Annotated in this window: 113 protein-coding genes, 1 tRNA gene and 1 pseudogene (1 of these 115 only partly in view); 50 read left to right on the forward strand and 65 right to left on the reverse strand. The window is 69.5% G+C overall.

Translation table 11 applies throughout. The features are described 5' to 3' along the window. Together carA and VYJ16_RS13455 are read left to right on the forward strand one after the other, a co-directional pair. Nucleotides 1-423 carry the end of a glutamine-hydrolyzing carbamoyl-phosphate synthase small subunit gene (gene carA, locus VYJ16_RS13450; RefSeq protein ID WP_336350820.1) on the forward strand. 642 nt of this gene lie to the left of the window's left edge, so only the last 423 of its 1,065 coding nucleotides appear in the window; its start codon lies beyond the left edge, outside the window; the stop codon is at nt 421-423. A 176-nt stretch (nt 424-599) separates the two neighbouring features. After that, on the forward strand, nt 600-2,495 hold the full coding sequence (locus tag VYJ16_RS13455; protein ID WP_336350821.1) for an N-acetylmuramoyl-L-alanine amidase: 1,896 nt from the start codon (nt 600-602) through the stop codon (nt 2,493-2,495). A 39-nt stretch (nt 2,496-2,534) separates the two neighbouring features. Here the strand turns inward: VYJ16_RS13455 and VYJ16_RS13460 are convergent, their stop codons facing one another. The 8 genes from VYJ16_RS13460 to carB all read right to left on the reverse strand — a co-directional run bounded on the left by VYJ16_RS13460 (nt 2,535) and on the right by carB (nt 12,381). Then, the gene (locus VYJ16_RS13460; RefSeq protein WP_336350822.1) at nt 2,535-3,269 is read right to left on the reverse strand and encodes an SDR family oxidoreductase; all 735 of its coding nucleotides are present in this window, start codon (nt 3,267-3,269) and stop codon (nt 2,535-2,537) included. A gap of 73 nt (nt 3,270-3,342) precedes the next feature. Next, nucleotides 3,343-3,669, reverse strand: a complete 327-nt coding sequence (locus tag VYJ16_RS13465; RefSeq protein ID WP_336350823.1) for a DUF8015 family protein — start codon at nt 3,667-3,669, stop codon at nt 3,343-3,345. Nucleotides 3,670-3,907: 238 nt separating this feature from the next. Then, on the reverse strand, nt 3,908-4,900 hold the full coding sequence (locus VYJ16_RS13470; protein ID WP_336350824.1) for a PrsW family intramembrane metalloprotease: 993 nt from the start codon (nt 4,898-4,900) through the stop codon (nt 3,908-3,910). An 81-nt stretch (nt 4,901-4,981) separates the two neighbouring features. Then, nucleotides 4,982-5,641 (reverse strand): plastocyanin/azurin family copper-binding protein, encoded by a 660-nt coding sequence (locus tag VYJ16_RS13475; RefSeq protein WP_336350825.1) that lies wholly within the window; start codon nt 5,639-5,641, stop codon nt 4,982-4,984. Then, nucleotides 5,638-6,309, reverse strand: a complete 672-nt coding sequence (locus tag VYJ16_RS13480; RefSeq protein ID WP_336350826.1) for a hypothetical protein — start codon at nt 6,307-6,309, stop codon at nt 5,638-5,640. Before VYJ16_RS13480 ends, VYJ16_RS13475 begins: the two co-directional genes overlap by 4 nt. Continuing rightward, the gene (locus tag VYJ16_RS13485) at nt 6,306-7,385 is read right to left on the reverse strand and encodes a 2Fe-2S iron-sulfur cluster-binding protein (RefSeq protein WP_336350827.1); all 1,080 of its coding nucleotides are present in this window, start codon (nt 7,383-7,385) and stop codon (nt 6,306-6,308) included. The genes VYJ16_RS13480 and VYJ16_RS13485 overlap by 4 nt, the downstream gene beginning before the upstream one ends. After that, nucleotides 7,382-8,950: a methyl-accepting chemotaxis protein gene (locus tag VYJ16_RS13490; RefSeq protein ID WP_336350828.1), complete on the reverse strand. Its 1,569-nt coding sequence runs from the start codon at nt 8,948-8,950 to the stop codon at nt 7,382-7,384. The genes VYJ16_RS13485 and VYJ16_RS13490 overlap by 4 nt, the downstream gene beginning before the upstream one ends. Nucleotides 8,951-9,204: 254 nt before the next feature. Beyond that, nucleotides 9,205-12,381 carry a carbamoyl-phosphate synthase large subunit gene (gene carB, locus VYJ16_RS13495; protein ID WP_336350829.1) on the reverse strand — a complete coding sequence of 1,059 codons (3,177 nt, stop codon included), beginning with the start codon at nt 12,379-12,381 and terminating at the stop codon, nt 9,205-9,207. Nucleotides 12,382-12,552: 171 nt separating this feature from the next. Between carB and VYJ16_RS13500 the strand changes: the two genes are divergently transcribed. Next, nucleotides 12,553-13,599, forward strand: a complete 1,047-nt coding sequence (locus VYJ16_RS13500; RefSeq protein ID WP_336350830.1) for an LD-carboxypeptidase — start codon at nt 12,553-12,555, stop codon at nt 13,597-13,599. A 54-nt stretch (nt 13,600-13,653) separates the two neighbouring features. Here VYJ16_RS13500 and VYJ16_RS13505 read toward each other — a convergent pair whose 3' ends face one another. From VYJ16_RS13505 to VYJ16_RS13525, 5 genes are all read right to left on the reverse strand, one after another. Next, nucleotides 13,654-13,875 (reverse strand): hypothetical protein, encoded by a 222-nt coding sequence (locus tag VYJ16_RS13505; RefSeq protein ID WP_336351114.1) that lies wholly within the window; start codon nt 13,873-13,875, stop codon nt 13,654-13,656. Between the two features lie 167 nt (nt 13,876-14,042). Beyond that, entirely contained in the window at nt 14,043-14,582 is a 540-nt protein-coding gene (locus tag VYJ16_RS13510) for a DUF5815 family protein (protein WP_336350831.1), read from the reverse strand. Between the two features lie 96 nt (nt 14,583-14,678). Continuing rightward, on the reverse strand, nt 14,679-15,098 hold the full coding sequence (locus VYJ16_RS13515) for a DUF7124 domain-containing protein (protein ID WP_336350832.1): 420 nt from the start codon (nt 15,096-15,098) through the stop codon (nt 14,679-14,681). 134 nt (nt 15,099-15,232) lie between these two features. Then, complete coding sequence (locus VYJ16_RS13520; RefSeq protein ID WP_336350833.1) at nt 15,233-15,457, reverse strand: hypothetical protein; 225 nt, start codon at nt 15,455-15,457, stop codon at nt 15,233-15,235. A gap of 229 nt (nt 15,458-15,686) precedes the next feature. Next, the gene (locus VYJ16_RS13525) at nt 15,687-16,931 is read right to left on the reverse strand and encodes an NAD(P)/FAD-dependent oxidoreductase (RefSeq protein WP_336350834.1); all 1,245 of its coding nucleotides are present in this window, start codon (nt 16,929-16,931) and stop codon (nt 15,687-15,689) included. A 461-nt stretch (nt 16,932-17,392) separates the two neighbouring features. On the opposite strand from VYJ16_RS13525, the gene VYJ16_RS13530 reads away from it, so the two are divergent. The 4 genes from VYJ16_RS13530 (at nt 17,393) to VYJ16_RS13545 (ending at nt 20,598) form a co-directional block, all read left to right on the forward strand. Further along, nucleotides 17,393-18,724: a hypothetical protein gene (locus VYJ16_RS13530; protein ID WP_336350835.1), complete on the forward strand. Its 1,332-nt coding sequence runs from the start codon at nt 17,393-17,395 to the stop codon at nt 18,722-18,724. Continuing rightward, a complete protein-coding gene (locus VYJ16_RS13535) occupies nt 18,724-19,278 on the forward strand; it encodes an Hsp20/alpha crystallin family protein (RefSeq protein WP_336350836.1) in 555 nt (184 codons plus the stop codon). Before VYJ16_RS13530 ends, VYJ16_RS13535 begins: the two co-directional genes overlap by 1 nt. 346 nt (nt 19,279-19,624) lie before the next feature. After that, nucleotides 19,625-19,822: a hypothetical protein gene (locus VYJ16_RS13540; RefSeq protein WP_336350837.1), complete on the forward strand. Its 198-nt coding sequence runs from the start codon at nt 19,625-19,627 to the stop codon at nt 19,820-19,822. Nucleotides 19,823-20,025: 203 nt separating this feature from the next. Beyond that, on the forward strand, nt 20,026-20,598 hold the full coding sequence (locus VYJ16_RS13545) for a DUF6149 family protein (protein WP_336350838.1): 573 nt from the start codon (nt 20,026-20,028) through the stop codon (nt 20,596-20,598). 712 nt (nt 20,599-21,310) lie between these two features. Here VYJ16_RS13545 and VYJ16_RS13550 read toward each other — a convergent pair. Continuing rightward, a complete protein-coding gene (locus VYJ16_RS13550) occupies nt 21,311-22,714 on the reverse strand; it encodes an NAD(P)/FAD-dependent oxidoreductase (RefSeq protein ID WP_336350839.1) in 1,404 nt (467 codons plus the stop codon). Nucleotides 22,715-22,864: 150 nt separating this feature from the next. On the opposite strand from VYJ16_RS13550, the gene VYJ16_RS13555 reads away from it, so the two are divergent. The 3 genes from VYJ16_RS13555 to VYJ16_RS13565 all read left to right on the forward strand — a co-directional run bounded on the left by VYJ16_RS13555 (nt 22,865) and on the right by VYJ16_RS13565 (nt 24,499). Further along, nucleotides 22,865-23,746, forward strand: coding sequence for a homoserine kinase (locus tag VYJ16_RS13555; RefSeq protein ID WP_336350840.1), 882 nt, complete (start codon nt 22,865-22,867; stop codon nt 23,744-23,746). Nucleotides 23,747-23,831: 85 nt separating this feature from the next. Continuing rightward, a complete protein-coding gene (locus VYJ16_RS13560; RefSeq protein WP_336350841.1) occupies nt 23,832-24,137 on the forward strand; it encodes a hypothetical protein in 306 nt (101 codons plus the stop codon). Then, nucleotides 24,134-24,499 carry a hypothetical protein gene (locus VYJ16_RS13565; RefSeq protein ID WP_336350842.1) on the forward strand — a complete coding sequence of 122 codons (366 nt, stop codon included), beginning with the start codon at nt 24,134-24,136 and terminating at the stop codon, nt 24,497-24,499. Before VYJ16_RS13560 ends, VYJ16_RS13565 begins: the two co-directional genes overlap by 4 nt. Before the next feature lie 39 nt (nt 24,500-24,538). Here the strand turns inward: VYJ16_RS13565 and VYJ16_RS13570 are convergent, their stop codons facing one another. Then, nucleotides 24,539-24,760, reverse strand: a complete 222-nt coding sequence (locus tag VYJ16_RS13570) for a hypothetical protein (protein ID WP_336350843.1) — start codon at nt 24,758-24,760, stop codon at nt 24,539-24,541. A gap of 142 nt (nt 24,761-24,902) precedes the next feature. Here VYJ16_RS13570 and VYJ16_RS13575 point away from each other — a divergent pair, with 142 nt between their 5' ends. The 4 genes from VYJ16_RS13575 to VYJ16_RS13590 all read left to right on the forward strand — a co-directional run bounded on the left by VYJ16_RS13575 (nt 24,903) and on the right by VYJ16_RS13590 (nt 30,470). Further along, nucleotides 24,903-25,475 (forward strand): J domain-containing protein, encoded by a 573-nt coding sequence (locus VYJ16_RS13575; RefSeq protein ID WP_336350844.1) that lies wholly within the window; start codon nt 24,903-24,905, stop codon nt 25,473-25,475. A 212-nt stretch (nt 25,476-25,687) separates the two neighbouring features. Next, nucleotides 25,688-27,550 (forward strand): hybrid sensor histidine kinase/response regulator, encoded by a 1,863-nt coding sequence (locus VYJ16_RS13580; protein ID WP_336350845.1) that lies wholly within the window; start codon nt 25,688-25,690, stop codon nt 27,548-27,550. Nucleotides 27,551-27,699: 149 nt separating this feature from the next. Further along, a complete protein-coding gene (locus VYJ16_RS13585) occupies nt 27,700-29,340 on the forward strand; it encodes a GTPBP1 family GTP-binding protein (RefSeq protein WP_336350846.1) in 1,641 nt (546 codons plus the stop codon). Nucleotides 29,341-29,525: 185 nt separating this feature from the next. Beyond that, entirely contained in the window at nt 29,526-30,470 is a 945-nt protein-coding gene (locus VYJ16_RS13590; protein WP_336350847.1) for a M48 family metallopeptidase, read from the forward strand. Nucleotides 30,471-30,526: 56 nt separating this feature from the next. Here the strand turns inward: VYJ16_RS13590 and VYJ16_RS13595 are convergent, their stop codons facing one another. Beyond that, entirely contained in the window at nt 30,527-31,213 is a 687-nt protein-coding gene (locus tag VYJ16_RS13595) for an HAD family hydrolase (RefSeq protein ID WP_336350848.1), read from the reverse strand. A 97-nt stretch (nt 31,214-31,310) separates the two neighbouring features. Here VYJ16_RS13595 and VYJ16_RS13600 point away from each other — a divergent pair, with 97 nt between their 5' ends. Further along, the gene (locus VYJ16_RS13600) at nt 31,311-32,381 is read left to right on the forward strand and encodes an anthranilate phosphoribosyltransferase (protein WP_336350849.1); all 1,071 of its coding nucleotides are present in this window, start codon (nt 31,311-31,313) and stop codon (nt 32,379-32,381) included. A 139-nt stretch (nt 32,382-32,520) separates the two neighbouring features. Continuing rightward, nucleotides 32,521-32,910 (forward strand): hypothetical protein, encoded by a 390-nt coding sequence (locus VYJ16_RS13605; RefSeq protein WP_336350850.1) that lies wholly within the window; start codon nt 32,521-32,523, stop codon nt 32,908-32,910. Nucleotides 32,911-33,045: 135 nt separating this feature from the next. Here the strand turns inward: VYJ16_RS13605 and VYJ16_RS13610 are convergent, their stop codons facing one another. From VYJ16_RS13610 to VYJ16_RS13620, 3 genes are all read right to left on the reverse strand, one after another. Further along, on the reverse strand, nt 33,046-33,213 hold the full coding sequence (locus VYJ16_RS13610; RefSeq protein WP_336350851.1) for a hypothetical protein: 168 nt from the start codon (nt 33,211-33,213) through the stop codon (nt 33,046-33,048). Then, complete coding sequence (locus VYJ16_RS13615) at nt 33,210-33,917, reverse strand: class I SAM-dependent methyltransferase (RefSeq protein WP_336350852.1); 708 nt, start codon at nt 33,915-33,917, stop codon at nt 33,210-33,212. Before VYJ16_RS13615 ends, VYJ16_RS13610 begins: the two co-directional genes overlap by 4 nt. 155 nt (nt 33,918-34,072) lie before the next feature. After that, nucleotides 34,073-35,041, reverse strand: coding sequence for a succinylglutamate desuccinylase/aspartoacylase family protein (locus tag VYJ16_RS13620; protein WP_336350853.1), 969 nt, complete (start codon nt 35,039-35,041; stop codon nt 34,073-34,075). Nucleotides 35,042-35,187: 146 nt separating this feature from the next. On the opposite strand from VYJ16_RS13620, the gene VYJ16_RS13625 reads away from it, so the two are divergent. Then, nucleotides 35,188-35,766 carry a peptidylprolyl isomerase gene (locus VYJ16_RS13625; RefSeq protein ID WP_336350854.1) on the forward strand — a complete coding sequence of 193 codons (579 nt, stop codon included), beginning with the start codon at nt 35,188-35,190 and terminating at the stop codon, nt 35,764-35,766. Between the two features lie 48 nt (nt 35,767-35,814). Here the strand turns inward: VYJ16_RS13625 and VYJ16_RS13630 are convergent, their stop codons facing one another. Next, nucleotides 35,815-39,258 (reverse strand): thrombospondin type 3 repeat-containing protein, encoded by a 3,444-nt coding sequence (locus VYJ16_RS13630; RefSeq protein WP_336350855.1) that lies wholly within the window; start codon nt 39,256-39,258, stop codon nt 35,815-35,817. 60 nt (nt 39,259-39,318) lie between these two features. Between VYJ16_RS13630 and VYJ16_RS13635 the strand changes: the two genes are divergently transcribed. Together VYJ16_RS13635 and VYJ16_RS13640 are read left to right on the forward strand one after the other, a co-directional pair. Then, a complete protein-coding gene (locus tag VYJ16_RS13635; protein ID WP_336350856.1) occupies nt 39,319-39,792 on the forward strand; it encodes a carbohydrate-binding protein in 474 nt (157 codons plus the stop codon). 82 nt (nt 39,793-39,874) lie between these two features. Continuing rightward, nucleotides 39,875-40,216: a ferredoxin gene (locus VYJ16_RS13640; RefSeq protein ID WP_336350857.1), complete on the forward strand. Its 342-nt coding sequence runs from the start codon at nt 39,875-39,877 to the stop codon at nt 40,214-40,216. A 132-nt stretch (nt 40,217-40,348) separates the two neighbouring features. Here the strand turns inward: VYJ16_RS13640 and VYJ16_RS13645 are convergent, their stop codons facing one another. After that, entirely contained in the window at nt 40,349-40,795 is a 447-nt protein-coding gene (locus tag VYJ16_RS13645; protein ID WP_336350858.1) for an SRPBCC family protein, read from the reverse strand. Between the two features lie 230 nt (nt 40,796-41,025). Between VYJ16_RS13645 and VYJ16_RS13650 the strand changes: the two genes are divergently transcribed. Further along, nucleotides 41,026-41,110 (forward strand) — tRNA-Leu (locus tag VYJ16_RS13650). 354 nt (nt 41,111-41,464) lie between these two features. On the opposite strand, the gene VYJ16_RS13655 is transcribed toward VYJ16_RS13650, so the two are convergent. Continuing rightward, the gene (locus VYJ16_RS13655) at nt 41,465-43,309 is read right to left on the reverse strand and encodes a multicopper oxidase family protein (RefSeq protein ID WP_336350859.1); all 1,845 of its coding nucleotides are present in this window, start codon (nt 43,307-43,309) and stop codon (nt 41,465-41,467) included. Nucleotides 43,310-43,726: 417 nt separating this feature from the next. Continuing rightward, nucleotides 43,727-44,653 carry a DUF7351 domain-containing protein gene (locus VYJ16_RS13660; protein ID WP_336350860.1) on the reverse strand — a complete coding sequence of 309 codons (927 nt, stop codon included), beginning with the start codon at nt 44,651-44,653 and terminating at the stop codon, nt 43,727-43,729. A 108-nt stretch (nt 44,654-44,761) separates the two neighbouring features. Between VYJ16_RS13660 and VYJ16_RS13665 the strand changes: the two genes are divergently transcribed. Both VYJ16_RS13665 and VYJ16_RS13670 read left to right on the forward strand, forming a co-directional pair. After that, nucleotides 44,762-45,169 (forward strand): DUF5788 family protein, encoded by a 408-nt coding sequence (locus VYJ16_RS13665; protein ID WP_336350861.1) that lies wholly within the window; start codon nt 44,762-44,764, stop codon nt 45,167-45,169. A 126-nt stretch (nt 45,170-45,295) separates the two neighbouring features. Next, nucleotides 45,296-46,117 carry a DUF4097 family beta strand repeat-containing protein gene (locus VYJ16_RS13670; protein ID WP_336350862.1) on the forward strand — a complete coding sequence of 274 codons (822 nt, stop codon included), beginning with the start codon at nt 45,296-45,298 and terminating at the stop codon, nt 46,115-46,117. A gap of 159 nt (nt 46,118-46,276) precedes the next feature. Here VYJ16_RS13670 and VYJ16_RS13675 read toward each other — a convergent pair whose 3' ends face one another. The 4 genes from VYJ16_RS13675 to VYJ16_RS13690 form a co-directional block, all read right to left on the reverse strand. Beyond that, nucleotides 46,277-46,900 (reverse strand): sensor domain-containing protein, encoded by a 624-nt coding sequence (locus VYJ16_RS13675; RefSeq protein ID WP_336350863.1) that lies wholly within the window; start codon nt 46,898-46,900, stop codon nt 46,277-46,279. A 96-nt stretch (nt 46,901-46,996) separates the two neighbouring features. After that, the gene (locus tag VYJ16_RS13680) at nt 46,997-47,281 is read right to left on the reverse strand and encodes a DUF7521 family protein (RefSeq protein ID WP_336350864.1); all 285 of its coding nucleotides are present in this window, start codon (nt 47,279-47,281) and stop codon (nt 46,997-46,999) included. 242 nt (nt 47,282-47,523) lie between these two features. Then, nucleotides 47,524-47,862, reverse strand: a complete 339-nt coding sequence (locus VYJ16_RS13685) for a hypothetical protein (RefSeq protein WP_336350865.1) — start codon at nt 47,860-47,862, stop codon at nt 47,524-47,526. After that, entirely contained in the window at nt 47,859-48,203 is a 345-nt protein-coding gene (locus tag VYJ16_RS13690) for an ArsR family transcriptional regulator (protein WP_336350866.1), read from the reverse strand. Before VYJ16_RS13690 ends, VYJ16_RS13685 begins: the two co-directional genes overlap by 4 nt. A gap of 192 nt (nt 48,204-48,395) precedes the next feature. Here VYJ16_RS13690 and VYJ16_RS13695 point away from each other — a divergent pair, with 192 nt between their 5' ends. Beyond that, nucleotides 48,396-49,139, forward strand: coding sequence for a sensor domain-containing protein (locus VYJ16_RS13695; protein ID WP_336350867.1), 744 nt, complete (start codon nt 48,396-48,398; stop codon nt 49,137-49,139). 52 nt (nt 49,140-49,191) lie between these two features. Here the strand turns inward: VYJ16_RS13695 and VYJ16_RS13700 are convergent, their stop codons facing one another. From VYJ16_RS13700 to VYJ16_RS13710, 3 genes are all read right to left on the reverse strand, one after another. After that, complete coding sequence (locus VYJ16_RS13700) at nt 49,192-49,362, reverse strand: DUF1059 domain-containing protein (protein ID WP_336350868.1); 171 nt, start codon at nt 49,360-49,362, stop codon at nt 49,192-49,194. Between the two features lie 101 nt (nt 49,363-49,463). Continuing rightward, nucleotides 49,464-49,727, reverse strand: coding sequence for a hypothetical protein (locus VYJ16_RS13705; RefSeq protein WP_336350869.1), 264 nt, complete (start codon nt 49,725-49,727; stop codon nt 49,464-49,466). A 141-nt stretch (nt 49,728-49,868) separates the two neighbouring features. After that, entirely contained in the window at nt 49,869-50,792 is a 924-nt protein-coding gene (locus VYJ16_RS13710; protein WP_336350870.1) for a class II glutamine amidotransferase, read from the reverse strand. Nucleotides 50,793-51,233: 441 nt separating this feature from the next. Here VYJ16_RS13710 and VYJ16_RS13715 point away from each other — a divergent pair, with 441 nt between their 5' ends. Then, on the forward strand, nt 51,234-51,611 hold the full coding sequence (locus VYJ16_RS13715; RefSeq protein WP_336350871.1) for a DUF7522 family protein: 378 nt from the start codon (nt 51,234-51,236) through the stop codon (nt 51,609-51,611). Between the two features lie 89 nt (nt 51,612-51,700). Next, a complete protein-coding gene (locus tag VYJ16_RS13720; RefSeq protein ID WP_336350872.1) occupies nt 51,701-52,237 on the forward strand; it encodes a DUF5813 family protein in 537 nt (178 codons plus the stop codon). 23 nt (nt 52,238-52,260) lie between these two features. Here VYJ16_RS13720 and VYJ16_RS13725 read toward each other — a convergent pair whose 3' ends face one another. Both VYJ16_RS13725 and VYJ16_RS13730 read right to left on the reverse strand, forming a co-directional pair. Continuing rightward, the gene (locus tag VYJ16_RS13725) at nt 52,261-52,494 is read right to left on the reverse strand and encodes an Lrp/AsnC family transcriptional regulator (protein ID WP_336350873.1); all 234 of its coding nucleotides are present in this window, start codon (nt 52,492-52,494) and stop codon (nt 52,261-52,263) included. A 1-nt stretch (nt 52,495) separates the two neighbouring features. Beyond that, nucleotides 52,496-53,188, reverse strand: a complete 693-nt coding sequence (locus VYJ16_RS13730) for a potassium channel family protein (RefSeq protein ID WP_336350874.1) — start codon at nt 53,186-53,188, stop codon at nt 52,496-52,498. 97 nt (nt 53,189-53,285) lie between these two features. On the opposite strand from VYJ16_RS13730, the gene VYJ16_RS13735 reads away from it, so the two are divergent. After that, a complete protein-coding gene (locus VYJ16_RS13735) occupies nt 53,286-53,516 on the forward strand; it encodes an Lrp/AsnC family transcriptional regulator (RefSeq protein WP_336350875.1) in 231 nt (76 codons plus the stop codon). 109 nt (nt 53,517-53,625) lie between these two features. On the opposite strand, the gene VYJ16_RS13740 is transcribed toward VYJ16_RS13735, so the two are convergent. Next, a complete protein-coding gene (locus VYJ16_RS13740) occupies nt 53,626-54,675 on the reverse strand; it encodes a thiamine pyrophosphate-dependent dehydrogenase E1 component subunit alpha (RefSeq protein WP_336350876.1) in 1,050 nt (349 codons plus the stop codon). Nucleotides 54,676-54,896: 221 nt separating this feature from the next. On the opposite strand from VYJ16_RS13740, the gene VYJ16_RS13745 reads away from it, so the two are divergent. Next, the gene (locus VYJ16_RS13745) at nt 54,897-55,223 is read left to right on the forward strand and encodes a DUF7991 family protein (protein WP_227133426.1); all 327 of its coding nucleotides are present in this window, start codon (nt 54,897-54,899) and stop codon (nt 55,221-55,223) included. A gap of 154 nt (nt 55,224-55,377) precedes the next feature. Here the strand turns inward: VYJ16_RS13745 and tmk are convergent. Further along, nucleotides 55,378-55,953, reverse strand: a pseudogene (gene tmk / locus VYJ16_RS13750) (dTMP kinase); the annotation flags it as partial. A gap of 106 nt (nt 55,954-56,059) precedes the next feature. Here tmk and VYJ16_RS13755 point away from each other — a divergent pair. The 5 genes from VYJ16_RS13755 (at nt 56,060) to cofG (ending at nt 61,535) form a co-directional block, all read left to right on the forward strand. Next, nucleotides 56,060-56,995 carry a complex I NDUFA9 subunit family protein gene (locus VYJ16_RS13755; protein ID WP_336350877.1) on the forward strand — a complete coding sequence of 312 codons (936 nt, stop codon included), beginning with the start codon at nt 56,060-56,062 and terminating at the stop codon, nt 56,993-56,995. A 353-nt stretch (nt 56,996-57,348) separates the two neighbouring features. Then, nucleotides 57,349-58,518, forward strand: coding sequence for a tubulin/FtsZ family protein (locus VYJ16_RS13760; RefSeq protein WP_336350878.1), 1,170 nt, complete (start codon nt 57,349-57,351; stop codon nt 58,516-58,518). 25 nt (nt 58,519-58,543) lie between these two features. Beyond that, nucleotides 58,544-59,320, forward strand: a complete 777-nt coding sequence (locus VYJ16_RS13765) for a hypothetical protein (protein WP_336350879.1) — start codon at nt 58,544-58,546, stop codon at nt 59,318-59,320. Nucleotides 59,321-59,338: 18 nt separating this feature from the next. Further along, nucleotides 59,339-59,971: a 2-phospho-L-lactate guanylyltransferase gene (gene cofC, locus VYJ16_RS13770; RefSeq protein WP_336350880.1), complete on the forward strand. Its 633-nt coding sequence runs from the start codon at nt 59,339-59,341 to the stop codon at nt 59,969-59,971. A gap of 415 nt (nt 59,972-60,386) precedes the next feature. Next, nucleotides 60,387-61,535: a 7,8-didemethyl-8-hydroxy-5-deazariboflavin synthase subunit CofG gene (gene cofG / locus VYJ16_RS13775; RefSeq protein WP_336350881.1), complete on the forward strand. Its 1,149-nt coding sequence runs from the start codon at nt 60,387-60,389 to the stop codon at nt 61,533-61,535. A 3-nt stretch (nt 61,536-61,538) separates the two neighbouring features. Here cofG and VYJ16_RS13780 read toward each other — a convergent pair whose 3' ends face one another. The 3 genes from VYJ16_RS13780 to VYJ16_RS13790 form a co-directional block, all read right to left on the reverse strand. After that, nucleotides 61,539-62,024 (reverse strand): hypothetical protein, encoded by a 486-nt coding sequence (locus VYJ16_RS13780; protein ID WP_336350882.1) that lies wholly within the window; start codon nt 62,022-62,024, stop codon nt 61,539-61,541. A 113-nt stretch (nt 62,025-62,137) separates the two neighbouring features. Beyond that, nucleotides 62,138-62,806, reverse strand: coding sequence for a helix-turn-helix domain-containing protein (locus VYJ16_RS13785; RefSeq protein ID WP_336350883.1), 669 nt, complete (start codon nt 62,804-62,806; stop codon nt 62,138-62,140). A gap of 282 nt (nt 62,807-63,088) precedes the next feature. Continuing rightward, entirely contained in the window at nt 63,089-65,362 is a 2,274-nt protein-coding gene (locus VYJ16_RS13790; protein WP_336350884.1) for a hypothetical protein, read from the reverse strand. Nucleotides 65,363-65,562: 200 nt separating this feature from the next. Between VYJ16_RS13790 and VYJ16_RS13795 the strand changes: the two genes are divergently transcribed. Continuing rightward, complete coding sequence (locus VYJ16_RS13795; RefSeq protein ID WP_336350885.1) at nt 65,563-65,790, forward strand: hypothetical protein; 228 nt, start codon at nt 65,563-65,565, stop codon at nt 65,788-65,790. Here the strand turns inward: VYJ16_RS13795 and VYJ16_RS13800 are convergent. From VYJ16_RS13800 to VYJ16_RS13830, 7 genes are all read right to left on the reverse strand, one after another. Beyond that, complete coding sequence (locus VYJ16_RS13800; protein WP_336350886.1) at nt 65,774-66,670, reverse strand: hypothetical protein; 897 nt, start codon at nt 66,668-66,670, stop codon at nt 65,774-65,776. The two genes, VYJ16_RS13795 and VYJ16_RS13800, sit on opposite strands and share 17 nt — an antisense overlap. 128 nt (nt 66,671-66,798) lie before the next feature. Further along, nucleotides 66,799-67,176: a hypothetical protein gene (locus VYJ16_RS13805; RefSeq protein ID WP_336350887.1), complete on the reverse strand. Its 378-nt coding sequence runs from the start codon at nt 67,174-67,176 to the stop codon at nt 66,799-66,801. 79 nt (nt 67,177-67,255) lie between these two features. After that, nucleotides 67,256-67,456, reverse strand: coding sequence for a hypothetical protein (locus tag VYJ16_RS13810; RefSeq protein ID WP_336350888.1), 201 nt, complete (start codon nt 67,454-67,456; stop codon nt 67,256-67,258). 7 nt (nt 67,457-67,463) lie between these two features. Next, the gene (locus VYJ16_RS13815; RefSeq protein ID WP_336350889.1) at nt 67,464-68,393 is read right to left on the reverse strand and encodes an SPFH domain-containing protein; all 930 of its coding nucleotides are present in this window, start codon (nt 68,391-68,393) and stop codon (nt 67,464-67,466) included. 112 nt (nt 68,394-68,505) lie between these two features. After that, nucleotides 68,506-68,844: a hypothetical protein gene (locus VYJ16_RS13820; RefSeq protein ID WP_336350890.1), complete on the reverse strand. Its 339-nt coding sequence runs from the start codon at nt 68,842-68,844 to the stop codon at nt 68,506-68,508. A 73-nt stretch (nt 68,845-68,917) separates the two neighbouring features. After that, complete coding sequence (gene cofH / locus VYJ16_RS13825; protein WP_336350891.1) at nt 68,918-70,306, reverse strand: 7,8-didemethyl-8-hydroxy-5-deazariboflavin synthase subunit CofH; 1,389 nt, start codon at nt 70,304-70,306, stop codon at nt 68,918-68,920. 87 nt (nt 70,307-70,393) lie between these two features. After that, nucleotides 70,394-71,908: a TerB family tellurite resistance protein gene (locus VYJ16_RS13830; protein ID WP_336350892.1), complete on the reverse strand. Its 1,515-nt coding sequence runs from the start codon at nt 71,906-71,908 to the stop codon at nt 70,394-70,396. A 238-nt stretch (nt 71,909-72,146) separates the two neighbouring features. Between VYJ16_RS13830 and VYJ16_RS13835 the strand changes: the two genes are divergently transcribed. Further along, entirely contained in the window at nt 72,147-73,175 is a 1,029-nt protein-coding gene (locus VYJ16_RS13835) for a phosphoribosylaminoimidazolesuccinocarboxamide synthase (RefSeq protein WP_336350893.1), read from the forward strand. A gap of 136 nt (nt 73,176-73,311) precedes the next feature. Here VYJ16_RS13835 and VYJ16_RS13840 read toward each other — a convergent pair whose 3' ends face one another. After that, nucleotides 73,312-73,887 (reverse strand): DoxX family protein, encoded by a 576-nt coding sequence (locus VYJ16_RS13840; protein WP_336350894.1) that lies wholly within the window; start codon nt 73,885-73,887, stop codon nt 73,312-73,314. A 207-nt stretch (nt 73,888-74,094) separates the two neighbouring features. Here VYJ16_RS13840 and VYJ16_RS13845 point away from each other — a divergent pair, with 207 nt between their 5' ends. Both VYJ16_RS13845 and VYJ16_RS13850 read left to right on the forward strand, forming a co-directional pair. Next, nucleotides 74,095-76,011: a DEAD/DEAH box helicase family protein gene (locus tag VYJ16_RS13845; RefSeq protein ID WP_336350895.1), complete on the forward strand. Its 1,917-nt coding sequence runs from the start codon at nt 74,095-74,097 to the stop codon at nt 76,009-76,011. A 50-nt stretch (nt 76,012-76,061) separates the two neighbouring features. Continuing rightward, entirely contained in the window at nt 76,062-76,241 is a 180-nt protein-coding gene (locus tag VYJ16_RS13850; RefSeq protein ID WP_336350896.1) for a DUF7576 family protein, read from the forward strand. 30 nt (nt 76,242-76,271) lie between these two features. Here VYJ16_RS13850 and VYJ16_RS13855 read toward each other — a convergent pair whose 3' ends face one another. The 4 genes from VYJ16_RS13855 to VYJ16_RS13870 all read right to left on the reverse strand — a co-directional run bounded on the left by VYJ16_RS13855 (nt 76,272) and on the right by VYJ16_RS13870 (nt 78,778). Then, the gene (locus tag VYJ16_RS13855) at nt 76,272-77,225 is read right to left on the reverse strand and encodes a formyltetrahydrofolate deformylase (RefSeq protein WP_379762433.1); all 954 of its coding nucleotides are present in this window, start codon (nt 77,223-77,225) and stop codon (nt 76,272-76,274) included. Between the two features lie 185 nt (nt 77,226-77,410). Beyond that, a complete protein-coding gene (locus VYJ16_RS13860; protein WP_336350897.1) occupies nt 77,411-77,584 on the reverse strand; it encodes a hypothetical protein in 174 nt (57 codons plus the stop codon). Between the two features lie 142 nt (nt 77,585-77,726). After that, entirely contained in the window at nt 77,727-78,353 is a 627-nt protein-coding gene (locus VYJ16_RS13865; RefSeq protein WP_336350898.1) for an SOUL family heme-binding protein, read from the reverse strand. 119 nt (nt 78,354-78,472) lie between these two features. Then, entirely contained in the window at nt 78,473-78,778 is a 306-nt protein-coding gene (locus VYJ16_RS13870; protein ID WP_336350899.1) for a YgaP-like transmembrane domain, read from the reverse strand. A 337-nt stretch (nt 78,779-79,115) separates the two neighbouring features. On the opposite strand from VYJ16_RS13870, the gene purS reads away from it, so the two are divergent. The 3 genes from purS to VYJ16_RS13885 all read left to right on the forward strand — a co-directional run bounded on the left by purS (nt 79,116) and on the right by VYJ16_RS13885 (nt 83,334). After that, nucleotides 79,116-79,373 carry a phosphoribosylformylglycinamidine synthase subunit PurS gene (gene purS / locus VYJ16_RS13875; protein ID WP_336350900.1) on the forward strand — a complete coding sequence of 86 codons (258 nt, stop codon included), beginning with the start codon at nt 79,116-79,118 and terminating at the stop codon, nt 79,371-79,373. Then, a complete protein-coding gene (gene purQ, locus VYJ16_RS13880) occupies nt 79,370-80,062 on the forward strand; it encodes a phosphoribosylformylglycinamidine synthase I (protein ID WP_336350901.1) in 693 nt (230 codons plus the stop codon). The genes purS and purQ overlap by 4 nt, the downstream gene beginning before the upstream one ends. Nucleotides 80,063-80,148: 86 nt before the next feature. Then, a complete protein-coding gene (locus tag VYJ16_RS13885) occupies nt 80,149-83,334 on the forward strand; it encodes a PAS domain S-box protein (RefSeq protein WP_336350902.1) in 3,186 nt (1,061 codons plus the stop codon). Between the two features lie 21 nt (nt 83,335-83,355). Here the strand turns inward: VYJ16_RS13885 and VYJ16_RS13890 are convergent, their stop codons facing one another. Beyond that, on the reverse strand, nt 83,356-84,012 hold the full coding sequence (locus VYJ16_RS13890) for a lactate utilization protein (protein WP_336350903.1): 657 nt from the start codon (nt 84,010-84,012) through the stop codon (nt 83,356-83,358). A 703-nt stretch (nt 84,013-84,715) separates the two neighbouring features. Between VYJ16_RS13890 and VYJ16_RS13895 the strand changes: the two genes are divergently transcribed. After that, nucleotides 84,716-84,976 carry a HalOD1 output domain-containing protein gene (locus tag VYJ16_RS13895; RefSeq protein ID WP_336350904.1) on the forward strand — a complete coding sequence of 87 codons (261 nt, stop codon included), beginning with the start codon at nt 84,716-84,718 and terminating at the stop codon, nt 84,974-84,976. Between the two features lie 54 nt (nt 84,977-85,030). On the opposite strand, the gene VYJ16_RS13900 is transcribed toward VYJ16_RS13895, so the two are convergent. After that, the gene (locus tag VYJ16_RS13900; protein WP_336350905.1) at nt 85,031-86,125 is read right to left on the reverse strand and encodes an archaeosine biosynthesis radical SAM protein RaSEA; all 1,095 of its coding nucleotides are present in this window, start codon (nt 86,123-86,125) and stop codon (nt 85,031-85,033) included. A gap of 80 nt (nt 86,126-86,205) precedes the next feature. On the opposite strand from VYJ16_RS13900, the gene VYJ16_RS13905 reads away from it, so the two are divergent. The 3 genes from VYJ16_RS13905 to VYJ16_RS13915 all read left to right on the forward strand — a co-directional run bounded on the left by VYJ16_RS13905 (nt 86,206) and on the right by VYJ16_RS13915 (nt 90,582). After that, nucleotides 86,206-88,185, forward strand: a complete 1,980-nt coding sequence (locus tag VYJ16_RS13905; protein WP_336350906.1) for a hypothetical protein — start codon at nt 86,206-86,208, stop codon at nt 88,183-88,185. Between the two features lie 205 nt (nt 88,186-88,390). Further along, on the forward strand, nt 88,391-89,932 hold the full coding sequence (locus VYJ16_RS13910) for a sensor histidine kinase (RefSeq protein WP_336350907.1): 1,542 nt from the start codon (nt 88,391-88,393) through the stop codon (nt 89,930-89,932). 83 nt (nt 89,933-90,015) lie between these two features. Beyond that, the gene (locus tag VYJ16_RS13915) at nt 90,016-90,582 is read left to right on the forward strand and encodes a hypothetical protein (RefSeq protein WP_336350908.1); all 567 of its coding nucleotides are present in this window, start codon (nt 90,016-90,018) and stop codon (nt 90,580-90,582) included. On the opposite strand, the gene VYJ16_RS13920 is transcribed toward VYJ16_RS13915, so the two are convergent. The 11 genes from VYJ16_RS13920 to VYJ16_RS13970 all read right to left on the reverse strand — a co-directional run bounded on the left by VYJ16_RS13920 (nt 90,540) and on the right by VYJ16_RS13970 (nt 101,265). Beyond that, nucleotides 90,540-90,929 (reverse strand): VanZ family protein, encoded by a 390-nt coding sequence (locus VYJ16_RS13920; RefSeq protein ID WP_336350909.1) that lies wholly within the window; start codon nt 90,927-90,929, stop codon nt 90,540-90,542. The two genes, VYJ16_RS13915 and VYJ16_RS13920, sit on opposite strands and share 43 nt — an antisense overlap. A gap of 75 nt (nt 90,930-91,004) precedes the next feature. Continuing rightward, a complete protein-coding gene (locus VYJ16_RS13925; protein WP_336350910.1) occupies nt 91,005-91,370 on the reverse strand; it encodes a DUF8048 family protein in 366 nt (121 codons plus the stop codon). Between the two features lie 143 nt (nt 91,371-91,513). After that, nucleotides 91,514-93,295, reverse strand: coding sequence for an archaeosine synthase subunit alpha (gene arcS / locus VYJ16_RS13930; RefSeq protein WP_336350911.1), 1,782 nt, complete (start codon nt 93,293-93,295; stop codon nt 91,514-91,516). Nucleotides 93,296-93,794: 499 nt separating this feature from the next. Next, nucleotides 93,795-95,267 carry a tRNA guanosine(15) transglycosylase TgtA gene (gene tgtA, locus VYJ16_RS13935; protein WP_336350912.1) on the reverse strand — a complete coding sequence of 491 codons (1,473 nt, stop codon included), beginning with the start codon at nt 95,265-95,267 and terminating at the stop codon, nt 93,795-93,797. A 92-nt stretch (nt 95,268-95,359) separates the two neighbouring features. Then, nucleotides 95,360-95,524 carry a hypothetical protein gene (locus tag VYJ16_RS13940; protein ID WP_336350913.1) on the reverse strand — a complete coding sequence of 55 codons (165 nt, stop codon included), beginning with the start codon at nt 95,522-95,524 and terminating at the stop codon, nt 95,360-95,362. Nucleotides 95,525-95,608: 84 nt separating this feature from the next. Beyond that, nucleotides 95,609-96,628 carry a CPBP family intramembrane glutamic endopeptidase gene (locus VYJ16_RS13945; RefSeq protein ID WP_336350914.1) on the reverse strand — a complete coding sequence of 340 codons (1,020 nt, stop codon included), beginning with the start codon at nt 96,626-96,628 and terminating at the stop codon, nt 95,609-95,611. Then, nucleotides 96,625-97,341: an NUDIX hydrolase gene (locus VYJ16_RS13950; RefSeq protein WP_379762442.1), complete on the reverse strand. Its 717-nt coding sequence runs from the start codon at nt 97,339-97,341 to the stop codon at nt 96,625-96,627. The genes VYJ16_RS13945 and VYJ16_RS13950 overlap by 4 nt, the downstream gene beginning before the upstream one ends. Nucleotides 97,342-97,781: 440 nt before the next feature. Continuing rightward, nucleotides 97,782-98,693, reverse strand: a complete 912-nt coding sequence (locus tag VYJ16_RS13955) for an alpha/beta fold hydrolase (RefSeq protein WP_336350915.1) — start codon at nt 98,691-98,693, stop codon at nt 97,782-97,784. 35 nt (nt 98,694-98,728) lie between these two features. Then, the gene (locus VYJ16_RS13960; RefSeq protein ID WP_379762444.1) at nt 98,729-99,538 is read right to left on the reverse strand and encodes an ABC transporter permease; all 810 of its coding nucleotides are present in this window, start codon (nt 99,536-99,538) and stop codon (nt 98,729-98,731) included. Continuing rightward, nucleotides 99,535-100,560 carry an ABC transporter ATP-binding protein gene (locus VYJ16_RS13965; protein ID WP_336350916.1) on the reverse strand — a complete coding sequence of 342 codons (1,026 nt, stop codon included), beginning with the start codon at nt 100,558-100,560 and terminating at the stop codon, nt 99,535-99,537. The genes VYJ16_RS13960 and VYJ16_RS13965 overlap by 4 nt, the downstream gene beginning before the upstream one ends. An 84-nt stretch (nt 100,561-100,644) precedes the next feature. Then, entirely contained in the window at nt 100,645-101,265 is a 621-nt protein-coding gene (locus VYJ16_RS13970) for a LysE family translocator (RefSeq protein WP_336350917.1), read from the reverse strand. Between the two features lie 80 nt (nt 101,266-101,345). Here VYJ16_RS13970 and VYJ16_RS13975 point away from each other — a divergent pair, with 80 nt between their 5' ends. Both VYJ16_RS13975 and VYJ16_RS13980 read left to right on the forward strand, forming a co-directional pair. After that, nucleotides 101,346-101,609: a hypothetical protein gene (locus VYJ16_RS13975; protein WP_336350918.1), complete on the forward strand. Its 264-nt coding sequence runs from the start codon at nt 101,346-101,348 to the stop codon at nt 101,607-101,609. A gap of 80 nt (nt 101,610-101,689) precedes the next feature. Continuing rightward, entirely contained in the window at nt 101,690-102,454 is a 765-nt protein-coding gene (locus VYJ16_RS13980) for a class I SAM-dependent methyltransferase (RefSeq protein ID WP_336350919.1), read from the forward strand. A gap of 42 nt (nt 102,455-102,496) precedes the next feature. Here VYJ16_RS13980 and VYJ16_RS13985 read toward each other — a convergent pair whose 3' ends face one another. Beyond that, a complete protein-coding gene (locus tag VYJ16_RS13985) occupies nt 102,497-102,760 on the reverse strand; it encodes a hypothetical protein (RefSeq protein WP_336350920.1) in 264 nt (87 codons plus the stop codon). 144 nt (nt 102,761-102,904) lie between these two features. On the opposite strand from VYJ16_RS13985, the gene VYJ16_RS13990 reads away from it, so the two are divergent. Together VYJ16_RS13990 and ggt are read left to right on the forward strand one after the other, a co-directional pair. Then, on the forward strand, nt 102,905-103,936 hold the full coding sequence (locus tag VYJ16_RS13990) for a DUF7544 domain-containing protein (RefSeq protein WP_336350921.1): 1,032 nt from the start codon (nt 102,905-102,907) through the stop codon (nt 103,934-103,936). A 122-nt stretch (nt 103,937-104,058) separates the two neighbouring features. Further along, nucleotides 104,059-105,684, forward strand: a complete 1,626-nt coding sequence (gene ggt, locus VYJ16_RS13995) for a gamma-glutamyltransferase (protein WP_336350922.1) — start codon at nt 104,059-104,061, stop codon at nt 105,682-105,684. A gap of 48 nt (nt 105,685-105,732) precedes the next feature. Here ggt and VYJ16_RS14000 read toward each other — a convergent pair whose 3' ends face one another. After that, entirely contained in the window at nt 105,733-106,002 is a 270-nt protein-coding gene (locus VYJ16_RS14000) for a DUF7513 family protein (RefSeq protein ID WP_336350923.1), read from the reverse strand. Then, entirely contained in the window at nt 105,999-107,594 is a 1,596-nt protein-coding gene (locus VYJ16_RS14005; protein ID WP_336350924.1) for a Na+/H+ antiporter NhaC family protein, read from the reverse strand. The genes VYJ16_RS14000 and VYJ16_RS14005 overlap by 4 nt, the downstream gene beginning before the upstream one ends. A 172-nt stretch (nt 107,595-107,766) precedes the next feature. On the opposite strand from VYJ16_RS14005, the gene VYJ16_RS14010 reads away from it, so the two are divergent. Genes VYJ16_RS14010 through VYJ16_RS14020 form a run of 3 tightly spaced genes read left to right on the forward strand, consistent with a single transcriptional unit; the run spans nt 107,767 to nt 110,365 of the window. Beyond that, nucleotides 107,767-108,837, forward strand: a complete 1,071-nt coding sequence (locus VYJ16_RS14010) for a VOC family protein (protein ID WP_336350925.1) — start codon at nt 107,767-107,769, stop codon at nt 108,835-108,837. 2 nt (nt 108,838-108,839) lie between these two features. Next, complete coding sequence (locus VYJ16_RS14015) at nt 108,840-109,568, forward strand: alpha/beta hydrolase (protein WP_336350926.1); 729 nt, start codon at nt 108,840-108,842, stop codon at nt 109,566-109,568. A gap of 32 nt (nt 109,569-109,600) precedes the next feature. Next, on the forward strand, nt 109,601-110,365 hold the full coding sequence (locus VYJ16_RS14020) for an alpha/beta fold hydrolase (RefSeq protein ID WP_336350927.1): 765 nt from the start codon (nt 109,601-109,603) through the stop codon (nt 110,363-110,365). Nucleotides 110,366-110,384 lie beyond the last annotated feature (19 nt).

Genomic DNA, 110,384 nt, shown 5'->3' on the forward strand with positions numbered 1-110,384 from the left:
GGCCCCGGTGACCCCGCGAACTTCGACGCCGCGGTCGACGTCGTGGACGCGTTCGTCGGCGACGTCCCCGTCGCCGGCATCTGTCTCGGCCAGCAGATCGTCGCTCGCGCGCTCGGCGGCACCACGGAGAAGATGGCGTTCGGGCACCGCGGCGTCAACCAGCCCGTGCAGGACGTCGACTCCGGGAAGGTCGTCATGACCACGCAGAATCACGGGTACACGGTCGCGGACGCACCCGAGGCGCTCGAGGTCTCCCAGATCAACGTCAACGACGGGACCCCCGAGGGTCTCGACAGCGACGACCTCGACGTCATCACGCGCCAGTACCACCCCGAAGCCAACCCCGGCCCGAACGACTCCCTGAGCTTCTTCGACGACGTGCTCGGGATGGCCGAGGCGAAGCGAACGGTCCTCGCGGACTGAACCAGGACGTAGGCGTCCAGCTCCTTCGAGCACTCCGACCGCGAGCGGCCGCCACGCTCGCTCTCGGTGCGAACGGTGATGGCCGCGAAGTACGGCCGGTCAGAGCGCGGTCTCCAGTCGGCGAGTAAAATTCCACGCGGGTACTGTTTTACTTACCGAGATTCTCTCGTGGAACTATGCGTCGGCGAAGATTCCTGCAGACGAGTACCGGAGCCGTCGCGGCCGGCACGCTCCTCGGAGCAGCCGGAAGCGCCGCCGCGACCGACAAACCCGCGATGGAGTACGTGAGCGCGCACTACTCGAACTACACGAGCGCGAGTCGCGACGCGAGCGACCTGCGATGGATCGTCGTCCACACCATCGAGGGTTCCGCGAGTTCGGGCATCAACTGGTTCCAGAACCCCGACGCGAACGTCTCCAGTCACTTCGTCGTCGACGACGACGGCACCATCACGCAGATGGTCGACCTCGAGGACGTCGCGTGGACGCAGGGCAACGGCCCGTACAACGACACCGGCATCAGCATCGAGATGAGTGGGTACGCGAACTCGACGGACTTCACGGAGGCGAAGTACCAGGCCGTCGCGGACCTCTGCGCGTGGCTCTGCGACGCCTACGACATCCCGGTCCGGCATCCGGCGTTCGACATCGCGCCCTGTAGCGCGTACGACGGCGACGGCGGCCTCATCGGGCACGACCAGGTGCCGTCGCCGTACGACTGCTCGGCGGTCACCGGCGGGAAGGTCGACCCCGGGTCGACGTGGGACTGGGAGTACCTCCTCGCGAAGATGGACGGCGCCACGGGCGGCGGGTTCCCGGCCGGGGAGGTCGTGAAGACGACGAGTACCGTGAACGCTCGGTCCGCACCAGAGATAGCGGACAACGTCGTCCACACGAACCCCGAGGGCGTCCGCGGCGTCGTCAAGAACGGCCCCACGAAAGCGGCGGGCTACACGTGGTACGAGGTCGCCTACGAGAACGGCGTCGTCGGGTGGGCCGTCGCAAAGTACCACACCGACCAGGCTGGCGTGACGTTCCTCCACGACCAGCGCGTCGCGACGACCGCGGACCTCGTCGTTCACGACGACCACGCGCTCGACGCGCCCGACGTCTGGACCGCCCCCGAGGGGTCGGCGGGGTACGTGCGTGCCGGCCCGCAGACGGCGGACGGCTACACGTGGTGGCGGGTCGCGTTCAACTCCGGGCAGACCGGGTGGTGCGCGGGCGAGTACCTCGACGCAGCGCCCGTCGACGGGCACGGCGTCGGTCACGGCGACGACGGCGCCGACGGCGGCGATGGCGACGACGGCGCCGACGGCGGCGATGGCGACGACGGCGCCGACGGCGGCGAGGGCGACGACGGTGGTTCGGACCCGACGTTCGCCGAGGGCGACACGGTGCACGCGACGACGAGCCTGAACACGCGAAAGCAGCCCGGCACCGGCGAGGAGCTCGTCGAAACCGTCTCGAGCGGTGCGACCGCGGAGGTCGTGAACGGCCCGGTCGACGCGGACGGCTACACGTGGTGGGGACTGCACTGGCAGGCCGCGAACGTGTGGGGGTGGAGCGTCGAGCAGTACCTCGACGCCGGCGGTGGCGGCAACGAGCCGAGTACGGACTTCGACGTCGAGACGGACCTGACGGTGCCCGTCGACGTCACCGGCCAGGAGATAGACGACGCCATCGCCGCGGAACGCCCGGACAGCCCGCTCGTCGGGCTCGGCGACGCGTTCGTCGCGGCGCAGGAGGAGTACGGCGTGAACGCGGTGTATCAGGCCGCCCACGCCATCCACGAGTCAGCGTGGGGGACGAGCACGATAGCGCAGGACAAGCGGAACGTCTACGGGTGGGGTGCGGTCGACTCGTCGCCGTACGAGGGCGCGAAGCCCTTCGAATCGTTCGAGGCGTGCGTCGACTACGTGATGGGCGAGGTCGCGGACCGCTACCTCGAACCCGGGAACTGGCGGTACAACGGACCGACGCTCGACGGCATGAACGTCTACTACGCGACCGACGACCGGTGGGACGTCAAGATCGCCGGGCACTATCGGACGCTCGCCGAGAACATCTGAGCCGAGGAGAGCACGTCCGAGGGACGCTCTCCGACTGTCTCAAGAGGGAATGGAGTACCCGGAGCGGCGCGCGACGAGTCCCGTCTCGGGGCCGCTCCACGCGAAGTCGACGGCGTCGGTCGCGGTCGTCGCGTCGGTGCTCGCGACCTCGAACGTCCGATTCCGGGCTTCGGGCGTGGTGAGGGTGGCGGTCATCAGCCACGCGAGGTCCCCGCGGCCGATGCGGCCGGAGACGTCGTCGCCGCCTTCGCCCGTGACGACGTCGTGGCTGCGTGCGCCGTCGGTCGTCGCACCGGTTCTGAGTATCGTGTAGGGCACGCCGCGTTCGCGGAGGTGTCGTTCCGTCTCGTCGAGTTCGCGGAGGATGCGGTGGTTGTAGAGGCGGCGTGGGAGTACCATCCCCGAGGTGGAGTCGCCGACGCCGATGGTGGAGTGCAGGACGACGTACGGCCGGCTGTCCTCGTCGATGGCGTCGAGGAGGTTCCGGAGGCCGCGGCCGCCGTCGAGCGGGCCGACGACGCGCCCGAGGCCGCCGTCGGTGGTGGTACAGCAGAAGGCGTCGACGTCGGCGACGGCGTCCGCGAGCGCGTGGTGGTTCGCGAAGTCGGCGTGCACGACCTCGTCGGCGCCGGCGGTGCGCGCGCGACGTTCGGCGTCGGCGTCCGTGACGAGTGCGCGGAGGACGTACTCGGTCTCGCCGAGGTACGTCAGGAGGGCGATGCCGACCGGCGTTGCGGCGTCTGCAACCAGGACGCGATACGATTCGTGTGGCACGTTCACACACTACGTTCTGGGGGAGGTAAAACGTTCCGTGCGACCACTTCGGTGCCGGTTCCGAGCGACTTACTTACCCCGTCCGACGGCGGGAACGGGTCGCCTCATCGGGGCGACCGGTGGCGTCGTCGCGGCGACCGGTAGCGTCGTCGCGGCGACCGGCGACGCCGGTGCCGGCGGGCGGATGCAGGAAGCAGACGTCCGCGACGACGAGCGTGCACGCGACCGCGCCGACGCCGACGAGCGGTTCCAGCGGCACCCCCGAGACGACGGCGGCGAGCGCCGGTAGCGCGAGGAACACCGGGATAACGCCCAGCGCGACGTCGTATCGAGACACCGCCGCGGTCGTCAGTGTAGTCCACGATACCTTCGTTCGCTGGTCGGTATCCGTGCGTTCCATGGCTCTATCCGGTCACGACGTACGGACGATTCCGTACTAAGTATTTCGCCGGAAACCACGTGCGAACCGCCGAACAACCGCCAGCGAACCGCCATCGAACCCCCTCGAAAGCCACGTAGACTATTCGAGAATAATATCAGGACGTGACGGATCGCGGAGAGCAGGTTGCGGTTCACTCGCGCGTAGCGCGCGCGACGGCCGCGGCGACGCCCGCGGACCGACGAACCCGGTCGCCCCGTCAATCCGCGTTCGCCTGCGTGGCGCCCGCTCGATAGTACCGGTTGTACCTCGAGAGCTTCCGGTAGAGGACGTACCCGACGGCGCCCTCGAACGCGAACACGAACAGGACGAACCCGATGCCACCGTCGACGAGCGGGAACGCGCCGAAGTCGACGAGCGTCACGATCGAGTTGTACGTCGCGTGGATGGCCGCGGCGATGAGGAGGCCCTTGACGACGATGGGGCCCCAGTGGTCGTCGCTGAACTTCGCGAGCCCGAGGTAGTACCCCGCGATGGCGGAGTAGAGGACGTGCCCGGGGCCGACGAACGACCGCGAGGTCGCGACCTCGAACGCGCCCTGGAGGCTCTGGGCGGCCTGGAACCCGCCGGCGTCGATGACCGCGCGCGAGATGTAGAGGGCGTTCTCGATGGTCGCGAACCCGAGGCCGGCGACCGCGCCGTAGACCGCGCCGTCGATGACCGCGTCGAACGCCGAACTCCGGTACGCGTACAGGCGCACCGCGAGCCACTTCACGGTCTCCTCGACGGGGCCGACGACGAGGAAGAAGAAGACCACGAGCGCGAGGACGCTCGGGACGTACGCGGTGACGACGGACTTGAGCGCGGAGTTCGCGAGCGCCGCGAAGCTCGCGAGGAGAACGGAGAGCAGGAAGGTCGCAGCGAGCGGCCAGACGGGTTCGCGCATCGTCGGGTTCTGGTACCAGATGACGCCGACGATGACGAGCGCCGGGAGGATGGACGCAAGCGTGAGAACGCCCAGCGTCGGGCGGACGGTGATACCGACCACGACGAGGCCCAGCTGGGCGGTGAACGCGAGCACGGCGAGCGCGACGACCGCCCAGCGCGCGCTCGCGACGATACCCGAGTACACCGCGACCGACAGCCGGTCGAGCGCGGTGCGTGGTTCCCACGTCGATACCTCGTAGCCGCCGTCGGTGACGGGTTCGCCTGCCCCCTCCCCCGGGTCGTCGTCGCTATCGGGTGGCCCCATTGTGTACGAACGGTGAACACGGCGCGCTCGGAGTAGATGCGGCCAAAATACGTAGTTCGGTGTCGCCGGTCCCGGGCGCGCTCAGCGGACGGTGAACGAGCCCTCCAGGCCGAGGGTCTGGTGGGGGGCACAGAAGCACTCGTACTCGCCGGGCGCGTCGAACGTGTGCGCGTGCAGGTAGCCCTCGCCGTAGGTGTCCGACGCGTCGCCGGGGGTGCCCGTCCAGTCCGAGTCCTCGGGTTTCTCGCGGACGCGGACGTTGTGCCCGGAGTCCTTCCACTGCCAGTGGACGGTGTCGCCGGCGTCGATGGTGAACGTCTCCGGCGAGAACCGGAACCCGTCGGGCGCCACCTCGACTATCTGGTCCGGTTCCTTCTCCTCGGGCGGGACCTCGGTCGCGGTCGCCGTCGCGGTCTCGGTGTCCTCGGTCGTCGACTCGCCGGGCGCGGTGGTATCCTCGGCAGTCGTCTGGTCGTCGCGCGTCGTCGCGTCCGCGCGCGTCGCGTCCGCGTCGCCGTCGGCGGTCGACTCGCTGCCGCGCGTCGTCGCGGTCGCAGGCGCTGGATCGTCGTCAGCGGTCGTCGCTGCGCCAGCGCCCGGCCGAGAGGGCCCCCACGGGTTCGAGAGACAGCCCGCGGTCGCGAGCGCCGACAGGGACGCGCCGGCGGCGGCGAGCACGCGCCGGCGACCGCGGTCGCGGGCGTCGTCGCGACCGTCGGCGCGGGGTTCGGGGTCGGTCATGCGCCGCCCTCCTCGGCGTCGTCGCCGGCGCGCTCGCGGTCGAGTTCCCGGAACTCGTAGGTGCTCGCGGCGTCGTCGGCCGGGTCCGCGTCGCGGTCGCCGACGCGAGCGTCCACGAGCAGCGGGACGGCGTGGACGACGCCCGTCGCGGCGAACGCCCAGTCCGCGACCGTGGACGGGAACAGTATCGCGGCGAGGACGACGAGGCCGGCGGCGAGCGCGCCGACGAGGTACGCGCCCCGGGCGCGGTGGGCCGCGACGATACCGGTGAGCGCGAACCCGACGCCGATGACGATCGGCCACGGCGTCCACAGGAGCGTCCGGCCGAGCGACGGCCCGAACGCGCCGAGGACGACCGCGACGTCCACGAGGAGCGCGAGCGACACGAGGCCGCCCCACGCCCACAGCAGCGGGCTGTACCGGACGACGCGCTGGCCGGCGGCGAGCGCGAGCGCGACCATCCCGACGCTCGCGACGAGCCAGTACGCGACGACGACGACCGCCGCCTCGAACCCGAGGACCTCGAGTGCGAGCCCCGGCGAGGACGCCAGGAACTGCGTGCCGCCCCAGCCGACCGCGGCCAGGACCGCGCCGACGACGAGGAACGCGTCCAGCCCGAGGCCGTCGCGCATCGACTCGTCGGTCTGGCTCGCGGCGGTGTCCATCATCGCCCACCACCTCCGTTCGCCGCCGCCGTCCCCGGGCCGTCGGTGCCGTAGTCGTACTCGCCGGCGTACTCCGCGTCGGTCACCGCGACCACGGACGCCGGGTCGACGAGCGCGTCGGCATCGACGCCCGCGTCACCGCCGCCAGCGTCGCCGTCGACCGCGCCGTCACCGTCGCCATCGTCGGCACCCTCACCACCGACACCGACCTCCTCGACGTGCTGCCCCCAGTAGCCGCCGCCCTTCTCGACGACGACGTCGCCCTGGACGTGCGTCTGGCAGGAGAGTCGGAGCCCGCTCTCGGTCTCGTGGGGCGGGAGCGACAGCCGGCGCTGCTCGCGGTCGCCCATCTCGTCGACCTCGCCGTCGCAGGACACCGCGCACGTCCCGCAGAGGCCGTTCCCGCCGCAGTTCGCGACCTGCGTCACGTCGTTGTGCGGCGAGTGCCCGTCCGCGGCCAGCAGGACCGCGCGCAGCTGGTCGCCGACCTCGCACGTCACCGACCGGTCGCCGAACGTCACCGTCGGCGTCCGCCGGAACGACGGACTCTCGCCGTCGTAGGTCATGTCCACCGCCTCCGTCAGCCAGCAGCCGTCGTACTTCCCGCCCGCCTGCTCCGCGAGCACGAACTCGTAGGTGCGGTCGCCGTCGGGGTGGCGCGCCAGCACCGCCTGCACGTACCGGTCGCCGTCGCGCTCGCCCGGGCCGCGCTCGACCGTTCGCGCCCCCACGAGCCGGTCGTAGATCGCCCCGAGGAACGTCGCCGCGAACCCGTCCAGGTCGCCGTGGGCCTCGCGGAACCCGGGTGCCGCGAAGTCGAACAGCGTCCGCACGCAGCCCGGGACGTCGCCGGCCGCGCGCGCCGCCGCCGCGTCCACGTCGCTCGCCTCGATCGCGTCCAGTTGCACACGAAGCGCCTCGCCCGGGTCGAGCCCAGGGGACGGCCCGACCACACCAGGGCCGTCGGCAGCCGTCGCGGCCGACGCCTCCTCGGCGTCCGCGACGGCACCGAACACGAACTCGCCGTCGCCCCGTTCGTCGTCGCGCTCCGTCTCCGCGGACGCGTCCTCGTCCGTCATCGCGAGCCCTCCACTGCCGGCTCCGGGACCTCCGACGCCCGCACCGTGAACTGTTCGAGCGCGCGCTCGAGCTCGCTCGCGCCGTCCGCGAGCCAGTCCACGCGCTGCTCGATGCGCTCGATGACCGCCTGCTGTTCGCGCGCCGTCGCCGCCACGTCGCTGGCCTCCGTCGCCGTCTCCGCGCCGATCTCGCGGACCGACGCGACGTTCTCCCGGACCGCCGCCGCGCGCTCGGTCCCCGCGTCCGTCGCCTCGTCGATGCGGTTCGCGTCCTCGGCGGTCTCCACGACCACGCGCTCGACGTCCTCGAACGCCCCGAGCGCGTCCTCGATGGTGTCCGCGCCCCGGTCGAGCGCGTCCTGCGTGCGCTCTATCTCCGCGAGCGCCGCGTCCGTGTCAGCGGCGACGTCGCCGAGGCCGTCCTCGATGGCCGCCGCCGCGGCCTCCGTGTCGTTCGAGAGCTGCTGTATCTGCTCGCCGAGATGGGTCATGCTGCCGTCGTCGCTCGTCTTCTTCGCCTCCAGCGCGGTGTTCATCGCGAGGTGCTCGGTCTGGTTCGTCAGGTCCCGGACCTCGTCCGCGAGGTCCGCGACCGCCTCGACCGTCCCGGCGAGCGACTCGATCTCAGCGACCGACGCCGCCATCCGGTCCTCTATCTCGTCGAGTTCCGCGAGCGCGTCCGTCGCCGCGTCCGCGCCCTCGCCGGTCGTCGCCGCCGCGCGCTCGGACTGCTCCGCGACCGCACCCGCCGACCGCGCCACCGTCCGCACGCGCTCCAGGAGGTCCGCCATCGCGTCCGCCGTCTCCTCCAGCTCCGCGTGCTGGGCCTCCACGCCGTCGCTGATGGACGCCGTCGCTTCGGTCACGCGCCGCGTTCCCGCTTTCGCCGCGCCCGCGTTCTCGTCGGCCTCCCGCGCCGCGTCCGCGACCGACCGCGAGAACTCGCGGACCTCCGCAACCATCGTCTCCATCTGGTCCATCATCTCGTTGAACCCGATCGCGAGCGCGTCGAACTGCGGGACGCCCGTCTCCTCGTCCATCCGGCCCGTCAGGTCACCGCGTCGGACCGACGACAGCGTCCGCGTCTGCGCGGTCGCCGTCGTCGCCAGCTCGCGGTTCAACGACTCGACGGTCGCGACCTGCTCGCCGAGCTGGTCGCGTAACTCCGCGACGCTCCAGGCGAGCTGGCCGACCTCGTCGCGTCGCGTCGGCTCGAACGCCGCCTCGTACCGCCCGGTCTCCACGACCTTGCGCGTCTCCCGGTCGAGGTCGCGCAGCCCCGCGACGACGGAGCGCTCGACGAACGCGAACGCCACCACGATACCGACCGATAACGTCGCGAACGCGAGGATGCCGCCGCGGTAGATCGCCTGTGCTTGCGCGTAGTTCGCGTCGAGCGCGACCGTCGCCCGCCACACCGCCACCGTGACGACGACGAACGCCACCGCGATCGCGGCGACCGCCGCCGCGACGAACTTCCCCGTCACCGACGCCCGCGGGTCGACCCCCCTGCGAGCGCGTCGGACGAGCGCGCCTACCCCTGCTCGAAGGACCCCTCTAGCCATGGCCGTACCTGCGACCAGACCCTAAAGTGAATTTTCCCTAATCAGTCCCAAATTCGCACCAAAAACACGGCAAACGACGCTAATACGAGCTGCAAGCGGCTGCAAGAATCAGGAGGTGGCCGCCAGCAGCGCGTCACGCGCTCGCCCGCACACCCGAACGGAGCGCGAGACCGCGCCCGGCGTGGTCGTCGAAGCGTCGACGTCACGACGCCATCGAGGCGGTCGTGGACGCCAGCGGACGACGGTCTGCGTCCTCAGCCCCAGTTCTCGGTGCGGCGCGGCCGGTCGCCCACCGGGAGGACCTCGAGGTCGCCGTCGCACGCCGCGAGCCCGTCGAGGTACGCCTCGGCCGCTGCCTCGGTCGAGAGGTACGCGACGTCCTCCTCGACGGCGGTCTTCAGCGCCTCGGGGTCGTCGCTCACGAGGAAGTCGACCGCGCCGTCGATGATCGCCTGCGAGACGTCGTCGAACTCGACGACAGTGAAGTACTCACCGAAGCGCTCGGGGAGGTCACCGGTGTCGCCGTCGAGGCTCACGACGGCCTTCCCGCCCGTGTTCACGGCGTTCCCGGCGGCGTCCTGCGCCTTCCAGTACGCCATCCCGAACGAGCTCGCCGTCCCCATGACCTCGCCCGTGGACTTCATCTCCGGCCCCAGGCGCGGGTCCGAGTTCGGCAAGCGGTCGAACGGCAGCACGACCTCCTTGACCGAGAAGTGCTCGGGAACCTGCTCTTCGATACCGAGGTCCGCGAGCGTCTCCCCCGCCATGACCTTCGCCGCGACCTTCGCGATGGGGACGCCCGTCGCCTTCGACACGTACGGGACCGTCCGCGAGGAGCGCGGGTTCGCCTCCAGCACGTACACCTCGCCGTCTTTGACGGCGAGCTGGACGTTCATGAGGCCGACCGTGTCCAGCGCGCTCGCGATGTCCTCGACGACGCCGCGGACGCGCTGGGTGGTGTCGTCGTCGAGCGACCGCGGCGGGATGACGCAGGCCGAGTCACCGGAGTGCACGCCAGCGGTCTCGATGTGTTCCATGATACCGCCGATGAGGACGTCCTCGCCGTCGCTGACCGCGTCCACGTCCAGTTCGACCGCGCCCGCGAGGAACTCGTCGACGAGGATGGGCTTGTCCGGACTCACGCGGACCGCCTCCTCGACGTACTCCTTCAGTTCCTCGTCGTCGTGCACGACCTCCATCGCGCGCCCCCCGAGCACGTAGCTCGGGCGAACGAGCACCGGGTACCCGATGTCGTTCGCGAGCGCGAGCGCCTCGTCCTCGCTCGTCGCACTCCCGCCCTCGGGCTGGGCGATACCGAGCTCGTCCATCAGGACGTTGAAGCGGTCGCGGTCCTCCGCGAGGTCCATCGCCTCCACGCTCGTCCCCAGGACCTCCGCGTCCAGCCCGCGACGCGCGAGCTCGGCCTCGAGCGGCTCGCCGACGTTCACCGACGTCTGCCCGCCGAACTGCACCATCACGCCGTCCGCGTCCGTCGCCTCGACGACGTCCGCGATCTCCTCCGCGGTGATGGGCTCGAAGAACAACCCGTCGCTCGTGTCGTAGTCCGTCGACACCGTCTCCGGGTTGTTGTTCACGACGTGCGCGTCGATACCGAGTTCCTCCAGCGCCTGGACCGCGTGCACCGAACAGTAGTCGAACTCGACGCCCTGCCCGATGCGGATGGGGCCGCCGCCGACGACGACGACGCTCTCCATCTCCGGGTCGACCTGGAGCTCGTTCCGGTACCGGCTCTGGACGTGCGAGGGCTGGCGCGCCGAGTAGTAGTACGGCGTCGACGCCGCGAACTCGCCAGCGCACGTATCCACCTGCTTGAACGAGCGCTCGGGCGTCGCCGCCTCGACCTCCTCGACGGTCGCCGCCGTTCCACCGTCTCCGGTCGGAGCCTCCGCGACGCGGCCGCCGTCGCCCGCGAGCTCCGCGACCTCCGCGTTCGTGAACCCGATCTCGCCCGCGCGCTCGAAGTCGCCGTCCTGCGCGGCCTTCGCCGCGTGCGCGACGTTCGCGAACCGCTCCACGTACCACTCGTGGATGTCCGTCAGCTCGATGACCTCCTCGACGCTATACCCGCGGTCGAACGCCTCGAACATCGCGTACGGCCGGTCCGGACTCGGCCGCACCAGGAACTCGCGCTCCAGCTCCTCGTCCGCGAGGTCCGCCCAGTCGACGTCCGGGTCGTACTCCGACGAACGCAGGGCCTTCAGGAGGCTCTCCTCGAACGTCCGCCCGATCGCCATCGCCTCCCCCGTGGACTTCATCGCCGTCGACAGCTCGAAGTCCGTCTCCGGGAACTTGTCCTGGGGCCAGCGCGGGACCTTCGTCACGACGTAGTCGATCGCGGGCTCGAACGCCGCGGTCGTCTCGCCCGTGATCTCGTTCGTGATCTCGTGCAGGCGCTTCCCGAGCGCGACCTTCGCGGTGACGCGAGCGATCGGGTACCCGGTCGCCTTCGACGCGAGCGCCGACGAACGGGAGACGCGCGGGTTCACCTCGACGACGCGGTACTCGCCACCCGGGGTGCCGTCGTCGCGCCACGCGTGCTGGATGTTACACCCGCCCTCGATGCCGAGTTCGCGGATGACCTTCAACGCCGAGTCGCGCATCTGCTGGTGGCCCTCGTCCGGAATCACTTGCGAGGGCGTGACGACCGTACTCTCGCCCGTGTGGATGCCCATCGGGTCGATGTTCTCCATGTTACAGATGATGATACAGGAGTCGTCGCCGTCGCGCATCACCTCGTACTCGAGTTCGACCCAGCCGTCGATGCTCTCCGTGATCATCACCTCGTTGTTCCGCGACAGGCGCAGCCCCTTGCGGACGCGTTCCTTGAGTTCGTCCATCTCCTCGACGACGCCCGAACCGGCGCCGCCGAGCGTGTACGTCGTCCGCATGATGACGGGGAGCCCACCGACGGCGTCGACGGCGTCCTCGATCTCGTCGACGCTGTTGATGGTGACGGACTTCGGGACGGGCTCGCCGATGGACTCCATGCGTTCGCGGAAGAGGTCGCGGTCCTCGGTCGCGTAGATGGTGTCCAGCGGCGTGCCCATTATCTCGACGTCGTGCTCGTCGAGGACGCCCTCCTCGGCGAGTTCCGCGGTGACGTTCAGGCCGGTCTGGCCGCCGAGGCCGGCGATGACGCCGTCGGGCTTCTCCTGCGCGATGACCTCCGCGATGGCGTCGGTCGTGATGGGCTCGATGTAGACCTTGTCCGCCATCTCGGGGTCGGTCATGATGGTCGCGGGGTTCGAGTTCACGAGGACGACTCGCGCACCTTCCTCCTGGAGCGCGCGGCACGCCTGCGCGCCGGAGTAGTCGAACTCCGCGGCCTGCCCGATCTGGATGGGGCCGGAGCCGATGAGGAGGATTGTGCGTCCGTCCGCGCCGTCGTCCGCTGGTGTCCCGCCGGTCATGATTGCTTACCGGTGTCCAGTCCGTACATCGTAATAAGACCCACGATAGATTACGAGGGGCGAAACTCGGTTTCGAGATTCGAAATCTTGCCGGGGTTCAGGGCGGACTGGCACGGTAGAGAGACACACGCCCCCGGAAGAACTACCCGCTCGCCGGGACCACGCACGGACATGCCTCGTGCACGCGCCGAGCCACCCGCGACCCCACCCCCCGTCGACGACGACCAGGTCGTGCTCGTCCTCCCGACGTCCAGCCAGGTCCCCGGGTTCGTCGTCGACCGCGCCGCCGACCGGCTCCGCGACCGCTTCGGCGTCAGCGTCGACCGCTCCCCGCTCCTCGACGCCGACGGCGACCCCGCCCCCGCGGCCATCGCGGACGCGCTCGAGGCCGCGTTCCGCGACCCCGACGTCGGCGCCGTCGTCGCCGCGACCGGCGGCGACCGCCAGGTCCGCGTCCTTCCCCATCTCGACCGCGACGTCCTCGCCGCCAACCCGACGCGGTTCTTCGGCATCAGCGACAACACCAACCTCCACTGCGCGCTCGGCGCCGCGGGCGTCCAATCGTACTACGGCGGCCAATGCCTCCCCGGCCTCGCCCTCGACGCCTCGCTCTCCCCCTACACCGCGACGTACCTCGAACGCGCGCTGTTCGAGGACGCGCTCGGCGAGGTCGAACCCGCCGACAGCTACACCGACGACCGCTACGACTTCGCCACCGGGGACCCCCGCGAGTGGCTCGACGCCCCCGGCTGGACCTGGGATAGCTTCGACGCCCCAGTCGCGGGACGCCTCTGGGGCGGCTGCCTCGAGGTCCTCGAGTGGGTCGCCGCCGCCGACCCCGCGGGCGCGCTCGTCCCCGGCGCACCGCCCGCGCACGGCGACGGCCGCGTCCTCCTCGTCGAGACCAGCGAGGAACTCCCGTCACCGACCCACGTCCGACGCGTCCTCCAGAACCTCGGCGTCCGCGGCACCCTCGACGCCCTCGACGCCGTCGTCGTCGGCCGCCCGAAGACCCGACACCGCGACAGCCCACCCCACAGCGAACGCGACGCCTACCGCGACCGCCAGCGCGACGCCGTCCGCGAGACCGTCCGCGCGTTCGCGGACGTCCCCATCCTCTTCGACTTCGACGTCGGCCACACCGACCCGCACGTCCCCGTGCCACTCGGCGCGCGCGTCGAACTCGACCCCGAAAACGAGACCGTCACCTTCCACTGACCGCAACCGCGTCGCAATCGCGCCGCGACCGCACCGCGTCCGCGCCGCAGTCGGTCACTCGTCGACGAACCGATACCGGTACGGCGGGCTCTCGCCGACCACCTCGACCGCGCCCGACTCGGCGCGCCGCCCGAGCACCGTCGCGACGCGATGCGTGCTATCGACGTCGACGTCGTGCTCGTCGAGCACCGCGACGATCTCGCTCGCCGACAACGGCTCCTCGATACCTGCACTCGCCAGTACGTCACGGATCCGCTCGAACTCGCCGTGGTCCACGGGAGTCACAGGTTAACCTCACGCGCGCGAAGAGCATAAAACGACGCCCAGGGTGCGACAGAAACACACGCAAGCAACCAGCGGAACGACCCACCGTCGCCGCAGTCGCCGTCGCCGCCGACGCAGTCGCAGTCGCAGTCGCAGTCGCAGTCGCAGTCGCAGTCGACCTACAGCGCGGTGTCGTGCTCGTCCGCGAAGTCCCGCTGCGAGCGGTACGCGTCGACGAACTCGGCGACGTCGAACTCGAGCATCTGCCGTTCGAACTCCTGGACGGCGTTCTGGTCCTCGGCGTGGCTGACCGCGTGCTCCATGAGCTCGACGACGAGTTCGACGACGATCTCGTGGAGGCGCCGCGAGTCGAAGTCGGTCACCCACACCATCGAGTACCCGACGCTCCCGTCGTCGCTCACGTCCTTCACGGCGACGTCCTCGGGGAACTCCTCGAGGACGACGCCCATGAGGTGGATGGTGTCGAACTCGTCGAAGTCGTCCTCCGGCTCGATGGTCTCCTGGAGGACCGCGACGAGCGATTCGGGGAAGAACCGCGACGGCGGATGGACGTCCTGGACGACCGCGTGCGTCCCACCGCAGTCACACGAGATGTCGCGGACGCCCATGTCCAGGTCCTTCACGTCGACGCGCTCGCCACAGGACAGCTCCAGTGCGCTACTCGGCGCGTCGTCACCCGGAACCCGCGGCTCAGGCATACGAGCGCGTTCGGAACGAGCGCGTAAAAGGGCCGCGACTCCCGGTCGCCGCAGTCCCGCGACGACCGGTCGTGACGCCTCGATGCGGGATCCGAGTCAGGGCCAGTCGTCGCGAACCGGCTCCTCGTCGGCGGCGTCCTCGCTCGCGGTGTCGGTCGCGAGCGTCCAGTCGGCGGCGTCGGCCGCGTCCTCGACGGCGAGGTACTCCCAGTCGACGCGGTCCGCGAGGTCCGCGTCGCCCTCGTCGGTACCGACGAAGACGTGCCGGTCGGTGTCGAACTGCTCGTGGACGCTCTCCAGGCTCTCCTCGCGCCCACGCGGCCCGCTGAAGAAGTCCTGGCGGACGCGGTTCTTCCGCGTGAAGTTCGTGACGACGTACGTCGGTTCGTCGGAGACGACGCCGACGTACTTCGCCCAGCGTCGCGCGTCGTCGAAGACGGCCTCGGGGTCCGCGAGCGCCTGGAGCGCGGAGAGCTCGAACGCCAGCGTCATCGTGCCACTATCGGGCCCGTTCATGCACGAAGATGGCCGGTCGCGGCGAAAGAACGTGTCGGTCTGGGCCGACTGCGCGGTCACGCGAGAACGTCCAGGGCCGCCGGGCGGCGCTGTCGCTACGCGGTCGTGGTCGAGAGAACGCCCTCGCCCCCGGGTCAGGCGCGTTCGACGCGGAGGTAGTCGGTGAACACCACGACGTCTCCCGCGGAGAGCCGGGTCGACGCTGCGTCTATTTCGACGACCGAGCCGTCGGTCGCGCGTGCGATCTGGCGGTACGTTCGGTCTCGGAGCTGGTCGACGTGCTTGACCGTCGCGTCCACGGGGACGGATTCGGTACGGCGTAACCGTAGAGCACCGCTCGTGGTGTCACTGACTGCCATGGGGCATGGTACAGTATACCACGATTTCTATTAAAGGTTGGCGTTGACGACCCAGGAACCCACCACGGACCGATACCTCGAATCACCCCACAGCACCCGAACGCAACGACACCCCGGGCGTCGCTCACCAACCCCGAACCAGATACGAAGCAAACACGGCCGAACGCGAAGCAAACACGAAACAACCACGAACCGAACGCGAACGACGGCGAGGAGAACTAGCGACCGACTACTGCTCGGCTTCCGGCGCGTCCAACCGGTCGAGGTCGAGCTCCTCGTCGAGCAAGACCTCCTTCTGGCCGGTGAGGTCGCGCTGCTCGCGAGCGAGCTTCTTCAGCTTCGTCTGCGGCGCCAGGTCGCCGATGAGCACGCCACCGATGACCTTCCCGTCCTTGAACACGACGCGACGCCACTCCGTGTCCGAGTACTTCTGCTCCACGTAGTCGTCGCCCTGCGTCGGATGCCCGAACGAGAGGAACGGGAAGTCGAAGTGCGTGATGGAGTACGACGACACCCACTCGAAGACCGCCTCCTCCGCGTCCGCGACCATGTTCTTCGCCGCGATCTGGCCCTGCTCCTTCGCACTCCCCCACGACCCGTTCTGGGCCTGCTCGCCGAGCAGGACGTCGTGGAACTGCGTCAGGTCGCCCGCCGCGTACACGTCCTCGACGTTCGTCTGCATGTACTCGTCGACGACGATGCCGTCGTCGAGCTCGATACCGGTCCCGCGGAGGAACTCCGTGTTGAAGTTCAGGCCGATGGCGACGCCCACGAAGTCGCCGTCGTACTCGACGCCGTTCGGGTCGACCGCCCCCGTCACCGCGCCGTCGTCGTCGACCGTGAAGTGGTCGACGCCGGACTGGAACACGGGCTCGACGCCCTTCTCGCGGAGGCCGTCGTGGATGATCTCCGCGCCCTCCTCGCTGAGCGCGTACCGCCACCAGCAGTCGCCGCGCATCAGGTACTTTGCGTCGACGTCCTGCGCCCCACAGATCGCGGCCAGGTCGATACCGAGCAGGCCCGCACCCACGACGAGTCCGGTGTCGGCCTCGCTCGCGTGCTCCTCGATACCGCGTGCGTCCTGGAACGTCCAGAAGTGATGGACGCCCTCGGCGTCGGAGTTATCGACCGGCAGTTGCGTCGGCGTCCCACCCGTCGCCACCAGGAGCTTGTCGTACTCGATGACGTCCCCCGAGTGCGTCTTTATCTCGTGGCCGTCGACGTCGATCGTCGTGACGTGCGTGTTCAGTTCCAGCTCGATGTCCCGCTCCTCGTACCAGCTCCCGTCGTGGATGGAGATGGGTGCTTCGGGCATCTTGCCCTTCGCGAACTCCTTGATGAGGATGCGATTGTAGAGGGCTTCCCCCTCGTCCGTGATGACGGTGATGTCGGCGTCCGGCGCCTCCTCTCGGAGTGTCTCCGCTGCAGAGGACCCCGCGATGCCGTCGCCGATGATCACGTACGACTCGGTCATGTCCGAACCGTTCGGTACGGGGGTTAAAGTGGGTTGCTATCTCCGAAAACACGCCCGCGTGAACCGTTCGTTTCGCGTGCAAGCGTCGCCCTCCGGTCGGGGTGCGGCAGCCGCGGTGGCGCTGGCGTCACCGACCGTGCTGGTTCAGTACCGACCAGGTGACGATGCGGGTGGTTCGACTGCCGTTCGTTCGCGGCCGGTTGCTCGTCGGTTCCTCCCGACTGGACCGACTCGGTTACCCTGCGGATTACCGGCGCCCGGAAACTGACTATTACCCTGATAGGTCACGATGAACGGAATTCGTAGTCCGATCGTTATCCGACCCCCGCTATCGGGCTTACCGACACGAACCAGGCACCTACTCGAGTGAACTATCGACTCGCTTTATGCTGTTTTCGCGCCTCGTCTCGTCGTGGCTTCACGTTGCACTTGAGCGGCAGCACGGGAGCCACCACCCACAAATGTACCAGAACCCCAACATCAGTCCGATGGCGTCGATCGACCCGAAGTTCACCGCCCAGCGTAGCCTCGAAGCCACACACAGCATGGAACACCAGGGACAACTGTCCGGCATGGACGCGTCCGTCGGCTCGCAAGCGTACGGCACTCACCAGACCTCCGTCCCCCAGCAACAGTACGGCACCCAGCAACAGTACGGCACCCAACAACAGTACGGCACCCAACAGACCACCGTGCCCCAACAACAGTACGGCACCCAGCGGGGCGTCGCCCAGCAGGCGCCGAGCCAACTGAGTGACCCGCGTGGCCTCCAGACCGACGACCAGCAACGGCAGGGGCAGGGCTACGACCAGCAGGCTGGCATCGGCGTCGACGCACCAACGCAGTCGTTCGACAGCCACGCGCTCTCCGCGAGCGCGCCCCAGCCAGCGTACGCGAGCCAGCAGTCCCAAGTCCCGATGGGATACCAGGCCACACAGCCCATCCAGCAGGGCCTCGCACCACAGCCCATCCAGCAGGGCCTCGCACAACAACCCGCCCAGCAGGGCCTCGCACCACAGCCCATCCAGCAGGGCCTCGCACAACAACCCGCCCAGCAGGGCCTCGCCAAGCAATCCACCCAGCAGGGCCTCACACAACAGCCCATCCAGCAAGGGTTCGCCCAGCAATCCACCCAGCAAGGGTTCGCCCAGCAGCCGGTTCAGGGCTTCCAGCAGGGCAGCCAGCAGCCCATGGTTGGCGTCGAGAGCCAGTGGCACGCCGCGGGTGGCGTGACCCCGCTCGACGAGCGGTCGGTCGGTGCGTCGCGACAGGCAGCGCTCGGCGCGTTCCAGGGACGGCTCCCGGGGATGGCGTCCGCGTCCGGCCGCCAGTTCGCGTCGACGACCGAAGCGCCGTTCGGCCAGCAGTCTCAGTGGACGCCGTCGACGTCGGGATTCGCGGCCGACGCGTCGGCGGTGTCGAAGATACCGCTCCAGGCGGGCGCCGGTGACCTCTCGATCCAGAAGCTCGACTGGTCGTCGCCGACCCAGCAGGGCCAGTACGCGCAGGGCGTCCAGACCGACGCCTCGAAGCAGCAGTCCAGCCACCAGGGCGTCCAGGGAGCCGGGACGGTTCGGACGCCCCGACTCGACGAGCCCGTGACGCTCCAGGACGGGACCGTGACCACGGTCGGGTCGCTGCTCTCGCAGGCGTCGACGACGGAGCAGGCGATGCTGTCGAACCGGCAGCCTGCGGTGACCAGCCAGCAGTCCTCGATGCCTCGCGACCAGCACGGGGACGTCGGAGCCGGCGTGCAGGGCCTCCGCTACGGCGAGATGCCGGTGGCGTACTGATGACGTGGAATCCAGCGGCGAACCCGTACCGAGACGACCCGCGGTTCGCGCCGCAGGGCATGCCCATCGCCCAGCAGAGCATGGGCGTCCCACAGACCGCGCAGGCGCAGGCCGCGATGAGTGCATCACCGGGCGTGGAGACCGGTGACGTCGGCGGGATGCACGCCGACGCCGGACAGGCAGCCGCTGGCGGGATGAGCGGCATCCAGCAGCCGACTGCCGGCGGCCCCGAGGTCGCGATGCCGCGCGCGGACGTCACGGAGACGCCCGAGTCGTACCTCGTCGAACTCGAGATGCCGGGGTTCGAGAAGGCCGACATCTCGGTGTACGCCGACGAGAACCAGCTCATCGTCGCCGGGGAACGCGGCGGCGAGGAACCGAAGCAAGGCCACCGCGTCCTCCAGCGCGAGTGCCCGCAACGCCTCGAACGCACCATCCAGCTCCCCGTCACCATCGACGTCGAGGAGGCGAAAGCGACGTACGACGCCGGGATGTGCGCCATCGAGATCCCGAAGGGCGACGCGGAGGACCGCAAGCGCATCGGGTTCCAGTGACCGGCCGCGACCGCTAGCACGCGCGGTCGGCTCGTCGTCGACCGCGCTCCTCCCGGTTCTTCCGTTCTCGTTCGTCTTCTGCTCGCCGAGCGCTCCGCTCACCGACCCGTTACTGCGCGTGCCGGACGCGCCGACCGAGTCCCCGGGTCGCTCGTCGAGCACGACCCGTTCAGTAGTTACCAGATGCTATCGATTGCGGACTCGTTGCAGACAGTTGAATGATTCTAACGGACGATTACGTGACGTTTAGCGGCGTTCCCGGAAGGGACATAAGACCCCGTGGGATACGGTTCGTGAAGCCGGAACTCGAGGAAAGTGGGTGTTTCTCGAGTAACGGAGCGTTACCATGCACGGAACCAACTTCAAAATCGATTCGGAACTGCGCAAGCACGGGCAAGTGCTGGACCTGCCGGCGGCCGCGAAGACGGTCTCGGTGGAACCGGTGGGCGCGGGGTACGTGCGCGTCACGTACCTCAAACCCGTTCAGGAGATCGCTGTCGAGACGCCGAGAGACGCCGAGGACGCGATGGCGTACGTGGACTGAGCCACTACCGACGACGCGATGGCGTAGGGCGATCGACCGCGACGCCGCCGGTCGGGTGGCCGGAGCCCGCGGAACGCTGGGGGCGAGCGCCGCGTCGAGCGCGTCGACGCGCTCGACTCGACCGTGTCGACGCTGCCGCGAACGACCGAGCGGTGCCGCCAGCGGGACGTTCTTGGTTGCGGAGTCGCTACGTCGACGTACAGATGAAGATACGCCAGAACGTCAAGCACTTCGCGTTCAAGCAGGCGCTCACCGCGCCGGTGCTCGGGGACGTCGCTCGCGGGAAGCTCGTGGACATGCACACCGACATCTTCCTCGGGAAGGCCGACGACGCCCACCGCGAGGAGCGCCGCGAGCACCTCGACGACTTCTTCGACGCGACGATGGACACGTACGTCGCCGCGCTCGACTACTACCCGGAGGCGAAGGCTCGTGAGATCACGCACGTCCAGGCGAACTTCGACTTCTACAATCACGGGTGGACGGAGATGATGGAGTTCCCGAGCGACGAACTCGGCCAGCACCACGACCGGTACGCGGAGTTCTTCGACGACCACGGCATCACGGTCGACGACCCGCTCGGCGACTTCTATCCCGAGGATGGCGTGGCTGAGGCGCCGTCGACGCCGGAGAAGCTCGACGACCCGATCCATCCCTACGCCGAGGGCGGGTTCGCCGACGACGTGTACGTCGAGACCGCCGACGGCGAGGTCGTCGTGGGCGGTCAGGAGGAACCCGACGACGTCGACCCCGAGGAGTACGTCGCCGACGACTGACCGTCGATTGTCGAGCGGGCGAGCGGGCTCTTGTTCGTGCTGGGCGATCGTGTCCTGGGGGCGATCGATCGTGTCCTGGATTGCCGGCCACGCCTGTGAGCGTGCGAGGGCCGGACGGGCTAGTCCTGGGGAATCTTTACGTCGTGGTGGCGCGTATCTTCAGGTTCCGCGAGTTTGGTGTTCGTTCGCACGGTCCGTCCGGCGGGCCAGCCCACCGATAGCCACTGCTATCTGAAACGTCCTAATCGCCAGACGTAGTTGTGACGTGGTAACCAAACAGCAGATAGATTTAATATCTCGGCAGTCCTCTGTTGAGATGTCGCCGGGAGTCGAAGGGACTCACCGGACGCTCAAGGCACGAATCGACCCGCGCAAGTGGGTGAGACGTGTCGGAGTAGGGGCAGCAACTGAAGGGCCCGTAACAGGGTTCCAAAGTCGTCGCTCCGAAGGAGAACCGCAGCAGACCGTTGGTCGACCACCATGGTGGTCGGCGGCGAAGACCAAGTAACGGAGGTCGCGTAAGCGATCTTCGTGAATACGCAAGCACGCCGGTGTAAGCCCGGCCGAAGTCGACAGTAGTCGACCGAGGTGGTGCGAGCCCACCGAAAGCTAGCACTGGTCGCGTGGTCCGTGGAAAACGTCTCCCGTCCGGGTCCTAACTTCGATTCCCGGTTTTTCGGTTTTCAACACCAGAGAGCACCGCTGCCGGGGCTCACTGCGTGCTCGCTTCGACGGTCGACCGTTCGGTGTCGACGCGGTCGTCGATGCGGTCGGCGCACTCGTAGCCGGCGACGATGCCGCCGTTCAGCGAGCGCTCGGGGTACTGGGCGCGGCTCGCCATGCCGGCGTAGTAGACGCCGTCGGGGACCGCGGTCGCGTCCGCGCCGACGTCGTAGGGGACGACCATGTCGAGGTAGCCGCGTTCGTAGACGGGGGCGGCGCGCGGGTTCCGCGAGATGCGGACGTCCGCGACCATCGATTCGTGGAACTGGTCGGGGAACATGTCCGCGATGTGGTCGAGCCAGCGGGATTCGACCGCGTCGTCGTCGGCCTGCCAGAGCCACTCGTCCTGGGACTGCACGTAGCTCGCGACGTACAGCAGGTGGTCGCCGCCGTAGCGCTCGGGCGGCACGAAGTTCGTGTGTTCGATGAGCGCGCCGAACGGCGCGTCGTGCGCGACGTTCAGCCAGTACGTCTCGTCCATCAGGGAGTCCTCCAGGGTGACGACCGCGCAGACGGCGCCCTGGAAGTCGACGTCGCAGGGGTAGCCGGTGAGGTCCTCGAGGACGTTCGGCATCGCGGCGACGACGACGCTGTCGACGTCGTAGGTCTCATGGCCGTCGGCGGTCTCGACGGTGAGGGACTCGACTGCGCCGTCGGTCCCGGCGTCAGCGTCCGTCGCGGCGTCCGCGTCGGTGGCGTCGAGGTCGACGACGCGCGCGCCGGTCTGGACGTTCTCGCGGCCGACGGCGTCGATGAGCGCGTCGATGAGGACCGCGAAGCTCCCGTCGAAGTACCCGAGCTGTTCGCCTTTCAGGAGGTCGCGTTCGCCGCGGAACTTGATGCGGCCGAGCAGCCACGCGGCGGAGACGTCCTCGACGCGGTCGCCGAATTTGGCGTCCAAGAGCGGTTCGAAGAAGTTCTCGTAGACGCCGCGCGTCGTGTGTTCGAGCAGGAAGTCCTTGATGGGGACGTCCTCGTACGCTTCGAGGTCGTCGTACGTGTCGAAGCTCGGGATGCCGCCGCGGACGTCTATCTCCATCGTGAGCATCCCCAATCTGAATTTGTCGTAGAGGCTCATGTGGGGGTAGGCGGCGATCTCCCAGATGGTGTTCAGGGGGTGGACGACGCCGTCGACGTAGTAGCCGTCGTTCCCGTAGATCCACTCGACGCGGTCGCCGACGCCGAGGTCCTCGGCGAGTTCGACGATGGTCTCCTCGGACTTCGAGAGGTGGTGGTAGAACTTCTCGATTGGGTCGCCGCTGGTCTCGTGGACGGCGGCGAGCCCGCCGAGGTCGTCGCTTGCCTCGAAGACGCGGACGTCGTGGCCGCGTTCCTGGAGCCGGTGCGCGGCGGCGAGTCCGGCGATGCCGCCGCCGACGATGCCGACAGTCATGGTCGGTGCTCCGAGGGCGCGATGTATGGGTCTGTTGGACTGCGCGCGAACACGTCGCGCGAGCGAACGCTCCGGGAATCGAGAGCGACGGCGGTCGCTGTGGTTGCGTGGTCCGCTAGGTTTTTCGTAGGGGGCGGGTAAGTCGGGGGCATGCTGACGGTTCGGGCGCCGGCGAGTTCCGCGAATCTGGGGAGTGGATTCGACGTGTTCGGCGTGGCGCTCGGTGTGCCCGCGGACGTGGTGCGCGTCGAGCGTGCCGAGGAGACGACGATATCGGTGACTGGCGTCGGCAGCCAGTACATCCCCGAGGACCCGAAGGGGAACACGGTCGGGGCGGTCGCGGAGGCGCTCGACGCGCCGGCGCACATCCACATCGACAAGGGCGTGCGGCCGGCGTCCGGGCTGGGGTCCTCGGCGGCGAGTGCGGCGGCGGCGGCGGTGGCGTTGAACGAGCTGTACGACCGCGGGCGGTCGCGCGAGGAACTCGTGCACGTGGCGGCGAAGGGCGAGGCGGTGGTGTCGGGTGATGCGCACGCGGACAACGTCGCGCCCTCCATTCTCGGCGGGTTCACGATCGCTCGTGACGACGGCGTGCTGCAGGTGGACGCGTCGGTGAAGCTGGTGGCGTGCCTGCCGGAGGTCGTGGTGTCGACGCGCGACGCGCGCCAGGTCGTCCCGCAGTCCGCGTCGATGGACGAGCTGGTGGCGACGGTCGGGTCGGCGGCGACGCTCGTCTCGGGGATGCATCGCGACGACCCCGAGCTGGTGGGGCGTGGCTTGGAGGAGCACGTGGTGACGCCGCGCCGCGCGAAGCTCGTCGACGGGTACGACGACGTGAAGGCGGCGGCGGAGGCGGCGGGGGCGACGGGCGTGACTATCAGTGGTGCGGGCCCGAGCGTCCTCGCGGTGTGCCGCGGCGATGATCGGCGAGCGGTCGCGAGCGCGATGCTCTCGGCGTTCGACGACGCCGGGGTGTCGGCGCGCGCGTACCAGACGGAGATCGGTGAGGGCGCGACGGTCTATCGGGACTGACGCTCGAACGCGGATTCTGTCAGTCGTATTTCATTCACGAGTCGTCGAGCCAGATTTATCACGATCGAGCGTGTCATTGGTTGGCATGGCTACGCGTGATGGGCGGCCGTTCGCCGCCGACCCGCTCGACGGCGTCGTCCGGTCGTTGTACAGCGCCGGGCTCGCGCTGGTCGGCGTCGGGTTCGTCGGTGGCGTGCTCGCGTGGACGTCGGTCCTGGAAGCGACGGGGTCGGTCACGCGCAGTACGGCGATGGCGACGAACGCGCTCGGCGGGTCGGTCCTCGGGACCGGCACGGATGCGGTGGTCGTGCACGCGAGCGCCATCGCGGTCGCGGCCGGCGTCTGGTTGCTCGCCGTCGGACTCGTCGTCGACGGGTTCCTGGACGCGTGAGTCGGCTCGGCGACGGCGCGCTCGCCGCGGGCGTTCTCGCTGGCGTCGTCGCGCTCGCGGCCGCGGTCGGCGTGGCCGCGTCTCCGGTCGCGTTCGCGGTGGGCGCGGTCGGCGCGTTCCTCCTCGAAGTCCTCTTGAGCGCTCGCGCAGCAGCCGTCAGGGCGCTGTGGGCGCGAGCAGGGGTTCGCGTGCTGTCGGTGGGCGTCGTCGTGCTCGCGGCCGCGCTCGCCGTGGCGTTCCGACCGGAGAGTGGCCTGAACGCGCTCGCCGGCGGCCTCGTCGCGTACCTCGGTTTGCTCGCGTTCGTCGCGGTCGGGCTGGTCCCGCCGTCGACCGCGTGGTTCGGACGCAATCGCTCGTGATTCGGGCGCGACCGCTGAGTCGCCGGCGCGAGCGGCCCGTCAGAACCGGTACTCGCCGGGGACGTCCGGGTCGTTTCTGGAGCGGTCGTCGTCGCGGCCGCCGCGGTCGCGGCGGTCGCCGCGAGTGGTCTCGGCGACGCAGGACACGCACATCGCGTGCTCGCCGTCGTAGTGCCGCTCGCAGACGAGCGCGCCGCAGCGCTCGCAGGACTCCTCGGCGCCGTTCGACTCGCAGACCTGGCACAGCCCGGAGACGCTCATACGACACCGTTCGCACCGACGCCCCTTGAGTCTGGTTCACACGGTCGTCGGTGTGCGAGGTCGTCGGTGTGCGAGTGCGACCCGCGTGCTCGCGGGGTGGGGAGCCGAGCGATTTAGGCGTTCGGAGCCCTTCCGTCGAGACGTGAGGGATTCCCCGCTCCTGTTCGGGCTGGCGTCGGTGTTCGCCGGTCTGACGACGATGCTCGCCGTCGTCGCCATCGTCACCAAGGAGGCGTTCGTGCTCGCGGTCGCCCTGCCGTTCGCAGCCACCGGCTACTTCATGTGGTACCAGGCGACCGGTCGGATGCGCGAGCGCGTCGCCGAAGGCGTGAACGCGGACGGGTCGCGGTTCGCGCAGCAGAAAGCCAAGGAGGGCGCCCAGCGCGGGCGCAGCCGGTTCGCTCGCGAGGCGCGTCGTCGCATCAACCGCGAACGACGCCGAGAGGCGCGCGCTGGCGGCCGGCGAGCGCGCGCGAGCGCCGCCGCCGGCGGTCGCGGTGGCGGCCGCCGCGACGGCCGTCGCGTCCCACGCCAAGACGGCCCGAGCGCCGAGGAGGCGTACCGACGCCTCGGGCTCGACCCGACCGCGGACGAGGACGCCGTCCGCACGGCGTACCGCGAACGCGTCAAGGAGGTCCATCCGGACACCGCCGACGGCGACGAGGAGGCGTTCAAGCGCGTGACCGCCGCCTACGAGCGCCTCACCGACGACTGAACGGCCGCTGTCTGCGAGCGCCAGACCGACGACTGAACGGCCGCTGTCTGCGAGCGCCAGACCGACGACTGAACGGCCGGCGCCACCGAGCGCCAAACCGACGACTGAACGGCCTCCGTCTGCGAGGGCCTGACCCACGTCCGAGCGAGTGGATAAGCTCCAGCGACAGCCACTAGGGCTATGTACCCCCAGGTGTATGCAGTCCGTAAGGAATGCAGGGGGGGATTCGGGTCCTCCACGTCGACGACGACGACCAGTTCGGGGAACTCACCGCGTCCTTCCTCGATCGGTTCGGCGCGTTCGACGTGCGGACCCACCAGCGCTACGAGGATGCGGTCGACGCCGTCGACGCGGAGTCGTTCGACTGCGTCGTCTGCGATTACGACCTCGGCGAGTACGACGGCCTCGACGTCCTGGACGTCGTCCGCGACGACGACCCGGACGTGCCGTTCGTCCTGTTCACCGCGAAGGGGTCCGAGCGCGTGGCGAGCGACGCCATCGCTGCGGGCGCGACGGACTACCTCCAGAAGGGCAGCGGCGACCCCAGCCAGTTCGAGTTGCTCGCGAACCGCATCGAGAGCGCGGTGAGCGAGGCGCGGACGCGAGCGCGCCTCCAGGAGAGCCGAGAGCGCGTGCGGCGACTGCACGCGGTCGCTCGCGAGTTCGAGACGTGCACGACCGACGAGGACGTCTACCGGACCACGTTGGACGCCGCGGAGGACATCCTCGACTTCGAGTGGGTGTTCGTCCTGGCGCCGGTCGGCGACCGCTTCGAGACGCGTCCGCGCGACCGCGAGGGCGAGTACCTCCCGACCGAAGGGTTCGGGCTCGACGAGGGCGTCGTCGGCGAGACGTTGCGGACGGGCGATGCTGCGCGCATCGAGGACCTCCAGGCGTCGTCGGTCGCGAAGCCGTCGAACGACGCGTTCCGCGCGGGGCTCTCGGTCCCGGTCGGCGACAAGGCCGTGCTGCAGGCGGTCAGCGACGAACCGGGAGCGTTCGACGAGTACGACCGCGAGCACGCCGAGCTGTTGGCGTCGCACGCGACGGCGGCGCTCGACCGCGTCGAGAGCGAGCAACTGTACCGGACGCTCGTCGAGCAGAGTCACGACGGCATCTACGTCTACCAGGGGTCGTCGTTCGCGTTCGTGAACGACCGCGTCGGGGAGCTCACTGGGTATTCGACGCGGGAACTGTACGAGATGGACCTCTGGACGCTCATCCACGAGGACGACCGCGAGTACGTCAAGGAGACCGCTCGAACCGCCGACGAGGGGCCGATCGTCCGCGAGGCGCGAATGGTTCGGGCGGACGGCGAGGTCCGCCACATGGCGTTGTCGACGGCGAAGATCACGTACGACGGCGAGCCGGCGTTCATGGGGGCGGCGCGGGACATCACGGACCGGAAGCGCCGTGAGACGGAGTTGAAGCGGACGAACGAGCGCTTGGAGCAGTTCGCGAACGTCGTGAGTCACGACCTGAAGAACCCGCTCGCGGTCGCCGAGGGAAGCCTGGAGATGGCGCGGGAGACCGGTGACGGCGTGCATTTCGAGAACGCGAGCGACGCACTCCAGCGGATGTCGACGCTCATCACGGACGTCCTGGCGCTCGCTCGCGAAGGGAGTGCGGTCGTCGACCCGGACGGCGTCTTCCTGTCGGCGGTCGCGAGCGCCGCCTGGACGAACGTCGAAACCGGGGACGCGACGTTCACGGTCGCCGACGACGCCCGCATTCACGCGGACGAACGACGCCTGCAACGGCTCTTCGAGAACCTCTTCCGAAATTCGGTCGAGCACGGCGCGAGCGACGACGCGGTGTCGGTCACCGTCGGTGCGCTCCCTGACGAGGATGGGTTCTACGTCGCGGACGACGGCCCGGGTATCCCCGAGGACGACCGCGGGTCCGTCTTCGAGTCGGGCGTGACGACGAGCGACGACGGCACCGGGTTCGGGCTCGCCATCGTCGCGGAGATCGCGGACGCGCACGACTGGTCGGTCGAGGCGACCGAGAGCGCCGAGGGCGGCGCACGCATCGAGCTACGGGAGGTCGAGGCCGCTCCGAACGCCACCCAGTAGCGAGCACGGTGCGCAGGCTGGAACGGCCGCGGTCCCTTCCGGTTCCCGTGCGGACTGGCGTGCGGTCGACCCCCGCTCCCCACCCCTCGTGTGACAAACACACCCATGTGACGGGAAGCCTTATGCGAGTCTCTCCCTTACGCGGCGACATGAGCCCTGACAGGGCCGTGTTGCAGCGCGCCCTCGACCGCGGCGAATCCGAGGGTGGGAGCGTCGAGTTCAAGGAGCGACTCCGGAAGGACCTCCACCTGTCGGACGGCCGTCGCGAATCGCTCGCGGCGCAACTCCGGCATCGCGTCCTCTCGGGAGACGGCGAGGCGACGTACGTCGTCGGCGTCACGGACGACGGCGGACTCGCCGGCGTTCCCCCCGCGGAGTTCTCCGAGTCCATGGACGTCCTGAGCTTGCTCGCCGAGGAAGCGGGCGCGCACATCGACGACGTGCAGACGTGGAGCGTGGACGACGCCGGCGCGTCCGCGGGCACAGGGGTTGCGGTCGACGACGCCGAGGGTATCGTCGGCGTCGCCACCATCCGCGAGGGCGCGGTGCTGTCGACGGACGACGCGCACATCGTCGTCGGGACCGCCGGGCACGTCGACCACGGGAAGTCGACGCTCGTCGGGTCGCTCGTCACTGGCGAGGCCGACGACGGCGAGGGCGCGACCCGCGGCTACCTGGACGTGAAACCCCACGAGGTCGAACGCGGCCTGTCCGCGGACCTCTCGTACGCCGTGTACGGGTTCGACGACGACGACCAGCCCGTCAGGATGCAGAACCCGCACCGGAAGTCCGACCGCGCGAGGGTCGTCGACGAGTCCGACAAGCTCGTGTCGTTCGTCGACACCGTCGGCCACGAGCCGTGGCTCCGCACGACCATCCGCGGGCTCGTCGGCCAGAAGCTCGACTACGGGCTCCTGACGGTCGCCGCGGACGACGGCCCGACGAAGACGACCCGAGAGCACCTCGGGGTGTTGCTCGCGACGGAACTCCCGACGATGGTCGCCATCACCAAGAGCGACCTCGTCACCGACGAACGCCTCGAAGAAGTGGAGCGCGAGGTCGAGGGGGTGCTGCGTGACGTCGGGAAGACGCCGCTGCGCGTGGAGCGCCACGGCGTCGACGCCGCGGTCGACGAGGTCGGCGACGGCGTCGTCCCGCTGTTCGTCACGTCGAGCGTCGAGGGCCGCGGAATGGATACGCTCGACGAGGTGTTCCAGCGCCTCCCGAAGACCGCGGGCGACGTCGGCGACTTCCGGATGTACATCGACCGGACGTACGCCGTCACCGGCGTCGGCGCGGTCGCCTCCGGCACCATCATGCGCGGCGAGGTGGAGGCCGGGGACGAACTCCTGCTCGGGCCGATGCCGGACGGGAGCTTCCGCGAGGTCGAAGCCAGGAGCATCGAGATGCACTATCATCGCGTCGACGAGGCGAAGGCCGGCCGCATCGTCGGTATCGCACTCAAGGGCGTCCAGGAGGCCGACATCGAGCGCGGGATGGTGCTCGTCCCCCGGGACAGCGACCCCCAGCCCGTCCGCGAGTTCGAGGCCGAAGTGATGGTCCTGAACCACCCGACGCGGATCGGTGACGGCTACGAGCCCGTCGTTCACCTGGAGACGATAAGCGAAGCCGCCGTCTTCCACCCCGACGGCGGCCAGTTGCTCCCCGGCGACAAGGGCCACACCAGGGTCCGGTTCAAGTTCCGCCCGTACCTCGTCGAGGAGGGCCAGCGGTTCGTGTTCCGCGAAGGCCAGAGCAAGGGGGTCGGGACCGTCACGAGAGTCGACTGACTCAACCAGCATACGGCGACCGCCAGGTCGCCGTTTCCGCACCTGACTCAACCAGCATACGGCGACCGCCAGGTCGCCGTTTCCACACCTGACTCTCCAAGCGTACGGCGACCCCCAGGTCGCCGTTTCGTGGTTCGCTCGTCGCGCTCGGTGGTGTTTTACTCGGCGCGCTCGTAGGTTGTGGTATGGATTCCGGTGGGCGGCGCGTGTTGCTGGTGCTGACTGGCGTGCTGTCGCTGGCGTTCTACGCGGTGGTGGCGGTGGCGTTGGCGGTCGTGGTGTCGGCGGTGCTCGCGGATCCGCCGTCGCTCTGGCTGGTGGTGGTGGGAGTGGTCGGGAGCGCGCTCGTGTTCGGGTACGTGAGCTATCGCGCCGGCGCGACGCGTCTCTTGGCGGCGTTGGACGCGCGGTACGTGCCGCCGGAGACGGCGCCGCGGCTCCACGAGCGCCTCGACGAGATCGCCGCACGGATGGGCGTCCAGCGTCCGTCGGTGTACGTCGCGGCGCTCGACGCGCCGAACGCGCTCGCCGTCGGTGCGCGCGGCGGGGGCGTCGTCGTCCTCGACTATCGCCTCGCGCGCATCCTCCGCCCGGAGGAACTCGACGCCATCCTCGCGCACGAACTCGCGCACCTCGAGGGGTACGACGGCCTCGTGCAGACGCTCGCGTCGAGCGTCCTCCAGTCCGTCGCCGGCGTCGCGTTCCTCGCGCTCCTCCCCGTCGGCGTGCTCGTCGCCGGCGTCTCCCGCACCGCGACCTACCTCTCCGCTCGCCAACCCGCCCCGTTCCGCGTCCACCTCCGGCGCACGCACTACCGCGTCGGCCAGCTCGTCGTCCTCGCGCTCCTGGCGTTCACGCTCGCGCTCCGCGCGCACTCCCGGCGTCGCGAACTCGCCGCCGACGACCGCGCCGTCGCCGTCACCGGCGACCCGCTCGCGCTCGCCCGCGGCCTCTGGCGCATCCAGCGCGCCAGCGACCCCTACCGCGGCCTCTGGAGTTCGCTGTTCGTGCACGGCGACGAGGACGCCCTCTCGAAACTCCTCGCGACGCACCCGCCGATGGACGACCGCATCGAACGCCTCCGCGAGATGGCCGAAGCCGGAGAGCGCGTTCCCGTCCAGATTCGCTGACCGCCGCGTTCGCGCGCGGCCCGCTCACTTCGCTACCGGTCGCTCTCGGAGTTCGCTCACACCGACCACGGTGGCGTCGCGAGGTCGTCGAGGCGCTCGACAGTGTAGTGCGGTTCCGGGTCCGGTTCGGGGGTGCCGTCGTGGAGCCACGCGGAGCGCACGCCGGCGTTGTGCGCGCCCGGGACGTCCGTCCGCAGGGAGTTCCCGACGTGAACCGCGCGGTCGGCGGTGACGTCGAGCTCGGCGAGCGCGGCGTGATACGCGTCCGGTTCCGGTTTCGCCGGCGCGTCGTAGCCCGCGTAGACGACCGTCTGGAAGCGGTCGGCGAAGTCGAGCGCGGACAGCTTCTCGGCCTGCATCTCGGGGGCGCCGTTCGTGACGACGCCGAGCGCGTGGTCGGCGGCGAGCGCCTCCACCGCCGCCTCGGCGCCCGGGAGCGGGTCGACGTCGGTGTGGTCGCGGCTCTCCGCGAAGTGGTCCGCCATCGCGTACGCGAGGTCCCGCGAGTACCCGTACTCGTCGGCGAGGTCCGCGAAACAGAGCTCGCGGAGTTCCCGCATGCCGTCGTGGTCGTCGTCGTCGTTCACCACGCGCTCGTAGGCCGCGTAGTACTCCTCGACGTCGAAGAACGGGTCGACGTCGACCGCGTCGAACGACTCGTGGAGCAGTTCCGCGCTCGTCCGCCGGTACTCGCAGAGCGTGTCGTCGAGGTCGAAGAGAACGGCGTCGACGGCAGTGGTCATGCCAGGACGTACGTGACCGACGGCTAAAGCCGTGTTCGATTCCCAGCGACTGGGGGCTTCCGAGGGGCTTTTGCGGCGACCGCTCCAACGACCGCGCATGGCAACAGGAGAGCAGCGGTTCGGCGAGTGGCCGTTGAAGCGCCTGATGACGGAGGTCGTCGGCAGCGGGCACAAGTCCGCGGAGGACATGACCCGCGACCAGGCACGGGAGGCGTTCCAGCGCATCCTCGCGGGCGAACCCGACCACACGACGCTGGGCGCGTTCTGGCTCGCGAACCGCTGGAAGCGCAACAACCCCGAGGAGCTCGGCGCGTACGTCGACGTGATGCGCGAGGAGACCGTCGAGGTCGCCGAACCCGACTGCGACCCCGTGGACTGCGGCGCGAACTACGACGGGAAGGGCCGGTCGATGATCTTCGGCGTCGCCGCGGGCGTCGTCGCCGCCGCCGCCGGCACCCCCGTCGTCGTGCACTCCGGCGACCGCGTGCCGACGCAGAAGCAGGACGCGTACAAGCACGTCCTCGACGAACTCGGCGTGCACACCGAACTCACGCCGAGTGATTCGGCGGACATGGTCGACGAGACCGGGTTCGGGTTCTACTACCAGCCGGCGTTCGCGCCCGGCATCCAGGACCTCTGGGAGCGCCGCGACATGATGGGCGTGCGGACGTTCGTGAACACCGTCGAGACGCTCGCGAACCCCGCGAACGCCGACGTCCACCTCGGGTCGTTCTACCACCTCGCGTTCGCGAAGAAGGTCTGCGAGACGTTCGCCGAGAGCCGGGAGAGCGACGTCTCGAAGGTCGTGATGTTCCAGGGGATGGAGGGCTACGACGACGTCCGCCCCGGGTACACGAAGGTCGCGGAGTGGGTCGCGGAGACGGACGAACTCACCGACTACGAGATCGAGACCGCGGAGTACGGGATGGACGTCGAGGAGGAGGACCTCCAGGTCGACGACGTCGCCGTCGAGTCCGCGCAGATCACCGAGGAGGTGCTCGCGGGCGACCGCGAGGACGCCTACGCCGACGCGGTCGCGCTCAACGCCGCGCTCCGGATGTACGCTCGCGACGACGTCGACAGCATCGAAGCAGGCATCGACGACGCACGCGCTGTCATCGCGGACGGGAGCGCACAGGCAGTGCTCGAGGACCTGCGGGCGTTCTGACCACGCTATAGCAGGATGGCCGAGCGCGGGGCGACACTGAACTGCATCTCGCTCGGTCGATGCAACGCTGCATCGCGCTCGGGTCGACGTCGACCCGTTCGTCGAAGCACCCTTCTGTAGTGCGAACGACCACCTGGGCGTGCTAGATCGGCTCTCGACGCCAAAAGTTCGAACGAGCGGGCGTTCGCTCGTCGCGTTCTTCGCGCTCGGACTGCTCCTGAACGGTGTGATCCTCGGAGCGGACGTCGTCACGACGGTGTTATCGACCGAGACCGCAGCTGTCGTCCTCGTAGTCCTGACTGCGGCACCAGTCGTCTCGGGCTACGGCGTCCCATCCGGGTTCGCGTTCGCGTTCGGGACCGGACTCGGGTTCTCGCTCGTGACCGGGTGGCCGTTCGCGCTCTCGACGCCCACGCTCCGCGAACTCGCACCGATGTCGGTCGTCGTCGGCGTGGGATTCGCACTTGTCCTCGGAACCACCGCAACGGTCCTCGCGACCGCCTGGCTGTCGCTCCGCGACGCTAGCTGAGCGACGCCGCCACAGACTCGGCGCGCTCTCGACGGACCCGTTTCCGCACTGCAAGAGCGACGCCGGGACCTCGCACCGGTACAGAACGAGTGCTTCGTCACGGAACGCGACGGTCGCCGATCGTTCTTCGACGACTCAGAGGGCGATCGGTGCGTCGAGGGCGTCGACGTAGACGACGCGCTCGGCGAGGTCGGCGTCCGGAGAGAGTCGGTCGACGAGCGAGGTGTCGCGGTCGATGCGGGCGAGGAGGACGTCGCCGTCCATCTCCCGACCGCGATAGGCGTCGAGGAGTGCGATCCTCAATCCTCCGTGCTCCACTCTAGGATCGCGAGCAGCGCCGGAACCTCGCCACCGCGAGAGACGTACGTCTCGTCGCGGAGATCGACGACGCGCCAATCCCCGTCGGAATCCCCGTGGTCGGAATCTTCGCCATCGGAATCCCCGCGGTCGGAATCGCCGACGTCGAACGCGTCCCGGACGTCGTCGCGCGAGATCAAGTTCGGGGGCCAGTCCTCGGGTGCGCCGGGCGCGAACGAGAGGACGAACGCGCGACCGCCGGGTTCGAGGACGCGAGCGAGCGCGTCGGCGTACGCGCTGCGACGGGCTGGTTCGATCGCGTGGAACACGCCGACGTCGAGCACCGACCCCGCCCAGTCGGCGTCGACGACCCCCGCTGGAGTGCCGAGCGCGAACGCGTCCCCGGCTTCGAACCGGACGTCGAGGTCGCGGTCGGCGGCCGTCTCGCGGGCGCGCTCGATGGCGGTCGGTGCGACGTCGACGCCGAGGACGTCGTAGCCCGCGTTCGCGAGATAGCAGGATTCGGTGCCGAGCCCGCAGCCGACGTCGAGCACCGGGTCGGTGAACGCCCCCGCGTCGACGAGGTCTTTCACCGCTGGCTGTGGGTCGCCGGTATCCCACCCGACCGCGTCGGTGCTCGCGTACGCGCCCTCCCAGCCACCGCCGTCGCCGCCATCGTCGCCGTCGTCGTCGCTGGAGTTCTCCGTCATGGACGCGTGACGAGTCGGAGGACTGGCAAGTGCGTTGTGGTCCGCAGGGCCGTCGCGCTCGGTCCGTCCACCCCGAGAGAAACGGCGGCCTGGCGGCCGCCGTATGCCATTCAGTCGGGCGCAGAAAAGGCGGTCTGGCGGCCGCCGTATGCCATTCAGTCGTGGATGGCGACGCTCGCGAGCCTATCGCCGGCCTTGACGGTGGCTTCGCGGGAGATGGCGTAGAGGAGGCCGTCGCGGTCGAACGTCGCGCGGTGCAGGACCTCGTACGTCGACGGGTCGTAGACGGTGCCGACGTCGTCGCCCGCGCCGACGCGCTCGCCGAGTTCGAGCGCGGGGTTCGGGCGGAACAGCCCGGAGTCGTCGGCGTCGACGCGCCCGAGGTGGTTCCGGGCGACGACGGGGTCGGTCGTGATGGGCTGCCCGTCGAGCACGCCGACGTGCCGCAGGACGTTCATGACGCCGCGAACGCCGGCCTCGACCGCGGGCTCGACGAGCTCGCGGCAGTGCGCGAGCTCGGGCGTGATGGCGGGGATGCCCTCGCGCGCCGCGGCGACGCGGAGCTTCCCGTCGAAGTCGCGGCGATGCCACTCGTCGGGGGCGTCCTCGCCGCGGCGCTCACCGAGCAGGAGGTCCGTGCCGAACGCCTCGGCGAGCGCTCGCGCCTCGCCGTCGCCGTGCGGGTACACGACGTGCGTGAGGAGGTCCGGACTCCCCGTGTGGAGGTCGACGACCGCGTCCGCGTCCGCGACGTACGCCCAGAGCGCCGCCGCCATCCGCTCGTGGAGCGACCCCTCGTCGTCGCCCGGCCACACGCGATTCATGTTCCCGTTCACGGAATCAAGGGACGCCGGAGCGGTGTACCCGACGCGGTCGAACGTCACCGGGTTCGCGACCGGCACCGCGACCACGCGCCCCGATAGCTCCGAGAGCGGGAGCTTCTCGTGCACCCGTCTGAGGACCTCCGTACCGTTCACCTCGCGGCCGTGCTGGGCGGCCTGCACGTACACCGTCGGCCCCGCTTCCGGCCCCTCGTACACGTGCACCGTCGTCGACACTCGAACGCCCGACGGCAGTCGAGCGAGCGTCACGTCCTCGCGACGATGGCGAGCCGAACGCGTCATCGGTTACGCCAGTTTTCGGCGCGCCGGGTCTTGAATCTCACCCCAACGCCACTCGCGGCGACACGACCACGCACCAAGCACACGACCGCACCGTCCCGCCAGCCCGATGGGGCAACGTTATCCCGGAGGCGGCCGTCCCCTCGACCATGACGATAGCTGCGACCATCCACACGACGCACGGCGACATCGACATCGAGCTCTACGACGAGCAGGCGCCGCGAACGGTCACGAACTTCGTCGGCCTCGCGCTTCACGACCCCGCCGCGAACGAAGAGCCCGCCCCGGACACGACGACGTGGGCCGACCCCGAGTCCGGCGAGACACGCGGCGACTCGCTGTACGCCGGTGCGGACTTCCACCGCATCATCGAGGACTTCATGATCCAGGGCGGCGACCCCGAGGGAACCGGCCGCGGCGGCCCCGGCTACCAGTTCGACGACGAGTTCGTCGACGACCTCACGCACGACGGCCCCGGCGTCCTCTCCATGGCGAACGCCGGCCCCGACACGAACGGCAGCCAGTTCTTCATCACCCTCGGCGCGACCCCGCACCTCGACGGCAAGCACGCCGTCTTCGGGAAGGTCACCGACGGCATGGACGTCGTCGAGGAACTCGGCGCGCTCGACACCGACGGCCGCGACAACCCCAACACCGACGCCGGCATCGAATCCATCGACTTCCACGACGACGTCAGCCACCTCGACCTCACCGGCGCCGACGTCTGAGCTACAAAGCCGAACTCGGTTGAGTCCACCCTCGTTTCTGTGGACCGTCTACGGTTGGTAGTCCCGCTCCGTATTCACGTACTCCGTTGGAACGATCAACCGTAGCTTCTCGGGGTCCTCGGCGACCTTGACGAACGCCGGCCCCGTCACCAGCTTCCGCTCCGCATCCGCCTTCACGCGCTTGGCTTTCCGGTAGTACGACAGCGCTTTCTGCACCTTCGGTTTCGACACCGCGTTCGCGATCGTGTCGACCTTCTTCAGGTGCTTCGCCACGCCCACACCGCCGGCCGCCGACACCCCCACCTCGAACAGTACCACGCCCGCGTAGTACCCCGTCGCGAACGCCTCGTACCGCGTCTCGTTCGTCGGCGCCCCTGCCTGCCGGTCGTAGTACGGGTTCGACGCGTTCATCTGCTGGCGATACCCCGCCACCAGCAACCCTGGCAGCGACTCCAGGTTCTTCACCAGCTTCGCGTACTTGTCGACGTCCGCCAGCTTCTCCAGGAACTCCTTCGGCTTCTTTATCAGCGACGTGAGCTGCCCGAGCACCTCACCTGCACCCTGGGTCGTCCCCGACAGCACACCCAACCGCGCCACCATCGTCGGCGTCAACCACTCCTCGAGCCCGTGCGCTTCGATCGTCTCCACGAACACGTCCGAACTCGAATACGCTAACCGCGACCGCGCGTTCCCGTGCTTGTCCTCCGCCACCAACCGCAACTCGTTGTTCTCCAGGAACCGCGTCATCCGGTCGAACACCCCAACGTCGATCTGCTCGCTCACCGTGACGTTCCGCTCCCAGTCCCCGTTCCCGGACGCTCGTTGTTCACCGTCCAGCGTCACCGAGTACGCGCCCACGCCGCTCGGGTCCGACAGCACCGCCTGCACCGAGTACGTCCCGTCCGCGTACGACGCGCTCGTGACCGTCACCTCCGGGCCCGACGCGTCGAACATCGTCGGGTCCGCCGGCTTCATCGCCATCTCCTCGGCGTCCGACACCGAATCGTGGTCCGCATCCGCCTCGTCCGCGGTCGTCCCCAGCCGGCGCTCCTCGCTGTCGTTCAACCCGTCACCGTCCGTGTCCGCCGCGAACACGCTACTGTGGCTGGTCTCCGTCGTCACGTAATCCGTCGGATCGAACGAGTCGTTCACCAGCGCCCGCCGGAACCCTCTCGCGTCCGACCGACTCGTGAACAGACTCACCTCGTAGGGGTCGTACTCGACGGGATCGCTGACGCCGTCGCCGTCGGTGTCGGTGTCGGCGAGCGTCGGGTTCGACTTCGCGGAGACGACGGTGATGGCGCCCTGGCGGTTCTCGTACGGCGTCTCGCCGGGCTGGCCGACGCCGGCGTCCTCGAACGTGCCGAGGTCGACCTCGACGCTGTCCATGACGCCGTCGCCGTCGGTGTCCGAGCTCGTCGGGTCCGGCGAGAACGAGCCGGCGGGACCGCGCGGGATCGTCCAGTCCTGGTTCTCCCAGGCGTCGTAGAGGCCGTCGCCGTCGGTGTCGCCGTACGCGTACACGTCGTCGGCCTTGATCTCGAGGGTGCCGCCGCGAGCGGTGACGAACGTCACGTCGACGGTGTCGCCACCGAACTGGCCGACGGGGAGACTGTAGTACTTGAACGCCTCGTCGTTCGTCGTCGCGGCGACCTGCGACCCGTTGCGCGTCTCGCCGGATGCGCGCGGGACGCCGTCGTCGCTCGTGGTGAACCCGCTCCCGGCTTCGGGGCCGGCGATCTCGAAGCGGTCCTTCCCGCCGTCGGAGCCTTCCACGACGACCGCGACCACCGAGTTCGCCCGCGGTGCGGTGGCGCGCATGTTCATCACGATCGTCGAGTGCGGCGTGTCGGGAACGTCGACCTGGTACGTAGAGACGGTCGTGCTGTCGTCGCAGGCGTTCCCTTTGCCGTCGTCGTCGGCGTCCGCCTGCTCGGGGTTCGCGACCTCCGGACAGTTGTCCTCGTGGTCGAACACGCCGTCGTCGTCGCTGTCAGGGCACCCGCTCTCGGTATTCCCTGCCTCTTCGGGACATTCGTCGTCCTTGTCGGGGATGCCGTCGCCGTCGCTATCCGGGCATCCGCTCTCGGTGTTGGCGGCCTCGTCGGGGCACTCGTCGTCTCCATCCGGGATGCCGTCACCGTCGCCGTCTGGACAGCCGTTCTCCGCAGTCCCGTGTTCTAGCGGACAGTCGTCGACGTCGTCGTCTACGTAGTCGTTGTCGTCGTCGAAGTCGCACTCGTTCCCGTCACCGTCGCCGTCGGTGTCCACCTGCTCCGGATTCGGCGTGTTCAGGCAGTTGTCGGAGTCGTCCGGTATGCCGTCGCCGTCCTTGTCCGGACAGCCGCTCTCAGTATCCGCGGACTCTTTCGGACACTCGTCGGGACCATCGTCGAGGCCGTCGCCGTCGTCGTCGGAGTCGCATGCATCGCCGTCGCCGTCACCGTCCGTGTCGACCTGGTCGGGATTCGGCGTGTTCTCGCAGTTGTCGTCGGGGTCGTCCACGCCGTCGTCGTCGGAGTCGACGGGGCATCCGTACGTTCCCTCGCCGGGCACGTCCGGGCACTCGTCGTTCTCGTCCATGACGCCGTCGCCGTCGGAGTCCTCGGGGCAGCTGTCGGTCCACACGGACAGTGGGCAGCCACCACCACCACCGCCGCCGCCGCCACCACCGCCACCGCCGCCACCACCGCCACCGCCGCCACCACCGCCACCGCCGCCACCGCCGCCGCCGCCGCCGCCGGGGGGAGTCGGGATGCACGGCAGACTCATCGGCTCGACGGACTGCGAACAGATGCCGATACCGCCGCCACCGCCACCACCGCCACCACCACCGCCACCACCTCCGCCACCGCCGCCACCACCGCCACCACCACCGCCACCACCTCCGCCACCGCCGCCACCACCGCCACCACCGCCGCCACCGCCGGGGCCGCCGGGACCGCCGATGCCCGGCGGGAGGTAGGCGGTCGAGTTGGCGCCGTCTTCGGTCGACGAGTTCCGGCCGGACGGCGGTTGCTCGTCGGCGTCGTCGCTCGCGGGGGTCGAACCATTCGTCGCGTTCGTCGTGCGGTTCGACGGAGCAGTGCTAGCGTTCGCGTCCGTCGCGGTGCGGTCGGTCGACCGACCGTCGGTCGAGGACGTACTCGAGATGGTGATGACGGAGCCGTTGCTGTCGCAGTCGCCGTGACAGTCGACCGTCGTCGCGTTCTCGTCGTCGACCGACGCGACACCGACGCCGTCGCTGTCGACGCCTTCGCCCGCGACGAGCGTGACGCCCTCGCCGCGGTCGATGCTCGTGAGCGACCGCCACTCGGTGCGGTTCAGGGCCGCGAAGTACCCGCCGTCGTCGACGGTTACGGCGACCGTGCCGTTCTCGCGCGTGACGTTCCGCGAGGTCGCGTGCCACGTCTCGTTGGCGCCTGCTTCCCACCGGTAGACGGTCACGTTCGCGAGTGCATCGTCGGTCGTCACCGGAAGGCGGACCGTCATGTTCGACACGGCGGTCTGGTTCCGGACGCGGACCGTCGGGCCGGCGCGCGCGCCGTGGTCGTGGAACCCGGGTTTCGAGACGACGTCGAGCGGCCGTGGGTCGTCGAGGAGTCGCCGAACGCGAGCGGCGGGAAGTACATCACGACCCGCGGCGTGGACGCCGGCGGCGAACCGCCGAGCGAGGGGTACGCGACATACGAGTTCGACGTCGAACGCGCCGGCGAGTACGAGGTCCGCGGTCGCGTGCAGGTCCCGGACAGCGAGAGCGACTCGTTCTGGCTCCGCGTGGACGACCGCGAGTGGGTGCGCTGGGACCGCATGCGGTCGCGACGCGGGAGCTGGGAGTGGGAGTCCGTCCCCGACCACGACCGCGACGGCGCGCCACCGAAACGCTTCAATCTGGACGCCGGCACCCACACGCTCACGGTCGCGTTCCGCGAGGACGACGCGGCGCTGGACAAGCTCGTCGTCACGTCGAACCGCGACCCGCCCGTCCTGTTCGGCGAATCCGCCGGCAAGTCCACTGGCGAGTAGCGGCCGCAACCCGGTTCGACCGCGGCCCGGCAGCGAGCGCGGGACCGACAACCGAAAGTTACCGCGGCCCCGAGTCCCGCCAATGAGCGACAGCGAGGACGCGCACGCGCCGAGCGAGATCGGGGAGGCGAACGCGCCACCGGTCGAGGAGGCGCCGTACAAGATAATCTTCGAGGCGAACCTGTGCTTCGGCGCGGGCAAGTGCGCGGAGAAGTCGACGAACTGGGAGATGAGTATCGACAGCGGCCTGGGAACCCCGAAGACGTACTTCTTCGGCGAGGACGACCTCGAGCACAACCTCGCGGCGGCGGAGGCGTGCCCGGCGAAGAAGGACGTCGGCATCATCCACGTCGTCGACCGCCGCACGGACGAGGAGATCGCACCGAATCCGCACGGCGACGGCACGCTGAGCGTGGACTGGTAGGTCGGCCTCGAGCGTCGACGAGGGGGTCAGCGTCCTGTCGGCGTGCGGGCGACGGCAGAAGGAGAGCACGTTCGATCGGGAGAGAGACGTGTGGTTCGAGGAGCGAGACCGGGCGGGGAACCTGAGCGTGAGTCAGGCTTCGATCTTCGCTTCGGCCTCGATGAGGTCCTTCGTGAGTTCGAGGCTCTGCTTGAACTGGCGCTTGTTGTACATCTTCGCGACGGGTGCGACGATGCGGTCGCGGAGGCTGTCGCCGAACTCGTAGTCGGCGCGCTGGACGACGCGCGTCCCGGTGGGGGTCTCGGCGTACTCGAAGTGTATCTCGCCGGTCATGCCGCCGTTCTCGAACACCATGGTGTGCTCGGTGGGTTCGACGTGGCTCAGGGTGAGACCGCCGTCGAGCTCCATCCCGAGCAGCCGGTACGTGGTGTCCATCCGGATGCCGTCGTCGGTCTCCTCGCCGACGTCGACGGAGACGAGGCTGGCGTTCGTTCGAATCCAGTTCTGCGGGTCGTCGTTGAACGCGAAGACCTGGTCGGTAGGCGCTGCAATGTCGATAGTGTGCTCGAATGTGGGCATTGTGGGTGCTCTGTAACAAACCGAGTCGCGCAGTTCCTCGACGATGGACCGTTGCGAGAAAGGGAGTTGTACACTCGTTCAGACGCGTCCAGGGAACTTGAAGAGATAGGATTCGTAAGATACCAGATACGTTCTCGTGCGTTCGGGGACGGGAACGGCGAAGTGGGTTCGGTGGAGGTGCCCGCAGTAAGCGAAACCGACTTGGGGGCCCCGGCGGTAAGGCCGGACGAGCGAGGGTGGCTGAGCCAGGCCAAAGGCGGCGGACTTAAGATCCGCTCTCGTAGGAGTTCGTGGGTTCGAATCCCTCCCCTCGCATACTCGTCCCGAACACATCGTGAGGGACGAGTATCGGAAGAGGATTCGAATCAGGGAGCGAAACGAGCGTAGCGAGTGGAGTGACCGTGGTTCGAATCCCTCCCCTCGCATTGTCGCTCCGACGGTTCCATTTTGTTCGGTTGTTTCGTCCTCTTGTGCGCTGAAACGGCCGCGAAGTTGGTGTGCGAAGGTACCGCCATAGGTTCTGCCAGATTACGTTGATGTCCAAAGAGTCGTACTGAAAACACCCCGCGAATCTTGCATGTACCTCCGTTCAGCATTGGCTTGGTACGGGGAAAATCTTGAGCCAGTTTCAGGAGACGGAGGAAAAGCGCCCGTTTCGACGGATGGCCTCTACTCCGGTGACACCACCTCGTAGGGGAGCATCATCTCCTGGTCCTCGTGTTCGAGGATGTGGCAGTGCCAGGGATACAGGCCGGTGAATCCGGTGAAGTCGGGCCTGATACGGACCACCTCCTGCGGGTTGACCAGCACCGTATCCTTGTGGAAACGGTTGTTCGGGTTCGGTAGTGTGGGCGCTTCAGAGGGCGTCACGTAGTTCGAGATGTCCGGCCTCGTGGTAGTCTCGCCGTCGATGAAGGCCTGGGCAGCGTCCTGGTACCCCGCTTCGTCGTCCCAGGTGAAGCTCTCCCGTTCGAGCACTTCGAAGTCGACGAGGTGTAGGTGGATCGGGTGGGAGTCACCCGTGGTGTTGTACAGCTCCCAGACTTCGGAGGTGCCGAGCGTCGGATTCACGATCGCGTCGTCGTCCTCCCAGAGCGCGAGGTCGAGGAAGTGGCTGTCCAGTTCGTCTCCTTCGAAGTCGCCACTCTCGACCGTGAACACCGCGCTGTCGAGCGTGAACGTCCGGGTGATTCCAGACGGATTCGTCTCCGGTTCCTGATACTTCCCGTTGACGCCATTCAGGAACCCATCGAGATTGACATCGTTACCCCGGTTGGAGGTGGAGTCGGTGACGCGGATCTGAAGCATCTCGCCGATTGAGTCGAGGTCTGGTCCGCTGTTCTCGCCTGCGTAGGGGAACTCAGCGTTGTTTTTCACTGTGAACGTCGTCCCCTCGTAGCCACTGAAGTCGACGACCACGTCCGCCCGCTCGGCCCCAGAGAGAAGCATCGAATCGATTGGCCCCTCTGGGCCGACCGTACCGCCAGGACCCACCTCGACAACTTCGTCTAGGAAGCCGAGGTCCACACCGATCTGTTGCATCAGCGGAACGTCGCTATACGAGTCTGTGTCCTCGTTGTAGAACCGCAGGTTGAACGTCCGGTTGTTCGACCCGTTCAGGAACCGGAACCGGTACGACCTGGGTTCGACTTCGAGGTAGGGATACACCTTGCCGTTGACGACCGGGATGTCGCCGGCGAACTCCGCCTCGTACTCGTCATTGTCTCCGGGCGGGTAGAACAGGTCGCCGTTCGATTCGAACGTCCGGTCCTGAAAGAGGACCGGGATCTCGTACTGCTCGCTCGGGAGGGCGTTCTCCATCGGGTCCCGGAGCAGGTAGAAGCCCGCCAGACCGGCGTACACGTTCAGGCGCGTGATGCCGAGCGCGTGGTCGTGGTACCACAGCGTCCCCGGTTTCTGGTCGTTCGGGTACTCCTTGGGGTTCTTGTACGGAACTTCGCTGTTCGGGACGCTTGCGATGTCCCCGGCGGTCTGGCCACCCGACGAGATCCACGCTTCGGGGTACCCGTCGTCCTCCGGAGCGGCCACCCCGCCGTGGAGGTGGGTAACCGTCCGGACGGCGGGTGCGCCCTGGCCCGCGCCGTGGACCCGTTCGTCGACGCTCAACAGGTGGTCCGAGGGGAGGTTGTTGATGTATTCGACTTCGACGGACCGTCCGGGTCGTGCCTCGATGGTCCCTGCGGGATACGTCCCTTCGTACCCCCAGAGTGTCGTGGTCTTCCCCAGTGAACTGGGAAGCACCGTCTGCGTGAATTCGGTCAGTTCTATCTCGTAGCGGTCGGTCTGACCCTTCCGGCTGGCTGGCGTCAACGTTCCCGGCCGCGGGAGCGGATCTTCCCACTTGTGATCTTCGACCGGCAGCTCCGTGTCGCCGGTAACGGCTTCAACTCGTCCCGTGGTCCAGGGCGCTGCCGCAGCGAGGCCGGCAGCCCCGCCTGCTTTGAGAACGGTCCGTCGATTCAGGTAGCGTGATTGCTTTCGTCGGTCACTCATAATTAAGGGCTGTTCCCTGTTACTTCGGAGAGGTTGCGAAAACGACCCCCTCTCGTAACAGGCTATTCGCAACTAACGATACGCTCCGTATATTGTAATCAAATTTTTAATCGAGATAACGAAGTGAGTAGTGCCCATTTACCAAAAGGTCACACCACAATCCCAGCCACGTGTATCCCCGATATCAAGTACGTATCCCAGACTCCTCCTCAGTCTGCTGCACTATCCTCTATATCTTGCACACTGATTCTAACAACTTTGAGGTAGATTCTCCTCCAGCGCGATACAGCCTCATCCTGTATCTATCGGTTCAAGTGAGGCGGTGCGGTCGTGAGGAGGGTGGTGAGAGGTTTCGCGATTGTGTGCTGCGTTGGCGTCGGCTGGTAACGGGGCTGGACGTGCGTTCGGGGCGAGCGGTCACTCGCTCCGCGTTCGCTGGGTGTCGGTGATGGTGCCGTCGTGGTCGATGGTGAGTGTGAGCGTTTCGTCGTCGAGTTCGATGGCGACTTCGAGTTCGATGGGGTCTGTTTGGAGTGTGGTCTCGGTGCCGGGGGTGGTCCAGTGGAGCGTCCACCAGGGGGTGGTGCGGGGGTCGATGTCGTGGTTGTGGTGGAAGTGGGTGACGGTGGGGTGGGTGAGGAGGTGGAGGCCGAGGGGGACGCCGTGCTGGTAGCCGCAGCGCTTGCAGTCGGCGCGGTAGTGGTGGTGGTCGGGTTGGAGGCCGCCGTGGTCTACGTGGCCGGTGACGTGGGCGTGGCAGTCGGTGCAGACGCCTTGGCGGATGCTCTGGCTCCACTGGTAGCCGAGGAACGCGATATTGTCGGCGAGTTCGTCGTCGGGCGTGGTCTGGAGGAGGCTGGGTGGCGCGGAGAGCGCCATCGCGTGCTCGTCGATGCCACAGGTGAGTTGGAGTTTGCCGTCGGTGTAGTGGAACTCGAGGGCGTCGTCGCAGAACGGGCACGTGCCGGGGGCGTCGCGTGGGCCCCACGTCCAGTCGGTGTCGAGGACGCCGGAGGCGGCGGTGGTGAGGAGTTCCATGCCGGTACGGGAGAGCCGGTAGCCGGCGTCGGCTTTGACGACGAAGTCGTCGAGCGCGTCGAGGTGGTAGTTGAAGTTCCCGTTGTCGCGGACGTCGACGGCGGTCTTGAGGTCGGTGTACGCGAGCCAGGGGTCGGTCGGGTCGGCGGCGTGGGCGTCCGCGAGCGCGTCGAGGACGTCGAGGCGCGTGGGGTGACTGACGCGCTCGAAGACGGCGGTCACGTCGGTGTCGGCGTAGGGGTCGCGGTCGCCGTGGGAGTCGGCGTCGGCGCGGTCGCCGTGCCGGTCGGTATCAGCGCGGTCCATCGTTCTCTGGTTCGTCGCAGCCGCCGTAAGCGTTCGTGTCGAGCGAGTTAGAGTAATGCGTTGCTCGGAACGCCTAATTCACCGCCGTCCGTCGGTTCGAGTAGACCAATGAAGGACAGCGAGCGACGGCGGTTGCTGTCGAAGTTACAGCGGCGGTCGGGGACCGTCGGTGGCGACATCCCCGACGAGTTGACCGTACAGGGGAAGACGGTGGACGTGAAGGCGTTCCTCTTCGAGTGCGACGACGTCGACGCGATACCCGAGAGCGAGCGCGAGCGACTGGAGTCCCTGAAGCGGTCGCTGAAGCGCGAGCGCCTCCAGCGCAAACAGCGCCTGGAGCGCGAGGCCCTCTCGGTCGAAGCGGGCGAGGCCATCGTCCGGAGCGTGCGCGGCATCGACCGGGCGTTGAACGCACTCGAGGGGCTGGACGAGCCGGGTATCGAGGAGCAGCTCCGCCGGAAGCAACTGGAGGACGCCGAGGAGCTCCGTGCGCTCATGGACCTCGCGGCGAACTGAGCGTCCTCCAGTCGACCAGCCAGTCCCCGTGACTTCTCGTATTTGAACGTTCGGGGGACTTGGCGCGTCCGCAGTCGTGCGTTCCGGTTGAAATATGCGTGGTGGGTTGGTTGTGGTATGGTAGGAATGACCTCCAGACGGCGGTTGCTCGCTGGCGCCGGTGCGGCGTTGTCGGCCGCGCTGGCGGGCTGCAGTGGCTTGACGCCATTCGTCGGGAAGCGCGAGGAGTCGACGGAGCGCGTCCCCGTCGACGGCGCGTCCGCGCTCGCGGTGGCGGTGGACGTCGGCGACGTGACCGTTCGCGCGGCGGAGCGCGAGGACGTGCACGTGGACGTCGTGAAGCAGTCGAGTTCGGTGAACGCGGACCTGTCGAAGCTCGAGTTCCGCGTGGAGCGCCCCGACGACCGCGTTCGGTTGCGGGGGGTGTGGACCGGGAACGGCGGGTTGTCCGGGAAGCCGTCGATGGACCTGGACGTGACGGTGCCGTCGTCGCTCTCCGTGGCCGAGACCGAGACGCAGGTCGGTGACGTCGACGTCCAGGACGTGCGTGGGGACGTGACGGCGGCGAGTTCGACCGGTGACGTGACGCTCCGGTCGGTCGCGGGCACCGCGAGCGCGGAGACGAGCACGGGCGACGTCGTCGTCGAGGACGTGGAGGCGTTCGGCGGGGCGTCCGCGAGCACGGGCGACCTGACCGTCGAGATACCCGCTATCGACGGTGACACGGTCGTCGAGACGAGCACGGGCGACGTGACTGCGGCCATCGGCGCCGACGTCGACGCGGCGCTGCGGGCGTCGACGAGCACGGGCGACGTCGTCGTGAACGACCTGTCGCTCGCCGACGGGTCGGTGCGCGAGGATTCGGCGTCGGGGACGCTCGGCGACGGCGGCCCCGAGCTCGTGTTCGAGACGAACACGGGCGACGTGACGCTGTCGGCGCTCCGGTAGGATAACGCCCCGCGTTCGGCGGTCAACTGTGTAGTGTGGTCCTTTTCTCACGTATTCTGTCGCGGATCGGTCTCGGCAGTTCGAACCGGGAGCGACGGGGAAGAACAGGAGCGGCGCGTGTGCGTGGTGTGAGCCGAAGGACGGGGGTCGTGGTCGCGCTCAGGCGTCGTGGAAGAGGGCGTCGGTGACGTGTGCGCTGGCGCGACCGAGGAGGTTCGTCGCGTACAGCGTCCCGAGACCGGTGAGGACGCCGGCGGCGGCGACGAGGACGCTCTCCGCGAACGTGTCGACGACGTGCGTGGTCGTGGCCTGGACGACGAGCGTGTCGCCGTACGCGAACGGTGCGAGGAGGAGTGCGGCCGTGAGGGAGAGGCCGGTGACGAGGACGACGAACGCGACGAGGCCGAGGGCGGCGCGGTACGCGAGGAACGCGACGCCGGTCCAGGTCGCGCGACCGAACGCGAGCTCCTGCAGGAACGCGACGACGCCCTGGTCGACGGCGGGGAACTCGGGGGCGACGTCGACGCCGAGGACGCCGCCGGTGAGGCGGGCGTCGAGCCACGCGAGCGTGACGACGGCCAGCAGCGTCGCGACGACGACGACGGGACCGAGCGGCGTGATGCTCAAGCCGAGCGAGAGCCCGAGGCCGACGCTCAGGAGCACCGTGTACGCGAGTCCGATGGGAGCGGCGAGTGCGAGGTAGCCGAGCGTGCGGTACGTGAACGGGTCGATGGGCGCGGCCAGGAACGACCGGCGCGCAGCCGACGAGTTCGATCGGGTCATGTGCAACCTGACGTTCGCGCGACCACCCTATATCAAGCGCTGGCGAGTTGCCGAGCCGCCAACCGACCCAAAGCTACAAGTACCAGAATCCGGACGTCAGGTGCCGTCGAGCGAGTAGAGGATGGCGAGGAGGCCGGCGACGTTCGCGAGCGACACCGCGAGCAGCGACTGGGCGTCCGAGAGCGCGAGCAGCGGCATGAGGCCGTACAGGAACCCGAACGGGAGGACGGCGATGCACGCGATACCGACGGCGAGGTACCGCATCGCCGCGCTGTCGTTCCGTCTCGCGCCGCGGTACGCGAGCGCGGCGACGACGCTCCCCGCGGCAGCGGTTCCGCCGGCGGCTATCGCCGCGATCGTGCCCGGGTCAACGCCCGCCATACGCCACCTCCATCGACGACGAAACGGCCGCCTGGAGGCGCCCGTACGCGTCAACGCCCACCGTAAACCACCTCCAGCACACCGGAAACGGCCGCCTGGAGGCGCCCGTACGCGTCAACGCCCACCGTAAACCACCTCCATCACACCGGAAACGGCCGCCTGGAGGCGCCCGTACGCTTCATCTCCCACCGTAAACCACCTCCAGCACACCGGAAACGGCCGCCTGGAGGCGCCCGTACGCGTCAACGCCCACCGTAAACCACCCCGAGAATGAGGAGGAGGCCGGCGAGCTGGCTGGCGGTGACCGCGAGGACGCGCGTCGTCCCGTCGACGCCCGGCACGGTCGCGAGCACGACCCGGAGCGTCATCGGGACGGTCGTCAGGAGGACGAGTCCGACGCCGAGCGCCGCCATCCCCGGCTGGCCGCCGTCCTGGTAGCCGCGATAGAGGCGGAGCGCGAGGTACAGCGAGAGGACGGTCGCGACGAACAGCGCGCCGAGTGCCGCGAGGACGACGAGCGGATCGCCGCCGGTCGTCGTCTGCAGCGGACTCGCGGACGATAGGGGGACGCTCGCGGTCATTTGAATCCCTCGTAGAGGCGCGTGAAGCGGTCGCTCGGGTCCTCGCGACGGTCGACGTCGACGTCGAATCCGTGCTCTTCGAGGTAGACGTGGACGGCGTCGAGGTTCGCGCTGTAGACCTTGTAGTGGTGGCCGTCCGGGTCGAGCATCTGGTCGTCCGTGAGGAGGTCCGCGTCCTGGAGGCGTTCGACGCGCCGGTAGATCGTGGACGGGTCGGCGTCGCACGCGTCGCTGAGTGCGTCCACGGACTTCGCCTCGTTGCGCGTCTGCACGAGGATGCGCCACGCGTAGGCGTCGCTGATGAGGTCCACGATCTCGTCGACCTCGGCCTCCGGTGGCATCGTCACGCGATTACTTGGACCGTCGACAAAAGCGTCGCGGTCGGACGGGCGAGCGACTGCGGCGAACCAGGACCCGACGAACACATCACGTCGACCACTCTCGGCCGCCACCAGGAGTCCCCGGGCCGAGTTGCTCGCTCGCCAACTCGACCCGAACGTTTATACTCGAACTGCCGGCTGAGTTAGGTACCGATGTCCTCGACGCGGTCCAGTTCGCTCGCCGCTCGCCTCCGTGCGTTCGTCGACGTTCCCGTCCGCTCGCAGACGTACCTGAACCTCTGCTATCTCTGCCTGGCGTTCCCGCTCGGCGTCGCCTACCTCGTGTTCGTCTCCGTCGGCCTGGTCCTCGGTGTCGGGCTCACCGTCGTCCTCGTCGGCGTTCCCATCTTCCTCCTGACGGTCGTCGGCGCGCTCGTCGCCGGCTCGGTCGAGCGCGTCCTCGCCAGGCACCTCCTCGACCTCGACGTCGGGTCGCGCGCGCTCCCCGCGGACGGGTCGCTCCGCGAGCGCACGGTCGCGGTCCTGACCGATACCTCGACGTGGAAGACCGTGCTCTACCTCCCGTCGAAGCTCGCGTTCGGGACGCTCGGGGTCGTGCTCGCGACGAGCGTCCTCGCGACCGGCGTCAGCATGCTCCTCGTGCCGCTTTACTACCGAGAGCCGGGGCTGTACGTCGGCGTCGTGACGGACCGTCCCGTCGAACTACATCCGTCGCTGTACGTCGCGTGGAACAAGCTCCTCGTCGGCTTCGAGGCGGTATGGACGCTCGACGCGTGGCGCGTCAGGACGTTCGGCGACGCCCTGTTCGTCGCCGTCGCTGGCGCACTCCTGCTCGTCCTCGGGTTGCACGCGCTGAACCTGCTCGCTCGCGGTGCGCGCTGGTACACGGCGTTCATGCTCGACGACGCGTACGCGCCGCTCGCCGGCGAGAACTGAACGAGGCCCGGACGGTCGCCGGTGGTCGGGGGACCGTCCCCCGCCACTCGGGTTAGATGGTTGTAATGTGCGAGCGGAGTTCGCGCTCCATCTCGTCGTCGATGTCGAGTTCGGGATGCGCTTCTCGTGCGTGCGCTGCGGCCTGTTCGATGATGGCGTCGTCGGTGTCGGCTTCGATGACGGCGTCGCAGCCGTCGACGACGCACTCGAGGTGTCGTGGCATAGCACATCATGGCAGGTGGCGGCGGCGTATCGTTATGACTCGGTTTCCACGGGAAACGACGCGTGAACGCAAGCGAGCGGCCGGGTCGGCCGGAACGTCGGTCAGGCGTCGGCGTCGTGCGCTGGAAGCGTCGCGGCGTGCCCGACGAACACGCCGACGACGGCGAGCGCGAGGACGCCGTACCCGAGTAGGGTCCCGTAGGAGCCGAGTCCGTCACCGAGGACGTACCCAGCGAGGGCGGCGGCGCTCGTGGCGCCGACGACGCCCGGCAGCGATTCGACGGTGGGCGAACGGCGTCGCTGGCGGACGGCGACGGTCCCGACGACGACCGCGAACGCGACGGCGAGCGCGAGCGCGAGCAGCATCACGTCGTCGTTCCGTGGTCGCGAGCAAAAGCGTTGGGTCGCGAACCGCTCGCGGCGTGCCGTCGCCGGCGAAGCGCACCGCGGGACGCGGGCGAAGCGCACCCCGGCGCGCGGACGCGGGCGGAGGGGACCCGGGCGCGGTCAGGGGACGTCGACGTCGAGCGGTGCGACGCGCGTGGTGCCGTCGGCGGCGACGGTGACGCGGTGGTTCCGGGGGACGTCCCGCCAGACGCGGTCGTCCGCGAACAGCGGTTCGCTCGCGACGACCGTCGCCGCGTTCCCGTCGGGGTCGACCGCGCCCGCGTACTCGTCGTCGGCGACGAACCCGCTCGCTTCGCCGACGTGCAGCGTCTGCGCCGAGTCGGCGTTCGCGCTGGCGTACCGGGTCGCGACCACGCGCTCGCCGTCGGTCAGACAGACGTTCGCCTCGGTCGGGTCGTCGCGCGCGCCCACGTCGACGCGGAGGCGTTCGACGTGCTCGATCGTGCGTTCGACGGCGTCGACGAGGTCGTCGAGCGTCGGGTCGGCGGCGGCGTCGCCGAGGTACTGCTGGACGAGTGCGAACGCGTGCTCGCTGTCGGTCGACCCCCTGATGGCGAAGTAGTGCTCGTCCGCGAGGTCCTCGCGGAGTCGACGGACGACGTCGCGGTACCCGCCGATGACGCCGTTGTGCGCGAACAACAGCTCGTGGCGGCCCTCGACGACGGGGTCGCGGTCCCGGCGGTCCTCGAGCGTGCGTTCGCCGCCCGGGAACGGGTGGCAGTTGCGTTCGTGGACCGCGAGCCCGGGGCTGGCGGCGCGGACGTGCGCGAGGTACACGGGCGTCTCCACGAGCGGACTGATGCGACGCATGTTCTCGTCGCTCCACGCCGGCCGGACCTCGCGGTACACCGCCGGCTCCGGGGAGCGCTCGGGCTCGTACCAGCCGACGCCCCAGCCGTCGCCGTTCAGCGGTTCTGGGCGCTCCCGCGCGTCCGTGGACTGCTGTACGATGGAGTGCTCGGGCGCGTAGAGGAGTTCGTCGAGTCGAATCGGCGGCCCGTGGTAGGCGACGAACCGACACATGCCCCGAGGTGTCGACGCGCAAGCGCTTGAACCTACGGCTCGTCGAGTGTGCGACCGTCAGGGAGGCCTCGTCCGGGAGCCGTCGCTCGCGACGTGGTCCTGGCGGCCGCCCGAAGTGGGCATGGCAGGGGCGGCCACCTGCAGTCGACGACCTGTGCCTGAATCGGTCGGCGACTGGGCCCCCGAATCCTCGAAGACCAACAACACGTCGAGGGCGAACCCAAGTAAATCCCCCGGTCGTCGGGGAGAGCGCCCGAGACCTGTGATTCCAGGGTATTAGCGGACATGGTGGGCAGGAGATGGGTCGACGCGGGTACCGCTGTACACGTTCGTCGAATCTCGAACGCCGCGAGCGCGCCGCGAGCAACCGGGGGTCGCGAACGCCAGCGGTCGTCGACGCGTGGCGGGTGGTTTTTCACCGTGTAGGTAGACGAGAGTGGTATGACGACTCTGCTCGACGACGGCGTCGCGGACCAGGTCGTGACCACGGCGCGGACCGCCGTCGGGGACAGCCTCCGGTCGGTGACGTACTTCTCGCGCGACGACTACGAGCAACTGTACCTCCGCGGGGACTTGGAGCGGGACGCGGACCTCGGAACGTTCGTGGGTCACGAGTGGCGCGAGTGGGAGACCACGCAGTCCGCGTACGCCGGGAGCGAACTCGGCGCGCACGAGTACACCATCCGCGTGTTCGAGAACGGGTTCCTCATCCGCGTGGCCGTCGACCGCGGCGGCGTGTTCGTGACGACCGACGGCCTCACGCTGAAGGACTTCGAGGAGCTCGCGGGCGCGCTCCGCGAGGTCCTCGACGGTCGGTAACCGTCGACGCTCGCCCGCGACGGCGTTCGTCCGCGACGGTGCGCCGCCGCGAACGCAACCCCCTTCTCCGCGGAGTTCGAAGCGAGCCCATGACCGCGAGTACGCCGAGCGACGTCGCGACCGCGTTCGAGCGCCACGACGCGTTCGCCGCGACCGACGACGACCGCTTCGCGCTCGACTCGACCGCGTTCGACGTGACAGTCACCGCAACCGAACCGGACTCCGGGAAGGCCGGCGCGTTCACCGTCGTCGTCCCGGTGCCGGCGCTGTCCGCGACGGTCGACGACCCCGACGACGTCGCGCCGGTCGTCGAGGACGGCTGGTTCGAGACGTTCGAGCGACGCCTCGAGGACGCGTTCGACGTCGCGAAGACGAGCTACGGCGACGACCCGGTCGTCGACCGCGGCGCGGAGACGGTTCGCGTCGAACTGGCCTACGAGTCCTGGGACGCCGCCGAGGGCGTCGCGGACGCGAAAGCGCTCGCCGAGTACGTCGAAGGAACGTGGGTGCAGGGGCTCATCCCGGGCTACGACTACGTCGGCGTCGCCGCCGACCTCCGGTCGCAGGCCTCGCAGAACACCGCCGGCGACGACGACGGGAACGGCCGCAGCGGCACGCCGCTATAGAAGACGGAACTGGCGAGCCGCCGTCAGTCCATCGCGATGTACGTCTGGGTGTCCTCGACGCCGTGGATGCCCTGGATCTTGGTCGCGGCGACGTCCTTGACCTCGCCGGGTGATTCGACGGACACCTTCGCGATGATGTCGACGTCGCCGGCGACGATGTACGCGTGCTCGACGCCGTCGAGCGCTTCGATGTCGTCTCTGAGTCGGTCCGCCTCGCCCGTGTTCGCCTTGATCATGATGTAGGCAGTGACTGGCATCTCAAGCACCTCCGGTGAGGGTGGCGGCGCGACCGCTCGCGTCGCCGACGATTATCTGTCTGACGTCGCCGAGCACCTCGAAGTCCGCGAGGACGACGAGCCGGTCGCCGAGCTCGAGTGACTCGTCTGGGTTCGGGATGCCGACCGGGTGGCCTTCCTTCCCGAACGCGAGGACGGTGGCGTCCGCGGGGAGTTGGAGTTCGCTGATGGTGTAGCCCTTGACGGGCGACGCTTCGGTGACGGAGAGTTCGACGATCTGGAGGTTCTGGGCGATGTCGGCGATGGCGCGGATGTCGCCGCCGAGGAGCGCGTTCTTCGCGCCGATGGCGCCGAGGCGCTCGGGGTAGATTATCTCATCGACCTCGTCGGCGTACTTCCGGTAGATGTCCTCGCGGTAGTCCTCGTCGATGCGCATGATGGTGCGCGCGCCGTGGTGTTTCGCGATCATGCACGCGGCGAAGTTCGTGTTCAGGTCGCCGGTGAGTGCGCCGACGGCGTCGGCGTCGGCGATACCGGCTTCCTCGAGTTTGTCCTCGCGAGAGCCGTCGCCTTGGACGACGGTGAACTCCTGGTCGCGGGCGCGTTCGACCTTCCGTTCGTCGCGTTCGAGCAACGTCACGTCGTGGCCCTCCTCGCGGAGGACGCGGGCCGTCCGAAGACCGACTCGGCCAGCTCCTATGATAACGAACCGCATACTACCACGTACGACGGACCCCTTCAAGTACCTTACCCCGCCGTCGTCTGGTGGTCGAGGGGAAGTTTTTTGACGTGCCAACGTGTACCACACAGCGATGGTTCACGCGTTCATCATGGTCAAGACCGCCGCCGGGAAATCCGAGGACCTCCTCGCGCAGATCCGCGACATCGACCTCGTCGACGCCGCCCACATCGTCGCCGGGAACTACGACATCATCAGCGAAGTCGACGCCCCCGAAGTGTACGACGTCCTCCACACCGTCTCCAGCGAGATGCAGAAACTCGACGGCGTCTCCGACACCAAGACCTACATCTCAATGAACTGACCGCGGGCACCGACGCGCACGCGCCTCGAACTGACCCACGGGTTCGAGACCAGAAGAACGACCGAACCGCTCCACTCCTCGCGTCTCCCACCGCTCCGAGCAACTGCGTCTAGTGGTCGAGCTCCATCACGTCGTGCTCGGCCGCGAACGACTCCATGAACGCCTGCTGCTCGCGGAGCCCCTCGGGCATCTCGTCGTAGACGTGCTCGAAGACGTCCGCGACGTCCTCGGGCTCCGTGTTCTCCGCGGTCTCGATGGCGTCGTCGAGCTCCTCGTCGGCCTCCTCGTAGATGGTGTCGACGTACTCCTCGGTGAGGACGTCCTGCTCGAAGAGGTACTCCTCGTAGCGCTCCAGGGGGTCCCGGGTGCGCCACTCCGGGAGGTCCTCGGCCTCGTCGCGGTACCGAGAGGGGTCGTCGCTCGTCGTGTGCGCGCCCTGGCGGTACGTGAGGCTCTCGACGAGCACGGGCTCGCCGTTGCGCGCCGACTCGAGCGCGCTCTCCGTGAACTCGCGGACCGCGAGCGGGTCGTTCCCGTCGACCTGCCCGCCCATCATCCCGTACGCCTCGCCGCGTTGCGCGATGGAGTCCGCCGCCGTCTGGCGCTCGCGGGGCAGCGAGATCGCCCACGCGTTGTTCTCGCAGAAGAACACGACGGGCGCGTCGAACACGCCCGCGAAGTTCAATCCCTCGTGGAAGTCGCCCTCGGAGGTCGCACCATCGCCGAAGTAACACAGCGCCGCCTTGTCGTCCTCGCCGCGGTAGTTCATCGCCATGCCCGCGCCCGCCGCGTGCGGAATCTGGGTCGCGATGGGGACCGCCTGCGGGAAGTTCGGGACGTCGTGGTCGCTCTCGTACTCGGGGAACCCGCGGCGGAACAGGAGGACGTCGCTCATCGGGACGTCCCGCGCGATCTGCATGCCGTTCGAGCGGTACGTCGGGAACAACCAGTCGCTCGCCGCCATCGCGTGCGCCGCACCGACCTGCGACGCCTCCTGGCCCTTGTACGGCGGGTAGCCGCTCATCCACCCGCGACGCTGGAGTGCCAGCGCGCGCTCGTCGAACCGTCGTGCTCGTACCATGTCCCGATAGAGCGCGCGCGCCTCGTCCGCCGAGAACGGCGTGTCCGCGAGGTCGCGCTCGCCGATGACCCGATGCATGCACTCGCCTCCCGGCGCTCCGGAAAAAGCACTTGCGGTCCGTCGCCGAGAACGCTACTTCGAGGCCGAGTGAACTCGTCGCGACCGCTCGCACCCACCGCCGAGGTTTACGTGAGACGTAAACCCCTCGGCGTCGCGGTCGGTCCCGCCGCCCTCGACGCGACCGACGCCGAAGGCCCGGCGTCGATGGGGGTTAGTTCGTGGAGCCCTCACGGTCGGGTATGGTCACGACCGTCGGCCTCGTCGGCATCGGCGTGCTCGTGGTGGTGCACACCGCGCTGGCCGCCCTCGTCACGCGACTGTTCAGGAACCGCCTGGAGACCGGGTGGGGGAGCGCGATCTACGCCGCCGTCGGCGGGGCGTTCGTCCTGTTCGTCTCCACGCTCGTCCTCTCGGGCATCTTCGGTATCGGCGGGAACCTCGGGTCGCGGTACACCGCCGTCCTCGTCGTCATCGCGATGCCGCTCATGCTCGGTATCACGTTCGACTACTTCTGGATGCCGTCGCCCGACGAGGTCGAACTCCCCGAGTCGCTCGACTCGCGGTGACGCGCGAGCCATCCTCGGAGCGGCGACCGCGCCGTCAGGCGTCTGGGTCGCGGACGCCCTCGCCGAGCCCGTCGCCGACGCCCTGGTAGTCCTCGCGGTCGCCCTCGCCCGTATCCAGCGGGTCGTATCCCGCCGCGCGACGGCCGCCGGCCTCGACGACCGTCTCGATGACGTGCTCGACCTCGTCCAGAACCGCCTCCGGGGACTGCGTCGCGTCCACGCGCACGAACCGCTCGGGCATCCACTCCTGGAGTCGGTCGTAGTTCTCGCTGACCGCCGAGAGGTACTGGAACTGCTCGAACTTGTTCGTCGCGCCCGACCGGTCGACGGCCGTCTCCGGGTCGACGTCGAGGTAGATGGTGAGGTCCGGCTGGACGGTGAACGGCTGGTGGACGCCCCGCACGTACTCCACGGGCCGGTCGACGATACCGTCGAGACTCGCGCCCTGGTACGCGCACCGCGAGTCCACGTAGCGGTCGGAGACGACGAGGTCGCCGTCGGCGAGCGCCGGGCGAACCACGCGCGAGAGGTGGTCGGCGTGGTCCGCGACGAACGTGAACAGCTCCGCGAGCGGGTCCGCGTCGTCGTCCTCGATGGACCGGTAGACCGCCTCGCCGTACGGCGAGTCCGTGGGTTCGCGCGTGAAGACGGCGTCCGGGTAGACGTCGTGCAGGGCCTCCCAGACGGTCGTCTTCCCGCTCCCGTCGAGGCCTTCGAGCGTGACGAGCATGCGCCCTCGTAGCGGGCGCGAACACGTTACGCTTCCGCTCCCCGCTCGCGACGCTCGACGCGCCGTTGGGCTAGCGCTTATCTGCCTGCCGATTCATATATCGGATATGAAAGTTATCGTCGCTGGCGGAACCGGATTCGTGGGACGACACGTCTGTCGCGTACTCGCCGACCGCGGGCACGACGTCACCGCGCTCGCGCGCAACCCGAGCGACGCCGACCTCCCCGACGCAGTCGACACCGCGATGGGGGACGTGACCGCGTACGACTCCTTCGAGAGCCACTTCGAGGGGATGGACGCGGCCGTGAACCTCGTCGCGCTCTCCCCGCTGTTCAAACCGCCGCGCGGCCTGAGTCACGACCTCGTGCACACGCAGGGGACCGCGAACGTCGTCGAAGCGTGCGAGAACCACGGCGTCGAGCACCTCGTCCAGCAGAGCGCGCTCGGCGCGGACCCCGACGGCCTCACCTCCTACATCCGGTCGAAGGGCCACGCCGAGCGCATCGTCCGCGAGTCCGACGTCGACTGGACCATCCTCCGGCCGTCCGTCATCTTCGGTGACGGCGGCGAGTTCGTCGGGTTCACCAAGCAACTGACGACGCCCGTCGTCGCGCCGCTGCCCGCGGGCGGGACGAACGAGTTCCAGCCGATCTGGATCGAGGACTTCGCGCCGCTCGTCGCGACCGCCATCGAGGACGACGCGCACCGCGGCGAGGTCTACGAGATCGGTGGCCCCGAGGTCCTGACGATGCGCGAGGTCACCGAGCTCGCGTGGGCGGCCGAGGGCAAGCACCCGAAGATGGTGACGCTCCCGATGTGGTTCATGAAGACCGGACTCACCGTCGCCGGCCCGGTCCCGTTCTTCCCGTTCGGCCCGGAGCAAGCGAAGGCGCTGAAGATACAGAACACGGTCGCGGAGAACGACGTGACCGCGTTCGGCGTCGACGAGGACGACCTGCGGACGCTCGCGGACTACCTCGGCGTCGCGGACGACGACAGCGAGGCGACGACGTCGCGAACGGACTCCGCGAGCGCCGCCTGAGCGCGCACCGTCGCGGCACGGTCGTCGACATCGCGGCGTCAGAACGGTCGTTTCACGCCCGTCGTCGTCACCTCGGCATCCCCAAGCGCTGCCTGAAATGTCCGAATTCCGTCCAAGGACGGCTTGAACGTGGCATAACGTGTCGCTACGGCACCCCGGGACGCGCCCCGACTTAAATAGAGCGGGTTCGTGTCACGGAATTTTCCCGATAACGTGTGCCTACATTCCGGTCGAAGCACGCACCGTCGGGCGATTATCGCCTCGAAAGTGATGGCACGTGTATATTTAAACCATCCAAAGCCTTATGTCGTTCATCACTCTCTAATCAAGCCAACGGAGCCCCCCTTCAAACCATGAAACTGGCGATGATCGGATTCGGTCAGGCAGGCGGGAAGATCGTGGACCGCTTCGTCCAATACGACGAGCGGACCGGGAGCGGCATCGTCCGCGCCGCTATCGCGGTGAACACCGCGAAAGCGGACCTGATGGGCCTCGAGAACATCGAGCAGGAGAACCGGGTACTCATCGGGCAATCCCGCGTCAAAGGACACGGCGTGGGCGCGGACAACGAACTCGGCGCGGAGATCGCCGAGGAGGACGTCGACGAGGTCCAGGGTGCGATCGACGCCATCCCGACCCACGAGGTCGACGCGTTCCTCGTCGTCGCCGGGATGGGTGGCGGGACCGGCTCGGGTGGAGCCCCGGTCCTCGCCAAGCACCTCAAGCGCATCTACACGATACCCGTGTACGGCCTCGGCGTCCTGCCGGGGAGCGACGAAGGCGGCATCTACACGCTGAACGCCGCACGCTCGTTCCAGACGTTCGTCCGCGAGGTCGACAACCTCCTCGTGTTCGACAACGACTCCTGGCGGCAGGCCGGCGAGTCCGTCGAAGGCGGCTACGACGACATCAACAAGGAGATCGTCACGCGCTTCGGCGTGCTGTTCGGCGCGGGCGAAGTCGGTGAAGGCGACGAGGTCGCCGAATCCGTCGTCGACTCCAGCGAGATCATCAACACGCTCGCGGGCGGTGGCGTCTCCACCGTCGGGTACGCGAGCGAAGGCGTCGACCTCGACGACGGCGGCGGTCTCCTCTCCCGATTCACGGGAAGCGACGAGCAGGTCGACACCGCGCACACGACGAACCGCATCACGAGCCTCGTCCGGAAGGCCGCACTCGGCCGCCTGACGCTCCCCTGCGAGATCGAGGGCGCCGAACGCGCGCTGCTGGTCATGTCCGGCCCGCCGAAGCACCTGAACCGGAAAGGCATAGAGCGCGGGCGGAAGTGGCTCGAGGAGCAGACCGGGTCGATGGAGGTGCGCGGCGGCGACTTCCCCGTGAAGGAGCCCCAGGTCGCGGCCTGTATCCTGCTGTCGGGCGTGAACGACGTGCCCCGCATCAAGGAGCTGCAGCAGGTCGCCATCGAAGCGCAGGACAACATCGAGTCGATCCGGGAGGAGAGCGAAGATAATTTGGAGGAGTTGGTGGAAGATGACGAAGATGAACTCGACCCGCTGTTCTAAGCTGTTCGCGTGCTGTCTGGTCGCGATGCTCGCCCTGTCCACCGTCGCCGTGCCGGCGGCGGCCGTGAGCGTCGACTCCGAGGACGTCCCGAGCGAGGCGGAAGCCGGGACGGGGTACGAGGCGTCGGTGACGCTCACCGACCTGTACACGGACAACAACAAGTGGCAACTGAACGCGTCGACGGAACTCACCGGGGACCCGCTCTGGACGATCGAGTACGTCGGCGTCGAGGGCGACGTGACGGAGACGGTGACGCGGACCGGGCAGAACGTCACCGTGAGCGAGCGGACCGTCGAATCGCCGACCAGCGAGGTGCGCGTGACCGTCGAGGGCACGGTGCCCGAGGTCGGGAACTGGTCGTACGAACCGCGGCCGTCGTTCCTGGCGATGGAGCTCGCGCAGGTGCCGGTGACGAGCGACGGGTCGACGGGCGCACCGTCGACGATCGAGACGTGGACGGCCGCGCACTACACGGCGGACTCCCAGAACGCACGCGAGGCCATCGAGTCCGCGACGGAGGCGATCGCGAGTGCGGAGGACGCGGGCGGTGACGTGAGCGACGCCGAGGATTCGCTCGCGGACGCGAAGCGCTTCTATCGGAACGAGGACTTCGACGCGGCGGTCGACAACGCCGAGGACGCCCAGGAGCAGGCGAGCGACGCCGAGCAGGCCGCGCAGTCCAGCCAGCAGACCCAGCAGTTACTCGTCTACGCGGGCGTCGGTGTCGTCGTCCTCCTCCTCATCGGTGGGGGCGTCTACTGGTATCGGCAGAACCAGCAGGACACCAGTCGCCTGGGCTGACGCCCGGGGGGTTCTCTCGTGGAGGTCGTCGTTCCGTTCTCGCCGACAGACCCGAAGACGCGTCTTTCGGGCGTTCTCTCGGCCGCCGAGCGCCGCGAGTTCGCGGGCGTCATGCTCGAGGACGTGCTCGATGCGTTGTCGCGGACGCGTGGCGTCCCCGAACCGTCGGTGCTGTCGACGGTGTCGCTCGACCGCGACCTCGACGTGGACGTGGTCGTCGACGACCGGGCGTTGACGCCGGCGGTGAACGACGTGCTGGCGTCGAGCACGGAGCCCGTGGCGGTCGTGATGGCGGACCTGGCGTTGGCGACCCCGACGGCGCTCCGACGGTTGTTCGCGAGCGACGCGGACGTGGTGCTGGCGCCGGGGCGGCGCGTCGGGACGAACGCGCTCGTCGCGCGCCACCCCGAGTTCCGCGTGGACTACCACGGCGCGTCGTTCGTCGACCACCGCGAGGCGGCGGCGCAGGTGGGTGCGACGCTGTCGGTCGTCGACTCGCATCGGCTCGCGACGGACGTGGACGAACCCGGTGACCTCGCGGAGGTGCTCGCACACGGCGCGGGTGCGGCGGCGGACTGGCTCCGCGACCGCGGGTTCGCGCTCGGCGAGCGCGCTGACGGGTCGGTGCACGCGGTTCGACACGACGAGTGAGTCGAGCGCGGAGTCGCCGTTCGAGTCGACGCTCGCGACGACGCTCGATTCGGGGCCGTGAACGAACCCGGAGACGGCGGCCGATTCATGCAGACCCTTGAAGTGGGTCTCTGAGAGAGAATCGAGTGCGCGGAACGGTCGCGCATCGTCACCTTTCCCACACGACGACCGCCCACCGACCCGCTATCCCAAGGGGTGGGGTTCGGGCGGTCGTCGACCGACTGACTGCTAGTGACACCGTCGGGCAGTTTCGTTCGACTGCGAGCTGCAGCTTCGGGGCAGTTTCGTTCGACTGCGAGCTGCGGCGCCGGCGCGGTCTCGTCCGGAAGCCACGGCGACGTCGGTCGGGGGAGAGCGCCGGCAGGCGTCGCCGCGGTGAGTCATCCTTTTGGCCGCGCGTCACGGAGGACGCGGTATGCTTCCGGGCGCCGACGAGTACGACGTCGACGTCACCGTCAGCGACCGCGACGTCGACGCGGCGCTGTCGGTGACGCCCGACGACGTCCAGCCCGCGGACGAGTTGACGTTCGCGCGGAACGTCTTCCTGCCGTTGACGACGGCGTGCCGGTACACGTGCACGTACTGCACGTTCTTCGACCCGCCCGGTGAGGCGACGCTGATGGACGACGACGACGTGGACGCCGTCCTCGACCGCGGCCGCGACGCGGGCTGTACGGAGGCGCTGTTCACGTTCGGCGACGACCCCGACGACCGCTACACCGAGATCCACCGCCAGCTCGACGACTGGGGGTACGACGGCGTCCACGACTACCTCGCGGCGGTCTGCGAGCACACGCTCGACGCGGGCGTGCTCCCGCACTCGAATCCGGGCGACCAGACCCGCGAGGAGCTGGCGGCGGTCGCGCCGTACAACGCGAGCATGGGCGTGATGCTGGAGACAACCGCGGACGTCGACGCGCACGCGGGCCCCAGGCAGAAATCGCCCGCACAGCGCGTGCGGACGATCGACACCGCAGGCGAGTTGCGCGTGCCGTTCACGACCGGTATCCTCGTCGGCGTCGGCGAGGACTGGCGCGACCGCGCGGAGAGCCTGCTCGTCATCCGCGACCTCCACGAGCGCCACGGCCACGTCCAGGAGGTCATCGTCCAGCCGGTCGTCGAGAACGACCGCTGGCAGGGCGGAAGTCCCGACGTCGAAACCATGCGGCGAGTGACCGCGATGGCGCGCGCCGTCCTCCCCGACGAGGTGTCCGTGCAGGTGCCGCCGAACCTCGCACCCGTCCGTGACCTCCTCGAGTGCGGGATCGACGACCTCGGCGGCGTCTCCCCCGTCACCGACGACCACATCAACCCCGAATACGAGTGGCCCGCGCTCCGCGAACTCGAAGCCATCGCGAGCGACGCCGGCGTCCCCCTCAGAGAACGCCTCCCCGTCCACGAACGCTACCTCCCCGCCGAGTTCCGCCGCGACGACTACGACGGCACCCCCGCCCCCGGCGACGACTGGCTCGACGACCCCGTCCTCGACGCCCTCCGCGACGACGGCCCCGCCGGCGACCGCTACCGTCGCGTCATCCGCGGCGACGCCGTCGTCGCACCGTAGTAGTCAGTCCTCCGCGCGCGGGCCGTCGTCGCTGCGTTCGACCGCGCGACCGAATGCGTACCCGGGTACGACGCCGACGAGCAACAGCGCCGTCCCGTACACCGGAATGAGGGGCCAGAGCGTGCCGATGACCGAGAACACGAGAACCTCGGAGCCGAGCGTCCCGAGGCTGCGGTCGAGGTTCTCGACGAACTCCCGGAATGCACCGTAGCCGCCGGTCGTCGCCATCACCGCGAGCGCGCCGGCGAGCCCTCCACGGCGCCGCGGCGTCGACCACGACCGACCCTCGACGACGACCCGCCACGCGCCCTGGGCCACGGCAGCAAACGCGAACGGGACGACGACGACCGCGACCGGGTGCAGCCAGAGCGCCTCCGGCCACCCCGGGTCGACGCGGTCCGCCAACGACCGGAGGAGGACGAGCACGTAGAACGCGTACGCCGCGACCGCGAACGCCACCCACGGTCGGCCCTCGACGGAGACTCGCACGACTCCTCTTGTTCGCGGTTGCATCATAAACACGGCGGCGGTCGAGGCGACGACCGGCCGTCGACGACCGACGCTCCGGCCGCCAGCAAGGCCAGGACGTCCCGCCGAACGGGTCAATCGGGACAGTCGACGAACTGCGAGAACACGCGCTGCTCGGCCTTCCGGAGGTGCTCGCCGACGTTCCCCGGCGAACAGCCGAGTGCGTCCGCGACGTCCTCCTGGGTCGCTTCGCGCGGATTCTGGTAGTACCCGAGTTCGACCGCGGTGGCGACGACGTCCTCCTGGCGGTCCGTGAGACAGTCGAACGCGTCCCGCCGACACGGCGTGTACTCGCCGGTCTCCAGGACGTCGAACGGGACGTCGAAGTCCGGGACCTCGCCGAACGTCTCCGCGAACGCCGCGTCCGTCCCGAGGTACGTCACCTCGAACGCGCCCGACTCCCGGACGACGATCGGGTGGTCCATGACGACGCACGTCTGGCGGCGCGCCCGCAGCATCGCCGCCGCCTTCGGGTTCGTGTCGTGATGGAGGTACGCGAGCGCCGCCCCGTCCCGCGGAGCCTGCATCGCGACGTCGTGCACGCTCGGGCACTCGCGGAGCGCGGCCGCCGCAGCGTCGGCGTCCCCACGCACCGAGACGAGCGCCGCGACCGTGCCGTCCTCGTGGAGTTCCACGCGGTGGATGTACTCGCGAGTGACGCCCTCGGCGTCCGCGAGCGCCTGCCCCCACGCCTGGAACGCGTCCCCGGACTCCGGATGATACACCGCAGTGACGTACCGCATACCCCGTAGGGTCCGCGGCGAAGAACTAAACTCCGTCGCACCAGGCACTTAAGATACCCTCGTATCCGGCGCAACAGCGTTACGCTCCCCGGACGACTACGTGCAGGCGTCGGGAACACCTCTGACGAACGGCCGCGAGCTGCCCACTCGCGTCCACCATCGCCTGTCATCTCCCGACCCCTATCCCCCCGCTACGCGAACGCCCCCCTGCCCAGGGGGCGTGGCCCTTCTCTCGACGTCACCGACCAGCGACCGCCGCGTCGACCGCCGGGCGCGAGCGCGTCAACCGACCGTGGATTCGACGGACGCGGACGCGTTCGCCGCCGGCAGGTGGAGGTCGTCGTCCTCGACGAGGACGCCGTCGGGCGTGACGACGCGCACCGTCGACGGGTCGACGAGCCGTCGACCGACCGCGTCCGCGCGCTCGGTCGCGACCCGGAGCTCGCCGTCGACGACGTAGAGATACCGGGTCGTCTCGGGGTCGAGCGCGGCGTCGAGCGTCGTCTCGTAGCGATCGCCGTCGACGGTCAGGACGACGGTCGTCCCCGCGGGGACCGCGTGCTCGCCGTACGCCGCGAGCGCGACGCGCGAGCGATCGTCGACGTCCGTGCTCACGCCGACGTCGCGGCGAGCGTTCGCCGGCACGTCCCCGACCCAGGACGGTCGCGACGGCGCACCCTCGCCCGTACTCACGAGTTCGAACGACGCCGACCCGCCCCAGACGTCGCCGTCGTCGGCGTCGACGTACGTCGCGTTCGCGCGGAACGAGTGGATGCGACCGGTGTCGTCGACCACGACGCGCGCATCGAACGACTGCACGTCCACGCCGTCGTACGGCGGGTCGGCGCTATCGGCAGTGAGCGTCACGAACGTCCGGCCGTCGCGCTCCGTGACGTTCACGACCTCGAACTCCCCGGCCGCCAGTGCGCGCGACGCGGACACCGGCACGGCAAGCGACGACGCCGCGCGGATGGTCGTCCGCGGCCGGTACAGCGTCTCGTTGCCGTCGACGCGCGTCAGCCGATGCCGGCCGCGCTTCCAGGCGGTGACGACCCGCCCGTCGTCGTGTACCGTGCGCTCGAGGACGCGCGTCCGGTTCGTCGACGCGACGACGACGACGCGCTCGCTGGACCGACTGGTCGTCGTCCCGTTCTCGCGGAACACGTCGGTCTCCGTCCCCCGGACCTCGAAGCCGGTCGCGGTGACGGCCGCAGTGTGATTGGCGACGAGGCGCTCCGCGTACACCACCCCGTCGCTCGTCACGCCGGGCGCGTACCGCGTCGCGTTCGCGGACACCTCGTCGTCGGGGCCGTCGTCGCCACCGATGGAGACGTGACTGTAGCTCGCGGACAGCGAGAGGAGTGACGTCCCGCCCGCGGTCACGGAGACGTCGACCTCGTTCGCGAAGTCCGGCGGGTCGTCGAACGCCGACGCGTTCGCGCGAACGACGAGGTCGTCGTCGACGCGCGCGAACGCGACCGTCTCGCCCGCGGCGATGGCGCGGTCGACGGTCGTCGCGTACGTCGTCCCGTTGCTCGTGATGGAGACGTTCGCGCCGGCCGGGAGGGCGTCAGGGCCGTCGTTCGTGACGGCGAGGACGCCGTGGTTGTCGACGTACCCGGTCCCGTTCGGGTTCGGGTAGTGCTCGCGGCGGACCTCGGCGTCCACGCTCACGTTCCGGCGAGCGGCGGTCGGGACCGCCGACAGCCAGTCCGGGCGCGTCGGGGAGCCGTCGAGCGATTCGACGCTCCACTCGTGGGTCTGCGTCGAACTCGAGTCGTTCGTGTGCACGCGGAACGACGCCACGAGCCCGCGCTCGTCGACGACGAGCCGAGCGGCGTACGTCCCGTTCGACATCGTCGTCGAAGCGTTCGGGTGCGCGCTGACGCTCTTCGACGCGGTGAGCGTGTAGACGTCGCGACCGTCGCGCTCGGTGACGTTCGCGACCGAGAAGTTCAGGCGGTCGAGGTAGCCCTCGAGGTACGCGCCGCCGGTGTACTCCGTGGTCGCGTACGGTCCCTCGGCGTTCCGGTACTGGGTCTCGTTGCGGACGTCGAGCCGCATCACGGCGGTCGATTCGTTCGCGAACACCTCGTATCCCGCGGTCCGGTTCCCGAGCGTCCGCGTCGTCGACACCCGGAGTCGGTCGCCGCCGGGGCCGGCGACGACGGCCGCGGTCGCGTTCGTCGCCGGTCCGGGCCCGTACGCGACCGTGGAGACGAGCGTCGCCCGGTAGCCGTCGGCGTAGAGGACGCGCTCGTGTGCCGCGAGGAGCGCGCTCGCGTTCGCGAGCGCTCCCGAGGCGTTCCCGGCGAGGGTCACGCCCGGTGGCGCCTCCCCGGCCGGGTTCGTCGCGTTCGCGTCGGCGGCGTCGCCGTCGGTCGACGCGTCGTCGTCCGCGGCGTCGCCGCTGGTCGTCGTCGATGCGTCAGTCGTGGGCGTCCCGGTCGCCGCCGCCGTCGACCCGTCGGTCGGGGACGGTTGCGTGCTCGGCGCGGTACAGCCCGCGAGCACGACGAGGGCGACGACGAGGACGGGGACCAACCGTCGCGTCATCACTCCGACTCCGTCCTGTCGAAAGGTAAGTAATTCGATTGCTTAGATAGATGCTGTAGTCTCCCAGTCGCTCGCGCAGCACCGCCGGAGACGCCACCCACCGGGCGATCCGTATCAGTTCGAACCGCCATAGAGCCCTGTGTACCGGTACGTACCACTCCTAGAGACGTTCATGTGTGGCGTCGAGCAACTAGCGACCGATGCACGTGGACGACCCACCGGAGACGACCGTCCTGACCGCGCTCGACGCGAACCCGACCCTGCACGTGAGCGAACTCGCCGACCGCGTCGACGGCGACCCGCGGCTCGTCGACCGGGTCTGTCACGAACTCGAGGTCGACGGCTGCGTGCGCTCGCGGACCGCCGGCCTCTACAGCATCACCGCGAAGGGCGAACGCCGCCTCCGCACCCTCATCGCCACCCGCTGACCGCCTCCGTCGCTACCGTCCGGTTCGCGTCGACGCGCTCGTTCCGGCGCGTCCGCTCGGTCGCGTTCGCGACCCAGCCCGGGCGCGTCGGCGTGGCGCCGAGCGATTCGAGCGTCCACTCGTGGGTCACGTCGCGCCCGGTCGCGTTCTGTCGGACGCGGTACGCGGAGACGACGCCGCGTTCGTCGACGACGATACGCGCGGTGTACGTCCCGTTCGTCGCGTCAGCGCTCTCGTTCCCGGCGGACGCCGTCGCGGTGAGCGTGAACACGCGTCGGCCGTCCCTGGTCGTGACGTTCGCGACCGAGAACTGGAGGTCGTCGTCCTCGAGGACGCCCTCGAGTGACCGCGGGTGCGTCAGCTCGCTCCCGTCGACTCGCCTATCGACGCGCTGATAGCTGGTGTTGCCGTCGGCGGTCGTCCGGAGGAACGCAGTGGTCTCGTTCTGCCAGACGTCGTACGTGACGGTGCCGTTCTCGCGGTCGACGGTCTCCTGGGACCGGTACCGCGTCAGGTTCGGCCCGGCGACGACGACCGCCGTCGAGTTCCGCATCGGGCCGTCGCCGTACGCCTCCTTCGAGGACCGAGTCGCCCGGAAGCCGTCCGCGCGGAGCACGCGCTCGTGGGCGGCGAGGAGCGCGCTGGCGTTCGCGACGACGCCGCCGCCGGTCGCGTTCGCGGCGACGCCCGGCGGCGTCGGACCTCGCTCGAGTGGCCCGGTGGCGTTCCCGGCGGTGGCGTCGTCAGTCGTCGTGCCGATACTTCCTGTCGTCGTTCCGTTCCCGGTCGCCTCCGTATCGCTAGCGGGCGTGCTCGGCGCTGTACAGCCCGCGAGCACCACGAGGGCGACGACGAGGACGGGGACCAACCGTCGCGTCATCGCTCGAACGTTCGGGGTGTCGACATAAAGGCGGTTCGGTGGTAGCAGCGGACAGAAGACGGTTCGGTGGTAGCAGCGGACAGAAGACGGTTCGATGCTACCAGTGGACAGCGACCTCGTTCGCGGAGCTACCGCGACCGCACGACGTAGTGCCCCTCGCCCTGGTCGACGAGCACGCTCGGTTCGCGCATACTGACGACGTACCCCGTCGGGTTCTCCGTGGTCTCGCAGGCCGCGCGGACGCTCCCGAGTTCACCGAGCAACTGCGCCGACGGCGGCTTCTGTGCCGCGCCGCAGTCGTATATCGTCACGAGCTGGCTCGCTCCAGCGCCCTCACCGCCGGTCGTATCCACGTCACGGTCGACGCCGTCGGACCCGTCCGCGTCACGGTCGACGCCGTCGGACGCGTCGCGCTCGTAGACGACGATGTGCGCGTGCTGCGGGAGGAGGTACCGCTCGCCAGCGTTCTCGTCGGCGTCGTCGGGGGCGGGAGCGAGATGATTCACGCGTTCTCGTGAACGATTCTCGCGGACGGACAAATCGACTTCGTTCGCCACCCAGAACCAGACCGAGGCATCGACCGAGCTACTCGTCGCGCTCGCGCTCCAGCTCGCGGTCGATGGAGTCGTCCATCGCGTCGAGTATCTCGTCCGTCTGCTCGAGCTCGCGCAGCTCGCGCTCGTGCTCGCGTTCGGACGCCTTGTCGAAGTACCAGAACGCGGCGAGCGTGACGACCGAGACGACGACCGCCAGCGCGAGCAACGCGACGACGAGTTTCGCGACCATCGACGCGTCAGGGCAGCACCGTCGCGGTGCTGTTCGACGACGAGTTCGTCGAGTTCGTCGCCGTCGAGTTCCCGGTCGGTCGCGTGAGCGTCACCCCGCCGTTCTCGCCCATCGGCACGTAGATCGTGTTCCCGTTCTCGAGCGCCTCGATGTACTGCTGTTCGAGGACGATCGGGTTGTTCTCGAGCGCCTCACCACGGATCTCGATCGCTTCGGCGTCCGCTTGCGCGCGAACGATCTCCTGCTCCTTCTTGGCCTCCTCCTGCTTGACCTTCTCCTTCTCGACCTCGACCTGTTGCTTCGCGCGTTCCTTCGCGTCGAGCGCGCTGTCTATCTCGTCGGGCAGGTCGATGTTCCGGATCTGGACCGCTTCGAGCACGATCGGTTCGTCCTCGAACTCGGAGTCGAGCGCTTCGAGCGCGGCGGTCTCCAGGGCTTCGCGTCCCTGTTGCGTGTAGATCGCGTCGTCGCCCGTCGTCTGGAGGCTCGACGCTTCGTCGCGGAGGACCGTCCGGATGGTCGGACGGATGAGGCGGTGCTCCATCTGGGCTTCGTCGTTCCAGTCGACGACGAACGTGTCCGCTTCGGCGGACTTGATGCGGTACCGGACGGTGATGTCGACGCCGACCGTCGACCCGTTGACGGTCTTCACCTCGATGGCGTCGCCGCTGTCGCGGTTCCCTTCGCCCTGGGTGGCGCTCATCGTGTACGTTCGCGGTCGCACCTCGACCGCTTGCACGCTCTGCATGACGGGGATCTTCCAGTGCGCGCCGGATTCGAGGGTGTTCCCGGAGACGGCACCCCACTCCTTCTCGACGCCTTCGTGACCTTCGGGGACCTGTCTGTAGGCAGCGACCGCGGTGAGCAGGGAGACGACGACGAGCATCGCGAGGCCGACGGCCGCCGCCTTCCTGAACGCGTTATTTTTCGATGTCACGTTATCTACTATTAGTGAGTAGATAGGCTGATAAATGTCCCTCGGTTCGCGGCGGCGGCGGGACGGGTCGGACGCCCAGCGAGCGCCGACGACGACCGTGCAGGCAAGTGGTCTACGTGGGGTCGTCCCAGCCGGCGACCGCGTCCGCGAGCCGCTCGAGGAACCGCTCGCGGACGCGCTCGTCCAGTCCCGCTTGCACGGTCGACCGACCGACGCCGGTGTCGACGCTCCGCACGCGCACCGCGAGCACGGTCCCGCCGTCCACGAGTGGAACGTCGCAGACGTCCACGACGACGTCCATCGCCGCGGTCGTCGAGACGATGCCCCGCGGGCGCCGCTTCCCGACGAACCCGGTCTCCACCGGCTCCACCGACGACACCTTCGAGGACGCCGACAGCGCCGCCTCCACGATCCGAAGCGCCTCCGCCCGGTCGTACGGAACGACCTGCATCGTCGACGGACACGGTTGGCGCGAGGAAAAATCGTGCGGCTCCCGGGTTCGAGTCACCGCGCTCGCGACCGGTTCAGTCGTCCGCAGCGACGCCGTCGACGTCGCGGCGCGAGAGCAATGGCGTGCCGTCCGCGCGCGGCCCGAGCCGCGGGCCGTGCGGGCCGTCGCCCTCGATGGCGCGGCGCTGGCGGTAGTCCGTGGAGCGCTCGACGGGTCGTCGGCCGATGGAGCGGATCATCTCGACGTAGTCGTCGAAGCTCCGGAACTCGCCGTACTCGCCGCCCGCGCGCTTCGTTATCTCCTCTGAGAGGATGGTGCCCATGAAGTCGTCCGCGCCGCAGTTCAGGTACTTGAGGCCGCGTTCGTCGCCGTACTTCACCCAGCTCGACTGGACGTGCTCGACGTTGTCGAGGTAGAGCCGGGAGACCGCGATCATGAGTGCATCTTCGGCGGGCGACGCGCCGCCGTCGACGACGCCGTGCTCGAACAGTGGCGTCTGCTGGTGGACGAAGGAGAGCGGGACGAACTCGGTGATGGCGCCGTCGACGCGCTCCTGGAGCGCGCGGACCTCGTCGAGGTGGACGACGCGATGCGCGGCCGTTTCGACGTGCCCGTACATGATGGTCGCGGTGAGGTCGAGACCGACGTTCCCAGCGGCCTCCATCGCCGCGAGCCACTCGCCGGTATCTATCTTCCCGGGACAGATGACGTCCCGGACCTCGTCCACGAGGATCTCCGCTGCGGTCCCCGGCACCGAATCCAGGCCGGCGTCCGCGAGTCGACCGTAGACGTCCTCGTACGTCCAGTCCGTCCCGCGCTTGGCGTGATAGCCCTCTTCGGGCGTCATCGAGTGCAGGTGGACGTCGCCGACGCTCATCGCGTCCATCTGCTCGACGTACGTCCCCGGATGCTTGGCGTATCGCTCCGGGGGCTTGTAGTTCGTCTCCCGCCAGTCGCTCTCGCGGAGCATCTCGTGGTGCTCGTCGTCGAGCGCGAACGCCGGATGCAGGCCCGATACCGACGTCACCTCGTAGATACCCATGTCGAGCGCATCGGCGACCACCTGCCGGGACTCCGTCGGGGTCTTCGTGAATCCATCCGTCTCGCCGTCGTACTCCGCCTCGAACGTGTGCGCGGTGTCCTTGAAGTTACAGAACAGACACCCGGTGTTGCACGCGGTCGTGACGTTGTTGTTCAGGTTCGCGACGAACGTCACGTCCTCGCCGACGACGTCCCGGCGGCGTTCGTCCGCGGCCTGCAGGACGCGCTCCTTGCGCTCGTGGTCGATGCCGTCGACGTCGGTCCCGGTCGTGATGAGTTCGATGCCGTCCGCGACGTCGAGTCGGTCGCCGGCGCGCGCTTTCGCCAGCGCGTTCTCGAAGCCCTGGTCTGTCTCGGGGACGACGTCGAACTCGAAGTCGCCGTCGTCGGGAACGGCCTCGGGGTCGAGCGCGCTGGTCATCGACTCGAACGAGGCGAGTAGACGGCAAAAGCGTGGTGGAACCGGCCCTCTCGCGGCGGCGACGTGCGTCGTGGACAGTGCGCGCGCCTACATCGCGGCAGCTGGGTCGGGCGCGGCCTCCGTCGAGACGCCGGACCCGATCGCGTCCTGGACGGCGCCGTCGTCGAGCTCGAGTTCGTCCGCTATCGTCGCCAGGAGTTGTGCTTCCGCGTCGTCGACGTCGCCGTCGGCGACTGCGACCTGTGCCGCGAACCGGAGCGCGAGCTGGCGGCCGTCGCGCGTGAGCGTCTCCTCGAGGCCGTCGGCGACCTTCGCGGCGTTCGTCGTCCCGTTCGCGTACTCCGTCACGCGCTCCTGGAGCTCGTTCCGGTCGGCGTCCGGGAACAGCTCGAGGGCGTGGTCGCGGATGGCGGCGGCCTCGGTCGGGTCCGCGTTGCCGTCCGCGAGCATCACCGCGACGCCGAGTCGAAGGAGTCCGCGCTTGAGGAGTTCGTGCTCGCCGTAGTCGCTCGCGTCGAACTCGCTCGCGTCCGCGAGGTACTGGAAGTCGACGCCGGACTCCGCGAGCGTCCGCGCGAGCTTCGTCGACGGCCCGCGGTTCACCGCGCCGCGGCCGAGGTTCCAGAGGATGGTGAAGGGGTTCGCGAACAGCGACGCGATGCTCCACCACCCGAGGAGGAGGTTCTTCCCGGCGAGCCCCCAGAGCCGCGAGCGATTGCACTGATGGCAGCCCACGACGGTCCGCGAACTCCACCGGTACGCGAGCAGCATCCCGACGAGGCCGACGCCGGTCGCGGCCTCCTCGATGGGGCGGTCGCCGCACTCCGGACACGGGACGTCGACCGCGACGGCGTCGTCGGGGACGTCGGTGACGGTCGTCTCGGTCGCGTCCCCGGTGGCGCCGTCGGCGGGGCCGACGATGCCGGCGAGGGACGCGTCGCAGTTCCCGCAGTACGGCGCGGCCGGGTCGACGCGCTGCCCGCAGTTCGGGCAGACCGCGTCCTCGACGCCGCCCTCGGGGACGAGGTCGAACCAGTTCCGCACCCGGAGCGGGAGCAGCGGCGGAACGCTGTCGCCGAGTTCGGCGGTCCACGGCTGTATCATGAGCGCGACGAACCCGCCGAGGACGACCGCGGTCACCGCGACGTTCGTCAGGTCGCCACCGCTCGAATCGCCGCCCGCGGTGATCGCGGTCGCGGCGAGGAGCGCGCCGAGGACGCCCGTCGCGAGCGGGAGCGTGCCGCGCGGGAACTTCCAGGCGAGCGCACCGAGGACGACCGCGAGCGCGAGCCCGGCGCCCGCTCCCGTGACGGTCGTGACGCCGCCGAGCGCGAACCCGCCGAGCAGGAGGCCGGTCGCGCCGCCGACGACCGCCCACCCGAAGCGGTCCTCGTAGTGCGCGACCCCCGCGAACACCGCGGCGAGTGCGACGCCCGCGCCGAGCGCCGCCACGTCGCTCACCGGCAGCCCGACGCCGACGCCGAGCGCGTACCCGGCGAGCGCCCCACCGACCCGTGCGTCGTACATCGTCACCCAGTACCCGAACAGCACGAGCGGCAGCACGAGGTAGAGGCTCGCCCCGACGACCTGCTCCACTACCACGACGACCACCCACGGACGTCGTTCCCTGGAATCACGTTCATCCTTGGACCGACACACGAATACATACGAAATTAATCCTTCGACGACGGTGACGCCGAGGAGTCGGAACCGGCAGGCCAGCCACCGCAGTCATGAAAGTTGATTACCCCGCGAATCCGCGTTCGAGACATGACCGCCGCCGCAACCAGAGAGCGTGAGTCGGCATGACCGTCGCCGCAACCGGAGAGCGTGAGTCGGCATGACCTCGGTGAAGGACTTCCGCGTCGAGGAGCCCGCGACCGCGGACGAACTGGGGCGTGGCGCGTTCGTGTTCACGGACGACTACTCGGTGTTCGACTGGGGGAAGATGCCCGACCGCATCCCCGACAAGGGCGCGTCGCTGTGCTCGATGGGCGCGTTCAACTTCGAGCTACTGGAAGATGCAGGGATTCCCACGCACTACCGTGGCGTCGTCGACGACGGCGACGTCGTCCCGCTCCGGGACGCGTCCACGCCGCCGTGGGAGATGGCCATCGACCTCACGCAGGTCCCGGACCTCCCCGTCGACGGCCGCGACTACGACTACGACGCGTACCACGCCGACGCCGGCGAGAACTACCTCGTCCCGCTCGAGATCGTGTTCCGGAACGAGGTCCCCGTGGGCTCCAGCCTCCGCTCGCGGACCACCCCGGAAGACCACGGACTCGACTACGACGCGTGGCCGGACGACGCGGTCGACCTCGCGGAACCTATCGTCGAGTTCTCCACGAAGTACGAGCGCTCGGACCGCTACCTCTCCCGCGAGGAAGCCGACCGCATCGCGGGCGTCGCCGACATCGACGCCCTCGAGCGCGTCGCGCGCGACGTGAACGGCGTCGTCACCGAGCAAGCGGCGTCGCAGGGCCTCACGCACGAGGACGGGAAGATAGAGTGCCTCTACTACGACGGCGAGATCCGCGTCGCGGACGTCGTCGGGACGTTCGACGAGAACCGCTTCAGTTACGAGGGCACCCAGCTCTCGAAGGAAGTCATCCGCCAGTACCACAAGCGCACGCAGCCCGACTGGGTGCGCGCCGTCGCGGACGCGAAGACGGCGGCGAAGGAACGCGACGAAGCCGACTGGAAGGCGCTGTGCGAGGTCGACCCCGAACCGCTCGACGACGAGGTCCTCTCCATCGCGCGCGACATGTACGCCGCCGGCACGAACGCCTACACCGGCCTGGAGCTGTTCGACGCACCGCCGCTCTCGTCGGCGGTCGGGAAGGTCCGCCGGCTCGACAACAAGTAGGACAGCGACGTAGCGCACGGACGACAACGGTCCATCGCAGGGACGGACGACGGCGCTGCGTCTCAGTGGCGTAGTTTCAGAAGAAGGATCGGCTCGTGCGCGCAACCCGCGCGCAACTGGAGGGCTCAGGTCGTGGTCAGCCCATGAGGAGGCGGACCCAGCGGTTCTCCTTGACGAAGTCGAGTTCCTCGAGGAACCCGTCGACGCCGAGGATGCGGCCGGCGCCGATGGCGCCGAGGCCGAACAGGAGCATCGCGTACACGACGTGGTCGTCGACGACCCAGCCGTGTGCGAGCGGGAGGCCCTGCATGAGGCCGCCGGTGAGGCTCGCCGCCCAGAACATCATCATCATCACGGCCGCCCAGAACGCGTTCCAGCGGACGAACGCGCCGAGGATGATGCCGATGCCCGTGAGGGTGAGGCCCCACATCACGAGGATGTCGACGAACCCGCTCCCAGCCATGTCCGCGAACAGCCCCATGAACGGGTTGCCTTCGGGGATGGCGTTCGCGAGGTACCCCGCGGCCGTCCAGTTGTTCTCGGGGTTCCCGTCCAGGTACGTGACGAGCTTGGTGAGCCCACCCTGGAGGAGGACCCAACCCATGACGACCCGAAGGCCGACGAGCGCGTAGCCGATCCAGTGCTCGCTATACTCGAAGTTGGTCTCTCGGCCGAACAGTTCTGCGTCCAGTTTGCGGGTTTGTGCGGACATTGGCTTGCACCTCTACACTTCAGGATTCGACTACCAACCCAATATAAAGAGAGAGTGGTTCTCAGGACGCCGAAACCGTTCTCAGCGCGTGGGAACGACCGATAGCGGCGGGTCGTGAGAGGGCCGCCGGTGGTCGAGCGAGAGCGGGGGCGTCGGGTCGGCGGTGGGACGGTATCCCTTTGCCTGCGCGGCCGCTACCGGCGGGTAGTGACCGAGAGCGATACGGAGACAGAGGAGCTGTCCGTCGACCGGTTCTACGACGCGCTGGAGGACCACGGGCGGCCCGTCATCACGGCGACGGCGCTCGCGCGCCGTCTCGACGTCAGCCAGGAGCGCGCGATGCAGGCGCTGGACGCGCTGGAGGAGCGCGGGGACGTCGAGCGCGCGAGCGTCGCGGAGGACCCGACGGTGTTCTACGCGAGCGACTGGGCGCGGATGGTCGAACGCGAGCGCGTCGTGTTCTTCCCGGAGCGCCGCGAGATCGTCGTCGACCAGCCCGAGCAGTTCACCAGGGCGCAGCTCGCGCAGTTCGCGCGCCTCAAGGACACCACGCGCACCGGCGGGTACCTCTACGAGGTGCGTCGGGAGGACGTCTGGCAGGCGCCGTACGACACGCACGAGGAGCTGGTGGCGACGATGCAGTCGGTGCTGCCGGTGTGGCCGTCGACGTTCGAGGAGTGGGTGGTCGAGCAGTACAAGCGCGCGCACCGGTTCGAGCTCCGGACGCACGAGGACGGCTACGTCGTCCTCGTCGCGGCGAACGAGAGCCTCCTGGGGAACGTCGCCGAGCAGCGATTGCCGGAGGGCGCGCTCCGCGCCGTCATCTCCGATACGGAGGCGTGGGTGGCCGAGGACCGCGTCGCGGAGGTCAAGCGCGTGCTCTACGAGGCCGGGTATCCCGTCGAGGACGGCCGCGACCTGGAGACCGGAGAAGCCCTCGACGTCCAGCTCCATCTGCGGCTGCGTGACTACCAGCAGGAGTGGGTGGACCGCTTCGACGAGAAGGGCGCGGGCGTGCTGGTTGGGCCGCCGGGGAGCGGGAAGACCGTCGCCGCGATGGGCTGCATCGAAGCGGTCGGCGGCGAAACCCTGGTCCTCGTCCCGAGTCGCGAGCTGGCGACGCAGTGGCGCGAGGAACTGCTGACGCACACGAACCTGGTTGACTCGCAAGTAGGCGAGTACCACGGCGGGAAGAAGCAGATTCGACCCGTGACCATCGCGACCTATCAGACCGCGGGCATGGACCGCCATCGCCAGCTGTTCGACGACCGCGAGTGGGGGCTCGTCGTCTACGACGAGGTGCATCACGTGCCCGCGCCCATCCACCGGCGGAGCGTGGACCTCCAGAGCAAGCACCGGCTCGGGTTGACGGCGTCCCCCGTTCGCGGTGACGACCGCGAGGAGGAGATATTCACGCTCGTCGGCCCACCAATCGGGACCGACTGGGACGCGCTGTTCGACGCCGGGTTCGTGCAGGACCCCGAGGTCGAGGTCCGGTACGTGCCGTGGGGGTCGGACGAGGCACAGGAACGGCACGCGAAGCGCGACGGGCACGACAAGCGCCAGGCGGCGGCCGCGAACCCCGCGAAGATCGCGGAGACCGAGCACGTCCTCGAACGCGAGCATCCGGACAAGAAGGCGCTCGTGTTCGTCGAGTACCTCGACCACGGCCAGGAACTCGCGGAGGCGCTCGACGCGCCGTTCATCTCAGGGGAGATGGCTCACAGCGAACGCGACCGCCTCTTCCGGGAGTTCCGGAACGGCGACCGCCGCGTCCTCGTCGTCTCCCGGGTCGCCGACGAGGGCATCGACCTCCCGGACGCCGAGGTCGCGGTCGTCGCCTCCGGACTCGGCGGCTCCAGACGTCAGGGCACCCAGCGCGCCGGCCGCACCATGCGTCCGGAGGGCTCGGCGCACGTCGTCGTCCTCGCGACGCGAGGGACCACGGAGGAGGACTTCGCGCAGAACCAGACCAGGCACCTCGCCTCCAAGGGTATCAGCGTCCGCGACGGCGACGCGAAGGCCTTCGAGACGACCGACGGCCTCGTCGCCGCCACCGACGACACGGACGCCGACGACGAAGACGCGGACGGCGACGAGGCACCAGACGACGCCGCCGAATAATTGCCACCCTCGGGGCGTTCAAGCCACTCCGGGGCTTGCGTTCGGGTAGCATGGTCGACCCTACGTCAGACGTCGGCGACGTGGACGCCGACGACGCCCCCGCGTGCGCCGACTGCGGTGCGCCAGTGACGGGCGACAGTCACCGCGTCCGCTCGCGAATCGTCGACGGCGACAGCGAACACGTACACTTCTGCGACGACGACTGTCTCGAGAACTGGGAGCAAGGATAACTGGCGTCCCGACGCGACCGCGTCCGCGGGTCAGTCGTCGTCGCTGACGACGTCGCCGAGCCCGTCGACGGGCCGGTCGGGGTTCGCGCGGTCGGCTTCCTCGGGGAGCCCGAGCTGGTAGGATTCCTCGCGGTTCTCGCGGAGGCGCGTCCGGCCGCGGTGGACGCTCACCTCGTCGTTCAGGTGGAGGCGCACGGCTTCGAGCAGTGCTTCGGCTTCGAGCGGCTGGCCGCGTTCCTTGAGGTCCGTGATCTCGGCGTCGTCGGGGACGTCGAACGCGCGCTGCGTGATGATGGGGCCCTGGTCGAGGTCCGTCGTCACGTAGTGCGCGGTGACGCCCGCGATGCGGACGCCCTCCTCCAGGGCCTGCCGGTACGCTTTCGCGCCCGGGAACGCCGGGAGGAGGCTCGGGTGGATGTTGATGATGCGGTCCTCGTACCGGAACACGACGTCCGGACTGAGGATGCGCATGTAGCGCGCGAGCACGATGAGGTCCGCGTCGTACTCCGCGAGCAGGTCGAGGAGTTCGCCCTCGTCGGGCGTCCCCTTCTCGTCGCCGACGTCGTGGAACGGGACCTCGTACTTCTCCGCGAGCGGCTCCAGGTCGTCGTGGTTCCCGATGACGACAGAGATGTCCGCGCCGAGGTCGCCGCTCGCCCACGCCTGGAACAATCGTTCGAGGCAATGGGATTCCTGCGTGACGAGCACCGCGATCTGCTGGGTCTCGCGGTCCTCGGGGAACCGAACCTGGATGTCGACGTCGAGTTCGTCGCCGAGGTCGTGGAGGTCCTCGCGGAGTTTCGCCTGCGTGCACACCATCTCGTCGGTGTCCGCGTGCAGCGTCATCCGGAAGACGTCCTCGCGGACCGCCTGGTCGAGGTCCTCGATGTTGATTCCGCGCTCGAACAGCAGGGAGGTCACTCTCGCGATGAGTCCGGTCTTGTCTCCTCCGACGACCGTGATCTCGGCGAAGTCACTGGTCATCGGTGCCACCTCCGACTGCTGGTCGACTGAGACATCAGTCGACGCTGAGGCCACGCGCGAGCAAAAGGGTTCCCTTCCACGCAACCGTGGACGGGGCGCGTGGACGGTAACGCGTCACGTGCGGGCAGCGGTGCGTTCGCGAGTGCCTAGGGTTCGCGGTCGTCGCCGGGGGCTTGCAAGGGCGTTCAGCGGACGGTCGGGTCCGCTGGGTCGGTGTCGTCGATGGTGGCGACGTCGGTGCGCTCCGTGCGCCCGCGGTAGAACTCGCGGACGGAGACGAGGCCGACGGCGACCGCGCCGAGCGCGACGACGGCGACGACGACGAGGACGACGAGCGCGGAGACGAGCAGCTCTAGCATACCGAACTGGACGCTCGCTGAGAGCATAAATCTCGCTTCGTGACGGGTTCCCGACGACGGTATCGGTGGTCGAGACGCCGTCCGGTATCGGTGGTCGAGACGATGCGAGACGCCGCCCGGTATCGGTCGCGTCGACGGCCGTTCAGGCGAGTTCGACGACGAGTTCGTTCCGGCGCTGCCAGGGCGGCGTTCGCGGGTCGTCGTACCGGTGGAGTTCGTGGTCGCCGGCGGCGGCGAGGCCGCGGTCGGCGAGCGCGTGGTCGAGGCGGCGGCGGCCGCGCTCGACGCTGGCCTCGGTCGCGAACCACGAGAACCGGTAGGCGGCGACGCGCCGGTGTTCGACGACGTCGAGTTCGACGCGGTCGTCGGTCGGCTCGGGCGCGCCGTCGAGCGTGTACGTGGACGGCAGGAAGAACGCCATCTCGACGCCCGCTTCGACGGGCTCGGTGGTGACGGGTGCGGTCATCGCGACGTCGACGCCGGGCGTCGTCGCCACCGGCGCGGTCATCGCGACGCCCTGCGTGCGCTCGTTCGCGCCGTCGATGTACGCGAACAACCGGCGGAACGCCTCGCGCTGGCTCGGCGCGACCGTCCGCGCCACCACGACGTCCGGGTACTCGCGGAGTTCGAACGCACCGTCGCGCTCGATGACCGTGTACGGGACCGTCTCCACGTCGGACTGCCCGAACCGCGCCCACGCGTCCCAGACCGCGACGGCAACGGCCGTCGCGCCGAGCGCGCCACCGAGAACCTTGAGGGCTCGCTTCATGTCGACCGATACGAGTGCTGCGAGCATAAGCGCGCCCCCGGTGTCGCGGCCGTCAAGGCCACGCTCTCGTCGGCGTCAACGGGTCGACTCCACACGTTCCGGGGTCGGGACGCGACGCCTCAGTCGTGTTGCCGATACGTGCTCCGACCGACGGTGTGGTTCAGCGGGCAGTACTGGACCTGCGCCTCGTAGACGAGATAGAGACCACAGACGGCGAGGGCGGCCCCGAGTGGCACGTTACCGAGCCCGCTCTCGAGGACGGGCGCGAGCAGCACGCCGGCCGCGGCGGCGAGACACGCGAACCCGAGGAGGTACCGTATCGTCCGCTCGAGGCCGCCGACGTTCCGCTCGTGCCCGATACCGAACACCCAGCGGTAAGCCTGTGCGGCGCCGCCCCCCAGCGACTTCCCTGACTTGTTCGTCATATGCTATCGAACAACACTCGCAGCCGCATAATCGTACCGTCGCACACTCCGCCGTCGACCGCCGCATCCTCACGACAGACGACACCCGCTCGCGGGTCGCTACGCTCCCCGCTCGACCGTATCGTCGCTCCCGCTGGTCGCGACGCACTCCACGGGCTTCCCTTCGGTCAGCCCGTTCCGTCTCGGGGCTCCCGTCGGTCGCCCCGTCTATCTCGCGGGTCGTTGCACTCCCCGCTCGATTGTTTCGTCGCTCCCTAAGGTCGCGGCGTTATCCACAATCGTGTATCACGAAGGGATTGCACAAGAGTTTTTGACCACGAACGCGCGCTTCCAGTCGATGACCGCGTACACCGCCACGGTGACCGTCCGGCTGAAGCACGGGGTGCTCGACCCGGAGGCCGAGACGACCCAGCGCGCGCTCGAACGCCTCGGCTTCGACCTCGAGGACCTCCGCGCGGCCGACCGCTTCGAGGTCGACCTCGACGCCGAGGACGAGGCCGCCGCCCGCGAACGCGCGGGCGAGATGGCCGAACGACTGCTCGCGAACCCGACGATCCACGACTACGAGGTCGCGGTCGCCGAACGCGAGGCATGACCGTCGCCATCGTCCGCTTCGGCGGGTCGAACTGCGACCGCGACGCACTCCGCGCGCTCGACGACGTCGGCGTCGACGCCGAGATCGTCTGGCACGAGGACGGCCTCCCCGAGGACGTCACGGGCGTCATGCTCCCCGGCGGATTCTCCTATGGGGACTACCTGCGCGCCGGCGCGATGGCCGCCCGGTCGCCCATCATGAACGACGTCCGGGACGCCGCCGCGGACGGCGTCCCCGTCCTCGGCGTCTGCAACGGCGCGCAAGTCGGGTGCGAGTCCGGCCTCACCGACGGCGCGTTCACGACGAACGAATCGGCGCGCTTCCAGTGCGAGCACGTCCACCTCCGCGTCGAGAACGCCGACACGCCGTGGACCGCCGGCTACGAGGCCGGTGACGTCATCTCGCTTCCCATCGCGCACGGCGAAGGCCGCTACGAGGTCGACGACGACCGACTCACGCAACTGGAGACGAACGACCGCGTGCTCTTCCGGTACTGCGACGAGGACGGCGAGCCGTCCGTCGACGCGAACCCGAACGGCTCGAAGCACAACGTCGCCGGCGTCCTCGGCGAGCGCGACACCACCGCGGTCCTGATGCCCCACCCCGAGCGCGCGGCGCTCGCGGACGTCGGCGGCACCGACGGCCGCCCGCTCCTCGAGGGATTCGCGCGCGCCGTCGACGCCGAATAATCGGCGACGGCGTGCCGACGAAACCACGCTTGTGAACCTGCCTCAAAGCTTAAACCCCGTGCCGTCCGTACACAAGACGAGTAGTGGTGGCATCGGATTCGGACGAGCGGGGAGGTGGGCCTCGCGTCCTGTACGTCGACGGGTCGCCAGACGTGCCGGCCGTGACGTCGGCACTTTCCGCGGACGTGACGACTGTCGAGACAGCAGCAGCGGCGCGTGCAGCGCTCGCTGACACGCGGTTCGACGTCGTCGTCACCGAGTACGCGCTCCCGGACGCCGACCCCGCGGACGGCGGGACGATAGCGTTCTGCGAGCACGTCCACGAGCACGTCCCGGAGGCGTCCGTCGTCGTCTACACGGCGCACGGCGACGAACGCGTCGCCGGTGACGTGGTCGCCGCAGGCGCCGACGCCTACGTCACGAAGGACGACGACGTGTCCGTGCTCGCCGAGCGCGTCGAACGGCTCGTCGGCGACGACGCCGCCGTGGACTCGAGGCCGGACGGTTCGAGACCGAGCGATCCGGTACCGGCCGGCTCGGTGCGCGCCGACCCGGCGGTCGTCGTCGAGGAGGCGCCGCTCGCGCTCGTCGAGGTCGACACGGACGACGTCATCGTCCGCTGGAACAGCGGCGCTGAAGCGCTGTTCGGGTACACGAAAGCGGAAGCGGTCGGCGAGCACCTCCTCGAACTCGTCGTCCCCGACGACGCCCGCGACGACGTCGAATCGGTCTGCGACACCGCGCTGTCGACGCCCGGCCGGTTGACGAACGTCAACGAGAACGTCCGGAAGGACGGCACGCGCATCACGTGCGAGTGGCACTCGACGAACGCGACCGACGACGACGGCAACGTCCGCAGTTCCGTGTCGCTCGTTCACGACGTCACCGACCGCGAGCAACGCAAGCGAACCATCGCCCAGCTGCGGTCGGTGACGCGCGACCTCGTCCGCGCCGACGACGCCGAGACCGTCGCCGAGACCGCGGTCACCGCCGTCGAGGAGATCCTCGGTCAGCCGTACTCGGCCGCGTACCTCGCGGACGAGGACGGCGAGGCACTGCACGCGACCGCGGCGACCGCCGAGTTCGGCGACCCGCCGCCGGTCGTCGCCGGCGAGAGCCTGAACTGGGAGGTGTACGAGACCGGCGACCGTCGCGTCGTCCAGTCCGACATCCCGTCGGCGACGACGCTCCCCGACGACACCCCCATCCGGAGCGCGGTCGTGCATCCGCTCGGCGACCACGGGACGCTCGCGCTCGGCGCGCGCGACGAACACGGGTTCGACGAGACGGCCATCCAGTTGTCGACGATCCTCGCGTCCGCGGCGACCGCGGCGCTCGACCGGACGAGTCGCGAGGCGGAACTACGCTTCCAGCAGACGATCGTCGAGACGGTCGGCGCGGGCGTGTTCGCGCTCGACAGCGACGGGTTCGTCGAGACCGTCAACGACACCCTCACGAAGATGACGGGGTACGACCGCGACGAACTCGTCGGGATGCACGCGTCGACGCTCGTCGGCGAGGACACGTACGCGAACGCGACCGAGCAGCTGTCCGGGATGACGGACGACGACGGCGAGACGACGGGCGTGGGGACGCTCGAGGTTCGGATACGGGCGGTGGACGGGACGGAGATACCGTGCGAGGCGAACGTCGGCGTCCTCCCCGGTGGCGTGGACGCGGGCGGGGTTGCGGGCGTGGTGCGGGACGTCCGCGAGCGCAAACGCATCCAGTCCGAACTCGGCGAGAAACGCCGGAAGATAGAGCACCTGCACGAGGTCGCGTCGCTGCTCGACGACTGCGAGCGACGCGACGACGTCTGGCGGTTGACGGTGGAGGCGGCCGAAGGCATCCTCGACTTCGACGTCTGCGGTATCGACGAGGTCCGCGGCGAGTACCTGTACTCGGTCGGGTTGTCCTCGGAGATCGAGCCGGAGGGCTACAAGCAGACCGCGCACGTCAGCGACGGTATCGCCGGGAAGACCCATCGGACGGGCGAGTCGTTCCTGTTCGAGGACGTCCGCGCGGACAACGAGGCGACGCCGGAGAAACGCACGTACCGGTCGCTCGTGTCGGTTCCGATCGGCGAACACGGCGTGTTCCAGGCGGTCAGCGACGAGGTCGGTGCGTTCGACGAGGACGACCTCGAGCTCGCGGAACTCCTCATGCGGCACGTCGAGGACGCGCTGGAACGCATCGAGTTCGAGGGACGGTTGCGCGGGGAACGCGACCGGTTCGCGGCGCTGTTCGAGAACGTCCCGGACCCGGTCGTGCAGACGCGTCACACCGACGACGGCGCGATCGTGGAGGCGGTGAACCCGGCGTTCGAGGGCGTGTTCGGGTACGGGAGCGCGGACATCGTCGGCGGGAACCTGAACGACTTCGTGGTGCCCGTCGACCGCCTCGACGAAGCCCGGGACATCGACCGCCGCGGCCGCGAGGGACACGTCGTCGAGCAGGAGGTCAAACGGCGGACGACCGACGGCCTGCGGGACTTCCAGTTGACGGCGGTCCCCGTGGACGCGGACGCCGACGAGCCGATGACGTTCTTCGTGTACACGGACATCACGCAACGCAAGGAACGCCAGAAGCGCGTGGAGATACTGAATCGCGTCCTCCGGCACGACCTCCGGAACGGCATGAACATCATCAAGGGATCGGCGGAGATGCTCCAGGACGCGGTGACGGACTCGACGGCGGCCGGGTACGCGGACCAGGTCATCGAGCGCGCGGACGACCTGCTCGGGCTCGCGGAGAAGACGCGCGCGGTCGAACGGACGCTCGACCGGGATACGCAGGCGACGGGGCCGGTGAGCGTCACCGAGAGCGTGGAGACGAGCGCGGCACGCATCCGCGAGGAGTACCCGGACGCGGTCATCGACGTGGACGTGACCGCGGACGTCGCGGTTCGCGCGGACGACATGCTCCGGACCGCGATCTATCACGTGATGGAGAACGCCGTCGAGCACAACGACTCGTCGACGCCGACGGTGACGGTGCGCGCCGAGTACGCGGGCGACCGCGACGACATGCTCCGCTTGCAGGTCGCGGACGACGGCCCGGGCATCCCGGACACCGAGCGCGAACTCATCGGCGAGGAGCGCGAGATAACGCAACTCCGGCACGCGAGCGGCCTCGGCCTCTGGCTCGTCGACTGGGTCGTCAGTCAGTCCGGCGGCTCCATCGAGTTCGAGGCGAACGAGCCCCGTGGGACCGTCGTCACGCTCTCGGTTCCCATCGCGACCGAGGCGGACGTCATCCAGGCCGACGACTGAACGCGTCGGTACCGTTCGGGGTCAGTACCCGAGTTGGTCGCGGACGAGGACGACCGTCGTCCGGCCTTCCTCCATCTCCTTGCGGAAGACGAGTTGCTTCGCGATGGCGGATTCGACGCCATAGGCCTCCTGTGCGCGCTCGTTCTCGAGCGGGTACGCGACTTCTTCGAGGCGGTCGAAGGCGTCGTCGAGCGTGTCGACGATCTTGTTCACGCCGGAGACGATGACGACGTTCCCGGCCGCGAACGGATAGGCGCCGATGCGGCTCCCGGACATGTCGGCGGCGACGAGTTCGCCCGTGGAGGCGATGGCGTTGATGCCGCCGAGGAAGTAGTCCGCGGTCTGGGCGTCGCGGCGTGCGGCCTGGCGTTCGGCGTCGTCGTCGATGCTCCAGACGTGGTCGGGGAGGCTCTCCCAGTCGTGGTCGTCGCCGCCGAGGTAGTCGACGAACCCGATCTCCTCGAGCGTGGTCGAGTGCCCGTTCATCACGGACGCACCGGCGGGAATCTCGTCGACGATGGCGTCGAGCGCGTCGTCGGCGGTGTCGACGACGTCGACCGCGAACCCGTTCGCTTCGAGGTTCGCGACGGCCTCCTCGATGGTGTCGTCGTCGGGTTGGGCGTCGAGGTCGGTGTCGATGTCGGCGTCGTCTACGTAGTCGGCCTTCTGTTGGGACATGGTCGTGGTGCGTCCGTAGCCGCCTGCCGTACTTAACGAGACGCGGACACCGGTGTCGGTAGGTGACGCCACCGATACCGGGACGAACGATAGCACACGGCACGCCATTCGTGGGCGTCGTCGACGGTCGATTGGGACGCTCCCGCACGGTTCTTTAAGTCATTCTGGTCGCAATGGGTCGTAGTGAGGAGGTTGACGCCGCACCCTGCGGCGTCGTACGCGATTCTACGTCGCTCGCTCGTACAGCAGCGCGTCACCCCAGACTAGCCAGCGGAGACGTCGTGGTTCGTCGACGCGCCGGACGGCCCGAGTCGCGAGAACGACCCGCACGGTTCTTTAAGTCATTCTGGTCGCAATGGGTCGTAGTGAGGAGGTCGGCGCCGCATCGCGCGGCGTCGCACGTGCTTCTGTGACGTCCAGTTCCGTAGAAACGCGGTCGTTCCGCAGCGACGCCGCCGTGTCGTCGCGAGCCGTTCGCGCAATCCGCAGACGAGGGTCGCCGTCGGTGGTCGCGCGCGAGCCATCAGCGCCGGCGTGCGGACGCCGACGGGAAGTACCTGCTCCAGCGTGCCGACTTTGGTTGCCGATAATCGACGGAACCGCCCTGAATACCCCGGGCGACCCCCTGAGAATCCGGAGAACGAGCACGGCGTTCAGAGTTGTCTGACGAACGCTTATGGTGCGTCCGTCCCCCGGGTCGCTCATGAGTCGTGCAGACCGGAGCGCGTCGACGCGCGTGATCGAAGCCGCCGCAGCCAGGACCGACCGCGACGAACTGGACCTCCCACCGCTCGCGGAGGTCGTGGACCCGGAGGCCCTGGACACCATCGCGGACGACTCGAGCGCGGTTCTCACGTTCCCCTACGCCGGCATGCACGTCACCGTCGACGAGACCGGCGCCGTCACCGTCGACGAGCGCACGGACGCCTACGCGAACGGCGAGCAAGCGCTCGGCGACGACTGACGGCTCGGTACGCGAACGAAAAACGAGACGGGCCGGGTGCGGGACGGGCCGCGCTCAGTCGACCAGCGGTGCGTTGTACTCGGTCTCGCGTTCGAGCACGGTCTCCCACGTCGCCTCGCACTCGCAGGACACCTGCTCGAACACCGACGGGTCCTGGCGGAGGTCGAAGTCCTTGATGGCCGTCTGGACGTTGTCGTCGCACTCGCCGCAGTTGTGCGGGCCGCGGTCGCTCCCGTGGCCGACGGGGTCGCTGACGACGATGACGTCCTCGTCCGCGGTCGATTCGAGGACGTCGGCGACCGACCAGAGCCACGGCGGCCGGTAGCCGCCGCGGAAGTAGAGTTCGTCGACCATCGTGTACCGCTGGACGTTACACGGGTTCATCGACACCGTGTGGCAGCCCTCGACGCCCGCGCACTTGCGGACGCTCGCCTTCATGTCTTCCAGGGCTTCGGGTTCCGTGAGGAACGGCGGCTTCATGAGGAGATAGGCTTTCACGCCGGCGCCCGCTTCCTTCGCGGCCATCGCGGCGTCCTCGAAGTCGCTGAAGTCGAAGTACTTGTTCACGCAGTCGTGGCGGACGCGGTCGGTCGCGGTCTCCAGGCCGACCGCGACGTCGACGTCCAGGCCGTGCTGCGTGAAGTCCGCGACCTTCTCGGCGTCGACGAAGTCCGGGAGGCTCTCGACGACGATGCGCTCGCGGTCCGCGAACGTCTCGGCGATGGCCTGCCGGGTTTCGGCGCCGACCTCGCGCTCGTCGAGGAAGCTCCCGGACGTGTAGATCTTGATGAGGCCCGCTTGCTCGTCGTCCTCGCCGGGTTCGCCGAGGTTCTCGCGCTCGTGGTCGAGACAGACGTCGATCTGGTCCATGAGCGCGTCGTGCGCGACGCTCCCACCTTCGACGGACTCGGCGACGTACCCGCACATCGTGCAGCCGCCCGCTCGCGCCCACCGACACCCGCCCGTGTTGAGGATGATGGTGAGGCTGTCGTAGACGCCACCGGGCGTGTTGTCCTCGTCGAGCCACACGCGCGTCGGCTCGTGGGGGTCGTACGTCGCGTCCTTCTGCGCGCGGATGCCGCGCATCACCTCGTTGTGCGCGTCCATCCCACGACCGCGCTCGTAGACCTCCGGACTCGGTTCGCTCATTACCGGAGTCTGGGGCCGCTCGCTCAAATCCCCTTCGAGTGCCCGCAAGCCTAATACGCTCGTCGACCGCACTGCGGGTAATGGTCGAGGTGGGGCTGTCGGACGCGACGTTGCGCGCGGTCGACCGGGTCGGTCACGAACTCGCGATCGACGTCGTCGGGTGGGACGACGACGCGACGCCCGAAGCCATCCCCGTGAAGGGCTTGGACGAGTTCGTGGCGGCGCGCGCGACCCAGTTGACGTTCGGCGAGGACCTCGTGGAGCTCGGCGACGCGGACGCGGAGGGGTTCGAGAAGCTCGGCGAGGGAACGCAGACGTGGTCGCTCGCGGACGACGCGCACCTGGTGAAGGTCACCTCGCAGCTCGGTGCGTACCTGAAGTTCACGGGCGCGGGGACGCTCGCGCGGCTCGCGGACGGCCGCGTCCGGTTGTCGTTCGAGCATCCGACGGCGGTGACGTTCGGCTACTGGAGTCTCGTGGATTACCCCGAGGAGACGGTGACGGTGCCGGCGACGGCGAGCGGGCTCGCGACCGCGCTGTCGGCGCTGTCGTCGGCGTACCTGTCGCTCGGGCCGGACCGGACGCTCCCGGGGTGGCGCGAGTACCCGCCCCGTATCGCGTTCGGCGACGAGACCGACGTGCCGGACGCGGTCGCCGACGCCGTGCCGGACACCGGTATCGAGCTGGTGCTCCCCGACGAGTTCGCGTACGGGATTCCGGCGGCGCCGCTCGCGTACCACCTCGCGGCCGACGTCCGCGTCGCGGACCGCGAGACGCCGGAACTCCGCGTTCCCGAGCACGACGTCGTCCACGAGTTCCCGGCGCTCCCCGAGTTCGGCGTGGCGGCGAACGACGTCTTCCAGCGGACGTTCTACGCGGACTGTCTCGTGAACTCGGCGCGCGGCGGGACGGACCTCGCGGAGGCCGAGTTCCTCGACGACGTCGGCCTGGACGCGGACGCGCTGTTCGATGCGACGCCCGCCGAGCGCCTCGTGGCGTACCTGGACGCGCCGTTCGAGCGCATCCGGAGTCGACTCCCGGCGCGCTCGCACGTCGCGTTCGTCGAGCCGACCGCCGAGTACGCGACCGCACTCGGGCATCTCGCGCACCACGAGGCGCGCGTCTACCTGCCGTCGGCGTTCGACGCGGTCGGCGCGAGCGCGGACCCGTCCGTGACGTCCGCGTGGCTCGCACCGGGGACGCGCCCGGGGACGTACGCGGCGTCGCCGGCGGCGTACGAGAACTACCTCTCGCATCTCGACGCGGGCCTGGACGACGGCGAGCCGGAGGTGCTCGTCGTCGGACACGGCCGCGACGGCGACCAGGAGGCGGTGACGGCGTTCTACCGGCACTACGACGGGCTCGTCGACCTGTCCGTGGTCGAGCGACGGGACGCGACGACCGCGGACCTCGCGGCGGCGCTCGCGGAGCGGCGTGCGTTCGTGCACGTCGTCGCCGAGCGCACGCCCGACGGTGGCGTCGTGTGCGCGGACGGCGTCCTCGACCTGGAGACGGTCGAGGCGGTCGGCGCGCGCCTGTTCGCGCTCGACTTGACGGGCGCGTCGACTGACGCGGACGCGGCGAGCGCGGTCGCGCGGTCGCTCGTGGACGCCGGCGCGGTCGCCGGCGCGAGTCGGACGGGCGCGGTGTCGCGGACGGCCGCGGAGTCGTTCGTCCGCCTGCTCGTGAACGGGTTCGGCCTGGAGTTGTCGCGTCGGCTCGTCGACCGGTACGTCGACGGCGCGTTCGACGTGGTGGTCGCGGGCGACGGCACGCACACGCTCCAGGCGGACGACAGCGTGAACTACATCCCGCTGCACGTGGTCGCGAACGGCGACGGGACGTTCGCGGTCACGGGGAAGGCGGGTGGACCGACCGCGGGGTTGTTCTGGCATCCGGACGTCCCGGAGGTCCGACCGCGCCTGCTCGCGAACGGCCTCGCGTTCGAGCTGTCGGCGACCGAGCTCGCGGACTTCCTCGACGACGAGGGCTATCTCGTCGTGTACGACGACGAACTCCACTGGTCGAACGAACTCACGCCGTTCTACCCGGTCGCCTGACTCACCCCGCCGTTCTACCCGGTCGCCTGACCCACCCCGCCGTTCTACCCCGTCGCCTGACCCACCCCGCCGTTCTACCCCGTCGCCTGACTCACCCCGCCGTTCTACCCCGTCGCCTGATTCGCGCTCGCCGGGGTGGTCGCTGTCCGGTCCCGATTCATCGAGCCCGTACAGTCAAGAGTCCCCCCGTCCTACGAGGGGCAGGATGGCGGCGACCCGCGAACGAATCGAGCGCCTGCACGACGCAGCGACGGCGCTCTCGCGGGCTGACGCCGAATCGGAGATCTTCGACATCGCGGTGGAGTCGGCGGCGGACGTGCTCGCGTTCGACGCGTGCGTCGTCTGTTGCGTCGAGGACGACCGGCTCGTGCCGGCGGCGGCGGTGGCGGTGGAACTCCAGCCGAACGCGCCGACGCTCGACGCGAACGAGGGCGTCGCCGGGCGGACGCTCCGTCGCGGCGAGACCGAGGTGGTTCCGGACCTGAACGCGGACGCGGACGCGGCGCCGACGGACCCGGCGTATCGGTCCACGCTCTCGATACCCGTCGGTGACGACGCGGTGTTCCAGGCGCTGTCGACGGACGTGGACGCGTTCACGGACACCGACCGCGAGCTCGCGGAGTTGCTCGTAACGTACGTCGAGCACGCCCGGGAGCGCGTGAGTTACGAGGCGCTCGTGACGCGCGAACGCGACCGGTTCGCGGCGCTGTTCGAGAACGTCCCCGACCCCGCGCTCCAGTACCGGCTCGTCGACGGTCGCCCGGTCGTCGACCGCGTGAACTCCGCGTTCGTCCGTGCGTTCGGGTACGAGCCAGCGGACGCGATCGACGAACCGGTGACAGACCTGCTCGTCCCCGAGGCCGACCGGGACGCCGCCGAGGAACTGCACGCGGCGGTGAACGACGGCGAGCGCCTCGACGACGAGGTGGAGCGGCGAACGGAGACGGGGACGCGACGGTTCCTCCTGCGGAGCGTTCCGGTCGCGGGCGACGACGAGACCCGGTCGGGGTACTTCATCTACACGGACATCACGCCGCTGAAGGAGCGCGAACGCGAGCTCGAACGACAGAACGAGCGGTTGGACGCGTTCACGGGCGTCGTCAGTCACGACCTCCGGAACCCGCTGAGCGTCGCTCGCGGGTACGCGGACCTCGCGCTCGAGTCCGGGGACGTGACCGCCGTCGAGGAGGTCCGCACGCAACTCACGCGGATGGAGGCGATGCTCGACGAACTCCTCACGCTCGCCCGCCAGGGCGACGTCGTCGGCGACACCGAGCGCGTGGACGTCGCGACCGCGGCGACGCTCGCGTGGCGTCACGTCGACACGGACGACGCCACGCTCGACGTCCGCGCGGACGACCTCCACGTCGACGCGGACCCGAACCGACTCCAGGAACTCCTCGAGAACCTGTTCCGAAATAGTATCGAACACGGCTCGACCGGGTCCGAGACGTCCTCGGACGAGGCGCCGGTGTCCGCGTCGGACGGTGGCGCTGACCACTTGACGGTGACGGTGGGGGCGCTCGCGGACGGGACCGGGTTCTTCGTCGCGGACGACGGCGTCGGCATCCCCGAGGACGACCGGGACGCGGTGATGGAGATGGGGTACTCGACGGCGACCGACGGGACGGGGTTCGGGCTCGGTATCGTCGCGGAGATCGCGCGAGCGCACGACTGGTCGGTCGCGGTCGGGGCGTCGGCCGATGACGGCGCGCGTTTCGAGATTCGCACGACTGCGAGCGAGTAGTCGGCGTCGGCGGGCGGACGCCGCCGCGCTCGCCCAAGGCACCTTGGGGTCGCGCTCACCCTCGTGGGACCCCAAGCGGTGGTATGACGAACGTCATCGGTGACCTGACGATATCGGTCGAACGGACGGTCGACGTGGACGGTGAGACGGTGTTCGACGTGCTCGCTGACCCGGAGACGCTCGGGGGCGCGGAGCGCGTGGCACGCGAGGAGACGCGGGAGTCGACGGGTCGCGCTGGGGCGCCGGGAGCCGGCGTCCGCGACCCGCCACCTCGAGTGCGCCGCGGCGACACGTTCGTCGGGACGGTCGCGGCACCCGCGGGCCGGGACGCCGACGGCGTCCCGGAGGTCGGTGACGGGTCCGCGGTCGGGACCGGTGCGTCCTTCGAGTCGTACTTCACGGTCGAAGAGCACGACGCTGGCCGGCTCGTGCTCTCGGGCGGCGGCGACGGGGACGCGGGGTCGTTCGACGCGCGCGTCGTGGTCGCGGTCGCGGACGTCACCGAGGGTGCGGTGGTGCGCGTGGACGCGACGATGGACGTCGCCGGGAAGGTCGCGTCGCTGGGCGCGCAGCGGGTGCGGGCGGCCGCGGCCGCGGTCCTCGAACGCTACCTGTCGCGCGTCGAGCGCGCCGCGGCGTCCCCGGCGTAACGCTCGGCGGCGCGAACGACCGCGGCGACGGCGAGCGCGCCGGCGGCCGCGCCGACGAGGTTCGCGAGCGCGTCCAGCGCGCTCGCGGAGCGATAGGGGACGCCGAGCTGGAGGAGTTCGACGAGCACGCCGTACGCGACGGCCGCGGCGACGCCGACGACCGCGCGGCCGTCGGCGTACGTGACGGCGGCGGCGAGGACCATGTACCCGGCCGCGTGCAGCCACTTGTCGGCGCCGACGACGCCGAAGGGACTCGAGAGCGACCCGCCACCGCCGGGGACGAGCGACGCGACGAGCACGACCAGGGCGAGGACGGCGACGAGGAGCCAGCGCGAGCGAGCGGTCACGTTCGGTCGTGCACGCCGGCGGGCAGAAACCTTGCGGTGGCTCGGAGAGCGACGCGCTCGGCGAGCGCGGCGCGGTCAGGCTGCGGTCTTCTCGATGACGACGCAGTCCTGGACGTCGAGCGCGGTCTCGAACTCGTCGGTCCGGTCGACGTCCGTGCCGAGCCCGAGGAGGAATCGTGCGTGCGCGGACCGCGTCGCGTCGACCGCGCCCGTCTCGAACCCGAGGCGGTCCGCGATGGCCGGCCAGTGGTCGGCCGCGACGAAGAACGCGACGAGGTGGTCGTCCTCGTACGCGCACTCGTGGTGCTCGCGGTACTCCTGCAGGCGCAGCGAGAGGTCCGCCTGCACGACCGACAGGAGTTCCGGGAGCCGCCCGGGCTTGACGACGCCGTCACCGGCCGTCAGCAACAGCACCTCCTCCGGGAACGGGTGGTCCTTCACGACGACCCACCCGTGACTGTCCTCCCGACCGCATCGAGAATCATACCGTATCAAGCGCTCGCGGCCTCATAAAGACGGTACGCAACAGGTTCGTTCGTGCGAGCGCGTCGCTCGAATCGCCCGCGAGCGGCGGTGCGTCGAGCCTACGTCTCCTCGACGTGGCGGACGCTGCAGGCTTCGCCGCGCGTCGATTCCACCATGGCGTCGCCGTGCATCTGCGCGCGACCGATGGCGAACGCCTTCGGCCCTTGGACGACGACCTCGTCGCCCTCGCGGATGTCCGAGTCCGCGTCGACGACGCCGGGCGCGAGCACGCTCCCGTGGGGAACGAACCCGTCGATCTCGACGCGCTTCGTCGGCACGTCGCTCTCGAGCCAGCGGCGCGCCCCGCGGAGGGTAAAGGAGAGCGTCCCGTAGTTCGGGACCATCGTCGCGAGCTGCGGTGCGGCGTTCTGGTCGTCGCCCGCCGTCGGCGGTTCGTCCGCGCGAATCTGGAGTTTCGGGTACCGGCTCGTCACCGTGAAGTCGCCGAAGAGGTCGTCGCCGGCGTCGGCGCCGAACTGGTAGTCCGCGAGCGCGCGGACGGTGTTACGCTGGCGTTCGCGCTTCCCGTACGCGGACTCCCCTTCGAGTGCGGCGGCGAGGTTCGCGAGGCTCTCGTCCGTGGTGGGGTGGTCGGCGACCGTGAACTCGACGTCGAGGTCGGGGTGGGATTCGAGCGCGCGTTCGACGATGGGGCGGTAGTCGTCGGGGACGTGCGCGACGACGCGCGGGTAGTCGTTCGCGTCGAGGTACCGGCGGAGGACCTCGGCGACGAACTCGACCTCGCCGGCGGTCCACTCGCCCGTGACGACGGTGTCGTAGTGCTGGGCGGGGTACGTGAGTTCGAGCTCCTGGGGGACGACGCCGATGGGCGAGGTGATGGACGCGAGGTGCGCGCGGTACCGGATGACCTCGCGGAACTGGTAGTGACTCTGGGAGTCGCTGTAGGGTTTGGTCGCCGAGCACGGGACGAGGACGAGCGGCGCGTCGAACCGGTTCCGGTACCGTTCGGTGACGCGCTGCGCGAACCGCTGTATCTCGACGCGGTTGAGGGTGTCCTCGGTCGTCGCGTCCATGTGCGCGTTCCGGTAGACGGGCGTCCGCTCCTCGAGGTATCCCCACTCCTGGTCGAGTTCGCGGACGAGCGCGGTCAGCCACTGGTCCTGGCGCGCCTGCCCTTCGACGTAGTCGCGGAGGCGGCCGTCGCGGATGCGGCGGCGGACGCGCGCGAGTTCCGCTTCGAGGACGGCGACGTTGTGGTCGACGCAATCCTGCCGGTCGAACGCCTCGCGGGGTTTGCGGCAGGCCTCGCACGCACACGGGAGTTCGTCGAGGTCGTCGAGGAAGTGGTTCTCGTCGGTCGTCAGGTACCGGCCCTGGGTGCCGAGCGCGACGGCGCGGTCGGCGTCGAACAGATCGACGCCGGCGTACGCGAGCACGGCGACGTTCCGCGGTGTCGCCGCACCGGAGAGGTAGACGGCGGCGTCCTCCGGGACGGCGTCCTTCACGGCGAGGATGGCGTCCTTGAAGCCGCGAGCGTGCCCGAGGAACCCCTGGACGTCGGAGAGCACGTACGCGTCCGCGCCGCTGGCTTCGACGTGGTTCGAGCTGACGACGGCGGCGCTCGGGTAGTCGACGTCGGGCGCGGTGACGGCGAAGGAGTCGGCGACCTCGTCGGCGGTGCCGGCGGGGAGGCCGCGGTGGGGCAGGACGGTGAGCGTGCGCTCGTCGCCGTCGGGGACGTCCCGGTGCTCGGGCCACATACCGCCGGCGTTCTCGACGACGTCGTCGACGAGCCCCGGCGTCGCCACGGGGTCGGAAAGGCGGAGTTCGGCGGCTCTCGCGGCGCCGTCGCGCGAGAGCACCTCGAAGTACTCGGTCATGACGCGTCGTCGGGGCCGCGCTCCCCTGTATCTTCCCTTCTGCGCGCCCGACGGCCGGCTCGGCCGAGCGGCCGAGCATCGGATGGACAGCGACCACCAGCGAATACCATGAGGTTCCCTAAATCCTACTTCAGTATCCTCCCAATAATCTCCAAGGGAGTGACGTCGTCGCGTCCCCCGAATGCGTGCTAGATGCCCGGCGCCCAAAAATTAATTAACCGGTACGACGTCTTCGGTTGTGGATGCCGAGGTGGGCATCCGTGTCAGAGGCACTCCCTCTTTCACTTCCCCCATTCCCCCCCTTTCGAAGACCCGGGAGCCAGTGGTTCGCTGATTCTCTCACGAGGTCGTCGCGCGTCCCACGCAGTGGAGCGCCCGCCGGTGAATCCGCGCGTCGTCGACCGCGAGCGCCAGCCGCCGGTCGCCCGTCGACCAGCGCACGAACGAGCGGTTTCGCGATCCGCGACGAGGAGCGCATCGAGGTTCGCGAGAGGTTCCCTCAGTGCTCGCGACCGTGGAGGTTCACGAGCGACACGTCCTCGGGAACCCGCGCCAGTGCGCGCTCCGGCCAGTCGCGGTGCGCGAGCGTGAACGCGGCGTCACTGCCCGCACAGAGCGCTGCGACGCCGTCCGCGGCCGCGTCGAACGCCGCCCCGTCCAGCCGCTCGGGAACCTCCGCGGTCAACGGGTACGTGTTCCGGAGCGCGCGCGGGAACGGCCCGAACGGCGGTTCCACGGTCCACGATTCGTCGAAGTCGTCGTCGTTGTCGCCCTCGGTGAGGAGCACGTCGCCCTCGGGCGCGAGCCGGTCGAGGCGCTCGTGGTGCCGGACGACCTCCGGGCGACGCGCGCTCTCCCCGGAGAGGTAGAAGAACGTGTCCTTGGACGCCGAATCCGTGCGTTCGAGCTGCTCGGCGTGGTCGAGCGCCGCGCGATACCCGTCGAGCATCGCCGGGTGCGCACGGGCGCGCGCCTCGACGAGTTCCATGAGCGACCCGGTCCGGATGGCCTGGCGGACCCTCCGCATCTCCGCGAACGACACGTGGAGGTTGTGCGCCGCGAGCTCGTCGCCGCGCTCGCGCTCGCCGAGCGCGCGCAGTTCCGCGGGCGTGTGCTCGCTACACACCGGGCACGGGCACGGGAGGTGCTCGAGGTCGTCGAGGTGCTTCGTGCCTCGCACCGTCAGATAGCGGTCGTCGCGAGCGTAGAGCGCGTACGCCGCGGAGTCGAAGAGGTCGCAGCCCATCGCCGCGGCGAGCGCGAACATCATCGGGTGCCCGGCGCCGAACAGGTGCACGGGACAGTCCTGGTCGAGGCCGCGTTTCGCCGCGGCGACGACGTCCACCATGTCCCCGTACCGGTAGTCGTTCATCAGCGGGACGACCGCGCCCACGGGGAACACGTCCAGGTCCGTACTCGCCGCGTGGCGTCCGGCTTCCTCGCGGAGGTCCGCGTGCGTCGACCCCTGCACGGGCGCGTTCACGAGCATGTCGCCGACGTCGACGCCCTCCGCGATACCGAGCCGCTCCTGGGTCGTCCGGAGTTCCTCGGCGGCTTGCTCGCGGCTCGCGTCCGGCGGCGTCGGGATGTCCACGGGCGTCCCGACGTCGCTCCCGATGTCGTACTGGAACTGGAGTATCTCCTCGGTCGTCACGTCGATGTCGCCGTACTCCGCGAGCTGGAAGCTCCCGGAGTCCGTCATGATGGCGCCGTGGAAGTCCAGCAGGTCGTGCAGCCCCTGGTCGAGCGCGTCCTCGCGCAGGCCGTCGCTCGTCTTGATGATGTAGCTGTTCGTGATGAGGATCTGCGCGCCGAACTCCGTCTCCATCCGGCGCGGCTCCAGGGTCTGGATGTTCGGGTTGACGACGGGGAGGAGCGCGGGCGTCTCCACCGTGACGCCGGCGCGCGGGACGTCGAGTCGACCGACGCGGCCCGCGCCGTCCCAGTCGCGCGCCTCGAAGTGGTCTCTCATTGCTCCGCGGTTCGCCCCTCGCGTCGGTAAGGGTGTCGTCTTCGCCGCCGCGGTCCGTCCAACCCGTCACAGCGGCCGTCGCCCGGGGGGCGTCAGGCCGATTCGCGCCGCGAGAGCACGACCGCGGCGACGACCGCGGCGAGCGCCACCGCGACGACGACGGTGCCGACGACGCCATCGAAGACGAGCGTGCCGTACGCGACGAAGACGAGTGCGGCGACGACGACCCCCGCGACCGATGCGTTAGCTGCCTTCACACTCGCGAGTAGGCGCTCTGCGAGCGTAGTCGTTCTGGTGGCGGCCAGTGGCGTCGTCCCGATGCCGAAGGGTCGTGGTGGCGCTCAGAGCAGTATCGCGATCACGTCGAGGACCGCAGCGGCGCCGTCGGACCCCGCGCTCTCGGGCGCGAACTGGAGCGCGAGGTACGATAGCGCCAACAGCACCGAGTTGTAGAGCCCGTGCACGAGCGCGTTCACGACGATGTTCTTCCCGTACTCGTAGATCGCGCCGAAGACGAGCGACGGGAAGAACAGGATGCCGATGGTCGTCGCGACCGCGGAGAGGTCGCCGATGAGCGCGACGAAGTGGATGCTCGCGAACAGCGCGCCGCCGAGGACGATGGCGACCGGCGCGGACGTTCGCTCGCGGATGCGGCGCTGGACGACCCCGCGGAACAGGAGTTCCTCGCACGGGCCGACGACGAGGAGCATGACGGGGATGAGGAGGAGGAGCGACGTCGGGTCGCTCTGGGCCTGCGACGTCGTCGCGTTCTGCGCGGGCTGGAGTTCGAGGAGCGTGACCGCGATGCTCGCCGAGAGCGACAGGGCGAGCGTGGCGAGCAGGCCGCCGACGACGAGCACGAGCCCCTTGACGTCGGGGACCGCGACGCCGAGGTTCGAGATCGGTTCGTTCCGCCAGCGCAGGTACGCGTAGACGCCGACCGCGAACCCCGCCTGGGTGCCGGTCAGGGAGACGATGAGCGTCGGCGTGGACGTCACCTCGAACCCGGCGAGGAGCATCACGAGGCCGGTGCCGAGCGCCAGGACGAGTGCGACGACGAGCGACAGGACGATGACGCCGACGGCTTCGCCGAACGCTCGCAGGAACCCGCCCGTGCCGACGCCGGTCTCCCAGGGCGCGAGCGTGCTGTCGGCGCCAGCCTCGACGCGCCCGCCGGTGGCGTCGGCGCTGCCGTCGCGTCCCGGGTCGTTCTCGCGGAGGCTCGCGGGGTCGTTCCACTCGTCGCCGTCGTCGGTCCAGCCGGTGTCCTCGCCGAGTTCGGGCTCCGCGCCGTCGTCGGTTCCGCGGTCGTCGCCCCACTCGCGCTCCGTGCCGTCGTCGGACCCGCGGTCGTCGCTCACGCTCCATCACCACCCTGGGTCGCGGGAGCGTTCGCGTCGACGACGTCGGCCGCCTCGCCGGCAGCCGGCTCCGCGCCGCCGGTCGCGTCGTGGGCGTCGCCGAGTGCGCGTTCGAGCGCGTACCGCGTGACGGCGACGTGCGTCCGACCGTCCCGTATCCGGCCGTCGCGGACCGCGGCGAGGAGGTCGCTGAACCCGGTGGTGTCCACGCGGATGCTCTCGTTGAAGTCGAGTTCCTGCTCGCCAGCCGGCTCGCAGCCGGTGGCGACGTAGACGTGATGCACCGAGTCCAGGAGACCGTTCGCGGGCTCGACCGTGCAGAGGTGCGAGACGTCGCCGGCCTCGTACCCGGTCTCCTCGCGGAGTTCGCGGCGAGCGGCGACCGCGAGGTCGTCGTCGTCCGGTTCGATGCTGCCCGCTGGGAGTCCGCGGTTCACGCGAGAGACGGCCTGCCGCCACTCCTCGATGACGACGACCTCGCCGGCGTCGAGCGCGCCGAGGTCGCCGTCCTCCGTGCTGGCGTCGTCGCCGTCGCTCGCGTTCGCAGCGAACGGGAGGACGACGACCGCTTCGGGTTCGGTCAGGTAATCGAAGTCCGTGTCGGTGCCGTCGGGGAGCCGGACGTCCTGATGGACGACCTCGAACCCGGGGCACGCGTACGCGACGTCGCTGGCGCGGGTCTCCCACGCCAGCGGGTCGGCGTCGTCTGTCATACCCGGGCGTTCGACCCGGTGGCCCTTACGAGTTGAGGTCAACAACCTTTTTTCTGCGGAGGGTGCGCCACAGGCGCACCCCCGTCCACGGGCGACTTCTGGTCGCCCGTGGGGCAGCGAGACGGCTTGCCGTCTCGCCGGGCTTGAAAAAACGTTGCTGGAAAAAAGGCCGAGCGACTCGCTCGCTTCGCTCGCTCGCGCTCGGTGAGTGCGCTGGACGACACCGCGACCGCACCGCGACCGCCACCGCACCGCGCCTGCCCTCCCCCTGCTCGCAGCACGCGCCGGCGGCGCGCGCTGCTCGCGGCCCGGGTCGTCCGTCGAATCGAGCGTTCGAGGGACACCCACCACGAAGCCACGCGGAGGTTTACGTCTCACGTAAACCCGAGTGGGTCGTGGCACGGTCGCGCTGCGGAGTCACGCCGCGTCGCGGTGCGGAGTCATGCCGCGTCGAGGTGCGCGAGGAGTGCGTCGTTCACGCGGTCGGCAGCGTCAATCTGGACCCAGTGGCTGGCGTCCGGGATGCGTTCGACGGTGAGGTCGGGAATCCACTCGTCGAGGCCGTCCGCGTTCGCGGGGACGAGCGCCTCGTCGTCGAGCCCCCAGCAGACGAGCGTCGGCGCCTCCACGCGCCCGTCGGGCATCGGGATGCGCGCGGACGCGAACGGGAGTTCGTCCCTGGCGCCCTCGCGGATGAACGACCGATAGTAGTTCACGGTGGCGGTCGCCGCGCCGGGTTGCAGGAACGCCTCGCGGTAATGTTTGGTCTCCTCGCGCGGCATCGACCCCGCGAACAGCCGCCCGATCGCTTCGGCGTCGTCCCGCCCCAGCCCGAACTCGGGGAGGGCGGGGAGCTGGAACGCGAACATGTACCACGAGCGCCTGAGTTGCGCGGGCGTACGCAGGAGCTCGCGGAACCGCTCGGGATGGGGCGCGTTCAGGATGGCGAGCCGGCCGACGACGTCGGGCTCGCGGATGGCGACCGACCACGCGACCGCGCCACCCCAGTCGTGGCCGACGACGTGCGCCGTTCCCGAAGCCGAGTAGTGCTCGACGAGTCCGACGACGTCCCCGACGAGCAGGTCGATGCGATACTGGTCGATACCGCGCGGTTTCTCGCTCTCGTTGTACCCGCGCATGTCCGGGATGACGACGCGATACCCCGCGTCCACGAGTGCGGGAATCTGCTCGCGCCACGAGTACCAGAACTCCGGGAACCCGTGGAGCAAGACGACCACGTCGCCGTCCTCGGGGCCGGCGGTGACCACGTGGAGGCGGACGCCGTTCACCGCGACGTGCTCGCGTTCGAGGTCGGCATCGACGTTCGCGGCGAGCGTCTCGAAGTCCGTCATAGCGGAGGATTCGGGCGCCGGCGGTGTAACTCCTCTCACTCCGTCAGTCCGTACCCGCGTTTGACGAGCGCGACGTCGATGGCGAACACGACCGCGGTCGCACCGGCGAGCACGCCCAGGGAGAGCCACGGGTCGAGGACGTTGACGTCGAGGAACCCGTAGCGGACGGCGTCGACCGTGAACACCATCGGGTTGAGGAAGCTCAGGGTGTACGCGAGGCCGTCGAGGGCGTCGAGCGGGTAGAAGACGCCGCCGAAGAAGACGAGCGGGCGGATGAGGAACTGGTTGAGGACGGTGAGGTAGTCGAAGTCGCGCGCCCAGAGGCCGCCGACGACGCCGATGCACGCGAACAGCGCGGCGACGAGCGTCAGCGCGACCGCGAGGTAGAGCGGGTGCGCGATGGAGACGAGGTCGTACGCGGGGTGGGCGACCGTGAACGCGACGCCGACTATCGCGATGATGATGCCGACGAGGACGCCGCGGAGCGTGCTGGCGGCGACGTACGCGAACGTCGTCTGCCCGTAACTCAGTGGGCTCGTGAGGACCTCGTGGATGTACTCGTTCCAGCGGCCGTGGAATATCGAGAAGGAGGCGTTCTCGAAGCCGTTCGAGACGGCGCCGAGGACGACGAGGCCGGGGAGGACGAAGAGGATGTAGGGGATGCCGTCGCCGTAGCTCCCGATGCGTTCGCCGAGGATGACGCCGAACACCGCGAAGTACAGGACGTTGTTGATGAACGGCGGCAGGAACGTGTTCCGCGGGCGGCGGACGTACCGGAGTATCTCGCGGCGGACGAGCGTGACCGTGCCCGTGGAGACGCCCGGGATGCTCGAAGCGACGCTCATACCTGGGACACCTCCGCTTCGGCGGGGGACTCGTCGTCGCCCGCGTCGTGGCCGCCAGCGTCGCCGTTGCCAGCGTCGCCGTCGTCGCGCGCGGTGCTCGCGTCGTCGCCGGTCATCTGGACGAAGATCTCCTCCAGACTGGTGCGGGAGACGTCGAGGTCGACGACCTGGTGGCCGGCGGCCTGAAGGGCGGTGACGACGTCCGCGACCGCGCGCCCGCCGTCCTCGACGCGGACCGTGAGTCGGTCGGCTTCGACCGCGGCGTCCAGCACCGCGTCGAGGTCGAACGCGGGCACCTCGCTCGGTTCGTCGGCGAGCGTTATCGTGATGGTGTCCGTGCCCCTGCTCATGAGGTCCTCGGGGGTGGCGACGTCGAGCACGGTCCCCTCGTCCATGACGGCGACGCGGTCGCAGAGGCGCTCGGCCTCCTCGATGTAGTGCGTCGTCAGGAGCACGGTCGTCCCGTTCGCGTTGAGGTCGCGGACGACGTTCCAGAGGTCGCGGCGGAGCTGGACGTCGACGCCCGCGGTCGGCTCGTCGAGGATGAGGAGGTCCGGGTCGGTGACGAGCGCGCGAGCGAGCAGGAGCCGGCGCTTCATCCCGCCGGAGAGCCAGTCGAAGCGCTCGTCGCGCTTGTCGTAGATACCCACTCGTTTCAGGGCCGCGTCCGCCCGGCGCTCGGCCTCCTTCGGGGGGATGCCGTGATACCCGGCCTTGTGCTCCAGCACTTCGCGGATGGGGAAGAAGCGGTCGACGTTGAACTCCTGGGGCGCGAGCCCGATGGCGTTCCGGGCGTCGCGGTAGTCGTCGACGACGTCGTACCCGAACACCTCGGCGTGCCCGCTCGTCTTCCGCGTGAGGCCGACGAGTATCTCGATGAACGTCGTCTTCCCCGCGCCGTTCGGCCCGAGGAGGCCGAAGAACTCGCCGTCCTCGACGCGGAGGTCGAGGCCGTCGAGCGCGCGGAGGTCGCCGTACTCCTTCACGAGGTCGGAGACCTCGATGGCGGCGGTATCGGTCATTAGCGGATTCAGTCTGTTCGCGGCCTAAAGACCCTCGGAACTGGATGCGACACTGTCGCACCCGCCAGCCGGCAGGTGAGAGTGTCAGACGACGTCGGCGTCGCCGAGCGCGACGGCGGCGCCGAGCACGAGCATCGTGCCGCCCGAGCCCCTGCGGAGCCACGTGCGGACGCCGGGTCGGTCGACGAGCGCGCGGGCGGTCCCGGAGGCAAGCGCGAGCGCGCCGAGGTACGCGGCCGTGATGGCGGCGTAGAGCGCGCCGAGCGGGAGGAGTTCGAGGCCGGTGCCGAACTGCGGGAGGAACGCGAGGAAGAACAGCGCGACCTTCGGGTTCAGGACGTTCGTCACGAGGCCCTGCCGGAAGCTATCGCTGGCGGTCGAGTCGTCGACCGAGAGGCCGCCGTCGCCCTGGCGGAGCGTCGCGACGCCGAGGTAGAGGAGGTACGCGGCGCCCGCGAGCCGGACGAGGTCGTACGCGACCGCGGACACGCGGAAGAGCACGGAGAGGCCGGCGACCGCGGCGACGGTGTGGACGAGCACGCCCGCGGCGACGCCGAGCGCGGCGCGCACGCCGGTTCCACGGCCGCCGCCGACGGATTGGGCGAGCACGAACGCCGTATCGGGGCCGGGCGCGAGGACGAGGCCGACCGCGGCGACGGTGTACGCCGCGAGCGTCGCGACGTCCGGGAGCAGCGCCGGGAGCATCTACGCCGACCGTCGACGCGACCACCGAAATGTCTTGGGTGGTCGGCAACGCTTATCGGCCCGGCTCAACTGCCACCGATATGGACCGTGCCCTCCTCCACCGCGTCTCGCTGGTCGTCTCCGGGTGCGTGCTCGGCGCGCAAGGTGCCGCGACGCTCCTCACCGGCGACGCCACCGCCGTTCCAGCCTTGACGCTCGTCGGTGCCCTCGGGATGATATCCGGCGCCGTCGCCGAAGCGTCCGGGAGCGACGACGAGCGCGTGCCCGGCCCGTTCGAGACCGCGCTCGTCGTCGCGGGGGCGGCACTCATCGTCGTAGCCGGCGCCGTCACCGTCCTCGGGTGAGCCGACGAGAGCGACCGACCACACGACGCCGCGACGACGACCGAAACGGCTACTCTGCCGCCACCGCAAGTTCCGTCCCCATGCCAGCCGAGGACCCTCCAGTCCACGACGACCCCGGTACAGCCGACGACCCCGACCGGTCCGAGGAGCGCCTCGCGAGGGACGCCTACGACGAACTCGCGGACTCGTACGCCGTGAACGTCCGGGAGAACGCGTACAACGCGCACCTGGAGTTCCCCGGGACGACGTCGCTCGTGCCCGACGTGGAGGGCGAGCGCGTGCTCGACGCCGGCTGCGGGACCGGCGCGTACACGGCGTGGCTCGTCGAGGGCGGCGCCGAGGTCGTCGGCGTGGACGTCAGCGAGGAGATGCTCGCGCACGCTCGCGACGCCGTCCCCGACGACGCACCCGCCGAGTTCCACCAGGGCGACCTCGCGGAGCCCCTCGAGTTCGACGACGACGCGTTCGACGGCGTCGTGAGCGCGCTCGCGCTCAGCTACGTCCGCGACTGGGACGGCGTCTTCGGGGAGTTCCGGCGCGTCCTCCGCGACGACGGGTTCCTCGTGTTCTCCACGGGGCACCCGCTCGACCAGTTCGGTCCGGACGCGCCCGACGCCGAGAACTACTTCGAGATAGAGCGGCTGACGAAGGAGTGGGACGTCGAGGTGCCGTACTATCGGCGGCCGTTCGGCGAGCTGCTCCGACCGCTGCTCGCGAACGGCTTCCGGCTCGACGACGTCCACGAACCGCAACCCACGGAGGCGTTCCGCGAACAGCGCCCCGAGCGCTACGAGAAGGAGTCCACGCATCCCGTGTTCGTCTGCGTTCGCGCGACCGCTGAGTGACGCCGCCAGCGACGCACCCGCCCGTCGAAAGCCGGGGCGCTCTCACTCGAAGACGCGGCTCTCCTCGCGGAGCGCGTTCGCGTCGTCGAGCACGTCCTCGAACTGGTCGGCGAGCATCGCGATCTGGACCTCGTTCCCGGACGCGTCGGTCGCGACGACCTTCACCTGGCTGTCCCCGAACTCGCGGACTTCGACGTCGTCGGGGTCGAAGAGCTTCGCTTCCGCGGACTTCGTCGGCGCGCCGACGTTCTTGATGGAGCCGTCCTTCAGTTCGACCATGAAGTCGGAGATGTTGACGTTGAGCACGCGTCGGCGTTCTCGCCGCCACGGCAAAAACCGTCGTATCCCGGTCGCGTGACCGCGGAAGTCCCGGTCGCGTGACCGCGGAAGTCACCGCTTACCACGGATTCGCGGCGATTTACTATCAGGCGTGGCGGCGTAGCGCGCGCCATGGCCCCGCTGCATGCCCTCGAGAACCTCGACGACGCGCTCGACGCGACGACGGGCTTCCTCCGACCCGTCGACCGCTCGACGTGGGTGAGGCTCGCGATCGTCGCGTTCTTCATCGGCGGTCCGGGCGCGAACGCGAACAGCGTCCAGTGGACGTTCGGCGGCGGCGGCGGGAACGGCGGTGGCGGGCCGCCGAACGTCGTCTTCGAGCCCATCGGCGGCGTCGAACTCCTCGTCGCGGCAGCGGTCGTCGTGTTCGCCCTGGGGCTCGTCGTCCTGTTCGGGTTCGTCGGGTCCGTGATGGAGTTCGTGTTCGTGCAGTCGCTCCGCGAGGAGACCGTTCGCGTCCGCGAGTACTGGGGCGCGCACTGGCGGCAGGGCCTCCGATTGTTCGGGTTCCGGCTCGCCCTGTTCGCGTTCGTGTTCGGGAGCGTCCTCGTGCTCGCCATCCCCGTCATCGTCGGCGCGCTCGACGTCGCATCCGTCGGCGGCGGGCTCGCGATCGCGTTCTTCCTCCTGCTCCTCCCGGTGTTCGTCGTCCTCGCCATCACGGTCGGCCTCGTGAACGGGTTCACGACCGTGTTCGTCGTCCCCATCATGCTCCTCGAGGAGTGCGGCGTCCTCGCGGGCTGGCGCCGCCTCTGGCCGTCGGTCCGGACCGAGCCGCTCCAGTTCCTCGCGTACCTCGTCGCGTCGTTCTTCCTCAGCATCCTCGGCGGCATCCTCGTCGCCGTCGTCACGCTCGTGCTCGCGCTCGCGCTCCTCGTCCCGTTCGGCGTCCTGTTCGCGGTCGGTGGACTCGTCCTCGCGTTCGTCTCCGAGCCCGCCGGTATCGCGCTGCTCGTGCTCGTCGGCGCGGTCTACGCGCTCGCGGTCCTCGCGGTCGTCGCGCTCGTCCAGGTTCCCGTGCAGACGTACCTCCGATACTACGCGATGCTCGTCCTCGGCGACGTCGACCCCGACCTCGACGCCGTCCCCGAGCAGCGCGCTCGCGTCCGCGGAGACGACGCCGCGGGCGAGTCAGCGGCCTGAACGTCCGGAGAGCCGACGCGCTCGCGGTCCCGGGTCGCCGTCGCCGCTGGTGGTGACGGCCGGCACCGGCAGCACCGTCCGTGGGCACTGTGATTATACCGCACGGACCGGTAGGCGGGAGCATGACAGCTCCGGACCTGGACTCGTTCTCGTCGCGGCGGTCGACCGTGTACGGCCAGTCGGGCGTGGTCGCGACCAGTCAGCCGCTCGCGGCGCAGGCGGGCGTGGAGACGCTACGGGACGGTGGGAACGCGTTCGACGCGGCGGTCGCCACCGCCGCCGCGCTGAACGTCGTCGAACCGACGTCGACCGGGCTCGGTGGCGACGTGTTCGCGCTCTACCGGACCGCGGACGGCGACGTCGGCGCGATGCGCTCGTGCGGCGGCGCACCCCAGGGCGCGACCCGCGAGCGCGTGCGGGAGGCGCTCGCCGAAGACGCCGAGGACGACGTCGACCCGAGCGACGTGGAGATGCCGATGCACGGCCCGCACGCCGTCACGGTCCCGGGGACCGCACGCGGCTGGGAGACGACAACTGAAGAACTCGGGCGGCGGACGCTCGGCGAGAACCTCCAGCCAGCCATCCGGTACGCCATCGAGGGCTACCCCGTCACGGAGGTCGTGAGCGCACAGTGGCAGCACGGCGAGGAGCTGTTCGCGGACGAGCACGCTCGCGACGCCTTCCTCCCGAACGGGCACGCCCCCGACGTCGGCGAGCAGGTCGCGCTCCCGAAGCTCGGACGCTCGCTGGAGCGCATCGCCGACGAGGGCGCGGACGTCGTCTACGAGGGCGACATCGCCGAAGCCATCGCGACCGAGGTCCAGGACAAGGGCGGGTTCATGACGGTCGAGGACCTCGCCGCGTTCGAACCCGAGTTCGTCGACCCCGTCAGCACGACGTACAACGGCGCCGAGGTGTACGAACTCCCGCCGAACAACCAGGGGCTCATCGCGCTCGAAGCCCTCAACGTCGCCGAAGAGATCGGCGCCGGCGAGCACGACCACGACTCCCCGGACCGCGTGCACGCGTTCGCGGAGGCCACGAAGCGCGCGTTCCACGACGGCCACCGCTACATCACGGACCCCGCGTACGAGGACGTCCCCGACCTCGGGTCGAAGGCGTGGGCGCGAGAACGGGCCGCCGACGTCGACGACGAGCCGAGCGACGTCTCCTTCGGCGTCCCGGACGCGCACGCCGAGGACGCCGACACCGTCCTCCTGTGCGTCGCCGACGACGCGGGGAACGTCGTCTCCTACATCAACTCGCGGTTCGCCGGGTTCGGCTCCGGGCTCGTCGCCGGCGACACCGGTATCGCGCTCCAGAACCGCGGCGCGTCGTTCTCCCTCGACCCCGACCACCCGAACGCGCTCGAACCCGGGAAGCGCCCGTTCCACACGCTCGTCCCCGCCATCGCGCGGTTCGACGCGGACGACTGGGCGGCGTTCGGCGTCATGGGCGGCTACATGCAACCACAGGGCCACGTCCAGGTCGTCTCGAACGTCGTCGACTACGACATGCCCATCCAGGCGGCGCTCGACGCACCGCGCTGGCGGTACCGCGAGGACGGCTCGCTCGCGCTCGAACCCGACCTCGCGCAGCGCGTCGGCGGCCCCCTGAATCGCCGCGGCCACGACACCGGCGTCCTCCACACCGGCATGTTCGGCGGCGCACAACTCGTCCGCAACCAGAAAGGGACGCTCTCGGCCGCCACCGAACCGCGGAAGGACGGCGCCGTCGGCACGTACTGACCGCGGGTCGCGGCGCCGGGGAGCGCGAAGTCGGGGAGCGCGGGCCCTTCAGAACGCGGACTCGCCGACGGTCTCCAGGTAGACCACGGTCCCGGTGGCCGCGTCCGCGTCGAACGCGGTGACGCGACAGCGCACGCGCTTGTCGACGAGCCCCGGGTCGCCGTCCTCGAGGCGGAGGACGGTGTCGCCGATGCGGACTAGCGGGATGCCGTCGTCGTCGACGCCCGTGACGAACGCCGACAGTTCGTCGTCGACACCGAACGAGGGTTTGCGCGTCCGGAACCCCCAGCCCTTCGTGTACTTCTCGAGGAGGCTCATACGCGCGCCACCTCCTCGGCCTCGCGGTCAGTGGTGTACTCCAGCCCGAACCCGGTGAGCGCGGAGAGCAGGAACACGCCCACGAGCAGCCAGCCGTGGAAGACGTACGGGAACACGTCGGCCGGATTCACGACCATCGCCTGCGTGAACCACTCGTACTGGTTCGGGAGCTCCGTCAGGGTCGCGTACCCGACGAGGAGCCCGCCGGACCACGGGAAGATGTACCCGAGCGCGCTCGTGTTCGCGTCGAGGATGTTCGCGCGCCGGTACCCGTTGACGTTGAAGCGCTCGCCGAGGCGCGCGACGTACGGCGCGATCGCGATCTCCGCGGCGGTGTTGATCGTGATCATCGCGTTCACGAGCGCGGTGCCGAGCACCATCGTCGTCTCCGCGCGCCGCACCGACGTCGCGACGGATTCGAGCAGCCAGTCCTGGATCGCCTGGAACCCGCCGCCACGGATCATGATCTGTGCGCCGGCGACGATGAGGAGCACGAGGACGATGAGCGGGAAGAACCCGGCGGCGCCCGAGTAGAGGCTGCCGCCGACGCTCGCGCTCACGCCCTGCTGGGAGACGTCGACGAGCTCGACGAACGGGAGGAACTCGAGGGATTGAGCGGCCGCGAGCTCGTCGGACGCCCGGAAGACGAGCATCTCCGAGACGGGCGCGAGCCCGAGCGCGACGTTGAACGTGGCCGCGACGACGAGCCCCCACGAGATCGCTTCGACGATGTGCCGGCCGCTCACCGCGGTCCCGATGACGACGAGCATCGAGACGAGGTGGACGAGCCCGAGCGGGTCGCTGTTCTCGACGAACACCGACTGCGCTTGCCCGGACACCTCGACGCCCGTCATGACCTGGCCGGCGGCGAGGTACGCGACGAACGCGAACACGGCCGCGACGATCGCGTACTTGAACCGCGACGCGACGACGCCGCCGATGTCGGCGTCCTGCGTGACCGCGCTCACGATCGTCGTGTCCGAGACGGGCGCGAGGTTGTCGCCGAACACCGCGCCGGAGAGGATGGACCCGAACAGGAGCACGGGGTTCGCGCCGAGGAGCACCCCGGCGGGGAAGAACAGCGCGCTGAACGCGACGGTGGCGCCGTACCCGGTCCCGATTCCGGTTGCGAGGAGCGCGCAGAGCACGAACGTCGCCGCGGGGAACAGGCCGGCGGTGAGGCCGGCGACGTCCGCGGCCCACACGAGCCCGCTGACGAACCCGCCGGTCTGGATGGTCGCCGCGAACATCCCCGCCCAGAGCCACGCGACGACGGCGGTCGCGGCGACGCGTCGCGTCATCCCCTGGAAGATCGTGTTCGCGTACGTCGTCCACGAGCCCTTCACGAGGAACAGCCCGCCGATGAGGCCGACGAGCATCCCCGCGACGAGCCCCGTCGTGTCCCCGATGCGGAGCACGCCGCTCTGGACGATCGCCCAGAGGACGAAGAACGCGAGTGGGAACGCACTCAGCCACTTGCCACCCCGGAACGCGATGTCCGGGTCGTCGGCGTCGTCGACGCCGCCGAGGTCCGCCCCGACGTCGTCGAGGGCGTCCGCTGCTGCGTCCGGTCGGTCGCGGTCATCAGGCATCTGTGTCCGGGGCCAACAGCCCCCCGGGTCAAATGCTTGCTTTTGCAGCGCGCTCGTGCGTGAAGGAATTGGTCGGGTGGGGGCGCCACGCCCCGGCGACCGGTCGGATGCCGACGCGACCGCCCGCCGAGAGCGCGTACCCCTTTGTCGCTGGCGGTCGTCCGTTCGAACGATGCTCCCAGACGCGACCGGTATCCATCACGTCACGTCGATGGTCGGGAACCCGCAGGCGAACGTCGACTTCTACGCGGACGTCCTCGGCCTCCGGCTCGTCAAGCAGACGGTGAACTACGAGGACGTCCTCCGGCATCACCTCTACTACGGGAACGGCACGGGCGACCTCGGGACGCTGTACACGTGCTTCCCGTACCCGAACGAGCCGCCGGGGCGACGCGGCCCACCGCAGCTCACGGCGACCGCGTTCGCGGTGCCGCCGGACGCGATGGGGTACTGGCGCGACCGCCTCGAATCGCGCGGCGTCGACGTCGAACGACGCGACCGGTTCGACGACGCCGTCCTCCGCTTCGCGGACCCCGCGGGAACGCGACTCGAACTCGTCGCCGCGGACTCGCCCGTCGAGCCGTACGGCGACGGCACCGTCCCAGCGGACGTCGCCATCCGGGGTATCCACGGCGTCACCGCACTCCCCGTGGACCCGTTCCAGACCGCGAGCGTCCTCGAGACCCTCGGGTTCGAGAACCAGGGGCAGGACGGCAGCCGGGTCCGGTACGCGGTCGACGGCTCGCACGCGACCGTCGTCGACGTCCTCGACCGCGGCCACGACGACGCGAACGCCGCCGATGCCGGTTCCGGCGACCACGACGACGGCCGCCACGACAGCGACGACGACCGCGACGACGAACCCACCGTCGACGGCCGAGAGGGCGACGCGCCCGACTTCGGCGGGTTCGGTCGCGAAGGCGTCGGCACCATCCACCACGTCGCCGTTCGCGTCCCCGACGAGGACGCGCTGTTCGCGTACCACGACCTGTTCCGCGAGCGCGACGTCTCCGTCTCCCGCGTCCGCGACCGGCACTACTACCGGTCGCTGTACGTCCGCGAACCCGGCGGTATCCTGTTCGAACTCGCGACCGAAGCGCCGGGCGTGACCGCGGACGAGCCCGCGAGCGCGCTCGGCCGCCGACTCGTCCTGCCGCCGTGGGCCGAAGAAGACCGCGAGATGATCGAGGACCAGCTCCCGCCGCTCTCGGTCCCGGACCAGCCCTTGTTGGGTGGCGAGTGACGATGCCCGACGAGGACTCGACGGCGTCGACGCCACCCGGCGCGTCGCCGACCGCGAGCGCACCGCCACCGCACGGCGGCCAGCCCGTCGTCACCGCGGGCGCACCACGCGGTGCGACCGACGTCGTCGTGCTCGCGCTCCACGGTCGCGGCGCGACCGCGCAAGGCGTCGTGAACCTCCTCGACCCCGCGTACCGCCACGGCGCGACGTTCCTCGCGCCCGACGCGCACCGCAGTCGCTGGTATCCCCACGCCGCGACCGCCGACCGCGAGCGCAACGAACCCGACCTCTCCTCGGCCGTCGCGGTCGTCGACGCCCTCGTCGCGCACGCCACCGACCACCTCGGCGTCGACCGCGAGCGCGTCGTCCTCGCCGGGTTCTCGCAGGGCGCGACCGTCGCCGCCGAGTACGCGCTCGCCAACCCCGCGCGGTACGGCGGCGTCGCCCTCCTCAGCGGCGCCGCCATCGACACCGACGCCGTCATCGACACCGCCGTCGACGGCGACGTCGAGCGCGGAAGCGAGTCGTTCCACGGCACGCCCGTCCTCGTCGCCGTCGGCGCCGACGACCCGCACGTCCCCCGAGCGCGCGTCGACGCGACCGCGGCCGCGTTCCGCGACCACGGCGCCGACGTCGACGTCCGAGTCAGCGACGGCGTCGGCCACGAGGTCACCGACGACGCGCTCGACCGCGTCGGCGCGCTCGTCGACGCCGCCCGAGACCGCGCCTAGGTTTTTTGTCGCGTCCGCTCGTCGCCCCTCGCGTGCTCGACCACGCCAGCGCGTTCGGCGACCGGCGAGACCCGACCGTCGTCCTCCTCCCACCAGCGGGCGCGACGCGTCACGTCTGGACGCCCCACGTCCGCCGACTCGCCGACGACTACCACGTCGTCGCCGTCGACCTGCCCGCGCACGGCACGCACCCCGACGCGTCCTTCGCGTTCGAGAGCGCCGTCGCCGACGTCGGCGCCGTCCTCCAGGCGACCGAGCGCGGCGTCGTCGCCGGCCACTCGCTGGGCGGCTACGTCGCACTCCGCGCCGCCGTCGCCCACCAGTCGCGCGTCGACGGCCTCGTGCTCGCCGGCGCCGCCACCGACTTCCGCTCCATCCCCGGGCTCGCCTCGAGCGCGCTCGCCACCGCGCTCTCGCCCCTCCTCGACCTCGCCGCGCACTCCGAGCGCGCGACGAACTGGCTCGACGACGCGACCGCCGACGTCCGCGACAGCCAGCGACCACCCGACGACGTCGACACCCACAACCCCGCCAGCGCGCTCGCCGACGGCATGCGCGCCACCGCCTTCCAGGACACCTGGCCGATCGTCGAGACGTACGACGGCCCGACGCGACTCGTCCACGGCCGCGACGAAGCGTTCGAATCCCACGCTCGCGAACTCGCCGACCGCGTCGACGCCGACCTCGTCCGCATCGACGGCGACCACCAGACCCCCATCCAGCACCCCGACGCCTTCGCCAACGTCCTCGCTGACTTCGCCGACGACGTCGCCACCGCCCCGCTCGCCCCCGAGTGACGCCGCGGCCCTCACGGCC

It is taken from the genome of Halorubellus litoreus (genome assembly GCF_037081675.1).
Taxonomy (GTDB): Archaea; Halobacteriota; Halobacteria; order Halobacteriales; family Natrialbaceae; genus Halorubellus; species Halorubellus litoreus.

Excerpts from the sequence above, each read along its gene's own strand:
- tgtA (WP_336350912.1), bottom strand. The coding sequence starts at position 95,267 with ATGAGAGACCACTTCGAGGCGCGCGACTGGGACGGCGCGGGCCGCGTC.
- VYJ16_RS13620 (WP_336350853.1), bottom strand. The coding sequence starts at position 35,041 with ATGACGCGTTCGGCTCGCCATCGTCGCGAGGACGTGACGCTCGCTCGA.
- VYJ16_RS13790 (WP_336350884.1), bottom strand. The coding sequence starts at position 65,362 with ATGACGCGACGGTTGGTCCCCGTCCTCGTCGTCGCCCTCGTCGTGCTC.
- VYJ16_RS14000 (WP_336350923.1), bottom strand. The coding sequence starts at position 106,002 with ATGAGCCTCCTCGAGAAGTACACGAAGGGCTGGGGGTTCCGGACGCGC.
- VYJ16_RS14010 (WP_336350925.1), top strand. The coding sequence starts at position 107,767 with ATGCTCCCAGACGCGACCGGTATCCATCACGTCACGTCGATGGTCGGG.
- VYJ16_RS13900 (WP_336350905.1), bottom strand. The coding sequence starts at position 86,125 with ATGAGCGAACCGAGTCCGGAGGTCTACGAGCGCGGTCGTGGGATGGAC.
- VYJ16_RS13645 (WP_336350858.1), bottom strand. The coding sequence starts at position 40,795 with ATGCCCACATTCGAGCACACTATCGACATTGCAGCGCCTACCGACCAG.
- VYJ16_RS13980 (WP_336350919.1), top strand. The coding sequence starts at position 101,690 with ATGCCAGCCGAGGACCCTCCAGTCCACGACGACCCCGGTACAGCCGAC.
- VYJ16_RS13550 (WP_336350839.1), bottom strand. The coding sequence starts at position 22,714 with ATGACTGTCGGCATCGTCGGCGGCGGCATCGCCGGACTCGCCGCCGCG.
- VYJ16_RS13485 (WP_336350827.1), bottom strand. The coding sequence starts at position 7,385 with ATGACGGACGAGGACGCGTCCGCGGAGACGGAGCGCGACGACGAACGG.
- VYJ16_RS13795 (WP_336350885.1), top strand. The coding sequence starts at position 65,563 with ATGCACGTGGACGACCCACCGGAGACGACCGTCCTGACCGCGCTCGAC.
- VYJ16_RS13625 (WP_336350854.1), top strand. The coding sequence starts at position 35,188 with ATGACGATAGCTGCGACCATCCACACGACGCACGGCGACATCGACATC.
- VYJ16_RS13585 (WP_336350846.1), top strand. The coding sequence starts at position 27,700 with ATGAGCCCTGACAGGGCCGTGTTGCAGCGCGCCCTCGACCGCGGCGAA.
- purS (WP_336350900.1), top strand. The coding sequence starts at position 79,116 with ATGACCGCGTACACCGCCACGGTGACCGTCCGGCTGAAGCACGGGGTG.
- VYJ16_RS13685 (WP_336350865.1), bottom strand. The coding sequence starts at position 47,862 with ATGACCGCGAGCGTCCCCCTATCGTCCGCGAGTCCGCTGCAGACGACG.
- VYJ16_RS13810 (WP_336350888.1), bottom strand. The coding sequence starts at position 67,456 with ATGGTCGCGAAACTCGTCGTCGCGTTGCTCGCGCTGGCGGTCGTCGTC.
- VYJ16_RS13955 (WP_336350915.1), bottom strand. The coding sequence starts at position 98,693 with ATGACGGACTTCGAGACGCTCGCCGCGAACGTCGATGCCGACCTCGAA.
- VYJ16_RS13735 (WP_336350875.1), top strand. The coding sequence starts at position 53,286 with ATGGTTCACGCGTTCATCATGGTCAAGACCGCCGCCGGGAAATCCGAG.
- VYJ16_RS13490 (WP_336350828.1), bottom strand. The coding sequence starts at position 8,950 with ATGGCTAGAGGGGTCCTTCGAGCAGGGGTAGGCGCGCTCGTCCGACGC.
- VYJ16_RS13960 (WP_379762444.1), bottom strand. The coding sequence starts at position 99,538 with ATGAGCGTCGCTTCGAGCATCCCGGGCGTCTCCACGGGCACGGTCACG.
- VYJ16_RS13540 (WP_336350837.1), top strand. The coding sequence starts at position 19,625 with ATGCACGGAACCAACTTCAAAATCGATTCGGAACTGCGCAAGCACGGG.
- VYJ16_RS13715 (WP_336350871.1), top strand. The coding sequence starts at position 51,234 with ATGACGACTCTGCTCGACGACGGCGTCGCGGACCAGGTCGTGACCACG.
- carB (WP_336350829.1), bottom strand. The coding sequence starts at position 12,381 with ATGACCGGCGGGACACCAGCGGACGACGGCGCGGACGGACGCACAATC.
- VYJ16_RS13755 (WP_336350877.1), top strand. The coding sequence starts at position 56,060 with ATGAAAGTTATCGTCGCTGGCGGAACCGGATTCGTGGGACGACACGTC.
- VYJ16_RS14005 (WP_336350924.1), bottom strand. The coding sequence starts at position 107,594 with ATGCCTGATGACCGCGACCGACCGGACGCAGCAGCGGACGCCCTCGAC.
- VYJ16_RS13720 (WP_336350872.1), top strand. The coding sequence starts at position 51,701 with ATGACCGCGAGTACGCCGAGCGACGTCGCGACCGCGTTCGAGCGCCAC.
- VYJ16_RS13480 (WP_336350826.1), bottom strand. The coding sequence starts at position 6,309 with ATGATGGACACCGCCGCGAGCCAGACCGACGAGTCGATGCGCGACGGC.
- VYJ16_RS13615 (WP_336350852.1), bottom strand. The coding sequence starts at position 33,917 with ATGACGGAGAACTCCAGCGACGACGACGGCGACGATGGCGGCGACGGC.
- VYJ16_RS13730 (WP_336350874.1), bottom strand. The coding sequence starts at position 53,188 with ATGCGGTTCGTTATCATAGGAGCTGGCCGAGTCGGTCTTCGGACGGCC.
- VYJ16_RS13970 (WP_336350917.1), bottom strand. The coding sequence starts at position 101,265 with ATGCTCCCGGCGCTGCTCCCGGACGTCGCGACGCTCGCGGCGTACACC.
- VYJ16_RS13700 (WP_336350868.1), bottom strand. The coding sequence starts at position 49,362 with ATGCCACGACACCTCGAGTGCGTCGTCGACGGCTGCGACGCCGTCATC.
- VYJ16_RS13510 (WP_336350831.1), bottom strand. The coding sequence starts at position 14,582 with ATGCCTGAGCCGCGGGTTCCGGGTGACGACGCGCCGAGTAGCGCACTG.
- VYJ16_RS13535 (WP_336350836.1), top strand. The coding sequence starts at position 18,724 with ATGACGTGGAATCCAGCGGCGAACCCGTACCGAGACGACCCGCGGTTC.
- VYJ16_RS13975 (WP_336350918.1), top strand. The coding sequence starts at position 101,346 with ATGGACCGTGCCCTCCTCCACCGCGTCTCGCTGGTCGTCTCCGGGTGC.
- VYJ16_RS13630 (WP_336350855.1), bottom strand. The coding sequence starts at position 39,258 with ATGACGGTCCGCCTTCCGGTGACGACCGACGATGCACTCGCGAACGTG.
- VYJ16_RS13555 (WP_336350840.1), top strand. The coding sequence starts at position 22,865 with ATGCTGACGGTTCGGGCGCCGGCGAGTTCCGCGAATCTGGGGAGTGGA.
- VYJ16_RS13500 (WP_336350830.1), top strand. The coding sequence starts at position 12,553 with ATGCCTCGTGCACGCGCCGAGCCACCCGCGACCCCACCCCCCGTCGAC.
- VYJ16_RS13740 (WP_336350876.1), bottom strand. The coding sequence starts at position 54,675 with ATGCATCGGGTCATCGGCGAGCGCGACCTCGCGGACACGCCGTTCTCG.
- VYJ16_RS13545 (WP_336350838.1), top strand. The coding sequence starts at position 20,026 with ATGAAGATACGCCAGAACGTCAAGCACTTCGCGTTCAAGCAGGCGCTC.
- VYJ16_RS13840 (WP_336350894.1), bottom strand. The coding sequence starts at position 73,887 with ATGTCCGCACAAACCCGCAAACTGGACGCAGAACTGTTCGGCCGAGAG.
- VYJ16_RS13665 (WP_336350861.1), top strand. The coding sequence starts at position 44,762 with ATGAAGGACAGCGAGCGACGGCGGTTGCTGTCGAAGTTACAGCGGCGG.
- VYJ16_RS13760 (WP_336350878.1), top strand. The coding sequence starts at position 57,349 with ATGAAACTGGCGATGATCGGATTCGGTCAGGCAGGCGGGAAGATCGTG.
- VYJ16_RS13525 (WP_336350834.1), bottom strand. The coding sequence starts at position 16,931 with ATGACCGAGTCGTACGTGATCATCGGCGACGGCATCGCGGGGTCCTCT.
- VYJ16_RS13860 (WP_336350897.1), bottom strand. The coding sequence starts at position 77,584 with ATGCTAGAGCTGCTCGTCTCCGCGCTCGTCGTCCTCGTCGTCGTCGCC.
- VYJ16_RS13680 (WP_336350864.1), bottom strand. The coding sequence starts at position 47,281 with ATGGCGGGCGTTGACCCGGGCACGATCGCGGCGATAGCCGCCGGCGGA.
- VYJ16_RS13670 (WP_336350862.1), top strand. The coding sequence starts at position 45,296 with ATGACCTCCAGACGGCGGTTGCTCGCTGGCGCCGGTGCGGCGTTGTCG.
- VYJ16_RS13470 (WP_336350824.1), bottom strand. The coding sequence starts at position 4,900 with ATGGGGCCACCCGATAGCGACGACGACCCGGGGGAGGGGGCAGGCGAA.
- VYJ16_RS13990 (WP_336350921.1), top strand. The coding sequence starts at position 102,905 with ATGGCCCCGCTGCATGCCCTCGAGAACCTCGACGACGCGCTCGACGCG.
- VYJ16_RS13570 (WP_336350843.1), bottom strand. The coding sequence starts at position 24,760 with ATGAGCGTCTCCGGGCTGTGCCAGGTCTGCGAGTCGAACGGCGCCGAG.
- VYJ16_RS13905 (WP_336350906.1), top strand. The coding sequence starts at position 86,206 with ATGGTCGAGGTGGGGCTGTCGGACGCGACGTTGCGCGCGGTCGACCGG.
- VYJ16_RS13915 (WP_336350908.1), top strand. The coding sequence starts at position 90,016 with ATGACGAACGTCATCGGTGACCTGACGATATCGGTCGAACGGACGGTC.
- VYJ16_RS13455 (WP_336350821.1), top strand. The coding sequence starts at position 600 with ATGCGTCGGCGAAGATTCCTGCAGACGAGTACCGGAGCCGTCGCGGCC.
- VYJ16_RS13590 (WP_336350847.1), top strand. The coding sequence starts at position 29,526 with ATGGATTCCGGTGGGCGGCGCGTGTTGCTGGTGCTGACTGGCGTGCTG.
- VYJ16_RS13890 (WP_336350903.1), bottom strand. The coding sequence starts at position 84,012 with ATGTCCCAACAGAAGGCCGACTACGTAGACGACGCCGACATCGACACC.
- VYJ16_RS13475 (WP_336350825.1), bottom strand. The coding sequence starts at position 5,641 with ATGACCGACCCCGAACCCCGCGCCGACGGTCGCGACGACGCCCGCGAC.
- VYJ16_RS13465 (WP_336350823.1), bottom strand. The coding sequence starts at position 3,669 with ATGGAACGCACGGATACCGACCAGCGAACGAAGGTATCGTGGACTACA.
- cofH (WP_336350891.1), bottom strand. The coding sequence starts at position 70,306 with ATGACCAGCGCGCTCGACCCCGAGGCCGTTCCCGACGACGGCGACTTC.
- VYJ16_RS13820 (WP_336350890.1), bottom strand. The coding sequence starts at position 68,844 with ATGCAGGTCGTTCCGTACGACCGGGCGGAGGCGCTTCGGATCGTGGAG.
- VYJ16_RS13515 (WP_336350832.1), bottom strand. The coding sequence starts at position 15,098 with ATGAACGGGCCCGATAGTGGCACGATGACGCTGGCGTTCGAGCTCTCC.
- VYJ16_RS13710 (WP_336350870.1), bottom strand. The coding sequence starts at position 50,792 with ATGTGTCGGTTCGTCGCCTACCACGGGCCGCCGATTCGACTCGACGAA.
- VYJ16_RS13580 (WP_336350845.1), top strand. The coding sequence starts at position 25,688 with ATGCAGGGGGGGATTCGGGTCCTCCACGTCGACGACGACGACCAGTTC.
- VYJ16_RS13695 (WP_336350867.1), top strand. The coding sequence starts at position 48,396 with ATGTCCTCGACGCGGTCCAGTTCGCTCGCCGCTCGCCTCCGTGCGTTC.
- VYJ16_RS13895 (WP_336350904.1), top strand. The coding sequence starts at position 84,716 with ATGAGTCGTGCAGACCGGAGCGCGTCGACGCGCGTGATCGAAGCCGCC.
- VYJ16_RS13745 (WP_227133426.1), top strand. The coding sequence starts at position 54,897 with ATGGTCACGACCGTCGGCCTCGTCGGCATCGGCGTGCTCGTGGTGGTG.
- VYJ16_RS13725 (WP_336350873.1), bottom strand. The coding sequence starts at position 52,494 with ATGCCAGTCACTGCCTACATCATGATCAAGGCGAACACGGGCGAGGCG.
- purQ (WP_336350901.1), top strand. The coding sequence starts at position 79,370 with ATGACCGTCGCCATCGTCCGCTTCGGCGGGTCGAACTGCGACCGCGAC.
- VYJ16_RS13640 (WP_336350857.1), top strand. The coding sequence starts at position 39,875 with ATGAGCGACAGCGAGGACGCGCACGCGCCGAGCGAGATCGGGGAGGCG.
- VYJ16_RS13965 (WP_336350916.1), bottom strand. The coding sequence starts at position 100,560 with ATGACCGATACCGCCGCCATCGAGGTCTCCGACCTCGTGAAGGAGTAC.
- VYJ16_RS13595 (WP_336350848.1), bottom strand. The coding sequence starts at position 31,213 with ATGACCACTGCCGTCGACGCCGTTCTCTTCGACCTCGACGACACGCTC.
- VYJ16_RS13850 (WP_336350896.1), top strand. The coding sequence starts at position 76,062 with ATGGTCGACCCTACGTCAGACGTCGGCGACGTGGACGCCGACGACGCC.
- VYJ16_RS13690 (WP_336350866.1), bottom strand. The coding sequence starts at position 48,203 with ATGCCACCGGAGGCCGAGGTCGACGAGATCGTGGACCTCATCAGCGAC.
- cofG (WP_336350881.1), top strand. The coding sequence starts at position 60,387 with ATGCTTCCGGGCGCCGACGAGTACGACGTCGACGTCACCGTCAGCGAC.
- arcS (WP_336350911.1), bottom strand. The coding sequence starts at position 93,295 with ATGACCGAGTACTTCGAGGTGCTCTCGCGCGACGGCGCCGCGAGAGCC.
- VYJ16_RS13765 (WP_336350879.1), top strand. The coding sequence starts at position 58,544 with ATGCTCGCCCTGTCCACCGTCGCCGTGCCGGCGGCGGCCGTGAGCGTC.
- VYJ16_RS13950 (WP_379762442.1), bottom strand. The coding sequence starts at position 97,341 with ATGACAGACGACGCCGACCCGCTGGCGTGGGAGACCCGCGCCAGCGAC.
- VYJ16_RS13530 (WP_336350835.1), top strand. The coding sequence starts at position 17,393 with ATGTACCAGAACCCCAACATCAGTCCGATGGCGTCGATCGACCCGAAG.
- VYJ16_RS13835 (WP_336350893.1), top strand. The coding sequence starts at position 72,147 with ATGACCTCGGTGAAGGACTTCCGCGTCGAGGAGCCCGCGACCGCGGAC.
- ggt (WP_336350922.1), top strand. The coding sequence starts at position 104,059 with ATGACAGCTCCGGACCTGGACTCGTTCTCGTCGCGGCGGTCGACCGTG.
- VYJ16_RS13600 (WP_336350849.1), top strand. The coding sequence starts at position 31,311 with ATGGCAACAGGAGAGCAGCGGTTCGGCGAGTGGCCGTTGAAGCGCCTG.
- VYJ16_RS13705 (WP_336350869.1), bottom strand. The coding sequence starts at position 49,727 with ATGCTGCTCGCGCTCGCGCTCGCCGTCGCGTTCGCGGTCGTCGTCGGG.
- VYJ16_RS13870 (WP_336350899.1), bottom strand. The coding sequence starts at position 78,778 with ATGACGAACAAGTCAGGGAAGTCGCTGGGGGGCGGCGCCGCACAGGCT.
- VYJ16_RS13520 (WP_336350833.1), bottom strand. The coding sequence starts at position 15,457 with ATGGCAGTCAGTGACACCACGAGCGGTGCTCTACGGTTACGCCGTACC.
- VYJ16_RS13785 (WP_336350883.1), bottom strand. The coding sequence starts at position 62,806 with ATGCGGTACGTCACTGCGGTGTATCATCCGGAGTCCGGGGACGCGTTC.
- VYJ16_RS13660 (WP_336350860.1), bottom strand. The coding sequence starts at position 44,653 with ATGGACCGCGCTGATACCGACCGGCACGGCGACCGCGCCGACGCCGAC.
- VYJ16_RS13655 (WP_336350859.1), bottom strand. The coding sequence starts at position 43,309 with ATGAGTGACCGACGAAAGCAATCACGCTACCTGAATCGACGGACCGTT.
- VYJ16_RS13800 (WP_336350886.1), bottom strand. The coding sequence starts at position 66,670 with ATGACGCGACGGTTGGTCCCCGTCCTCGTCGTCGCCCTCGTGGTGCTC.
- VYJ16_RS13865 (WP_336350898.1), bottom strand. The coding sequence starts at position 78,353 with ATGAAGCGAGCCCTCAAGGTTCTCGGTGGCGCGCTCGGCGCGACGGCC.
- VYJ16_RS14015 (WP_336350926.1), top strand. The coding sequence starts at position 108,840 with ATGCCCGACGAGGACTCGACGGCGTCGACGCCACCCGGCGCGTCGCCG.
- VYJ16_RS13855 (WP_379762433.1), bottom strand. The coding sequence starts at position 77,225 with ATGACCAGTGACTTCGCCGAGATCACGGTCGTCGGAGGAGACAAGACC.
- VYJ16_RS13910 (WP_336350907.1), top strand. The coding sequence starts at position 88,391 with ATGGCGGCGACCCGCGAACGAATCGAGCGCCTGCACGACGCAGCGACG.
- VYJ16_RS13675 (WP_336350863.1), bottom strand. The coding sequence starts at position 46,900 with ATGACCCGATCGAACTCGTCGGCTGCGCGCCGGTCGTTCCTGGCCGCG.
- VYJ16_RS13560 (WP_336350841.1), top strand. The coding sequence starts at position 23,832 with ATGGCTACGCGTGATGGGCGGCCGTTCGCCGCCGACCCGCTCGACGGC.